Raw genomic sequence first — 103,882 nt, 5'->3', positions numbered from 1 at the left:
CAGAGGGCGGCTCACTTGCCTGCCTGGCTACATCACTACAACTGGCACAGGCCGCATGCCAGTCTCGACTACAACCCGCCAATCAGCCGCGCCGCACTTTCAATGAACAACGTACTGGGTTTACACAGCTAGATCTTCGGAGGGAGGTTACGCCGCGGCCTGACCGCGCTGCGCACCCACCATCACAAACAATAGACGAGCCGGCGTGTTACCGGTGTTACTCCAGGCATGCCGGGTTCCCATCTGCACGATCACGTCGCCCTGGCGCAGCAGCCGGCGAGCGCCGTCATCCAGTTCGAGGGTAACCTCGCCTTCCAGCACCACGCCGTAGTCGATGGTGTCGGAGCGATGGAAACCGGGGGCGTCGGCCTCGAACAGCTCGCCCAGCCCGGGCAGCCGTTCGCACAGCTCGCGGGCGGCCGCCTGGGGATCGAAGTCCACCGGCACTGCCGAGGCTGCAGGTGGAAAGGTGACGCGCATCGCGCAACTGCCGCCAGGCGCCGGCAGTACCGAATCCGGCGGGCTGGTCGGGTCGACGGGATGGGCGGGAATGGGCCCGGGGGCGGTCTGCCAGATCAGTTCGACGGCAAAACCGGGGAACTGGCGGAACTCGCCGACGCTGGGCAGCGGGCCGCTGCTGGCGACGATCGAGCGGCCGGCCTGATCGTGGCCGGTGATGATGCGCTGGGATTTCATGGCAACGATGCTCCGTGGTAGCGCAGACGCGGCCCGCTCGCTGACGCCGACGGCCCGCGTCGCCGCAGGGGCTGAAGGTCAGCCGTGGACGATGTGGAAGTTGGTGAAGCCGTTGGCCTGGCTCTGGATGTCCTCGAGCGCCTGGTTGAGCTGCGCCAGCGGGTAGGCACGCTCCTCGAGCAGCGCCAGGTCGAGGATGCCCGACTCGACCATGCGGGCCATCTCGTCGCCCTCGGCGGTGGTGAACCACAACGAGCCGATGTACTGCAGCTGCTGGCACATGAACGGATGCGGGTCGATGGGAATCGGCCCGGCCACCCCGCCGATCTGCACGATGCGCCCGCCGCGGCCGACCGCGCCCATGGCGTCCACCGACAGCGCGGCCGGCGCCTTGGCGCCGAGGGTATCGAGCATGGCGTCGACGCCGTCCGGCAGCAGCTCGAGGACCTGCTCGCGGATCGGCCGCGCACCGATCGGCACGATCTCCACGCGCCGCGGGTCCAGCTCCTTGAGGCGCTCCAGCGCCGCGCGGTCGCGGGCGGCAACCACCACCTTGGCGGCGCCGAAGGCCAACGCCAGCAGGGTGGCGCCGACGCCGAGGGTGCCGCTGGCGCCGAGGATCAGGATGCTCTGCGCCGGGCGCAGGGCGGCCTTGCGGATCGCCGAGTAGGCGGTGCCGAGATAGCCGAAGCGGGTGGCCTGGGCGCTCGACAGGTTGTTCGGCAGGCGCACCAGGTTGGTGGCCGGCGCGGTCAGGTACTCGCCGTAGCCGGCGTAGGGGTACTTCTCGAAGATCGCCTGCGAGCCGGGCCCGAAGCCGAAATAGCCGAGGAAGGTGTAGGCCGCGCAGCGCGGCGTCTCGCCCTGCTTGCAGTGGCGGCACTCGCCGCAGCCGATGCCGGGATTGACGTAGACGCGATCGCCCGGCTTGAAGGAGGTGACCGCCGAACCGACCGCGGCCACGGTGCCGGCCGAGTCGAGGCCGAAGATCGCCGGCAGCGCCGGCAGCGGCAGGAACGGGTACCACTCGGGGAAGTGGGTGGTGACGTTCTTCAGGTTGGGGATCACCGTGCTGGCTTCGACCTTGACCAGCACATCGTGGGCGCCAGGCTCGGGGCGCGGCACTTCATCGAGAACGAATTGCGCACCGATCTGGTGCAGGCGCGCGGCTTTCATGGTCGGCATCTTGTTGTTCTCCGCTGACCGGCAGCCTGTCGACAGCCGGCTTCTGGGTGACGGAAATGGGCGGCGCGAGCCGGCGGGCTCACGCCTGGAGAAGGACCGGGGCCGCACCAGCGGCGGCCCCGGTCGTGGCGCTGCGGATCAGCGGCCGGCGCGCTGCAGGGTCTGCAGGGAGAAGTCGCTGGCCTTGGCGTCGAAGTTGGTCTTCCACGACTTGGTGTCGATCATCGACAGGGTGGCGTGGTTGCGCTGGAAGTCGATGACTGCGCCGGCGGTGGTGCGGATGTCGCCGTCGGCGGTGTTGGAGTAGGAGTGGAACTCCATGAACTTCCAGAACTCGCCTTTGCGGTCGTAGGCCTCGGCGTAGTAGAAGCGCGGGTACTTCGCGTCGATGTACAGCACCTTCTTGCTGTACGGGTGCGCCGCCGGGGTGATCGCCTCGACCACGTAGACCTCACGCGGCTCGAAGTCGTTGTTGTTCATGTTCCAGAAGGGCGCCGCGTTCTCCACCACCGGGTACTTCTCGGCGAAGCTCTTGCCCTCCGGATTCCACAGGCCGGTCTTGCTGTTGGCCACGGCGAGCACCCAGCGCTTGCCGAGCAGCTTGTACTCGGGGTACCAGCACGGCCGGGCGTTGAAGATCTCCAGGTCATCCTGCAGCTGGTCGGAGGAGCCGACCGGGTCCATCCAGGCGCCGCCGGACAGCTGGCGCACGCGGCGCACGGCGGGAATGTAGGCCCACACGCTGTTGACCTTGTCCGAGTCGTACATCTGGGTGTAGGTGCCGAGGCCCTTCATGTCGGAAGGCGACTTGAAGTACAGCAACTGGCGGCCGCGCTCGCTGCCGTCACCCTCGACGGTCTGCTCGCCGGTCAGGCGACCCTTCATGCTGTAACGGGTGAATTCGGCCACCGGCTCGGCGTGCAAGCCCTTCTTGCCGTCGATCAGCAGCTGGGTGTACTGCGGCACCTGGGAGACGTCGCCGACCAGCTGACCGAGGTGCCAGTTCCATACCAGCTTCTCGGCCGCCTGCGGGTCCTTCATGTCGATGTTCGGGAAGGGCGCGCCGGCGCCCCAGTTGTCCACCCGGCAGGCTTCCTTGTTGATGCTGGCCTTGCCCACGTTGGCCTGCGAGGCCTTGACCCAGCGCGGGTCGAGCGGCACTTCCTTGGACTTGGCCAGCGGCAGCTTCCAGCCGCTGTTGCGGATGCGCCATTCCATCTTCTCGGTGAGCAGGCTGGCGATGCTGTGGCCCTCGAAGGTGTCGTTCTTGATCTGGTCGAGGTTGGCGGCGGAAATCACCGTGCCCGCCGGCAGTTCGGCGGCGACGGCGAGGGCCGACAGGCTGCCGGCCGCCGCGAGGAGACCGACCGTCAGGGTGTGGCGCAGGGGAAAGCGGAGTGCGTTCATGGGGGTCTCTCCGATGGGGATCAGAACAGGTAGGTCACACTGGTGTAGAGCTGATCGCGGTTGTTGAAGTAGTCGAACAGCGTGGCGTTGTCGCAGGAGGCCGCATTCGGGAAGCCGCACTTGTCGCCGTCGCGCGCGTCGCTGCCCCAGAAGGCGTCGTACTCGACCTTCCAGCGCACCTTGCTGGACAGCTCGAAGGTGACCGAGGGCACGGCGAAGCCGCCGCCGTTGCTGAGGTCGGCGCCGAGCACCAGGTTCGGACGGATGCGCCCGCTGTTGTAGCTGAGGTCGAAAATGGTGGTGGCGAGCACCGAGTGCTCCTGGACCTGGCCGCCCCAGCCGACGCTGTAGAGCAGCGCGTCGTCCCTGTCGTAGTTCTGCACCCACTTGTCGAACAGCTGCACCGAGAAGAACATCGGCTTCTCGGTACCCAGCCAGTCCTGGGTGGCGGCGATGTTCTTGTCCATGCGCAGCATCAGGGCGACCACGTCCTTGGTGGCGTAACCGTCGAAGCCCGGAGCCACCGCCTGGCTGATCAGGGTCGGCGGCGACTGCAGGATCTGGTAGGGCGCGTCCTTGATGTAGGCCATCTCGGTGCTGAACACCGCGTCCGCCCACCCGGAGTAGCGGCTGGCGGTGAAACCGAAGATGTCGACCATCGGGTAGATGATCTCGCCGGCCGGACCGCGGGTCTGCGTGGTGCCCTTGGTTTCCGCGCCGGACGGCACGCCCGGCAGGCCGAACAGGGCGAGGTTGTTGGAGGCGTTGAGGATCGGCGACGGGTAGTAGGTCTTCAGGTAGGAGACCGAGTAGTTGGTGTCGCCATACAGGCCGCTCCAGCGGATGCCGCCGGTGACGTCGCGGTAGTCGCCCTCGTCGTTCTCGAAGTTGTACGGGTCGATGTTGCGGAAGTCGACGCCGGCGTACGGCTGGCTCGACCAGCGTCCGCCGTAGATGTCCAGCTCGGTGCCGATGTCGTTCTTGTCGTCCCAGCCCGGACGCACGAACACCTCCAGGCCGCCGTCCAGCTCCGGCACGTCGATGTTCATCTTGGCGATGATGTTGGCCTTGCGCAGCTCCTCGTTGGCCGGCTCGAGGAAGCTGCGCCAGGTGTAGTCGAAGCCGTGCACCAGGTCGTTGGCGGCGAAGAAGTCGGTCTCGCCCCAGACGACCTGCTGCTTGCCGAGGCGGAACTGCAGGCGCTCGCCGACCGGGAAGTCGACGTACAGCTCGCGGATCTCCTCGTCGTTGTAGAGATCCATGATGTCGCCCTGGCCGTCAGCCTCGCGGTAGTTGTAGGCGCCCATCTCCTCGAGCTGCTCGAGGAAGTTGGTCTTCACCTCGCGGGTGGCGCGCAGCTTGGCCACCACCGTCAGCGCGTCGGTGGCCTGCCACTCCAGGTTGAGGCGCGCGGTGCTGCGCGCCATCGACAGCTTGCCCTTGTCGTCGTAGCCGGGGGTGTCCTCCCAGTTCTTCATGTTCCAGGACAGCTCCTCGCGCAGGTAGCCGTCGTACTTGAAGCGGTCTTCGGCAAGGGCGGTCGAAGCGACCGATGCCAGGGCGATCGCCAGCGCTAGCTTGTCCAGAGGGGCGCGCGAGAGCGCACCCACGATGCCGTGCTTGTTCATGTGTTATCCCCAGAGTGGTTGGCAGCGAGGAACCGATGGTTTCTTGTTGTTGTTATCCCGTCTCAGGCCGGCTGGAACGGGGCGGGTTGGGCACTGGCCGCCGGCTCCGCCGCGCGCTCACCGAAGATGAAGCGCGGGCGGGTGACGTAGATCAGCGCGGGCATGACGAACAGCGCAGAGAACGCCGACACGCTCAGCCAGATGGCCATCAGCAGGCCCATCTCGGCCTGGAAGCGCAGCGAGGACACCCACCACAGCAGGGTGGCGAGGATCAGCACGCTGGCGGTGACGATGACCCCCATGCCCGAGCTGTGCAGGGCCTGGCGGATGGCGTGTTCGGGGCTGCTGCCGGCGGCGATCTCTTCCTTGATGCGGTCGGCGATGTAGAAGGCGTAGTCGACCCCCAGGCCGATGCCGAGCGCGGCCACCGGCACGGTGTTGATGTTCATGCCGATGCCCTTCCAGGTCATGAAGGCGAAGGTCAGCATGTTGGAGATGATCACCGGGACCATGAACAGCATGCCGGCGACGCTGGAGCGGTAGACCAGGGTGCACAGCACGGCGAGCACCAGCAGCGCCAGGGCGATGGCCTCGATCTGGCTGGACAGGATGATCTCGTTGACCGCCGCCATCACGCCGATCAGGCCGCCGGCCAGGTGCCACTGGCCCTCGCTCAGCGGATGGCTGGCGATGAACTCCTTGATGCGCGCCACCGCGGTGCGGATGGTCTCGCCCTGGCGGTCGCGGAACATCAGGGTCACCGAGCCGTTGGCGTAGTGCTCGTCGGCGAAGCGCGAGATGTCGCCCGGCTCGGACACCGAATCGAGCATGGCCATCAGGCTGCCGTTGAGGTTGCCCGTGTCGCCCAGCTCCAGGTAGCGTGGGTTGCCCTCGCGCAGACTGGCGTTGACCTGCGGCAGCACGTCGGCGATCGACACCGAGCCGCCGACCTCCGGCTGCGCCTCGATGAAGCGCTGGAAGCTGTTCATCGCCTGCAGGGCTTCGTTGCCCTTGATCAGGTCGGGACGGCTGTCGTCGCCGAGCACCACGAACATGCGGTCGACGCCTTCGAAGCGCGCGTTGATCGCCGCCGAGTCCTGGTTGTACTGCGCCTGCGGCCAGAGGATCGGCGAACCGGGATTGGCATCGCCGATCTTCAGGTTCAGCGCGTACAGGCCGGCGCCGACCACCACCACCAGGCTGACGCCGAGCACCGCGTAGCGGGCCCGCGACAGGCAGACCAGCACGGCCAGGTCGAGCACCTTGCGCAACCCCGGCAGGCAGTTGAGCGGGTGGGCCATGCCGTGCGGCTTGCGGATGAACGACAGCAGCACCGGGGTGAGGATCACCGCGCTGACGGTCAGCGTCGACACCCAGACCACCGACAGCACGGTGAGCTTCTGCAGCATCGGGATCGGGCTCAGCGCCACCACCGCCATGCACGCGGCGTCGGCGATCACCCCCAGCATGCCGGGACGGAACAGGTCGGCCAGGGCGATCCGCGCGGCGATCCGCGAGGTGTCGCTGCCCGGCGGCAGCAGCTCGATCTCGTCGTCGAAGCGGTTGACGATCTGCACCGAGTGCGACACCGCCCGCGAGGTGATCAGCATGGCCACCACGATGACCAGCGGCTCGAAGTGGATGCCCAGCAGGCGGCAGATGCCCAGCGCCCAGATCGCGCTGACCACGCCGGCCAGCAGCGGCAGGAACAGCCCGCGCCAGGTGCGCAGCAGGAGGAACAGCATGACCAGGGTCACGGCCAGGGCGGCCAGCACCAGCTGGATGGTTTCCGGCAGGTAGTGGTTGACCCAGCCGTAGAGGATCGGGTCGCCGACCACGCGGATCTTCACGCTGCCGTCGTCGACCTTGGCGATCAGCGCGCGGACCTCGTGGAAGACCTTGCTGTAGTCGACCTGGCGGTCGATGAAGTCGACGGTGACCAGGGTGGCCTGCAGGTCCTTGGACACGTAGGGGCCGTAGACCATCGGGTTGCGCAGCACCGAGCGCTTCAGCTCGGCCATCGCCTCGGCATCGGCCGGCAGGTCGGGCCACATCAGCGGGCGGCTCTCGATGCCCGCGGTGGAGGCGCGCACTTCCTTGAGCTTCTTGGAGGCCAGCGAGGTGATCTGGTACTGGTTGACCGCCGAGACCTCGCGCAGGCCGAGGGTGACGCTGCGCACCTTGTCGAGCACGGCGGTCTGGAAGATGTCGCCCTGCTCGACCTCGAACATGATGGTGACCATGTTCGAGCCGCCGAAGGTGTCCTTGAACTTCTCGTGGGTCTGCACGTACTCGTGGCGCGAGGGCAGCATGTCCGCGAACACGGTGCGCACCTCGATGTGCAGGGCGAACCAGCTGAGGATCAGGGTCAGGGTGAGCAGCACGCCGGTCACCCAGGCGCGCCGACGGATGCAGAATTCGGCTATGCGTTCGATCATGGTCGTATCTCGCAGAAGTAGGGGCCAGGGGCGATTCAGGGATTCACGGGCGACCACTGGCGGCCGTCCCAGCGGCCGACGTCGGCGCCGGCCAGCCAGATGCTCGAGCCGACCTGCAGCGCGCGGGTGTGCCAGGCCAGGTTGCGCTCATCGAGGGCGCCGCTCTGCCAGGCGCCGTCGGCGCTGCCGCTGACCCAGCGGCCCAGCGCGCCGCTGGCGAACCAGCGGCCGTTGCCGGCGTCCCAGAGCACGTCGAACAGGTGGTCCTTGATGCCCAGGTCGACGCTGTCCCACTGCCGGCCACCGTCGCGGGTCACCAGCAGGGCGCCTTCCAGGCCGACCGCCACGCCGTTCAGCGCATCGCGGAACTGCACCGACATCAGCGAGGCCGGCACCGGGCTGGCGATCTCCTCCCAGTTCTGCCCCTGCTCGTCGCTGAGCAGGATGCGGCCGAACTCGCCGACCACCAGCAGGCGGCCGCCGTCGAGGATGGCCACGTCGTTCCAGGCCACGTCCTCCTCCTCGCGCAGGCGCTGCCAGCGCTGCCCGAAGTCGCGGCTGATCAGCAGCGCGCCCATTTCGCCGGTGGCGATGGCCAGGCCGCCCGGGGCGACGCGCACCCGGTTGAGCTTGTTGGCGACTTCCGAGCGCGGCACGTCCTGGGCCGCCTGCCAGCTCTGGCCGGCATCGGCGCTGTGCAGGATCACCCCGTCGTTGCCGACCGCCACCGCATGCTGGGCATCCCACACGGCGATGTCCTGCAGGGTGCGCTGGGTCGGGGTGGCCAGACGGCTGACCTTGCCGTCTTGGGCGATGGCGAGGATCTTGCCGCTGGAGCCGCTGACCCAGACGTCGCCGGCCGGCGACAGGGCCAGGCCGTAGAAGTGGTCGCGGCGCTCGAGCAGCGGCGGCGTCACGGTGGCGCCCACCGGCTGCGGCTTGATGAACAGGCCCGCCCACAGCAGGCCACCGATGATCGCCCAGGGCAGCACCGCCATAAGCAGCTTGACGCCCCGCTGGGCGACTCCCGGACGGGACACCGCCTGGGATGAGGCTTGATCGATATTGATGAGTGTTGACATGGGTCAAGTCCGCTAGATTGACGTCGACCCCACTCTATGTCCGCCCCGGTACCCCCACTATCCAGCCACCGCGCGGCTTGTCCCTTGGGCGCACATTAATGTGCATTCGTGCACTGCCCGGATAACCGGGCGCGCAGACAAAAAAAGGCCGAAGCCCCGCAGCGGGGCTTCGGCCCAAATCTCCCCCCATGGCAGCGGGAGCACCTGCCTGCCTCAGTAATACGATTTGATCAGCGCAATCCCCTTGCCCAGCACCTCGCGCCAGGCGCGCAGATCATCGGCGCCAGCCTCCCGATCATGTTCCGCGACGGTCTGCAGCAGCGCCTCCAGCCACAACTCGTAGAGCTCGGGCCGAATGTCGAAGCCCTCTCGCGAGTGGCTATGCCCCAGATCCCGCAACTTGGAGTCGGGCATCCCCCGCGCATAGAGCACCAGGTTGAGGATGCCCGCACGCAGCAGCTGCTTCTGCGCCAGCATGTCGGTAGCGGTGAACTTGTCGCGAATGATCGGCGAGCTGGCGAGAAAGCGCTGGTAGAACGAGTCGAAAAAGCCTGGACTGGCGCAGCAGCGCCCGTAGCTTTGCATCACTCTGTTGGTCGGCATCACGACTCTTCCTCATGTTCCCTGATGTCCCGGGCCTCCGCGGTTTCCCGGGACAACGCTAGTGCGGCGGGCCGCCGTCAGAGGCCCGCCATTGCGCAGCCAATGGGGTTCAGCGCATCCCCTTGCCCGCCGCCAGCAGATCCAGCGCCACGTCGACGATCATGTCTTCCTGGCCGCCAACCATGCGCCGGCGACCCAGCTCGACGAGGATGTCGAGGGTCTTCAGGCCGTACTTGGCGGCGGCCACTTCGGCGTGGCGCAGGAAGCTCGAGTAGACGCCGGCGTAGCCGAGGCCGAGGGTTTCGCGGTCGACGCGCACCGGACGGTCCTGCAGCGGGCGCACCAGGTCGTCGGCGGCGTCCATCAGCCGATAGAGGTCGGTGCCGTGGTTCCAGCCCATGCGCTCGGCGGCGGCGATGAACACCTCCAGCGGCGCATTGCCGGCGCCGGCGCCCATGCCGGCCAGCGAGGCGTCGATGCGGTCGCAGCCCTCCTCCACCGCGGCAATCGAGTTGGCCACGCCGAGGCTGAGGTTGTGGTGGGCGTGCATGCCGGTCTGGGTTTCGGCATTCAGCACGGACTTGAAGGCGCGCATGCGGTCGCGGATGTCCTGCATGTTCATCGCGCCGCCGGAGTCGGCCATGTAGATGCACTGCGCGCCGTAGCTTTCCATCAGCTTGCCCTGGGCGGCGAGCTGCTCGGCCGGGATCATGTGGCTCATCATCAGGAAGCCCACGGTGTCCATGCCCAGCTCGCGGGCAAACTCGATGTGCTGCTTCGACACATCGGCCTCGGTGCAGTGGGTGGCGATGCGCACCGAGCGAGCACCGGCATCATAGGCGGCCTTGAGGTCGTGCACCGTGCCGATGCCGGGCAGCAGCAGCACGGTGATCTTGGCATGCTCGATCACTTCGGCGGCGGCCTCGATCCACTCCAGGTCGGTGTGCGCGCCGAAGCCGTAGTTGAACGAGGAACCCTGCAGGCCGTCGCCGTGGGTCACCTCGATGGCATCGACCTTGGCCTGGTCCAGCGCGCGGGCGATGTCCTGCACGTTCTTGATCGAGTACTGGTGGCGGATCGCGTGGCTGCCGTCGCGCAGGGTGACGTCGGAGATGTACAGCTTCTTGCCGGGATTGAAGGTCATGGCAGTGCTCCTCAGCCGTTGATCATGGAAAGAGCCATGCGCTCGGCGGTAGCCAGCGCGGCGGAGGTCATGATGTCGAGGTTGCCGGCGTAGGCCGGCAGGTAGTGGGCGGCGCCCTCCACCTCGAGGAACACGGAAGTCTTCAGACCGGAGAAGGTGCCGTGGCCCGGGATGGTCAGCGGCGCGTCCTCGGGGATCACGTCGAACTGCACCTTCTGCTTGAGACGGTAGCCCGGCACGTAGGCCTGCACGGCCTGGGCCATTTCCTCGACGGAAGCTTCCACTTTCGCCTGGTCGACCGCTTCGGACAGCACGAACACGGTGTCGCGCATGATCAGCGGCGGCTCGGCCGGGTTCATGACGATGATCGCCTTACCCTTGGCGGCGCCGCCGATCACCTCGATGGCTTTCGACGTGGTCTCGGTGAACTCGTCGATGTTGGCGCGGGTGCCGGGACCTGCGGACTTGGAGGCGATGGAGGCGACGATCTCGGCGTAGTGCACCTTGGCCACGCGGGACACCGCGGCCACCATCGGGATGGTGGCCTGGCCGCCGCAGGTGACCATGTTGACGTTCAGCGCACCCAGATGCTCTTCCAGATTCACCACCGGCACGCAGTACGGGCCGATGGCCGCCGGGGTCAGGTCGATCAGGCGGATGCCGGGCTTGAGCGAGCGCAGGAAGGCGTCGTTCTTCACGTGAGCGCCGGCGCTGGTGGCGTCGAAGACGAAGTCGATGTCCTTGAACACCTCCATGCGGGTCAGGCCTTCGACACCCTCGTGGGTGGTGGCCACGCCCATCCGGGCGGCGCGGGCCAGGCCGTCGGAGGCCGGATCGATGCCGACCATGGCGCCCATTTCCAGGTTCTTGCCGTGACGGAGGATCTTGATCATCAGGTCGGTGCCGATGTTGCCCGAGCCGACGATGGCGACTTTGAGTTTTTTCATGGTGTCGTTCTCTTGTGCACGCAGCTTGCCGATCACTCGGCCGAGAAGTTGACGGCGACCTGGCCGAGGCCTTCGATCACCGCCTCGAAGCGGTCGCCGGCGGCCACGCCGACCATCGGGCCGAGGGCGCCGGTGAGGATGACGTCGCCAGCCTTGAGCGGCTCGCCCAGACGGGCCATGGTCCGCGCCAGCCACACGGCGGCGTTCAGCGGATGGCCGAGGCACTCGGCGCCGCTGCCGCTGGACACCTCCTCGCCATTGCGGGTCATGCGCATGGCGGCCAGACGCAGATCGACGTCGGCGATGCGCCGCGCCGGGCCACCGAGCACGTAGCAGCCGCTGGAGGCGTTGTCGGCCACGGTGTCGACGAAGCGGATGTTCCAGTTCTGCACGCGCGAACCGACGATCTCCAGCGCCGGCAGTACCCAGCCGGTGGCGTCGAGCAGCTCGGCGAAGGTGGTGTCGGCGCGCGGCAGGTCCTTGGCGAGGATCAGGGCGATCTCGGCCTCGATCTTCGGCTGCAGCACGCGACCGAACGGCACCACCTCGTTGTCGCCGTAGCCCATGTCGGCGAACAGGGTGCCGAAGTCCGGCTGGTCGACGCCGAGCTGGGCCTGCACCTTGGGGTTGGTCAGGCCGATCTTGCGGCCGACCACGCGGCGGCCGGCGGCGACGCCGTGGGCGATGTTGAGGCGCTGGATGGCGTAGGCCGCCGCGCCGTTGTCCTCGCCGATCAGGCCGCGCAGCGGCTCGACGGCCTCTCCGCTCGCCTCGGCGCCGCGCAGGGCGGCGGCCAGTTGTTCCAGGGTCGATTGGGTCACTTTCATGGTTCACCTCGGGAATGGCGCGCTGCCGGCGGCGCCCCGGCAAGGCCGCGGCGGCCATCGGCAGCGACTCGTTCAGTGGCTGAGGAAATCCAGCACCAGGCGGTTGAACTTGTCGGCGTGTTCCCACTGCGCCCAGTGGCCGCAGCGGTTGAACACGTGCAGTTCGGCGTTGGGCAGGCCGGCGAGCAGGCGCAGGCCGCTGTCCAGCGGCACGAAGCGGTCGTTGCTGCCCCAGACGATCAGGGTCGGCGCGCTGATCTCGCCCAGGCGCGGGCTGAAGTCGGGGAACTGCTTGGGGTTGGCCGCCAGGCTCTTGACGAAGTTGTCCAGGTGGTCGCGACGGCCCAGCATGTTGTCGAGGCGCGCCTGGAACAGCTCCTCGGTCAGCTCGCTGCTGTCGAAGACGAAGACCTCCATCATCTTCTTCAGGTTGTCGATGCTCGGCTCGCGGTACAGGCCCTGCAGCAGCTTGATGCCTTCGGTGGGCATCGGCGTGAACGGACTGGCGCCGCCGGTGCCGCCGCCCATCAGCACCAGCTTGCCGACCCGCGCGGGGTTGGCCAGGGCGAAGGCGACCGCGCTGTGGCCACCCATCGAGTTGCCGATCAGGTGCACGCGGTCGAGGTCGAGGGCGTCGAGCAGGCCCTTGAGGGCGGTAGCGTTGAGGTCGGAGCGCGAGCCGTTGCAGACGATGGGATCGCTCTTGCTCCAGCCCGGGCAGTCCATGAGGATCACCCGGTAGCCGGCCGCCACCAGCGGTTCGATGTTGCGGTTGAAGTTGGCCCAGCCGCTGGCGCCGGGTCCGGAGCCATGCAGCATGACCACGGTTTCCGCACCCGCGCCGCAGTCGTTGTAGTGCAGCTGCAGGTCGAGGTCGCCCTCATGGATGCGGACGAATTTGCTGGTGGATGCCTCGGTCGGTGCCTGGGTGGTTGCCGTCATCGCGTGCTTGCCTCAATCCGGAGTGTGGCGCGCAGCGGCCAGGCCGAGGCATGGCCGCTGCGCGCAGTGGGAAACTGCTCGTACCGCCTTAGCTCGCCGGCCGGGCGCTGAGCGAGCCAAAGCCGGCGATCCATTCGGGGATCGGCCGGTAATAGCGCTCGCTGGCCTGATAGGGACCGAAAGCGGACAGCGCGGCGAAGGCGGCCATCCAGGTCTTCACCTCGTGGGTGGACCTGCCGGCCAGCGCGGACAACTCCTCATTGCCCAGCGCATCCAGTTCGGCGAGGCGGCCCTCGCTGAGCATGTCGAGAAACTGCTGGTCCCACTCGGGGTTGAGCGGATGCAGCGAATTCGGGTCACTGCTGAAACGCTGGGCCGCGAGGATCACCCGCTGCTGGCGGGCTTCGCGTTCGTCGGCCGGCAGGTTGCGGCCACTGCCCAGCAGGCGGTCGGCCATGCGGGCGTCGACCTTGGCCAGCTCCGGTACCGGCGGCTGATGCGACAGCCCCCCTGAGCCGAGGAACAGGACTCGCTTGTCCAGCGTCCGGGCAAAGCGGCCGATGGCCTCGCCGAGCAGGCGGGCGCGCTGGAAGCCCGGCAGCGGCACCGCCACCGAGTTGATGAAGACGGGAATCACCGGACAGCGATCCAGACCGCCGAGCAGTTGCTCCAGCGGCTGCGCGAAACCGTGGTCGACCTGCATGCGGTAGGACACGGCGGCATCCACCCCCGCGGCCAGCACCGCATTGGCGCACGCCTCGGCCAGCTCGCGCGGCACGTCGAGCGCACCGGCGGCGGTGCCGAAGTCGCCGATGGCATGGGCGGCCATGCCGATGCAGAACGACGGCATCAGGTCATAAAAGAAGCCGTTGAAATGGTCCGGCGAGAACAGGATGACCAGTTCCGGCGCAAAGTCGGCGATCCGCTGACGGGCCGCGGCGACGACGTCATCGATCTCGGCCAGCACGGCCGGCTCGGGATCGAAATGCCCCATCAAGGGCGTATGCGACAGACAGTGCAGATAGGCGCTCACGACAACTCCCCCTGCGCGCCCGCACGGCAATGGCCAGCGCAGCTTTCGCTGGCGCGGCGGCCCCGACCACACTCGGCGCCGGCAAACGTCAGGACAACGTGATGCATCGCGTCTTTCACGGGCGACTCCCCCAGGCTGATAACGGCAGGCTGCCATTGGCGGCACCGGACAGAGCCGGCTCGCGGGTCAGTGCCCCGAACGCTTCGCCTGGCAGGACACCGACTCGGCGGCCGCCCCGGCTGAGCGCTGGTTGGCGCTGACATGCCGGCAATCTTAGGGACGGTACCCGGGGACGGCGCTCCGCTGAGTCACGGTGCTATCCCGTCAGCGCAAAATCCTGCCTGCGCAAAAAACCGGAGCGCGCGCATTGGCCATGCCGGGATAGGCCGACAGGCGGAGGTGGCGGATGGCCGCTCGGCCGAGGATCGGGCCGGCGGCGCCAGCAGGCTCCTGCACTTTTCGGATAGCGGCTGCGCTCACGGGATTGCCCTGCGCCGGCGGCGCCGCTAGGTTGAGCCGTCACCAAGCCGCAAAAACAACAACAAAAGGCCTGAGCACGCCCGCGTGCTCCTCCTGGATGTCAGTCCTTGACAGAGGGAATCCATCATGCCCGACCATCCCGCCACAAATTCCTCGATCAGCCGCGAAGTTGCGCCATAAGGCGCACAAATGCGCAGAAATCGCCGCACAAGCCAGCCTCGGCCACCCTTGGCACAACGCTTGCTTTGCTGCCAGTGACTCCTGATCGCTCGTCAGCGCGAACAGGTTCTCTCTCCGCTTGGCTGAAGCACACAAACGCCGTGAACAACGCTATCGATAGTCTCGCCCTGGACTTCAGCTGCCACCAATCCGGCGATCTGGATGAGACCCGGCAGCTGGTGGCAGGCATCTTCTGCGACCACCGCCTGCAGCAGCAGTCGGGGCACGAACACCTGTCCTATCGCCATCAGCACTGGAAAACCGAACACCTGAGCTTCAGCCAGATGAGCTACGGTGCCGCGGTGAACATCGAGCCGGGGAGTCTGGAGCGCTTCTTTTTGGTGCAGATCCCCCTGGCAGGCTCGGATCAGCAGCGGGCCGGCAGCGACTACCTGCTCAGCCATGCGGGATACGCCACGGTGCATTCGCCCGAAGACCCTCTGGCCATGAACTGGAGCAGCGACTGCCGGAAGATCGTCGTGCGTATCGAGCGCGAGGCCCTGGAACGGCAGGCGGCCAGCCTGCTCGGGCGCCGCCCCCGCCAGCCGCTCGGCTTCAAGGTGGGCATGGACCTGTCGGGTGCCGCGGGCCGCGCCTGGAGCAGCATGGCTCGCTGTGTATTCGACGAGCTGCAGCGAGCCCCGCAGCTGTTCGAGGTACCGCTGATTCGTACCCAGTTCGAACAGACGCTGATGACCACGCTGCTGCAATGGCAACCGAACAATCTGCCGGGCGAAGGGCATGAGCAGCAGCACAAGGTGCTGCCGCGCTACGTCAAGCTGGCCGCAGAGTACCTGCAGGCCCATCCGGAGCAGCCCATCACGGCGGAGACGCTGGCGACCCTGACCGGCGTCAGCGCGCGCTCGCTGTACAGCGGGTTCCAGAGCTTTCTCGGCATGAGTCCCATGCGCTACCTGCGCGATATCCGCATGGCGCGGGTACGCCAGGACCTGCTCGACCCGCACAAGCCGCGCAGCGTCACCGCAATCGCCACCCACTGGGGCTTCTTCCAGCTGGGCCGCTTCGCCACCGAATACCGCAACCGGTTCGCTGAAGCGCCCCGCGAGACCATCCTCAAACGACACTGAGCGTCGTCAAGTCGGGCCAAGATGACGATAGGTGCAGCCTGAACAGCCACCCGGCAAATAACTGCACTTTGCGCATACTCCCTGCATTGCGCGCATAGTTGCCGTCCTCCCCGTTGCTCCACATTGGCATCGGCCCCCCGCAGGGGGCTCCACCGATAGCCGTCCACGGAGCAACGAAGCATGCGCAAGATCACCATCATCGGAGCCGGCCAGGCCGGCCTGCAACTCGGCATCGGCCTGCTTGGCCAGGGCTATGCCGTCCGCATCGTTTCCAACCGCAGCGCCGAACAGATCGGCGCGGGCCGGGTCATGTCCAGCCAGTCCATGTACGACATGGCGCTGGCCTTCGAGCGTGAACTCGGGATCGCCTTCTGGGACCAGGAATGTCCGCCCACCGACGGCGTGCACATGCGCGCCGGTAGCGGCGATCAGCTGCTGATCGACTGGCGCGGTCTGATGAGCGCACCGGGGCAGTCGGTGGACCAGCGCATCAAGATGCCGGTGTGGATGGCCGAGTTCCAGCGTCGGGGCGGCGAACTGGTGATCGAGGATGCCGGTATCGCCGAGCTGGAGCGCTATGCGCAGAGCAGCGACCTGGTGATCGTCTCCACCGGCAAGGGCGAGATCGGCAAGCTGTTCGAGCGCGACCACGAGCTGAGCCCGTTCGACGCCCCGCTGCGCACCATTTCCCTGACCTACGTGCACGGGATGAAGCCGCGCGAGGACTTCTCCGCCCTCAACATCAGCATCAACCCGGGCATCGGCGAACTCGTCAACTTCCCGGGCATGACCCTGTCCGGCCCCTGCGACATCATCAACCTCGAGTGCATTCCGAATGGGCCGATGGATCGCTGGCACGAGGTGCAGAGCCAGGAGGAGCATCTGGCGCTGGCCGTGCAGATGATCGAGGAGTACTTCCCCTGGGAAGCCGAGCGCTGCCAGAACCTGCGCCTGACCGACGACCAGTGCACGCTGGTGGGGCGCATCACGCCGACCGTGCGCAAGCCGGTCGGCTACCTGCCCTCCGGACGTACCGTGCTCGGCATGGCCGATGTGCTGGTCCTCAACGACCCCATCACTGGCCAGGGCTCCAACAACGCCAGCAAGTGCGCCAACGTCTACATGCAGTGCATCCTCGACCAGGGCGAGCAGGCCTTCGACGACGCGTGGAAAAACGCCACCTTCGCGCGCTACTGGGACTACGCCCAATGGGTGGCCAAGTTCACCAACACCCATCTGCTGCCGCCCACCGAGCCGGTGCTCAAGGTGCTCAGCGCCTGTGGCCGCCTGCCACAGCTGGCCGCGCACTTCTCCAACGCCTTCAACGATCCGAAGATGCTCACCCCCTGGTACTACGACAGCGCGGAAGCCGAGCGCTTCATCGCCTCCTTCGACAGCAAGGCCGCCTGAGGGGGAACCATGACCATAAAAAAACATAAACGGCACGGCCTGCGCATCGCGGCCAGCGCCGTTGCCCTGTGTGCACTTCCCTGCAGCATCGCCCAGGCGACCCAGGGCACCATGCCCCACGGCTACGGGGTGAAATCCGAAGGCATGGGCGGCGTGGTGACGGCCTTGCCGCAGGACGCCCTGGTGGGCGCATCCAACCCGGCGGGCATGGTGCAGGTAGGGGATCGCCTCGACCTCGGCGTGGCGTTCCTCAAGGTCGACCAGGGCGCCGAGTTCGCCGGCACCGACTACGAGGCTTCCCACGACCGCGATCTGTACGTGATCCCGCAGCTCGGCCTGAACAAGATGCTCGACGAGCGCAGCAGCATCGGCTTCAGCCTGGTCGGCAATGGCGTGGGTACCGGCTACGCCAGCACGGACAATATCGGTGGCCTGCAGAGCCCCGGCTCGGAATTCCAGCAGATGGTCGGGACCCTGAGCTACTCGCGCCAACTGAACGAGGTACACAGCGTCGGCGTGGGGCTGCTGCTGATCCGCCAGGCGCTGGATATCGACGGCACCGCCAGCATCGGCCTGCCCGAGGGACGCGACGTGGCCTACGGCACGGGCCTGCGCCTGGGCTGGATGGCCAGGCTCAACGACGAATTCAGCGTCGGCGCCAGCTATACCAGCCGTGGCTACATGTCGAAGATGGACCACTTCGAGAACCTGCTGGCCGAACACGGCGACATGGATGTGCCGGAAAACTATGCCCTGGGCCTGGCCTATCGGAAGGACCGGCTGACGCTGGGCCTGGATGTGCAACGCATCATGTGGGGCGACATCAAATCCCTCGCCAACCCGGGGGTCGGTTCCGCCACCGGCGCGCCCGGCAGCTCCAACGGCCCGGGCTTCGGCTGGCAGAACCAGACGGTATGGCGGGTGGGTGCGGCCTACGACGTGCTGCCGGAACTGACCCTGCGTGCCGGCTACAACCACGGCAGCAAACTCATCGACAGCCAGGACACCTACCTCGGCCTGCTGGCGCCGTCCGCCAACCGCCGGCATGCGACGGCGGGGGCGACCTATCGCCTCGATAACGGCCATGAACTGTCCCTGGCCTACGCCCGCTCGTTCAAGGAGAAGGTCAAGGGTGACGGCCCGGGCCCGGACGGCCTGACCAACGTCTACATGGGGCAGCACTGGCTGTCCCTGAATTACGGCATCGCGTTCTAGGGGGTGGTATGAACATGATCGAAGCTAAAGAGTTAAGGCAGGCACTGAGCAACTTCGCGACCGGCATCACCATCGTGACCACCCAGGATGATCGCCAGCAACCGATCGGCGTGACCGCGAGCAGCTTCAACTCGGTGTCGCTGACCCCGCCGCTGGTGCTGTGGAGCATCGCCAAAAGCGCCTACAGCTACGCCAGCTTCGCCCAGGCCGAGCACTTCGCCGTGCATGTGCTGGGGGCCGATCAGGCCGCCCTGTCCGACCGCTTCGCGCGAGCCTCCACCGACAAGTTCGCCGGGCTCGATACCGCCAGGGGAGTTGGCGACGTGCCGCTGCTCCACGGCTGCCTGGCGCACTTCGAGTGCGCGACCGAGCATCGCTACGAGGGTGGCGACCACATGATCATCGTCGGCCGCGTGCTGAAGCTGAGCCTGGCGGAGCGCCAGTGCGACCCCCTGCTGTTCTTCAAGGGGCGCTACGCGACCCTGGATGGGAGCGATCAGGCGGCCTAGGCCAGCGGGCGATCCTTCCTGCGCGCGGCGTGGGAAGGATCCTCGCGCAGGGGTCAACATCGGGCCGACCCCTGTAACAGCCGGGGCACCGAGACACCCCGCAACGCCACTGGACAACGCCGCTGACGGCAGCGGCCATCGGGATCGGCAGGGCGGCGCGTCGATTGAACTGGAGAACATTTCGGGAGGGCGCTGAGCCGAGGAGCGGATCAGCGAACGCCTTCAGGAAAAAGGCGCTGAAGCGAAGGGAGATGGCGCACCAGGCGGGATTCGAACCCACGACCCCTGCCTTCGGAGGGCAGTACTCTATCCAGCTGAGCTACTGGTGCAGCGGGCGCCATGATACGCATGTTGACGGGAGTCGTCCACGGCGCCGAGGGGTGTTCGCGATGTCGAACGCGGCCACCCGCCCGCGCTGCCCTGTGTGGCTTTTTCCGCACAGCCATTGCCCGCCACGCCCGCCCGGCCTAGGATTGTTTGACATTTCGAACATTTCTCTGCGGAGAGCGCAATGGAACTGAAGGACCCCGACCTGTTCCGCCAGCAGGCCTTTGTGAACGGCCAGTGGTGCGAGGCCGACCACGGCGCGCGCACCGACATCTGCAACCCGGCCAGCGGCGAAAAACTGGGCAGCGTGCCGAACATGGGCCGCACGGAGACCCACCGCGCCATCGCCGCGGCGCAGGCGGCGCAACCGGCCTGGCGCGCGCTGACCGCCAAGGAGCGCGCGACCAAGCTGCGCAAGTGGTACGAGCTGATCATGGCCAACCAGGACGACCTGGCGCAGATCATGACCGCCGAGCAGGGCAAGCCGCTGGCCGAGGCGCGCGGCGAGATCGCCTATGCCGCCTCGTTCATCGAGTGGTTCGCCGAGGAAGCCAAGCGCGCCTACGGCGACGTGATCCCGGCGCACGCCGCCGACAAGCGCATCCTGGTGCAGAAGGAGCCAGTCGGCGTCACCGCGGCGATCACGCCGTGGAACTTCCCCAGCGCGATGATCACCCGCAAGGCCGGCCCGGCGCTGGCCGCCGGCTGCGCCATGGTGCTCAAGCCGGCGCCGCAGACGCCGTTCTCCGCCCTGGCCCTGGCCGCGCTGGCCGAGCGCGCCGGGATTCCCGCCGGGCTGTTCAGCGTGCTGCCGGCCGACATCGCCGCCAGCCACGAGGTCGGCGCCGAGCTGTGCGAGAACCCGATCGTGCGCAAGCTGTCGTTCACCGGCTCGACCGCCGTCGGCATCCAGCTGATGGCGCAGTGCGCGCCGACCGTGAAGAAGCTGTCGCTGGAGCTGGGCGGCAACGCGCCCTTCATCGTCTTCGCCGACGCCGACCTGGATGCCGCGGTCGAGGGGGCGATGATCTCCAAGTACCGCAACGCCGGGCAGACCTGCGTGTGCGCCAACCGCATCTACGTGCAGGAGTCGGTCTACGACGCCTTCGCCGCGAAGCTCGCCGCCGCGGTGGCCACGCTCAAGGTGGGCAACGGCAGCGAGGCCGGGGTAACCACCGGCCCGCTGATCGATGCCCGCGCGGTGGCCAAGGTGCAGCGCCACCTCGACGAAGCGCTGAGCCAGGGCGCCCGGGTGCTCGCCGGCGGCCAGGCGCTGGGCGGCAACTTCTTCGCGCCGACCGTGCTGGTCGACGTGCCGCCGAGCGCGCTGCTGGCCAGGGAGGAAACCTTCGGCCCGCTGGCGCCGCTGCTGCGCTTCAGCGACGAGGCCGACGTGATCCGCCAGGCCAACGCCACCGAATTCGGCCTGGCCGCCTACTTCTACGCCCGCGACCTGGGCCGGGTGTTCCGCGTCGCCGAGGCGCTGGAGTACGGCATGGTCGGCATCAACACCGGACTGATCTCCACCGAGGTGGCGCCGTTCGGCGGCATGAAGGCCTCCGGCCTCGGCCGCGAGGGCTCCAAGTACGGCCTCGACGAGTACCTGGAGATCAAGTACCTGTGCCTGGGCGGCATCTGAACCACTGCTGCGGCCGCATCGCGGCCATGCGAGGAAGATCATGGACAGAACCAACGCATCCCTGCTGCAACGCCGCCAGGCCGCCGTGGCCCGTGGCGTCAGCCAGGTCCACCCGATCGTCGCCGACCACGCGCACAACGCCACGGTGGTCGACGTCGAGGGCCGCGAGTACCTCGACTTCGCCGGCGGCATCGCCGTGCTCAACACCGGCCACCTGCATCCCAAGGTGATCGCCGCGGTGCAGGCGCAGCTCGGCAAGCTGACCCACACCTGCTTCCAGGTGCTGGCCTACGAGCCGTACATCGCCCTGTGCGAGCAGATCGCCAAGCGCGTGCCGGGCGACTTCGCCAAGAAGACCCTGCTGGTCACCACCGGCTCGGAGGCGGTGGAGAACGCGGTGAAGATCGCCCGCGCCGCCACCGGCCGCGCCGGGGTGATCGTGTTCACCGGCGCCTACCACGGCCGCACCCTGATGACCCTGGCGATGACCGGCAAGAAGGTGCCCTACGCCGCCGGCATGGGCCTGATGCCGGGCGGCGTGTACCGCGCCCAGTACCCCTGCGCGCTGCACGGGGTGAGCGTCGACGACGCCATCGCCAGCATCGAGCGGGTGTTCAAGAACGACGCCGAGCCGCGCGACATCGCCGCCATCGTCATCGAGCCGGTGCAGGGCGAAGGCGGCTTCTACCCGGCACCGGTGGAATTCATGCAGCGCCTGCGCGCGCTGTGCGACCAGCACGGCATCCTGCTGGTGGCCGACGAGGTGCAGACCGGCGCCGGGCGCACCGGCAGCTTCTTCGCCATGGAGCAGATGGGCGTGCTGGCCGACCTGACCACCTTCGCCAAGTCGGTCGGCGGCGGCTTCCCGATCGCCGGGGTGTGCGGCAAGGCCGAGATCATGGACGTCATCGCCCCCGGTGGCCTCGGCGGCACCTACGCCGGTAACCCGCTGGCCTGCGCCGCGGCGCTGGCGGTGCTGGAGGTGTTCGAGGAAGAACGACTGCTGGAGCGCAGCCAGGTCATCGGCGCGCGGCTGAGCGCCGGGCTGCGCGCGCTGCAGGCCAAGCACCCGAGCATCGTCGACGTGCGCGGCCTGGGCGCGATGGTCGCCATCGAGCTGGGTGTGGGCGGCGACCCGCACCAGCCGGATGCCGAGCTGACCAACCGGCTGGTCGCCCGCGCCCGCGACAAGGGCCTGATCCTGCTGTCCTGCGGCCCCTACGGCAACGTGCTGCGCATGCTGGTGCCGCTGACCGTGGAGGACGCCCTGCTCGAGCGCGGCCTGGCGATTCTCGGCGAGTGCTTCGCCGAGCTGGCCTGAGCGGCGTCCCCGCCGGGTGCGGGGACGCGCACTGCTCGGTTTACGCGCCGACCTGCGAGCGGCTCAGCTGCGGCTTGAAGTACAGCACCTGACCGCGGGCCAGGCCGACCAGCGCCGGATGGTCCTGGGTCACCTCGGCCTCGATCAGCTCGCTCTGGCTGTCGACGCGCAGGGTGACCCGGGTGATCGCGCCGAGCGGGCGGATGTCGCGCACCTCGGCCGCCTCCAGGTCGGCCGCCGCCTCGCGCGCCAGCACCACCTCGTGGGGGCGGAATTGCACGTGGCGATCCTCGCCGACGTGCAGGCGGTTGGAGTCGCCGAGGAAGTGGTAGACGAATTCGCTGGCCGGGCGCTGGTAGACCTCGCCGGGCTGGCCGATCTGCTCGACCACCCCCTTGTTCATCACCACGATGCGGTCGGCGACTTCCATCGCCTCTTCCTGATCGTGGGTGACGAATACCGAGGTCAGGTTGATCTCCTCGTGCAGGCGCGCCAGCCAGCGGCGCAGCTCCTTGCGCACCTTGGCGTCGAGGGCGCCGAACGGCTCGTCGAGGAGGAGGATCTTCGGCTCCACCGCCAGCGCGCGGGCCAGGGCGATGCGCTGGCGCTGGCCGCCGGACAGCTGCTCCGGATAGCGGTCGGCCAGCCAGTCGAGCTGCACCATGTCGAGCAGCTCGTGGACCTTGGCGGCGATCTGCGCCTCGCCGGGGCGTTCCTTCTTCGGCTTCATGCGCAGGCCGAAGGCGACGTTGTCGAACACCGTCATGTGGCGGAACAGCGCGTAGTGCTGGAACACGAAGCCGACGTTGCGGTCGCGCACGTCGTGGCCGGAAACGTCCTCGCCGTGGAAGGCGATGCTGCCGGCGTCCGGGGTCTCCAGACCGGCGATGATGCGCAGCAGGGTGGTCTTGCCGCAGCCGGACGGACCGAGCAGCGCCACCAGCTCGCCGCTGTGGATATCCAGGTTGATGTCGTTGAGAGCCTGGAAGGCGCCGAAGCGCTTGCTGACGTTGCGGATCTCGATACTCATGGCTTATTCCTCGGCAGCGTTCGACTTGAGGCGCGCCAGGCGGGCCTCGCTCCACTGCTTGAGCAGAAGGATGAACAGCGCCAGGGCCAGCAGCAGGCTGGCGACGCTGAAGGCGGCGACGTGGTTGTACTCGTTGTAGAGGATCTCCACGTGCAGCGGCAGGGTGTTGGTGACGCCGCGGATGTGGCCCGAGACGACGGAAACGGCGCCGAACTCGCCCATCGCCCGCGCGGTGCACAGCACCACGCCGTAGATCAGGCCCCACTTGATGTTCGGCACAGTGACGTGCCAGAACATCTGCCAGCCGTTGGCGCCGAGCAGGCGCGCGGCCTCCTCTTCCTGGGTGCCCTGCTCCTGCATCAGCGGGATCAGCTCACGGGCGACGAAGGGCACGGTGACGAACAGGGTGGCCAGCACGATGCCGGGCACGGCGAAGACGATCTGCACGTCGCGCTCGCTCAGCCACTCGCCGAAGAAGCCCTGGGCGCCGAACAGCAGCACGTAGATCAGACCGGCGATCACCGGCGACACCGAGAACGGCAGGTCGATCAGGGTGACCAACAGACTCTTGCCGCGGAACTCGTACTTGCTCACGCACCAGGCGGCGGCGACGCCGAACAGCAGGTTGAGCGGCACCGAGATGGCCACGGCGATCAGGGTCAGCTTCAGCGCAGCGATGGCGTCCGGCTCGACGATCGCCGCGAAGAAGGTGCCCAGGCCCATCTTCAGCGCCTCGCTGAGCACCACGTAGAGCGGCAGCAGGAGGAACAGGGCGAACACCAGCCAGGCGCTGACGATCAGCAGGTTGCGCCCCAGCGCATGGCCGCGGCGCGCGGCGTTGGCATGGGCACTGGCGGAGGCAGCGGTTACGGATGACATGACGGCTTCCTCCTCACGGGGTTTCGATGCGGCGCTGCAGCAGGTTGATCAGCAGCAGCAGGACGAAGGACACCACCAGCATCAGCACGCCGATGCTGGTGGCGCCGGTGTAGTCGTACTGGTCGAGCTTGACCATGATCAGCAGCGGCAGGATCTCGGTCTTCATCGGCATGTTGCCGGCGATGAAGATCACCGAGCCGTACTCGCCGACGCCGCGGGCGAAGGCCAGGGCGAAGCCGGTCAGCCAGGCCGGCAGCAGCGCCGGCAGCAGCACGTGGCGGAACACCTGCAGCGGCTTGGCGCCCAGGCAGGCGGCGGCCTCCTCGACCTCGCGCGGGATGTCGGCCAGCACCGGCTGCACCGTGCGCACCACGAACGGCAGGGTGACGAAGGTCAGCGCCAGGCTGATGCCCAGCGGGGTGAAGGCGATCTTGAAGCCCAGCTCGCCGGCCAGCTGGCCGATCAGGCCGTTGGGCGTGTACAGCGCGGTCAGCGCGATGCCGGCCACCGCGGTGGGCAGGGCGAACGGCAGGTCGATCATCGCGTCGATGATCTTGCGCCCGGGGAAGGTGTAGCGCACCAGCACCCAGGCCAGCAGGGTACCGATGATGCCGTTGATCACCGCGGCGACCAGGGCGGTGCCGAAGCTCAGCTTGAGCGCAGCCAGCACCCGCGGCGCGGAAACGATGGCCCAGAACTCGCCCCAGCTGAGCTGGGCGGCGTGGACGAACATGGCACCCAGAGGAATCAGCACCAACAGGCTGAGGTACACCAGGGTGTAGCCCAGCGTCAGCCCGAAGCCGGGTATGACGGGGGAAATGCGGCGGGACATAGGCTCCTCTGGATCACATGACGGGATTCGCCGCGCGGCGAACCGGTGGATTATGCAGCAAAACGCTGCAGTGCCCGGAAAGGCTCTGCAGCGCGGGATACAGCCGAGTCTAGCCCCGCCATCCGGCGGGACCGGTCAGGCCGCCGATGGTCACTGGGCCTTGTAGATCTGGTCGAACACGCCACCGTCGTTGAAGAACTTCGGCTGAGCGACCTTCCAGCCACCGAAATCCTTGTCGATGGTGGCCAGCTTGAGACTGGGGAACTGCTTGGCGAACTCGGCGGCAACCTTGGCGTCACGCGGACGGTAGAAGTTCTTCGCCGCGATGCGCTGGCCTTCCGCGCTGTACAGGTAGTTCAGGTAGGCGGTGGCCACTTCGCGGGTGCCTTTCTTGTCGACGTTCTTGTCGACTACCGCCACCGGCGGCTCGGCGAGGATCGACAGCGACGGCGCGACGATCTCGAAGTTCTCGCCGCCCTCTTCCTGCAGGGCGAGGAACGCCTCGTTTTCCCAGGCCAGCAGCACGTCGCCGATGTTGTTCTTGACGAAGGTGATGGTCGAGCCGCGGGCGCCGGTGTCCAGCACCGGGACGTTCTTGTACAGCTGCTCGGTGAATTCCTGAGCCTTGGCCTCGCTACCGTACTTCTGCTGGGCATAGGCCCAGGCGGCGAGGAAGTTCCAGCGCGCACCACCGGAGGTCTTCGGGTTGGGGGTGATCACTTCCACGCCCGGCTTGACCAAGTCGTCCCAGTCCTTGATCTGCTTGGGGTTGCCCTTGCGCACCAGGAACACGATGGTCGAGGTGTAGGGGGTGCTGGCCTGCGGCAGGCGGCTTTGCCAGTCCTCCGGGATCAGCTTGCCGAGCTTGCTGAGTTCGTCGATGTCGCCGGCCAGGGCCAGGGTCACCACGTCGGCCTTGAGGCCGTCGATCACCGCACGGGCCTGCTTGCCCGAGCCGCCATGGGACTGCTGCACGACCACGGCCTCGTGGCCCTGGGCCTGCCAGTGCTTGTTGAAGGCGGCGTTGTATTCCTTGTACAGCTCGCGGGTCGGGTCATAGGACACGTTGAGCAGAGTGGTCTGTGCCTGCACGGCCGCGCTGAGGGACAGGCCGGCGAGAGCGGCCAGGGCGAAACGACGAATGGACATGCTGTTGCTCCTTGGTGCGCGCCTCTGCGGCACGCCAATCAATTCAGGGTGGTGAAGGTCTTGGCTGGACTTCAGCGACACATTCGCCAGCAACAGCGGCGGTAGAGGTGCGTGCTCATGGCGATACTCGTGCTCATCTGGTTATGGCTCGGGGTCATGTTCACGCCCTCTGGTGATCCAGTCGGGCTGGTCGGCGTCAGGCCTGGCGCGTGGCTGGTGACTGCAGACGGAATTTTTCCTTGCGCTCGATCTGCACCACCTGACCATTGTGCACGGTGATTTCCACCGCACCAAACCGCAGGCCACGCAGGGCGTTGTTGATCTCGCGCAGGAGGCTGGCCTCGTCCTGGCCTTCGATACTGCGAACGGTTGCGCTCATGCTGATGCTCCTTGATCGGTTCGCCACCGGCTGGAAGGGTTGGCGTGGACGCATCTTAGGCAGAGCCTGAATATTCTTAAAAATACTGTTTAAGAATTTTTATATACTATTCAGATATATTCAGGCTCGACCCTGTCGCCAGCACGCAGCGATCGCGGCCATTGCGCTTGGCCGCGAGCAGCGCCGCATCGGCGCGATTGAGGGTCTGCGAGTAGCCCTCCCCCGCCAGGCATTCGGCCACGCCGAAGCTGGCGGTGAGCGACAGTTCGCCGCTGTCGACCGGCACCCGCAGCTCGCGCAGCGCGCCGCGCAGCCGCTCGATCAGCGGCACCGACTCGGCCAGCGTGGTATCCGGCAGCAGCAGCAGGAACTCCTCGCCGCCCCAGCGGCCACACAGGTCGCAGCCGCGCACGGCGCCCTGCAGCATCCGGGCGATCGCGCTGAGGGCGCGGTCGCCGACCTCGTGGCCCCAGGTGTCGTTGACCTGCTTGAAGTGGTCGATATCGATCATCGTCAGCACGAAGGCACTCCCGCTGCGCTGGCTGCGCAGCTCCTCCTCGCGCAGGCGCTCCATCAGCAGGCGACGGTTGGCCAGGCCGGTGAGCACGTCGCGCTGCGCGGCATCCTTGAGCGCCTGGTTGAGGTCGCGCAGCATGTCCTGGTAGCGGTCGGAGATGCGCGCGACCTTCTCCAGCTGGCGCAACTGGCGGTGGTAGCGCTCGGACAGCGAGAGATTCTGTTCGCGCGCCAGCGACTGGTAGCCGTCGGAAATCCGCGCGATGCGCTCGAGCCGCGACAGCTGGTCGAGGTTCTGCTGCTGCAGGCGGGCCAGCGCCTCGCGCAGCGGATGGCCGTAGTGGCCGGGATCGCTCAGCAGGGTTTCCACCAGCTCGTCCAGTTCGCTCTCGCTGCTCATCGCCCGGTCACTCGCTGTAGGGAAGGATCGCGAAGGGGAAGCTGCAGTCCTCGCGGAACTCCTCGGCCAGTTCGGCGACCCGCTCGTTGCGGCTGTCGTAGTGCCAGTTGACGCCGACCGGCCGGCCCGCGCGATGGGCCTCCTCGAGCAGGTCGAAGATGTCCATCAGCGCCTTGATCGAGCTGGTGTTGAGGTACAGCAGGCGCAGCTCCAGGGTCAGCGGGCGGGCCTCCTCGCCCAGAAAGCGCTCGACCCAGTCGATCACCTGGCCGAACAGCTCGAAGGAGTTTTCCGGATAGGAGTCACCCTGCATGGCCAGCAGGCCGGCGCTCCAGTCGCCCTGGATGGCCGGAGTGGACTGGGTGCCGGAGATGTTCAGTTCAGTCATGGCAGTACTCGTGCGAAGAGGGTCAGATGACGGCGCGCAGGCTGAAGAAGGCGCGCCCGTCCGCTTGTTCCTTGAGCGAGGCGAGCAGCGGCGAGCTCGACTTGCGGGCGATGTCGAGCAGGCCGAGGCCGGCGCCGCTGGCGCATTCCCCGTTGCGCGGCTTGCGCAGCTGCTCCTTGTAGGCGGCCTTGAGCTGGGCCTTGTCCAGTGGCGCCAGGCCCTCGACCAACTCGACCAGGCGCTGGCCGTCCGCGCGCTCGACCAGGTTGCCGGCCGCCACCACGTAGCGACCGGCGGCGTCGCGGGAAATCGCCACGGTGGCTGCCGCATCCTGCTCGCTGTAGTGCATGCGCGTGGCGTAGTGGCGGATGTTCTGGGTCATCTCGATGTACACGGCGAACACGTCCATCGCCGCCGACGGCTGCGCCTGCTCGGCCGCCAGGTAGTTGCGCAGCGCGTTGCCGATTTCCTCGATCAGGCTGCGCGAGATCGGCCCGTTGAAGCAGAGCATGACGCGCTGGCGGTTGTACTGCTCGCGCATGGCCAGCAGATCGTTGGTATCCATGGGCACTCCTTGTGGGTTCTGCAGCTAGTCGAAACGGAAGGACAGCACGGTGATGTCATCGCGCTGCGGCCGCTCGCCACGGTACGCCGCCAGGCTGGCGACGAACAACTCGGCCTGCTCGGCCAGCGGGCGCCGCGCGTGGCGGCGCAGCAGTTCGCCGAAGCGCCGGTTGCCGAAACCGAAGCCATGCTCGCCGCCGGCCTGGTCGAGAAAACCGTCGGTGCACAAATAGAAGGTCCAGCCGGCCGGCAGCTCGATGTCGAGATTGGCATATTCGCCCTGGCGCTTGTCCGCCAGGGCGCGACGGCTGCCCTTGAACTCGCGCACCTCCTCGCCGTCGCTGGCGAACAGGGCGATCCGCGCGCCGGCGAAGCGCAGCCGGCGCGCGCGACGGTCGACCCACACCAGGCCGGCATCCATGTTGGTCGCCAGCGCCTGCGACAGCGGCTCCTCGCCGAGCATGCCGCGCACGGTGCGGTCGGTTTCCTGCAGGATCGCCGCCGGATCGTCGGCACCGGCCACGCCGATGGCATGGTCGATGGCCGCCTGCGCCAGCATGGTCATCAGCGCGCCGGGCACGCCGTGACCGGCGCAGTCGACCACGCCGAGCAGACAGCCGTCCGCGTGGTCGCGGTAGACGTAGAAGTCGCCGCCCACCACATCGCGCGGCTTCCACAGCACGAAATGCTGCTCGCCCAGCGCGGCGGCCAGCTGGCGGGCGGGCAGGATGGCGCGCTGGATCAGGCTGGCGTAGTCGATGGAGTCGTCGATCTGCTTGTGCGCCGCCGCCATCTCGCGGTTGGCCTGCTCCAGCGCATGGGTGCGCTCGCGCACCTTGCCCTCCAGCTCGGCGGTGTGCTGGTGGACCTGCGCGGCCATGCTGGCGAAGGCCGCCGACAGTTCGCCGATCTCGTCGCCGCGCGCCGGCGGCAGGTCGGTGTCGTAGCGGCCGGCGGCAATCGCCTTGGCCGAGCGCTTGAGGCTGCGCAACGGCTGCAGCAGCAGGCGCTCCACCGCGTAGGCAAAGCCCAGCAGCAGGGCGGCCAGCAGCATCACCAGGGTGCCCAGCAGCGGCCACAGCCAGCGGTTGTCGAGCACCTGCGCGGCGTGCAGGTCGACGGCGGTGAGCAGGTGCCAGCGCAGCGGGGCAATGTAGCTGAGCGCCAGCAGGCGCGGCTGGCCGTCCAGGCTGACCCGCAGGATCTGCACGCCGTCCGGCTCGGCCTCGGCGCGACGCATGGCGGCACGCAACGCCTCACGCTCGGCGGGCTGCGGCAGCAGGTCGAACACCTGCGCGGCGGCGGCGCTGCCGGCGACCCCCGAGTTGTAGGCGATGCGCGCCGGGTCCGGATGGGCCTGGATGGCGCCGTCGGCGGCCAGGATCATCGGCGTCACTCCCGGCTCGCGGCTGACGATGAAGCGGTCGATGAAGGTGCTCAGGTCCATGCCGGTGCCGGCCAGGCCGAGCACCTGCGCGCCGTCGCGCACCAGCACGTTGAACCACACCTTGGTGACCTTGAGCTTGTGGTCGATATTGACGTTGAGGTTGTAGTCGGCGGCGCCGCGGATGCTGGCGAAGAACCAGGCGTCCTGGGGATCGGCGGGGTTGAGCACGTAACGCGGCTGCTGGCTGGTCGGCTGACTGGCGTCGTTGAAGTAGTAGTGGCCGTTGCCGGGGATGACGAACCAGGAGTGGTCGCGAAAGTCGCGCTGGTAGCCCTCGGCTTCGGCGAAGAACGCCGTGCGGCGGCCGCCATCCGCCTCGGCCAGCAGCCACTGGCGGGTCAGCTGCGCATCGGCGAAACGCCGCGCCAGCGCCAGCTCGCGCGCCACCGGGGCGAGGATGCGCTCGCGGTGCAACAGGGCGAAGTTGCGCGCATAGGCCTCGCCGAAGTGCTGGCGAATGTCTTCCATCGCCCGCCAGCCCAGCAGTACCGCCGGGATCAGTGCCAACACGCATGCCAGCAGCAAGGCCAGTACCGACTTGCTGCGCAGCCCCCAATTCGCCGCCATGCCTAACTCCCTGTCGCGGGTTGCGTCCTCGCGAGAGCAAACCGGCATTGTGCAATGCCGCAGGGTTTGCGGGGAGGTAGACACTCCGGATGTGATGCACATCACAGATGCAAAGCCATACAAGTTATAAATAAATAATTTCTTATTCCTTAACAGATCAGAATTCGCCTCCTACACTGTGCGCCATACGTCACCTGCCGAGGGTCCGCGCATGCGCAGCCACGCCATCCACTACCTGATCCTGCCGGGCTGGCAGGGCTCGCCCGCCGAGCACTGGCAGAGCCACTGGCAGCGCAGCCTGCCGGACGCCAGCCGGGCCGAGCAGCGCGACTGGCAGACGCCGCAGCGCGCGGACTGGGTGGCCACCTTGGAGCGGCATATCGTCGCCGCCCCCGGCCGGCTGATCCTGGTGGCGCACAGCCTGGGCTGCGTGACCCTCGCCCACTGGGCCGCCCAGGCCGCGCCGGCGCTGCTGGCCAAGGTCAAGGGCGCGCTGCTGGTGGCGCCGGCGGATGTCGAGCGCCCCGGCTGCCCGGCGGAGCTGCAGAACTTCGCGCCGATGCCGACGCAACTGCTGCCCTTCCCCAGCCTGCTGGTCGGCTCGGACAACGACCCCGCCGCCACGCCGGCGCGGGCGCTCGAGCTGGCCCGCCAGTGGGGCGCCGAACCGGTGCTGCTGGCCGGCGCCGGGCACATCAACGTCAAGTCCGGGCACTGTCGCTGGGAGCAGGGCTTCGCCTACCTGTACCGCCTGCAGAACCTGATCGAACAACATGCCCGCCGCCTGGCCTGAGCACCTGTCCCCGCACCGCCCGGCGGCGGACGCCGAATTCCTCTGAGCGACCGGAGCCAGGCTCCGGCGCGGAGCCTGCCATGAGTCCGCACAATCCCCTCGTCCAGCCCGTGCTGACCTTCGCCGACGCCGAGCGCAGCCCGCTGAGCATCCGCGCCAAGGCGCTAATGTTCGTCGACCCGCGTTCGCGCCAGCTGTACGAGGAAGTCGAACGCCTCGCCCCCGCCCATCCGCCGGTGCTGATCCACGGCGAGACCGGCACCGGCAAGGAGCTGCTGGCCCGCCACATCCACCGCTCCAGCGGCCGCGCCGGGCTGTTCGTCGCCCTCAACTGCGCCAGCCTCAGCCCGCAGCATGCCGAGGCCGAGCTGTTCGGCCACGCGCCGGGCGTCTACAACGGCTCGGCCAGCAGCCGCGCCGGCTGGTTTGGCTCGGCCCACGGCGGCACCCTGTACCTGGACGAAATCGGCGACCTGCCGCTGACCCTGCAGGGCAAGCTGCTGCGCGCGCTGGAAACCCGCGAGGTGCTGCGCGTCGGCGCCCGCGAGGCGAGCCCGGTGGATGTGCGCCTGGTCGCCGCCACCAGCTTCGACCTGACCCGCGCCGCGGCGGTCGGCAAGTTCGACGCCCGCCTGCTGCGCTACCTGGACGATGGCCACCTGTTGCTGCCGCCGCTGCGCGAGCGGCCGGGCGACATCCTGCCGATGGCCGGCTACTTCCTCGGCATGTACGCCCAGCGTCTCGGCCTGGCGCCGCCGGTGCTCGACGCCCAGGCGCAGCGCGTGCTCGAAGCCTATGCCTGGCCCGGCAATACCCGCGAGCTGGAAAGCGTCATCCACTTCGCCCTGCTGGTGTGCAGCGACAGCATCGCGCCGCAGCACCTCAATCTGCCGCTGGCGCCCGCCGTCTAGCGCGCCGCCAGGCGTCAGGCCGCAGTCCCGGCGCCGGCGGCGGGCCGGCCAGCGGCACCGCCCGCCGGCCCCCGCGGTTCAGCGCTGCAGCAGCGACCAGGAGGCGTCCACCAGGTTCTTTCTGGCCGGATCCAGCGCCTCGAGATAGTAGAACTTGCGCCGCTGCTCGCTGGAGACCACCAGCTCCGGATGCTCGCTGGCCAGCTGGGTCATGGCCGGCGCATCGGGACGCGAGACCGGATAGAAGCGCGTCTCGCGGGCGGTGCGGGTATTGGCCGCGGCACTGGCGAGGTAGTCGATGAAGCGATGTGCCGCCTCGACGTGCTCGGCCTGGCGCGGGATCGCCATGGTGTCGATGAAGATCAGCGCGCCCTCCTTCGGGGTGACAAAGCGCAGCGGTGCGCCCGCCGCACTGGCCTTCAGCACATGCCCGCTCCACGCCAGGGCCATGCACAGCCGGCCGTCGGCCAGCGCCTCGACGTAGGACGCGTTGCCGAAGCTGGCCGCCTGGTCGCGCAGGGCGGACAGATCCTCGCCGGCCTGGTAGATCTCCCGCTTGCTGCTGTGGGCCAGGCTCTCGCCCTTGTAGTTGAGCAGCAGCGACACCGCCTCCAGACGCGCATCGAGCAGGCCGATGCCGCACTTGGCCAGCCGCCCGCTGTTCTTCGCATCGAACAGCAGGCTCCAGCTGTCCTCGGGCTCGGCGCCCAGGGTCTCGACCACCTTGGGCGCGTTCAGCGCCAGGCCGACGGTCCCCCACAGATAAGGCACCGCGTAACGGTTGTTCTCGTCGAAACTGCTCAGGACCGCCAGCAGGTCGGGGTTGACCTGCGCCAGGTTGGGCAGCCGGGCCGGATCCAGCGGCTGCAGACGCTTCTCGGCGAGCAGTGCCGGCAGCTGGAAATGGGTGGGAAAGACCACGTCGTAGCGGACGCCGGCGAGCATGTCCTCGCCCGACGCGTAGGTCGCGGACTCGACGCGGATGCCGGTCTGCTTCTGGAAGTCCTCGATCACCCCGGGAGCCAGCCGGCCCTGCCAGCCATACACCCGCACCACGTCTTCCTGCGCCTGCGCCAGACTGGCTCCCAGACCGATGCCCAGGCCCAGCGCCAACAGCGTCCGTTTCATCATTGCCTACACTCCTGCTCCAATGTTGGTGAGCGAACCGCAGCCGCGGATGGCGGTCTTGCCCATCCCTGCGGGTACTCACTGCATCCTTGACGCCGGCCGTATGGCGCGGCTCAGATATGCATTATGTAGCAGGTTGAAATATTCTTTTAACGCATTTGGTTATATGCATATTTGCCGGCGACCCACCTTCCGGCGGCCGCCGCCCGCTCTGCCATGCGCCTCTCACGCCTTCAGACGCCAGCGAACAGGATGCCCAGCAGACCCAGCCCCAGCGCCGCGACCAGCAGGTTGATCAACGGGCCGGCGTTGACGCTGTAGCCCGTGGGGATCTCGATCGGCTTGAGGGTCCTGACCACCTTGCGGTACTGCCAGGACGAACTCACCGCCACCGCGGCGCCCAGCAGCAGGAAGCCCAGGCCGATCCAGAACGACACGCCGCGCTGCAGCTGGGCATCGCCGGGGCGCAGGATCAGGTGCATGAACAGGCCGAAGCGCTCGATGACGAAGCCGAAGGCCATCAGCGCCAGGCTGGTGCGGTTCCACGCCAGCAGCGTGCGCTCGGCGGCGAAGAACACCCGGGGATCGTTGAGCTCGGACATGACGTCGCCTCGACAGGAAGAAGGTCGGAGCGGCGCCAACCGCTCCGGAGATGGGCTCAGGGCGCCGGGTTGGGCTGCTCGGTATGGATGCGCTCGATGCCGGCCAGCAGCTCGTCGCTGAGGGTCAGCTCGAGGCTGGCCAGGTTGCTGTCCAGCTGGGCGAGGCTGGTGGCGCCGAGGATGTTGCTGGTCACGAACGGCTGGCGGGTAACGTAGGCCAGCGCCAGCTGCGCCGGGTCGACGCCGTGCTCGCGGGCCAGGGCGACATAGGCGCTGGCGGCGCGGCGCGCCTGCGGGTTGTTGTAGCGCTGGAAGCGCTCGAACAGGGTCAGTCGTGCCTTGGCCGGCTGCGCGCCGTTCTCGTACTTGCCGGACAGCAGGCCGAAGGCCAGCGGCGAGTAGGCCAGCAGGCCGACCTGCTCGCGGATGGCGATTTCCGCCAGGCCCACCTCGAAGCTGCGGTTGAGCAGGTTGTAGGGATTCTGGATCGACGCCACGCGCGGCCAGCCACGGGTCGCGGCCAGGTGCAGGAAGCGCTGCACGCCCCACGGCGTTTCGTTGGACAGGCCGATGTGGCGGATCTTGCCGCTCTTCACCAGGCCGTCGAGCACTTCCAGGGTCTCCTCGATCGGCGTGATGTGCGCGTCCGGGTCGTGCTGGTAGCCGAGCTGGCCGAAGAAGTTGGTCTGCCGGTCCGGCCAGTGCAGCTGGTAGAGGTCGATGTAGTCGGTCTGCAGGCGCTGGAGGCTGCCGTCCACCGCGGCGATCAGGTTGGCGCGGTCGAAGTGGTTGCGCCCGCCGCGGATGTGGCTGATGCCGTTGCCCGGCGCCGCCGCCTTGCTGGCGAGGATCCAGTCGCTGCGCCCGCCATGGCGCCGGAAGTAGTTGCCGATGATGGTCTCGGTGGCGCCGGAGGTCTCCGCCTTCGGCGGCACCGGGTACATCTCGGCGGTATCGATGAAGGTGATCCCGGCGGCCTGGGCGCGGCGGATCTGCTCGAAGGCTTCGGCCTCAGTGTTCTGTTCGCCCCAGGTCATGGTGCCGAGCGCCAGCGCGCTGACCTGGAGGTCGGTGGTGCCGAGGGGGCGGTAGATCATCGGGGGCTCCGGTGGAGAGAAGGACAGAAAATCAGGGTACTCGATAAGCCAAGGCTCCTGCAGCACGCGGGCGGCAGGAGCCGGGAGAGTCGAGCGCGGACGGTGAACTCAGCGTAGCGCTTCGGCGGCCAGCGCTCGCTGCGTCGCCGCGCGGGACTGGAACGCCTCGCGGGCGCGGGCCAGGTTGTGCAGGTCGGTGAAGCGCTCGCCCAGGCGCGGCAGCCAGCCGGCGAACACGCCGAGGTAGGCGTCGGCGATGCTGTAGCGCTCGCCCACCAGCCACGGGCGGCCTTCGAGGTGGCGGTCGATATGCGCCAGCGCTTGGTGCAGCTGCTCGGCGGCCTGGGCGCGGATGCCGGGATGGGCGGCAACGTCGGCCGAGTAGCGCTCCGGACGGTTGAGCGGGCGGAAGCCGCCGACATGCACTTCCGAGGTCAGGTAGCCGATCCAGCTCTGGATCTGCCCCCGCTCGGCGCTGCCCGCCGGGGCGAACAGCCCGGCCTCGGGGTTGAGGTCGGCCAGGTAGGGCAGGATCGCGCTGTTCTCGGTGATCAGCGTGCCGTCGTCGAGCGACAGCGCCGGCACGCGGCCCAGCGGGTTGATGCGGTGGATCGGCGAATCGGGGGTGCGCAGGGCGACCACCTCGACCTGAATCGGCAGCTGCAGCTCGTGGACCAGGCTGTGGGCGGCCAGCGAGCAGGCGCCGGGGGCAACGTAGAGAACGCTCATGGAGTACCTCGCAAACAGGACGGCCCGCCGCGGGCGGGCCATCCGGGTGAAGGGGGGCGGCCGGGGCGCGTCCCTTGCGCGCCGGCCGGCACGGGTTGGCTTCCTGCCTCGGCGCCTCCCTGCGCCGCTGTCCAGGTTGCGCCTCAGCCGGCCTTCTGCAGCGCCGGCTTGTCCGCCTCGGTCAGCGGGGTGCGGGTGTCGGCGCTCGGCTTGATCGCGCGGCTGCTCTCGCCGCTGACCGACACCGGGATCTCGCCGTGCACGGTGCTGCGGCGCACGATGCGCCGGGCGCTGCCGTAGTCGTCGACGGCGATGTGCTGGGTGGCGCGGTTGTCCCACACCGCCAGGTCGCCCTGGCTCCAGCGCCAGCGCACGATGTTCTCCAGGCTGACGATGTGCGCCTGGAACAGGTCGAGCAGCGCCCGCGAGTCGCGCGAGTTGAGACCGACGATGCGGTCGGCGAAGTGGCCGAGCAGCAGCGCCTTCTCGCCGGTTTCCGGATGCACGCGCACCAGCGGGTGCTCGCTCTCGTAGACGGTGGAGGTGAATTGCTCGCGGAAGCGCTTGTTGGCCACCGCCTCGATCTGCTTGGGCGCCGCGTAGTCGTAGTCGTTGGTGTGGCGCACCCACAGGCTGTCGGCCAGCTGCTTGAGCGGCGCGGGCAGGTGCTGGTAGGCGCTGACGGTATTGGCGAACACGGTGTCGCCGCCGAACTCGGGGATCACCTCGCCGCGCAGGAAGGTGATCTTCGGGTAGTCGACCACGAAGCTGATGTCGGTATGCCAGGAGTTGGCGCGCGAGCGCTCGGAGTCCACCTCGAGGATGCCGGCGGTGTTGGCTTCCGAGGGCGTGGTCGGGTGCACCACCAGGTCGCCGAAGCGGCTGGCGAAGGCTTCCTGCTCGGCGTCGGAAAGGTGCTGTTGCGGGAAGAACAGCGCCTTGTGCTTGAGCAGCGCCTGCTGCAGCTCGGCGAACTGCGCGTCGGACAGGTCGGTCACGCGCACGCCGCTGACGGTGGCGCCGATGCGGCCGGTGATGGGTTGGATGTTCAGGCTCATGTCGGTTCTCCCTGGCGGTGATGCCGCCGATCTTGTTGGCAAAGCGAAGGTGGGCTTTCAGCTGGCGGCGCGCTGCTGGCGCTGCAGGGCGTACTGGTTTTCCGGCCGGGCCAGGCCGAAGTGCTCGCGCAGGGTGGTGCCGGCGTACTCCGCGCGGAACAGCCCGCGCCGGCGCAGCTCCGGCACCACCAGCTCGATGAAGTCCTCGAGGCCGCCCGGCAGCCACGGCGGCATGACGTTGAAGCCGTCGGCGGCGCCGTTCTCGAACCACAGCTGGATCTGGTCGGCGATCTGCTCGGCGCTACCGACCACAGTCCAGTGGCCGCGGGCGCCGGCGATGCGCAGGTACAGCTCGCGGATGCTCAGCTGCTCGCGCGCGGCGAGGTCGAGCAGCAGCGCCTGGCGGCTCTTGCCACCGTTGGTTTCCGGCAGGTCCTGCGGCACCGGGCCGTCGAGGTCGTAGCCGGAAAGGTCGGCGCCGATCATCCCGGACAGCAGCGACAGGCCGACCTGCGGGTGGACCAGCTCCTGCAGCTGCTGGTACTTGGCCTGCGCCTCCTCTGCCGTGCGGCCGACGATGGGCAGGATGCCGGGGAGAACCTTCAGTTCCTCGGGACGGCGGCCGTACCTGGCCAGGCGGCCCTTGACGTCGGCATAGAACGCCTGGGCGCTTTCCAGGCTCTGGTGGGCGGTGAAGATCGCCTCGGCGGTGCGCGCGGCGATTTCCTTGCCGGCCTCGGAGGAGCCGGCCTGCACCAGCACCGGATAGCCCTGCGGCGAGCGCGCCACATTGAGCGGGCCCTTGACCTGGAAGTGCTTGCCCCGGTGGTTCAGCTCATGCAGCTTGGCCGAGTCGAAGAACTGGCCGCTGGCCTGGTCGCGGACGAAGGCGTCGTCCTCCCAGCTGTCCCACAGGCCCTTGACCACGTCGAGGAACTCGTCGGCGCGCTCGTAGCGCAGGGCATGGTCGAGATGCTCGTCGCGGTTGAAGTTGCGCGCCTCGGCCAGGGTGTTGGAAGTCACCTGGTTCCAGCCGACGCGGCCCCCGGAGATCCAGTCCAGCGAGGCGAACTTGCGCGCCAGGTTGAACGGCTCGTTGAAGCTGGTGCTGACCGTGCCGATCAGGCCGATGCGCTCGGTCACCGCGGCCAGCGCCGAGAGCAGGGTGAAGGGCTCCAGGTAGGAGGCCCGCGCGGTGCGCGCGGCGACCTCGTAGCTGCCGGCACTCTCCAGGTTGACCGCCACGCCGTCGGCGACGAACAGCGCATCGAACTTGGCGGCTTCGGCGAGCCTGGCCACCCGCAGGTACTCCTTGAAGTCCACCTCGGCGCCGGCCGGCACGTCCGGATGGCGCCAGGCGGCGATGTGATGACCGGTGGCCATCAGGAAGGCATTCAGGCTCAGTTGACGCTTGCTCATGAAGGATTCCCTGTCCGTCGAGGAATTCGGCTTGCCGCCGCTGCGGCGCTGAAAGGATGAGTGCAGCAAGCGTGCCAATCCGTCCAAGCCGGTGAAATCAGTGCATTAACCCTGACGATCGCTGCCAACTGTGACCTTTTGCGCAGCGCCAGCAACCTTCTGCCGGCTTTCCGCCAGCACCTCGCGCAGTCCTGCACTCGCCTGAAAAAGATAAAAAGGAATATACAAATCAACTTTGATTATTTTTAAACATAAGTAGACCTCGCTAGAGTCCAGACCAATCGAGATCCCGTATCAGCGAGGCCACCATGAATGCTCCCGTCCTGACCCTGGCGCCCCATGAAAACAGCCGCGAGGAAATCCGGGCCAAGGCGCTGCTGTTCGCCGATATCCGCTCGCAGCAGCTGCTGGCCCAGGCCGAGCTGGTCGCCGCCAGCCCGGCGCCGGTGCTGATCCATGGCGAGACCGGTACCGGCAAGGAACTGCTGGCCCGCCACCTGCACAAGCGCAGCGGACGCAAGGGGCCATTCGTTGCCGTCAATGGCGCGGCGATCAGCGAAAACCTGGCGGAGAGCGAGTTCTTCGGCCACGAGGCCGGCGCCTTCACCGGCGCCAACGGCCGCCGTGAGGGCTGGTTCGAGGCCGCCCAGGGCGGCACCCTGTTCCTCGACGAGATCGGCGACCTGCCGCTGGCGCTGCAGGTCAAGCTGCTGCGCGTGCTGCAGGAACGCGAGGTGGTGCGGGTCGGCGGGCGCAAGCCGATTCCCATCGACGTGCGCATCGTCACCGCCACCCACGTCGACCTGCAGTCGGCCATCGCCGCCGGGCGCTTTCGCGAAGACCTCTACTACCGCCTGAACATCGTCACCCTGCGCATTCCGCCGCTGCGCGACCGCCCCGGCGACATCCTGCCGCTGGCCCAGCACTTCCTCGCCCAGTTCGCCCACGAGCACGACCGCCCGCTGCCGCAACTGGCTCCGGATGCCGTGCAGCGCCTGCTGGCGCACAACTGGCCGGGCAATATCCGCGAGCTGGAAAACACCCTGCTGTCCGCCGCCCTGCTGGCGGGCGGGCCGCTGATCGAGGGCAGCCACCTGCAGTTCAGCCGGCGCGCGGTCGCCAGCCAGGGCGTGCTGCCGGCGAGCAGCGGCGCCCCGGCCGACCAGCTGTGGCAGGGCATCCAGCAGCAGCTGCAGGAACTGCTCGACCACGAGCATGCCGAGCTGTGGTCGCGCTGGGAGGCGCTGCTGGTGCAGACCACCCTCAGTCGCCATCACTTCAACCAGGTGCACAGCGCCGACCGCCTGGGCATCAGCCGCCACGCCCTGCGCACGCTGATGAAACGCTACGACCTGCTGCCGCCGCCAGCCGGGGCGCGCTACGGCAGCGCCGGTTGAACGCACGCCCCGCCCTTGCCGGCGAGGCGCTGTCCTCCTACTCCCGCGTATGCGCCAGCACCGGCCGCCCCTCGATGGCGGTCGATTGCCTGCCGTCCGGGCCGACCGGCACCTCGCCGACCAGGGTGACGCGGTACAGCTGGCGGGCGAAGTCGCTGGCGTAGATGTCTTCCGGCGGCAGGTGCGCGGTGGCGCGGTTGTCCCAGAACGCCACATCGCCGGCCTGCCACTTGAAGCGCACCGTGTACTCGGGGCGGATCGCCTGCTCGAACAGCAGCGCCAGCAGCTGCTCGCTCTCGCGCAGGCTGAGGCCGACGATGCGCTTGAGGAACGCCGGGCTGACGAACAGCGCCTTCTCGCCGGTCAGCGGATGCACGCGCACCAGCGGGTGCTCGCTGACCAGCGGCGTGGCCGCCAGCGGGTCGCTGAAGCCCTGGCGCGCCACGCTGCCCTCCGGCGGGGTGAAGCGATGCTCGCCGCGCAGGCTGTCGACGAAGGCCTGCAGGGTCGGCGACAGGCCCTGGTAGGCGGCCACCAGGTTGGTCCACTGGGTGTCGCCGCCATAGGGCGGGATGTCCACCCCGCGCAGGATCGCCGCGGCCGGCGGGTTGACCGCCGCGGTGACGTCGGTATGCCAGCCGCTCCACGGCCGCACCAGGCGCTGCGCGCTGAAACGGCTGTTGAAGCGGTCACGACCCACCGAATAGACCTCGGGATGGCCCTCGACGTAGCCGAACACCGGATGGCCGATGGTCAGCTCGCCGAACTGGCGGCCGAGAGCCACCTGCTGGGCGTGGTCGAGGTGCTGGTCGTGGAAGAACAGCACCTTCCAGCGCAGCAGCGCGGCATGAATCGCCTCGCGCTGTTCGGGCGACAGCGGACGCTTGAGGTCGACGCCGTCGATGCGCGCGCCGATGTGGATGGATAAAGGGATGACCGCCAGCCCTTCGGCGGCCGGGACTTCGGAATGACGCAGGGGGACGGCCGGCATGGGCGGCTCCTGTGGACAAGAGGGCGGCAGCCGCCGCCCCCGGTTGTGGATAACCCGGCTCAGACCGCCGCACGCTGCTCCTGCTGAAGCACATACTGGTTGTCCGGCCGCGCCAGGCCGAAGTGCTCGCGCAGGGTGCTGCCGGCGTACTCGTAGCGGAACAGGCCACGTTTGCGCAGCTCCGGCACCACCAGTTCAATGAACTCGTCCAGCCCGCCCGGCAGCCAGGGCGCCAGCACGTTGAAGCCGTCGGCCGCGCCGTGCTCGAACCACTGCTGGATCTGGTCGGCGATCTGCACCGGCGTGCCCACCACCGTCCAGTGGCCGCGGGCGCCGGCGATGCGCAGGTACAGCTCGCGGATGCTCAGCTTCTCGCGCGCCGCGAGCTCCTGCACCAGCGCCTGGCGGCTCTGGTTCTGGTTGGTGACCGGCAGCGGCGGCAGCGGGCCGTCGATGTCGTAGCCGGACAGGTCGGCGCCGATCAGCCCGCTGAGCAGGTTGACGCCGACCCGCGGGTCGATCAGCTCCTGCAGCTCACGGTACTTGGCCTGGGCCTCCTCCTCCGTGCGGCCGACCACCGGGAAGATGCCCGGCAGAATCTTCAGCTCATCCGGGCTACGCCCGTACCTGGCCAGGCGTCCCTTGACGTCGGCGTAGAAGGCCTGGGCGCTTTCCAAAGTCTGGTGGGCGGTGAAGATCGCCTCGGCGCTGCGCGCGGCGATCTCCCTGCCCGGCTCCGAGGAGCCGGCCTGCACCAGCACCGGGTAGCCCTGCGGCGAACGGGCCACGTTGAGCGGGCCCTTGACCTGGAAATGCGCGCCCTGGTGGTTGAGCACATGCAGCTTGGCCGGGTCGAAGAATTGGCCACTGGCCTTGTCGTGGACGAAGGCATCGTCCTCCCAGCTGTCCCACAGGCCCTGCACCACGTCGAGGAACTCCTCGGCGCGCTGGTAACGCTCGCCGTGCTCGGGCAGCGCGTCCTGGTTGAAGTTGAGCGCCTCCGCCGGCGCCGAGGAAGTCACCAGGTTCCAGCCGGCACGCCCGCCGGAGATCCAGTCCAGCGAGGCGAAGCGCCGCGCCAGGTGGTAGGGCTCGTTGTAGGTGGTGCTGACGGTGCCGATCAGGCCGATGCGCTCGGTGACCGCAGCCAGCGCCGCCAGCAGGGTGAACGGCTCCAGGCGGGTGCCGCGGGCGGTCAGCGCCAGCTCGTCCAGGCTGCTGCCGCCGTTGCCCGAGGCCGCCGCCACCGAGTCGGAGACGAACACCGCATCGAACTTGGCCGCCTCGGCGGCCTTGGCCACCCGCAGGTACTCGGCGAAGTCGTGGTTGGCGTGCTCGGGCACGTCGGCGCGGCGCCAGGCGGCGATATGGTGGCCGGTGGGCAGGATGAAGGCGTTCAGGGCAAGCTGGCGCTGGCTCATGGGGGATTCCTCTTGGCAGACAGTCCGGGCGGCATCCAGGCCGCCGACAGGGGTAGTCCCTGGTTTGCAGCCGCCATGCCAACCCTGCCGGGCCTTGCCGCACGGGCCTTGTGCAGCGTCGACGGCGAACTCGACCAGAGCGGCGCTGTGGCCTTTTCGGCAAAGCGCCGCGGACGCTGTGGCATATCCCGCAGTAGCTGCCACGGCCGCGATGGCCTTTCGCGCGGGCGCCATCGGCTGGCACAACCACCAGGCCACGCCTGCCCGGCCTGCAGCGGCCGCGCATACTCATATGTCTTTTTATTTTCAAAAAAGGCACGTCAATTGCTTTTTCGTATTTAACGGGCAGCGCGCCTGCCCCAGCCCTGCGTGCCTCTGCGAAAAGGAAAAAACCATGAAGAACAAACTGTTGGCCGCCACGCTGTTCGGCCTGCTCAGCGGCGGCCTGTTGCCGAGCGCCTCCCTGCTGGCGGCCGAAGAGCCGACGGTGATCCGCTTCGGCGTGGCCCAGGTCGGCAAGGGCGGCGAGCCCTACTCCAACGGCGGCACCGCCGGCCTGGCCGACCAGCGCAAGGCGATCCAGGAGGAGCTCAAGGGCCACAACATCCAGGTGGAATGGCACTACTTCAAGGGCGCGGGACCGGCGGTCAACGAGGCGCTGGCCAATAAGCAGCTGGACTTCGCCACCCAGGGCGACCTGCCGGCGGTGGTCGGCAAGGCCGGCGGCCTGGATACCCGGCTGATCGCCGCCGACAGCCTGCTCAGCTCCGTCTACCTGGTGGTCCCCGCCGATTCGCCGATCAAGACCCTCGCCGATCTCAAGGGCAAGAAGGTGGCGCTGTTCAAAGGCACCAACCTGCACCTGGCGATCCTCCGCGCCCTGCAGCACGAAGGGCTGCGCGAGCGCGACTTCCGCCACGTCAACATGGACTTCGCCACCATGGCCGCCGCGCTGGCCTCCCAGGACATCGACGGCGCCTGGTTCCACCAGACGGCCTTCGACCTGCAGGCTTCCGGGGTCGGGCGGATCATCTACGACTCCCGCGCCGCGGACGCCAAGCTGACCCGCCAGTCCCACGTGCTGGTGCGCGGCGAGTTCGAGCGCCAGCACCCGCAGCTGGTACAGAAGGTGGTCGACGCCCTGGTCAAGACCGCCGCCTGGGCCACCCAGGACGCCCACCAGGACGAGGTCTACAAGCTGTGGGCCAACTCCGGCACCGCCGAATCCTCGCTGCGCGCCGAGCAGCAAGGCCAGTCGTTCGCCCGCCGCTACTCGCCGCGCCTCGACGAATTCTTCGTCGAGCGCTACCGCGCCACCGTCAAGGAGTCCAAGGCGCTGGGCCTGATCCGCAACGACGTCGACGTCGCCCAGTGGGTCGAGCCCAAGTACGTCGAGCGCGCCATCGAGCAGCTCGGCCTGCAGCAACTGTGGCCGCAGTACGACGCCGACAACCGCCTGGTCAGTCGCTGATCCCTCCCCCGGCGCAGGCGGCCACACCTGCGTCGGCTTCACCACCCCGCTCTGGAGAACCGCTCGGGCCATTGCCCGCCGGTCCCGGAGCGTTTGTCGTTGCTGCGCGCCTCGCGGCGTCCAGCTGCACCAGTCGGCGGCAACGGCCGGCCGACGGCATTTACGGAGACAGCAACAACGTGCTTACCGAAGCGATCATCGTGGCCGGAGCCCTGAGCGGCGGCGTCGTCACCGGCCTGGCCGGATTCGGCACCGCCCTGACCGCCCTGGGCTTCTGGCTGTATGTCGTCGACCCCGCCATTGCCGCCGCGCTGGTGGTGATCTGCTCGGTGGTCGGCCAGGTGCAATCGCTCTGCCGGGTGCGCCGCGCCGTCAGCTGGACGCTGGCCTGGCCGTTTCTGCTCGGCGGCCTGCTCGGCGTGCCCGTGGGGGTGCTGGCCCTGCAGGTCATCGATGCGCAGACGCTGAAGGCTGCCCTCGGCTTGTTCCTGGTCGGCTATACCGCCCTGATGCTCGCCCTGCGCCGGTTGCCGACCGTGGCCCACTGGGGCGGCCGCCTGGCCGACGGCCTGGTCGGTACCAGCGGCGGCGTGCTGGGCGGCATCGCCGGCCTGTCGGGCGTACTGATGAGCATCTGGTGCGGCCTGCGCGGCTGGAGCGCCGACTGCCAGCGCGGGATCTATCAACCCTACAACCTGATCGTACTGAGCATCGCCCTGGGCATCTACGCCAGCCAGGGCCTGCTGACGCCGCGGGTCTGGGAACTGAGCCTGCTGTGTCTGCCCGCCACCCTGCTGGGCACCTGGCTGGGCCTGCGCCTGTACGGGCGGATCGACGACCGCCAGTTCCGCTATCTGGTGCTGTGGCTGCTGCTGGCCTCGGGGCTGGTGCTCAGCCTGTCCAGTCTCGGCTAGGCGCACTCCCCGCCTGCCGCCGCGGCTGCCGCCCCTCTTCGTCACTGTGGTTTATCCAACAGTTCGTCAAGGCGGCTGTGCAATCCCCCGCGGCCCCGTGGCCGCCTCGCCGGCCGACGCGCCAGCACCGCGGGCGCAGCCGCCGGAGCCTGCCCACAGCGGCAGTCGGGCGCCTCCCGGCCTGTTATGTCGTTATGGCATTTCAATTTAATGATTTGAAATCTGTTGGCATAACAACTGCAACCTTCCCTGGCGTACCCGTCGCGCCGCCTTGCGGTGAGCCGACCCGCCCAGACCGACGAACACAGGAATTCCCGCCATGAAACACAAGCTGCTGCTCCCCCTCGTCGCCGCCCTCGCCAGCGGCTGGCTCGGCATCGCCAGCGCCGCCGAGCAACCCCAGGTGATCCGCTTCGGCCTGGCCACCGTCGGCAAGGGCGGCATCCCCTTCGCCTCCTCCAGCGTGACCAGCCTGGCCCACCAACGCCAGGCCATCGAGAAGGAGCTGGAAGCCGACGGCATCAAGGTCGAGTGGACCTACTTCAAGGGCGCCGGCCCGGCGGTCAACGAGGCGCTGGCCAACAAGCAGCTGGATTTCGCCTGGCAGGGCGACCTGCCGGCAGTGATCGGCAAGGCCGGCGGCCTCAATACCAGGCTGATCGCCGCCGACGGCCTGCTCGCCTCCAACTACCTGGTGGTGCCGGCCGACTCGCCGGCCAAGAGCCTGGACGATCTCAAGGGCAAGAAAGTGGCGCAGTTCAAGGGCACCAACCTGCAGCTGGCCACCGCGCGCACCCTCAAGCGCGAAGGCCTGCAGGATCGCGACTTCCGCACCATCAACATGGACTTCCCCACCGCCGCCGCCGCGCTGGCCTCCAGGGACATCGACGGCGCCTGGCTGTCATCCACCGCCTTCGAACTGCAGAAGAACGGCGTCGGCCGGATCATCTACGACACCCGCGCGGTGGACGCCCGCCTGACCCGGCAGACCCACGTGCTGGTCGACGGCGACTTCGAGCAGCAGCATCCGGAGATCGTGCAGAAGGTGGTCAACGGCCTGGTGAAAACCGCCGCCTGGGTGTCCGCGCCGGAGAACGACGACGCTGCCTTCGCGCTGTGGGCCAAGTCCGGCACCCCGGTCGACTCGCTGCGCGCCGAGCAGGGCGACCTCACCCTGGCGCGCCGCTACTCGCCGCGTCTCGACGAGTTCTTCGTCGACCGCTACCGCGCCACCGTCGCCGAATCCAAGGAGCTGGGTCTGCTGCGCGGCGACGTGAACGTGACCGGCTGGGTCGAGCCCAAGTACGTCGACACCGCCATCGCCCAGCTCGGCCTGCAGCAGCTGTGGCCGCAATACGACGCCGCCAACCAGCCGCTGACCCGGTAAGCCGCGCATGACCACGACATCCGCCGGACTGGCGCACGGGCGCAGCCTGGCCAGCTTCGTCCTGCTGGCCACCCTGGCCGGCATCGGCGTCGGCCTGGCCAAGGTGACCACCGCGCTGTACGCCATCAGCCTGCAGGCCACCCCGCTGCAGCTGGGGCTGATCGCGGCGGCGCAGACCGCCGGCCTGCTGCTCACCAGCCTGCCGTGTGGCGTGCTGGTCGAGCGCCTCGGTCCGCTGCGCCTGTTCGTCCTCGGCAGCCTGCTGGCCGGCGCCCTGTTCCAGCTGGTGCCGCTGGTGCCGCACCCGCTGTACCTGCTGGCGCTGACCCTGCTGATCGGCCTGTGCATGCCGTGCCGCTTCGTCTCGCTGAACACCGTGTTCATGCAGCAACTGGCGCAGATGGGCGAGGCGCGCGCCGGCTGGTTCCGCGGTTCGCAGATGATCGGCCTGCTGCTGATCGGCCCGACCCTGGCGGCGCTGCTGATCGACTGGCGGGGACCGGCCGGCAGCTGGAGCCTGATCGGCCTGGCCTTCGTGGTGCCGGTGCTGCTTGCGCCGCGGGTGCTGCGCAGCTACCCGGCGCAGCGCAAGGTCGCCGAGCGCCTGAGCCTGGGCGCGTTTGGCCGCCAGCTGGGCCTGCTGCGTCACGACGCGCAACTGCGCAACAACTGCCTGCTGGACTTCTGCGTGCAGGCGGCGGCGATGTTCTTCGCCTTCTTCATCGTCGCCATCACCGTGCGGGACTACGGCTGGTCGGCGCAGCAGGCGGCCGCCCTGCTCAGCGGCCACGGCCTGGCCTTCATCGTGGCGCTGTTCTTTCTCGGTCGGCGCTTCGGCGGTCGTGGCCAGACCAGCTTCGCCAGCAGCCTGCTGCTCAGCGCTGCGGCCCTGCTGGCGCTGGGACTTGGCCAGCAGGCAGCGCTGCTGTGGGCCGGCGGCCTGCTGCTGGGCATCAGCCTGGGCATGCTGCAGATCACCACCCTGTCCAGCTATGCCCGCCAGGGCCTGCGCCTCGGCCATGGGCGCATCGCCGGCCTGGCGGCGCTGATCGGTCCGGCCGGCAGCATGACCGGCTGTCTGCTCGGCGGCCTGCTCGGCGAGTCGTTCGGCCTGCAGCGGCTGTTCCTGCTGTTCATCCCGCTGCTGCTCGCCTTCCTGCTGGTGCCGCTGCTGCGCAGCCACTTTCCCGCCCTGTCCGCCCGGAGGACTTCCCCATGAGTACCACCCCAGTCGCGGGCGTTGCCCGCCCGTTGTCGCTGCGCCCCTGGCCGAGCCTGGCTCGGCCGCTGAGCTGGCTCGGCGGCCAGAGTGTCGCCCTGCTGCTGCCGCTGGGCCTGCTGCTGCTCTGGCAGGTCGCCGTCAGCCGGCAGTGGGTATCGACGCAGATCCTGCCGCCGCCGGGCCTGGTGCTGCAGACCTTTCTCGACCTCGCCGGCAGCGGCGACCTGTGGTTCGAGCTGTCAATCAGTCTGCAGCGGGTGCTGATCGGCTCGGCTCTCGGCGCTGCCATCGGCCTGGCGCTCGGCCTGCTGATGGGCCTGTCACGCCAGGTCGAGGCCTACCTGTGGCCGCTGTTCCAGGCCATCAGCCAGGTGCCGGTGCTGGGCTGGATTCCGCTGCTGATGATGCTGGTCGGCATCGACGAGACGCTCAAGTACCTGGTGATCGCCAAGGCGGTGCTGGTGCCGATGACCATCAACACCTACGCCGGCATCCGCAACATTCCCGAGAGCTACCTGGAAGTGGCCCAGGTGTACCGCTTCAACCTGCTGCAGCGCCTGCGCCGGGTGATCCTGCCGGCGGCGCTGCCGAGCATCTTCACCGGCGTGCGCTTCGCCCTGACCAAGGGCTGGATCGCCCTGGTCACCGTCGAGCTGCTGGCCTCCAGCGAGGGCATCGGCTACCTGATGGTCGACGGCCGGCAGATGTTCCAGCTCGATCTGGTGATCGTCGCCATGCTGGTCATCGGCCTGGTCGGCCTGCTGCTGGACAAGGGCCTGGCGCTGATCGAAACCCGCCTGCAACGCTGGCAGCGCCAGGCGTTCTGAGGAAAAAACACCATGACTGACCTTGCGAAAAGATTGCCCGACCTGCGCGGCTGGGTGGTGCCGGTCGGCCTGCTGTTGCTGTGGTGGTTGGCCACCGCGCAACAGTGGGTCGACACCAAGCTAGTCGCCAGCCCGCTGGCGGTGGTCGAAGCCGCCTGGCAGGCCGCGGTCAGCGGCGAGCTGGTGAACAACCTCGGCGCCAGCCTGCAGCGCAACCTGACCGGCTTCGCCCTCGGCGGCCTGCTCGGCCTGCTGTTCGGCACCCTGCTCGGCCTGTCGCGGCTGGCCGAGCGGCTGGTCGGGCCGACCTTCCACACCGCCAAGCAGATCGCCCTGTTCGCCTGGATCCCGCTGCTGTCGGCCTGGTTCGGCTTCGGCGAGCCGGCCAAGCTGGCGTTCATCGCCCTGGCGGTGTTCTACCCGGTGGCGCTGAACAGCTTCGAGGGCATCCGCGCCACCCGCCACGAGCTGTACGAGGTGGCGCGGGTGCTCGGCCTGTCGCCGGCGCAGCGCCTCTGCAAGCTGGTGCTGCCGTCCGCCGCCCCGGCGATCTTCACCGGCCTGCACCTGGGACTGATCTACGCCTGGCTGGCGACCATCGGCGCCGAGTACTTCTTCTCCGCCGGCCCCGGCATCGGCAACAGCATGATCGACGGCCGCGAGCACTTCGAGATGGATCAGGTGCTCTACGGCCTGCTGGTAGTCGGCAGCGTGGGCCTGCTGCTCAACCGCCTGGCCACCTGGATCGAAACCCGCACGCTGGCCTGGCGTGTGCGCAGTCATTGAGGGTAATAGCGATGAGCAAGACCGATTTCCTGACCCTGCACGGGGTCGACAAGCGCTTTGCGGTCAAGGACGGCGAACTCAGCGTGCTGGAGAACATCAGCCTGAACATCCGTCAGGGCGAGTTCATCAGCATCGTCGGCGGCAGCGGCTGCGGCAAGTCCACCCTGCTGCGCCTGCTGGTCGGCCTCGAAGAGGCCAGCGCCGGCCGCCTGCTGCTCGACGGCGTACCGATCCGCGGCACCGACCCCGCGCGCGGCATCGTGTTCCAGGACCACCGCCTGTACCCCTGGCTGACCGTCGAGGACAACGTGCTGCTGGCGCTGGCCAACTCGCCGCTGGGCCAGGCCGAGCGCCTGGCCACCGTGCACCGCCACCTCGAGCTAGTCGGCCTGCAGAACTTCACCAAGGCCTATCCGGCGCAGCTGTCCGGCGGCATGAGCCAGCGCGTGGCGATCGCCCGCGGCCTGGTCAACCGGCCGAAGATCCTGCTGCTCGACGAACCCTTCGGCGCCCTCGACGCCCTCACCCGCGCCCAGCTGCAGGAGGAACTGGCGCGCATCTGGCTGGCCGAGGGCATCACCACCGTGCTGGTCACCCACGACGTCGACGAGGCGGTGCTGCTCGGCGACCGGGTGGTGGTGATGGAGCCGCGGCCGGGGCGGATCAAGCGCATCGTCGCGGTCGACCTGCCGCACCCGCGCAGCCGCGACGACTACCGCCTCAACGATCTGCGCAACGACATCCTGCAGGACTTCAGCCACCACCAGGCCTCGCCGCTGGTGAATCCGCAGCTGGAGCCACGGACGTTCCGCAGCTACACCATGGCCTGGTAGCCCGCCGACCGAGGGGCCCCCACGATCGCCGTGCAATCGGCTTGTGGGCACCCCTCTGCCACGCCTTCCAAGCGCCGCCGGCAGACCCTGCGGCGCGTTTTCACGACCATTTTTTTATATTCAAAATAGACATTAATATCGAATTAATAATTCTTTTTGGAATTAAAAGAATTAACTTAGCTTGGTTTTCGCCGACACCTCACGTCGTAACCATCGTCGGCCGCTGACTGCCCATTCGACCACGAAACGCCCGCACGGCCGCCTGACAAGCATTCGAATATCTGGAGCATCGAGCAATGAACAAGTCCACTCTGGCCCTGGCCATTGTGGCGGGCATCGTGGGTCTGCCATCCGTGCAGCAGGCGTCCGCCGCAGGTTTCATCGAGGACAGCAAGGCCAGCCTCGGCCTGCGCAATTTCTACTTCAACCAGGACGTGCGCAGCGCCGATGTGCCGTCGTTCAAGGAGTGGGGCCAGGGTTTCACCCTGAACTACCAGTCCGGCTTCACCCAGGGCACCGTCGGCGTCGGCGTCGATGCCATCGGCCTGCTCGGCGTCAAACTGGACTCCGGCAGCCGCGTCAACAAGGCCGGCCGCAGCCGCACCCCCGGCCAGTTGTTCCCGCTGGAAAGCGACGGCAGTGCGGTGGACGAGTTCAGTCACCTGGGCCTGACCGGCAAGCTGAAAGTGTCCAAGACCGAGGCGCGCCTCGGCACCCTGCAGCCCAGGCTACCGGTAGTGGTGTACAACGACGGCCGCCTGCTGCCGCAGACCTTCGAGGGCGGCCAGATCACCTCCAACGAGATCGACAACCTGACCCTGATCGGCGGCCAGCTGGAGCACACCACGCTGCGCGCCTCCAGCGACCGGCAGAGCCTGAAGGCCCATGTCAGCGCGACCGAGGACAGCAACAAGTTCTACTACGGCGGCGCCGACTACCGCATCGGCAAGAACCTGCTGCTGCAGTACTACTACGGCAACCTCAAGGAGTTCTACCAGCAGCACTTCCTCGGCCTGACCCATACCCAGGCCCTGCCGCTGGGCAGCCTGGTCACCGACCTGCGCTACTTCGACAGCCGCTCCGACGGCAAGAACGCCAGTGCTGCCGGCCGCGCCGAAGGCTACAAGGTCGGTGGCGACCTGGCGCGTGCGGCCGGCGATCCGGACAAGGGCGAGGTGGACAGCCGGCTGTGGAGCGCCCAGTTCACCTGGAAGGTCGGCGGTCACGCCCTCGGCCTGGGCTACCAGGAAAACAACGGCGACAGCGAGCTGGCGCGCCTGCACAGCGGGCCGGGGGTCAGCGACTACACCATCGGCGGCCGCTTCATCGGCAGCTTCATCCGGCCCGACGAACGCACCTGGATCGGCTCGTACAGCTACGATTTTGCCGCCCTCGGCGTGCCCGGCCTGAGCGCCGCACTGATCTACAACAAGGCCGATAACATCGCCATAGCCGGCAGCCGCCGCGAGGGTAGCGAATGGGAACGCGACCTGCGCCTCGGCTACGTGGTGCAGAGCGGCGCCCTCAAGGGCCTGGGCTTCGCCTGGCTGAACGGCTCACTGCGCAGCAGCGACCTGCCCGTCCAGACCAATGTCGACGAGAACCGCCTGCTGGTCAGCTACAGCCTGCCGCTGCTGTAAGCCGCCCCCGGCAGCCGGCCCTGCCGCGCTGCCGGTTTTCCCATCGCCCGTCTGTAGCGTTGTATACAAAACTACATAACCCGACCGCCTTCAGCGCCCAACCGACAGGGCCGGCGGGCGTTTTCTCGCTCCGGCAATCAATCTCAACTCATTGATTTTAAAGGTTTTAATCCTCATATTTCGCCGCTGGCAACCCTTTTGCTTGGCTTCTCCTGCCCTGATCAAGGCGACCTGTTTGCCGAGGGCCAGCGATCGAAGGAGAACGCCATGAACAACAGCGCTTGCGGCGCAGACACTGCTCGACTCCTCCTCCGCCAGCCAGGTCTGCTCGGCGCGGCAGGGCTGCAGTGTCGCCCTGCCTCTTTTATTTCTAAATAGAATTTAAAAATAAATAATTATTCTTTTTAGATTTATAAAGTCTCCAGTAACCTCGCAGCCGACATAGGACTGCGATACCTCAGTCATCTTTCGCCGGTGCGGTATAGCCCACTCGGTAACACCCGGGACGCCCCGTCTATTCATGGAGAACAAGCAATGAACAAGTCCCCCCTGGCCCTGGCCGTGTTTGCCGGCACCCTGGGCGCCGCCCTGTCCGGTGCGGCTCATGCCGACTTCATCAAGGACAGCAAGGCCAGCCTGACCCTGCGCAACTTCTACTACGATCAGAACACGCTGAATAAGGACAACGCTCCGTCCGCACACGAGTGGGGCCAGGGTTTCATCTTCAACTACGCCTCCGGCTTCACCGAGGGCACCGTCGGCTTCGGCGTGGATGCGATCGGCCTGCTCGGCGTACGCCTGGACGGCGGCGGCGACGGTGACGCCACCGACAGTCGCAAGCCGGGTCAGCTGTTCCCGCTGGACAGCGATGGCACGGCGGTGAGCGAGTACAGCAAGGCCGGGCTGACCGCCAAGGTCAAGCTGTCGAAGACCGAAGCGCGCCTGGGCACCCTGCAGCCCAAGCTGCCGGTGGTGACCTTCAACGACGGCCGCCTGCTGCCGCAACTGTTCGAGGGCGGGCAGATCACCAGCAACGAGATCGACGGTCTGACCCTGACCGCCGGCCAGCTGGAGCACACCAAGACCCGCAGCTCCACCGACGACCTCGGCCTGCGCATCGGCGGCGCCAAAACGGTCAACGGTATCCAGGCCGACACCAACAAGTTCTACTTCGCCGGCGGCGACTACAAGCTGACCAAGGACCTGACCGCGCAGTACTACTACGGCAACCTGGAAGACTTCTACGACCAGCACTTCCTCGGCCTGGTGCACAACTGGGCGCTGCCGGTGGGTGCGCTGAAGAGCGACCTGCGCTATTTCGACAGCAGCTCCGACGGCAAGAACGCCAGCACCGCCGGCCGCGCAGAAGGCTACACCAGCAGCGGCTACTGGAACGGTGGCAGCAAGAACCCCGACAACGGCGAAGTCGACAACCAGACCTGGAGCGCCCTGTTCACCTACACCCTGGGTGGCCACGCGCTGAGCGCAGGCTACCAGCAGGTGTCCGGCAGCAGCGCCTTCCCGTTCCTCAACCAGGGCGACGGCTCCACCGCCTACCTGATCACCGACGTGCAGATCAACAAGTTCCTCAGCGCCGGCGAGCGCACCTGGCAGGCCGGCTACGCCTACGACTTCGCCAAGCTCGGCGTGCCGGGCCTGAAGGCCAGCGCGCTGTACCTGAGCGGCGACAACATCCATGCCGCCGGCAGCGACAAGAAGGAATGGGAGCGTGACCTGCGCCTGGACTACGTGCTGCAGGAAGGCACCCTCAAGGGCCTGGGCTTCACCTGGCGCAACGCCTCGCTGCGCGGCAACGCTACCAACGACCAGGACGAGAACCGCCTGATCGTCAGCTACACCCTGCCGCTGCTGTAAGTCTCCACCGGCAGCGCGGCCCGCGCTGTGCTGCCGGCTTGCCCGCAGTGCAGTGCCGCGCTCAGCTCGGGGTTGCGGCCAGCGCGGGGGTCTTTCCCGCCTGCTGCAGGTGTCGACGCGCGAAGGCTTCGAACTCCGCCGCCGGCAGCGGCTTGCTGTACAGGTAGCCCTGCACCTCGTCGCAGCCCAGGCGCTCAAGCTCGTCCCGTTGCGCCGCCGTCTCCACCCCTTCGGCGATGGTCAGCATGCCCAGGCTGCTCGCCATGCCCAGAATCGCCCGCACGATGGACTGGTCGTGGCCGTCCTGGTTGATGTGCTGCACGAAGGACTGGTCGATCTTCAGCTTGTGCACCTCGAACTGCTTGAGGTAGCTCAGCGACGAATAGCCGGTGCCGAAATCGTCGATCGACAGCAGCACGCCCAGCGCGCGCAGACGCCGCACCACCGCGATGGCCGCCGCCGGATCGTGCATGGCCACGCTCTCGGTCAGCTCCAGCTCCAGGCAGTGGGCCGGCAGACCGGTTTCCTGCAGGACGTCGACGACCAGCTCGACCAGCCCGGGATGGCGGAACTGCGCCAGCGACAGGTTCACCGCCATGGTCATCGCCGGCGGGTAGCCCTGCTCCAGCCACTGCTTCATCTGCCGCGCCGCGCTGCGCAGGACCCATTCGCCGACCTGCAGGATCTGCCCGCTGCCCTCGGCGACCGGAATGAACTCGGCCGGGCTGATCACGCCCAGCTGCGGGTGGGTCCAGCGCAGCAGGGCTTCGGCGCCGACCAGGCGCCGGCCGTCGATGCTCACTTGGGGCTGGAAGCACAGGTGCAGCTCGTGCCGGTCCAGCGCCTGGCGCAGCGCGCTCTCCAGCTGCAGGATGCGCGCCGACTGGTGCTGCATTTCCGCGGTGAAGAAGCGGTAGCCGTTGCGCCCCTCCTGTTTGGCCCGGTGCATGGCGATATCGGCGCGCTGCGACAGGCTGTCGAAGTCGCGGCCATCCTCGGGGAAAACCGCGATGCCGATCGAGGCGTTGATCGCCAGGCTGTGTTCGCCAACCTCGCAGGGGCTGGCCAGCAGCGCCTTCAGCCGCTCGGCGGCATGCGCCGCGCCCTTGGCATCGGTATAGGGCAGGACGAAAACGAATTCGTCGCCGCCCTGGCGCGACACGGTGTCCTCGTCGCGCAGGGCGGCCTTCAGGCGCTGGGCGACTTCGACCAGGAAGGCGTCGCCGACCCGGTAACCCAGCGAGTCGTTGATGTGCTTGAAGTGGTCCAGATCCATGTACAGCACCGCCAGCGGCTGGTGGCTGCGCTCGGAGAGTCCCAGCGCCTGCTCGCAGCGGGAAGCGAATAGCTTGCGGTTGGGCAGGTCGGTCAGCGCGTCGAAATGCGCCAGGCGCTCGATACGCTGCTCGTCCAGCTTGCGCTGGGTGATGTCTTCCTTGATCGCCAGGTAATGGGTGGGCTGGCCGGCATCGTCGAAGACCGGCGAGATCAGCACCGACTCGGTGTACTCGCTGCCGTCCTTGCGCTGGTTGACGAACTCGCCACGCCAGGCCCGGCCACTGGTGAGGTGCTGCCACATGTCCTCGTAGGTGCTCTGCGGGGTCTTGCCGGAATGCAGCAGCTTGGGGTTTTGACCGATGGCCTCCTCCAGGCTGTAGCCGGTCGCGCGGGTGAAGGCCTGGTTGGCGTATTCGATACGCGCATCGAGGTCGGTGATGACGATGGTGCTCGCGCTCTGCTCCACCGCCTGGCTCAGCTTGCGCAGGGTCGCTTGGTCGCGGGTGCGCGCGGTGACGTCGCGCGACAGCATGACAAAGCGTGGCGCGCGGTCGTGGTCCTGGCGCATGACCGACACCGACAGCTCGAAACAGTGGATGCCGTCGGCCAGCGGGAGCTGGATCTGCTGGCCTGACGCATAGCCGTTGGCGTGCGCCTCCTGCAACGCGGCCATGCAGATGCGGGCGGCCTCGACCGGCAGCACGTCGTACACCGTCCGGCCGAGCAGCGGATCGGCATCGGCGCCGGTCGCCAGTTGCTCGTTGCGCGGCGCGTGCACCTGCAGGTAGCGGCCGTCGCGATCGAGCTCGAACAGCAGGTCGGGAATCGCCTCGAGAATGGCCTGGGAGTGCCGGCGGGCATCGCTGAGCGCGCCATAGGGGGCGGTGATCATCTCGACGAACACCGCGCGATACAGCAGCAGGTAGGCCAGCACCTTGTAGACGTGGCCCATCAGGTTGAACACGTCGGTGGCCGAGGCATACCGGGTGAAGAACAGCTCGCTGAAGATCATCGCCAGCACCGCAGCGAGCAGCAACGCGACGTTGCAGCCACTGGCCTGGCGCAGGCGGGCGAGCAGCACGGCGACGGTGAGCAGATGGACGCCGATCACGCCGTACTCGGCCCACAGCTTGAACGGGGTGAGTCCCTGGCCGGCGACGAAGGTCGCCGGCAGCCACTGCGGCTGCTTGAGGAACAGCCAGTGCAGCAGCGCCACGCCGAGCAACACGCACAGCAGGGGCACGAAGCGGCGGCGCTCGCGGCGCAGTCCCTGCTCGGCGCCCACCGGTGGCCAGGGCAGCCAGGCGACCAGCAGCAGCGCCAAGGCGGCCAGATAGCGGGCCACCAGCCAGAAGTGGATGGCCTTTTCCACGCCGCTGGGGGTCACGTAGTCGGGCATGCCAAGGAACGACAGCATGTGGGAAAAGTCGAGGATGGCGACGCCGATGAAGCCGCAGGCCAGCAGCAGGATGTTGCGCTGCGGGTGCAGGCCATGGGTGCTCCAGCCGACGGCGAAGACCAGCACGGCCACGGCGATGGCGGTGGTTTCCAGCAGCATGTGCCAGGCCAGGTAGCTGGTGACCGGCGGTATCGCCGCGGCGAACTGGGTGGTCAGCAGCATGCCGGCCAACAGGATGGCCAGCACCGCCAGGGGCTGGCCGAGTGAGTCCCGGTGTTGCGGATGAACCTGCTGCAAGCCGAATCGCACGCGCTCGGTACCTCTGTCCATGAACCGACTGTCGTTACCGGAGAAATCCGGCAGGCACCAGTGTGACAGTCTTCCACGGCGCCAATGTGACGCGGAATGTGCCTGTCTGACCGCCACCCGTCAATGATTGCCTGGGCTGCGCCGACCATGGTCGCTAGACGGCGCATAGTCGACGATTTAATGGCGCCTGAAGACCTGCTCGGCCACGCCGCTGACGGCGCGTCACCACACCTTCTTATATTAATTAAGGAATAAACAAATCGTTATTTATTCTTTTTAATATCTTTCGCTCCTGCGCATAGTAGCCACCACACACCCTTACAGCAGGAGCGCAACAGGATGAGCATCCGCCTCGGCGATATCGCCCCCGACTTCGAACAGGATTCCAGCGCCGGCCGCATTCGTTTCCACGAATGGCTGGGCGACAGCTGGGGCATCCTGTTCTCCCACCCGGCCGACTTCACCCCGGTGTGCACCACCGAGCTGGGCTTCACCGCCAAGCTGAAAGGGGAATTCGCCCAGCGCGGCGTCAAGGCCATCGCCCTGTCGGTGGACCCGGTGGAGTCGCACCTGAAGTGGATCGAGGACATCAACGAGACCCAGGACACCCAGGTCAACTTCCCGATCCTCGCCGACGCCGACCGCAAGGTGTCCGACCTCTACGACCTGATCCACCCGAATGCCAACGACACCCTCACCGTGCGCTCGCTGTTCATCATCGACCCGGCCAAGAAGGTGCGCCTGATCATCACCTACCCGGCCAGCACCGGGCGCAACTTCCACGAGATCTTGCGGGTGATCGATTCGCTGCAGCTGACCGACCACCACAAGGTCGCCACCCCGGCCAACTGGCAGGACGGCGACGAGGTGGTGATCGTGCCCTCGCTCAAGGACGAGGCCGAGCTCCAGCAGCGCTTTCCCAAAGGCTACCGCGCGGTGAAGCCGTACCTGCGCCTGACCCCGCAGCCTAACCGCTGAAGCCAACCTGTTACCACTTGGGGTTGGGGGCCTGAACGGCAGGACAGGTCCCCTTTTTTATTCGCAACAGAAGGAAACGCAGATGCTGGTGGTATCCCTTTCCGGCAGCCCCTCCCTGCAGTCGCGCTCCGCTGGCCTGCTGGAGTGGTCGCGCCGCTGGCTGAGCGCGCGCGGCGTGGAAGTGGTCAGCTTCGGCGTGCGCGACTTCGCCGCCGAGGATCTGCTCTACGGGCGCTTCGACAGCCCGCAGGTGGTCGAACTGGCCAAGCGCGTGCGCGCCGCCGACGGCCTGCTGGTCGCCACGCCGGTGTACAAGGCCGCCTATTCCGGCGCGCTGAAGACCCTGCTCGACCTGCTGCCCGAGCGCGCCCTGGCCCACCAGGTGGTGCTGCCGCTGGCCACCGCCGGCAGCCCGGCGCACCTGCTGGCGCTGGACTACGCGCTGAAGCCGGTGCTGGCGGCGCTGAAGGCCGAGGAAGTGCTGCAGGGCGTGTTCGCCGACGACCGGCAGACCCGCTACGAAGAGGGTCGCCTGGTCCTCAGCGAGGAGCTGGAACAACGCCTCGACGCCGCGCTGGAGCAGTTCTACCAGGCACTGGCGCGCCGGCCGCGGCACCTGGAGCCCGGCCAGCTCGAGCAGCAGCTGCTCGGCGCGCGCTGGAGCATCTGAACCCCGATTGACCCTGGGCGAGCGTATCTGCGCAGCCCACTGATTCAAGTCCTCGCCCCCACCGGCGAGGCAGCGCAAAGCCCTTACTTGTCCGCCAACGGACCAGCAGGCACCCACCACAACCGACATGCATAAAGGAGAGCGCCATGCGCACAACCTACCTGCGTCGAGGACTGGTCGCCCTGCTGGCTGCAGCGATCTCCTCCGCCGCCCTCGCCGCCGATGATGCCCACACCCTGCGCATCGGCTACCAGAAATACGGCACCCTGGTCCTGCTCAAGGCCAAGGGCAGCCTGGAACAGCGCCTCGCCGATCAGGGCGTCAAGGTGCAATGGACCGAATTCCCCGGTGGCCCGCAGCTGCTGGAAGGCCTCAACGTCGGCTCGATCGACTTCGGCGTGACCGGCGAGACCCCGCCGGTGTTCGCCCAGGCCGCCGGCGCCGACCTGCGCTACGTCGCCTACGAGCCGCCGGCGCCGACCGGCGAGGCGATCCTGGTACCCAAGGGCTCGGCGATCAAATCGGTAGCCGAACTGAAGGGCAAGAAGGTCGCCCTCAACAAGGGCTCCAACGTGCACTACCTGCTGGTGCGCGCCTTGGAGGATGCCGGCCTGTCGATCAAGGACATCACCCCGGTGTACCTGCCGCCGGCCGACGCTCGCGCCGCCTTCGAGCGCGGCAGCGTCGACGCCTGGGTGATCTGGGATCCCTTCCAGGCTGCCGCCGAGCAGCAACTGCAGGCGCGCACCCTGCGCGACGGCAGCGGGCTGGTCGACAACCACCAGTTCTACCTGGCCAGCGGCAGCTATGCGCAGCAGCACCCGCAGGTGGTCGGCGCGCTGATCGAGGAAATCCGCGCCGTCGGCGAAGACTCCAAGGCCGACCCGGCCAAGGTCACCGCCCAGGTCGCTCCGCTGATCGGCTTGAGCCCTGAGATCACCCACAAGGCGGTCACCCGCCAGGGCTACGGCGCCCAGCCGTTGACCCCGACGGTGGTGGAGGCCCAGCAGAAGATCGCCGACACCTTCGCCGACCTCAAGCTGATTCCCAAGCGCCTGAGCATCAAGGACGTGGTCTGGACGCCACCGGCCAAGGTCGCCCAGCACTGACCAGCGTCGCGGGCGCGCCCCAGGCCGCTCGCGACTGCCCCCGCTCACATGAATCATCGCGCGCATGAGCTACGCCCCGCCGCCGGCGCGCCCACTTTCAGGAATACTGCGATGAGTCTGAACATTTTCTGGTTTCTCCCCACCCACGGCGACGGCCACTACCTGGGCACCGCCGAAGGCGCCCGCGCCGTCGACCACGGTTACCTGACCCAGATCGCCCAGGCCGCCGACCGCCTCGGCTTCGGCGGCGTGCTGATCCCCACCGGGCGCTCCTGCGAGGACTCCTGGCTGGTCGCCGCCTCGCTGATCCCGGCTACCCAGCGCCTGAAGTTCCTCGTCGCCCTGCGTCCGGGGATCATCTCGCCGACCGTGGCCGCCCGTCAGGCGGCGACCTTGGATCGCCTGTCCAACGGCCGTGCGCTGTTCAACCTGGTCACCGGCGGCGATCCGGACGAACTGGCGGCCGACGGCCTCAACCTCAGCCACGCCGAACGCTACGAGGCCGCCGTGGAGTTCACCCATGTCTGGCGCAAGGTGCTGGAAGGCGAGACCGTCGACCTCGACGGCAAGCACATCCAGGTCAAGGGCGCCAAGCTGCTCTACCCGCCGATCCAGCAGCCGCGTCCGCCGCTGTACTTCGGTGGCTCCTCGGAAGCGGCCCACGAACTGGCCGCCGAGCAGGTCGAGCTGTATCTGACCTGGGGCGAGCCGCCGCAGGCGGTGGCGGAGAAGATCGCCGACGTGCGCGCGCGCGCCGCCAAACACGGCCGCACGGTGAAGTTCGGCATCCGCCTGCACGTGATCGTGCGCGAGACCAACGCCGAGGCCTGGGCCGCCGCCGAGCGCCTGATCAGCCACCTGGACGACGACACCATCGCCAAGGCCCAGGCCTCGCTGGCGCGCTTCGACTCGGTCGGCCAGCAGCGCATGGCCGCCCTGCATGGCGGCAGCAAGGACAACCTGGAAGTGTCGCCCAACCTGTGGGCCGGGGTCGGCCTGGTGCGCGGCGGCGCCGGCACCGCGCTGGTCGGCGACGGCCCGACCGTGGCAGCACGGGTCAAGGAATACGCCGAGCTGGGCATCGATACCTTCGTGTTCTCCGGCTACCCGCATCTGGAGGAGTCCTACCGCGTCGCCGAACTGCTGTTCCCGCACCTGGACATCGTCCAGCCGCAGCGTCCCGAGAGCCGCGGCTACGTCAGCCCGTTCGGCGAGATGATCTCCAGCGACATCCTGCCCAAAGCGGCAGCCGCCAGCTGAAGCAAGGTGCCCTGATCGCGCCCGCGCGCGATCAGGGCAAAACGGAACGACTTGCTACCGCAAGAGTGACGAGGTCAACGATGAGTACAACGACTATCCACCGGCTGGCCCTGCGCCTGGCCCCCTGGGCACTGCCCGTGGCGCTGCTGGCCGTCTGGCAGATCACCGTGGTGACCGGGCTGCTGTCCACCCGCATCCTGCCGGCACCCAGCGCCGTGCTGAGTGCCGGCTGGGCGCTGCTGAGCAGCGGCGAAATCTGGCAACACCTGGCCATCAGTGGCTGGCGCGCCGGCATCGGCTTTGCCATCGGCGGCAGCATCGGCCTGCTGCTGGGCTTCATCACCGGCCTATCTACCTGGGGCGAGCGCCTGCTCGACAGCTCGGTGCAAATGATCCGCAACGTGCCGCACCTGGCGCTGATCCCGCTGGTGATCCTGTGGTTCGGCATCGACGAGAGCGCCAAGATCTTCCTGGTCGCCCTCGGCACCCTGTTCCCCATCTACCTCAACACCTACCACGGCATCCGCAGCGTCGATGCCGGTCTGGTGGAGATGGCGCGCAGCTACGGCCTGTCCGGCTTTCCCCTGTTCCGCCAGGTGATCCTGCCCGGCGCCCTGCCGTCGATCCTGGTCGGCGTGCGCTTCGCCCTCGGCTTCATGTGGCTGACCCTGATCGTCGCCGAAACCATCTCGGCCAACGCCGGCATCGGCTACCTGGCGATGAACGCCCGCGAGTTCCTGCAGACCGACGTCGTGGTGCTGGCGATCCTGCTCTACGCGGTGCTCGGCAAGCTGGCCGACGTCGCCGCCCGCGGCCTCGAGCGCCTGTGGCTGCGCTGGCATCCGGCCTATCAGAACGGAGGTGCGGCATGAGCGCCCAGGACCTGAAACGCGGCATTCCGCTGCACCTGCATGGCGTGGCCAAAGCCTTCGGCCCGCGCACCGTGCTGCATGACATCGACCTGCACATCCCCGCCGGCCAGTTCGTCGCCGTGGTCGGCCGCAGCGGTTGCGGCAAGAGCACCCTGCTGCGCCTGCTGGCCGGTCTCGACCGCGCCAGCCACGGCGAGCTGCAGGCCGGCAACGCCCCGCTGGCTGAGGCCCGCGAGGACACCCGGCTGATGTTCCAGGAATCGCGCCTGCTGCCGTGGAAACGGGTGATCGACAACGTCGGCCTGGGCCTGTCCGGCGCCTGGCAGACCCAGGCGCTGGACGCACTGGAAGCGGTCGGCCTCGCCGAGCGCGCCCATGACTGGCCGGCGGCGCTGTCCGGCGGGCAGAAGCAGCGCGTGGCCCTGGCTCGTGCGCTGATCCACCGCCCGCGCCTGCTGCTGCTCGACGAGCCGCTCGGCGCCCTGGACGCACTGACCCGCATCGAGATGCAGCAGCTGATCGAGCGCCTGTGGCAGCAGCACGGCTTCACCGTGCTGCTGGTGACCCACGACGTCAACGAGGCGGTGGCGGTGGCCGACCGGGTGATCCTGATCGAGGACGGCCACATCGGCCTCGACCTGCCGATCCCACTGGCCCGCCCGCGCCCGCGCGCCTCGGCCGCACTGGCGGCGCTGGAGGCGCAGGTGCTCGAGCGCGTACTGGCCCTGCCGCCGCAGGCCGAGCTCGCCGAAGCCGTTTCACCCCTGCCCACGCAGCTGCGCTGGGCCCTCTGAACAACACCCCTCTCCCGCCAACGGGAGAGGGGTAAACAACCTGACCTCCCCTACCCCCGAAGGAGCAAGACCATGACCATCAAAGCCATCAACGTGCGCAACCAGTTCAAGGGCACCATCCGCGAAATCATCCTCGGCGACGTGCTGTCGGAGATCGACGTGCAGACCGCTGCCGGCATCGTCACCTCGGTGATCACCACCCGCTCGGTCAAGGATCTGGAACTGGCCGTCGGCAGCGAAGTGATCGCCTTCGTGAAGTCCACCGAGGTGTCGATCGCCAAGCTGTAAGCCCCCGCGCCACGACGCAGCCGCGACGGCGCCAGCAGGCGTCGGCCGCGGCTTTTTTCTGTCGGTCGGTCAAGGCTCGCAGCGCACCCTCAGCGATAGATATCCGCCCGGCTCCACGGCAGGTCGTGCGAGCCGTCGGCACGCGGGCGCACGGCGAGGATCTGGTGCAGGTTGATCCACTCGCGCTCGAAGCCGTAGGCACAGCCGGCCAGGTACAGCCGCCAGATGCGCAAGGCGCGCTCCGGCACCAGCCGCGCGGCTACGTCGAGGTGCTGCTCCAGGCGCTCGCTCCACAAGTGCAGGGTGCGCGCGTAGTGCAGGCGCAGGCTCTCCACATCGACCACCTCCAGGCCTTCCTCGCTCATCCGCGCCACTGCGGTCGCCAGGTGCGGCAGCTCGCCGTGGGGGAACACGTAGCGGCCGATGAACTCGCCGCCGCCGCGGCCGACCGGGCGGCCATCGGTGTGCTTGGCGGTGATGCCGTGGTTCAGCACCAGGCCGCCGGGTTTCACGGCCTGCTGCAGGGTGCGGAAGTACAGCGCCAGGTTGGCGTGGCCGACGTGCTCGAACATGCCGACGCTGACCACCTTGTCGAAGCGGCCGTCCGTCGGCAGGTCGCGGTAGTCCTGCAGCTCCAGCTGCACGCGATCCTGCAGGCCCTCGGCCGCCACCCGCTCGCGCGCCAGCTTGAGCTGTTCGCCGCTGAGGGTGATGCCATAGACCTCGGCACCGAACTCGCGGGCGGCGAAGCGCGCCAGCCCGCCCCAGCCGCAGCCGACGTCCAGCAGCCGCTCGCCGGGCTGCAGGCGCAGCTTGCGGCACAGGTGACGCAGCTTGGCCTGCTGGGCGCTGTCCAGGTCTTCCGTGCCGGTCGCGAAGTAGGCGCAGGAATAGACCATGTCGCGATCCAGCCATAGCCGGTAGAAGTCGTTGGACAGGTCGTAGTGGTAGTGGATGTCCTCGGCGTCGGTGGCCTTGTCGTGCGCCGGCGAGACGGCCGCCGTAGCGTCCGCCTCGCCGAGCAGGGCCGCACTGAGGGCGTCGGCGATGCGCATCACCGCCCCGATCGGCCCCAGGATGTCCATCGCCCCCTCGACATAGGCGCTGCCCAGCAGGTCGAGGCTGGGGCGACCGAGCCGACTCAGCAGCTGCGGATCGCGCACCACCAGCGTCACCAGCGGCTCGGGACCGAAGTCCAGTTGATGACCGTCCCAGAGCTGCAGTCGCAATGGCAGTTGCAGGCTGCGCAGGGCCGGCGGAAGTTGCGCCAGCATGAACCATCCCCCGTTGCGTGGAATCCCTTTCAAGGGTAGACCAGCCACAGAAGATCGGCGGCCGTCGATGTTCCACGTGGAACACTGGTGTTCCTCCGCGCTCGCGATCCGCAAATCGCCCGGACGAAAACGACAATGCCCGGCGCGGGCCGGGCATTGTGGTAACTGATCATGAAGAATAAAGTCTGTCGGGGCGCCGAGCTTGCAAGCCCTGATCCACAAGGAGCAGCGCCAGCCCCACCTGGACCGGAAAGTCTGTCGGGACGGTCTGGACCAAACCAACATCTGGCGCCTCTTTGAATAAAAGCTGTCGAGCCCCGCCCCTCCAGAGCGCGCAAGGACCGCACCAGGCCATTGATCGCAGCCGTAGACGCTCACTTGCCGGACCACACCTCGACTGACTTTGATCCAGCCCGACAGACTTTATTCTTTCGGAGCATAACCGCCAAATAGCCGGAAGGCCTTACTCCACCGTGACCGACTTGGCCAGGTTGCGCGGCTGGTCGACGTCGGTGCCCTTGAGCACGGCGACGTGGTAGGACAGCAGCTGCAGCGGGATGGTGTAGAGGATCGGCGCCAGCAGGTCATGGATCTGCGGCATGGTCACCACATGGGTGCCTTCACCGTCGCTCATGCCGGCCTGACGGTCGGCGAAGACGATCAGCTCGCCGCCGCGTGCGCGTACTTCCTGCAGGTTGGACTTGAGCTTCTCCAGCAGCTCGTTGTTCGGCGCCACGGTGACCACCGGCATGTCGCTGTCGACCAGCGCCAGCGGACCGTGCTTGAGTTCGCCGGCCGGGTAGGCCTCGGCATGGATGTAGGAGATTTCCTTGAGCTTGAGCGCCCCCTCCATGGCCACCGGATACTGCGCACCGCGACCGAGGAACAGCGAGTGGTGCTTCTCGGCGAACAGCGCGGAGACCTGCTCGACGGTCTTGTCCATCGCCAGCGCCTCTTCCAGGTTGCCCGGCAGGCGGCGCAGCGCCTCGACCAGTTCAGCCTCGACGCCGGCCGCCAGGGTGCCGCGCACCTGGCCGAGGGCCAGGGTCAGCAGCAGCAGGCCGACCAGCTGGGTGGTGAACGCCTTGGTGGACGCCACGCCGATCTCCGGACCGGCGTTGGTCAGCAGGGTCAGGTCGGACTCGCGCACCAGCGAGCTGGTGCCGACGTTGCAGATCGCCAGACTGGCCAGGTAGCCGGCCGACTTGGCGTTGCGCAGGGCGGCCAGGGTATCGGCGGTTTCCCCGGACTGGGAGATGGTGACGAACAGCGAGTCGGGCTGCACCGCCACCTTGCGGTAGCGGAACTCGCTGGCCACCTCGACCTGGCAGGGCATACCGGTCAGCTCCTCCAGCCAGTAGCGGGCGACCATGCCGGCATGGAAGCTGGTGCCGCAGGCGACGATCTGCACGTTGCGCACGCGGGCGAACAGCTCCGCCGCCTGCGGGCCGAAGGCCTGTACCAGCACGTGATCGGAACCCAGGCGACCTTCCAGGGTGCGCTGCACCACGCGCGGCTGCTCGTGGATTTCCTTGAGCATGAAGTGGCGGTACTCGCCCTTCTCGGCCGCCTCCGCGCCCTCGTTGAACTGCACGGTGTCGCGCTGCACGCTGCGGCCTGCGGCATCCCAGATCTGCACGGCATCACGGCGGATCTCGGCGATGTCGCCCTCCTCCAGGTAGACGAAGCGGTCGGTGACCTGGCGCAGGGCCAGCGGGTCGGAGGCGAGGAAGTTCTCGCCCAGGCCCAAACCGATCACCAGCGGGCTGCCACTGCGCGCGGCGAGGATGCGGTCCGGCTGCGCGGCGCTGATCACCGCCAGGCCGTAGGCACCATGCAGCTCCTTGACCGCCGCCTTGAGCGCCTCGGCCAGGTCCGGCACGCTCTTCAGCGTGTGATGCAGCAGGTGGACGATGGTCTCGGTGTCGGTCTGCGAGGTGAACAGGTAACCGAGGCCCTCGAGCCGCTCGCGCAGCTGCTCGTGGTTCTCGATGATGCCGTTGTGCACCACCGCCAGCTCCTCGCCGGAGAAGTGCGGATGGGCGTTGGCCTCGCTGGGCACGCCGTGGGTGGCCCAGCGGGTATGGGCGATGCCGAGGCGGCCGAGCAGCGGCTCTTCCACCAGCGCCTGTTCCAGTGCGGCGACCTTGCCGATGCGGCGGCTGCGACGCAACAGGCCATCATTGGTGTAGACCGCCACGCCGGCGCTGTCGTAGCCGCGATATTCGAGGCGCTTGAGGCCTTCGATGAGGATCGCACTGACATTCCGCTCGGCAATCGCGCCGACAATTCCGCACATGCTGGTTCTCCTTGCTATACGTCGGCGCAGATCAGCTTGATGCCACGCGCCAGAATCTGTTCGCGCGCCTCGGTGTCGAGACGCGCATCGGTAATCAGAGTGTGGATGCTGCTCCACGGCAGCTCCAGATTGGGCATGCGCCGGCCGAGCTTGTCGGCCTCGGCCATGACGATCACTTCGCGCGCCACCTCGGCCATGACCCTGGACAGGCCCAGCAGTTCATTGAAGGTGGTGGTGCCGCGCGCCAGATCGATACCGTCGGCGCCGATGAACAACTGGTCGAAATCGTAGGAACGCAGCACCTGCTCGGCGACCTGGCCTTGGAACGATTCGGAATGCGGATCCCAGGTGCCCCCGGTCATCAGCAGCACCGGCTCCTGCTCCAGTTCGCGCAGGGCATTGGCCACGCTCAGCGAATTGGTCATCACCACCAGGCCGGGGCGACGGTCCAGCTCGGGGATCAGCGCCGTGGTGGTGCTGCCGCTGTCGATGATGATCCGCGCATGCTCGCGGATGCTGGCCGCCGCCGCACGGGCAATGGCCTGCTTGTACGGCGACACCGGCTGGCTGTGCTCGGCCACCAGCTCGTGCGGCATCGGCACCGCCCCGCCGTAGCGACGCAGCAGCAGGCCGTTGTTTTCCAGCGCGGCGAGGTCCTTGCGGACGGTGACTTCCGAGGTTTCGAAGTGACGGGCCAGCGCCTCGACATGCACTTCACCCTGCTCGGCGAGCAGGGCGAGGATGGCATGCCGACGTTGTGGTGTGTTGCGTTTCGACATTCGCAAGTTTCGATTCGTAACTTTATAGGTGTGAATCAAAACTCAGGAAGGCGCAGGCGTCAAGTGACTGTGGACAGAACTATCCACAGAACGATGGCCGGCGCGCAAAGACCATCTTGGCAAAGCTGTGTGGATAAAAGATCTGCCGCGGCGTTATTTCTATCCACAGGCTGAAGTACCGATCAGCCTGGGTTGCCTGTGGAAAACCCTGTTGCGGAGTTTTCCACAGGCGCTGGAGCAGACTGAGCACTGCGGACAGTTATCCACACCGCGCAGGGTGCGCCACGCGTACCGACAGGCCGGTGCGATTCAGGCCTTGGGCTTCTTCACCGGGCGCTGCCAGCCATCGATGTTGCGCTGGCGCGCCCGACCGACCGCCAGGGTGTTGGCCGATACTTCGCTGGTGATCACCGAACCGGCGGCAGTGGTGGCACCGTCGCCGATGGTGACCGGGGCCACCAGCGAGCAGTTGGTACCGATGAAGGCATCCACGCCGATCACCGTGCGGTGCTTGTTGGCGCCGTCGTAGTTGCAGGTGATGGTGCCGGCGCCGATGTTGCTCAGCGCCCCGATCTCGGCATCGCCCAGGTAGGCCAGGTGGCCGGCCTTGGCGCCCTCGCCCAGCACCGCGTTCTTCAGCTCGACGAAGTTGCCGACGTGCGCCCTGGCGCCCAGCACGCTGCCCGGACGCAGGCGGGCGAACGGCCCGCAGTCGGCGCCCTCACCCAGCTCGGTGCCTTCCAGGTGGCTGTTGGCCTTGACCACCGCGCCGCGGCGCAGGGTGCTGTTGCGGATCACGCAGTTGGGGCCGATCTCGACATTGTCCTCGATGACCACCCGGCCCTCGAGGATCACGTTGATGTCGATCAGCACGTCGCGACCGACGCTGACCTCGCCGCGCACGTCGAAGCGTGCCGGATCGAGCAGGGTCACGCCTTGGGCCATCAGCCGGCGCGCGGCGCGCTGCTGGTAGTGGCGCTCCAGCTGCGACAGCTGCAGGCGGTCGTTGGCGCCCTGCACTTCCATGGCGTCCTCCGGCTGCGCGGTGGCCACCGTCAGGCCGTCGGCCACCGCCATGGCGATCACGTCGGTCAGGTAGTACTCGCCCTGCGCGTTGCTGTTGGACAGCAGGCCCATCCACTCGGCCATGCGCGCGCCGGGCATGGCGAGGATGCCGGTATTGCCCTCGCGGATCGCCAGCTGCTCGGGACTGGCATCCTTCTGCTCGACGATGGCGCTGACCTGCCCCTGGGCGTCACGAATGATCCGGCCATAGCCGGTGGGATCGGCCAGCTCCACGGTGAGCAGAGCCAGCTGCGCCGGGCCGGCGTGGGCCAGCAGGCGCTCGAGGGTCGGCGCCTCGATCAGCGGCACGTCGCCGTACAGCACCAGCACCTGCGCGGCAGTGATGAACGGCAGCGCCTGGGCCACCGCGTGGCCGGTGCCGAGCTGCTGCTCCTGGAGGACGAAGTTCAGGTCGTCGGCCGCCAGACGCTCGCGCACCGCTTCGGCGCCGTGGCCGATGACCACATGGATGCGCTGCGGCTGCAGCGCCCGGGCGGTGTCGATGACATGACCGAGCATGGGCTTGCCGGCGACCGGGTGCAGGACCTTGGGCAGCGCCGAACGCATGCGGGTGCCCTGACCGGCGGCGAGGATGACGACTTCCAGACTCATGACGCGATTTTCTCCATGAAAAGAAAAAGGGGGTAGCCGAAGCTACCCCCTTTCATATACATCAGGCGACCTTCCGCAAGGCGGATCAGTGCGCCATACCACCGAACTTCTTGCGCAGTTCCTGAATGGTCCGCAGCTGTGCAACAGCTTCGGCCAGACGGGCGGAAGCGGTGCCGTAGTCGAACTCGGCACCCTTCTCGCTGAGGGCCTTCTCGGCAGCCTTCTGGGCTTCGAGAGCCGCTGCTTCGTCGAGGTCGGCAGCTCGGATCGCGGTGTCGGCGAGGACCTTCACCGTGTTCGGCTGCACTTCGATGAAACCGCCGGAGATGTAGTACACCTCTTGCTCGCCACCCTGCTTGATCACTCGCACCGGACCCGGCTTGAGATCGGTCAGTAGCGGGGCGTGGCCCAGCAGAATACCGATATCACCCATGCTACCGTGGGCGACGACCATTTCCACCAGCCCCGAGAACAGCTCTTCTTCCGCACTGACGATGTCGCAGTGGATTGTCATAGCCATATTTCATGCCTCGGTAAGCAGGCGGCGCTACCGGGTAGCCGCCGCCTGGTCGAGCGCCCGCCAGCGGGCGCGCCAGTTACAGTTTCTTGGCTTTTTCGACGGCTTCGTCGATGGTGCCGACCATGTAGAACGCCTGCTCCGGCAGGTGATCGTAATCACCGTTGAGGATGCCGGCGAAACCACGGATAGTCTCTTTCAGCGGAACGTACTTGCCCGGGGCGCCAGTGAACACTTCGGCCACGAAGAACGGCTGGGACAGGAAGCGCTGGATCTTACGCGCGCGGGATACCAGCTGCTTGTCGGCTTCGGACAGTTCGTCCATGCCGAGGATCGCGATGATGTCCTTCAGTTCCTTGTAGCGCTGCAGCACGTACTGCACACCGCGGGCGGTGTCGTAGTGCTCCTGGCCAACTACCAGCGGATCCAGCTGACGGGAGGTGGAGTCCAGCGGGTCGACGGCCGGGTAGATACCCAGCGAGGCGATGTCGCGGGACAGTACCACGGTGGCGTCGAGGTGGGCGAAGGTGGTCGCCGGGCTCGGGTCGGTCAGGTCGTCCGCAGGCACGTATACGGCTTGTACCGAGGTGATCGAGCCATTCTTGGTGGAGGTGATGCGCTCCTGCAGAACGCCCATTTCCTCGGCCAGAGTCGGCTGGTAACCCACCGCGGACGGCATACGACCCAGCAGCGCGGACACTTCGGTACCGGCCAGGGTGTAACGGTAGATGTTGTCGACGAACAGCAGAACGTCGCGGCCTTCGTCACGGAACTTCTCGGCCATGGTCAGGCCGGTCAGCGCCACGCGCAGACGGTTGCCTGGCGGCTCGTTCATCTGACCGTAGACCAGGGCTACCTTGTCCAGAACGTTGGAGTCCTTCATCTCGTGATAGAAGTCGTTACCTTCACGAGTACGCTCGCCCACGCCGGCGAACACGGAGTAACCGCTGTGTTCCATGGCGATGTTGCGGATCAGCTCCATCATGTTCACGGTCTTGCCGACACCGGCGCCACCGAACAGACCGACCTTACCGCCCTTGGCGAACGGGCAAACCAGGTCCATGACCTTGATGCCGGTTTCCAGCAGCTCGTTGCCGCCGGCCTGCTCCGCGTAGGACGGGGCAGCGCGGTGGATGCTCCAGCGCTCTTCCTCGCCGATGGGGCCCGCTTCGTCGATCGGGTTGCCCAGGACGTCCATGATGCGGCCCAGGGTCTGCTTGCCAACCGGCACGGAGATGCCGGTGCCGGAGTTGCTCACGGTCAGGCCACGCTTGAGGCCTTCGGTGGAACCCATGGCGATGGAACGAACCACGCCGTCGCCCAGCTGCTGCTGGACTTCCAGGGTGGTCTGCGCGCCTTCGACTTTCAGCGCGTCATAAACGCTCGGCACCTGATCGCGCGGGAATTCCACGTCGATAACGGCGCCGATGATTTGAACGATACGTCCGCTACTCATATCTGGTTCCTCTGAATATTTGAACCTGTTAAACCGCGGCAGCGCCGCCGACGATTTCCGAGATCTCTTGCGTGATCGCTGCCTGACGCGCCTTGTTGTAGATCAGCTGCAGATCTTTGATCAGCTGACCGGCGTTGTCGGTGGCATTCTTCATGGCGATCATCCGCGCCGCCTGCTCACAGGCGTTGTTCTCGATCACGGACTGATACACCTGCGATTCGACATAGCGAACCAGCAGGGCATCCAGCAGTTGCTGGGCGTCGGGTTCGTACAGGTAATCCCACAGGCCCTGCTTCGCGCCGTCGTCGGCCTCGGTAGCGGGAGCCAGGGGGAGCAATTGTTCAACCGCCGGCTTCTGGGTCATGGTGTTCACGAACTTGTTGGACGCCAGGTACAGGCGATCCAGCTGACCTTCGTTGAACCGATCCAGCATGACCTTGACGCTGCCGATCAAGTCATTGACCGACGGCGCATCACCCAGGTGGCTGACCGCAGCAACCACGTTGCCGCCGTAGCTGCGGAAGAAGCTGGCACCCTTGCTGCCGATGACGCAGAACTCTGCCTCAACGCCCGCATCGGACCAGTCCTTCATGTTTTTGATCAGGGCCTTGAACAGGTTGATGTTCAGGCCACCACAGAGACCACGGTCACTGGATACCAGGATGTAGCCGACACGCTTGACCGGACGCTCCACCATGAAGGCATGGCGGTATTCCGGGTTGGCCTTGGCCAGGTGACCGATCACCTCACGGATACGCACCGCGTACGGACGGCCGGCGGCCATGCGCTGCTGAGCTCTGCGCATCTTGCTGACCGCCACTTTTTCCATGGCGTTGGTGATCTTCTGCGTGCTCTTGATGCTCGCAATCTTGCTGCGAATCTCTTTTGCGCCTGCCATGTGACACCTTTCGGGTTAGCAGGCGGGAGCCTTGCGGCTCCCGCTGCGGCTTACCAGCTCTGAGTGGCCTTGAACTTCTCGATGCCGGCCTTCAGGCCTGCGTCGATTTCGTCGTTAAAGTCGCCCTTCACGTTGATCTTCGCCATCAGGTCGGCGAACTCGCGGTTGAAGAAGGCGATCAGGCCCTGCTCGAAGGCGCCGACTTTCTTCACGTCGACGTCGGCCAGGAAACCACGCTCGGCGGCGTACAGAGACAGCGACATGTCGGCGATGGACATCGGCGCAAACTGCTTCTGCTTCATCAGCTCGGTAACGCGCTGACCATGGTCGAGCTGCTTGCGGGTCGCGTCGTCCAGATCCGAGGCGAACTGGGCGAAGGCCGCCAGTTCACGGTACTGGGCCAGCGCGGTACGGATGCCGCCGGACAGCTTCTTGATGATCTTGGTCTGGGCGGCACCACCAACGCGGGATACCGAGATACCGGCGTTGACCGCCGGACGCAGACCCGAGTTGAACATGGCCGATTCCAGGAAGATCTGACCGTCGGTGATCGAGATCACGTTGGTCGGAACGAACGCGGAAACGTCGCCGGCCTGGGTTTCGATGATCGGCAGCGCGGTCAGCGAACCGGTCTTGCCCTTCACGGCACCGTTGGTGAACTTCTCGACATACTCTTCGGAAACGCGGGAAGCGCGCTCCAGCAGACGGCTGTGGAGATAGAACACGTCGCCCGGGTAGGCTTCGCGGCCCGGCGGACGGCGCAGCAGCAGGGAGATCTGGCGGTAGGCCACGGCCTGCTTGGACAGGTCGTCGTAAACGATCAGGGCGTCTTCGCCGCGGTCGCGGAAGTATTCACCCATGGTGCAACCGGCGTACGGTGCCAGGTACTGCAGGGCAGCGGATTCGGAAGCCGACGCAGCCACCACGATGGTGTTGGCCAGGGCGCCGTGCTCTTCCAGCTTGCGCACCACGTTGGCTATGGTCGACTGCTTCTGACCGATAGCCACGTACACGCAGCGGATGCCGCTGTTCTTCTGGTTGATGATGGCGTCGATGGCCATCGCAGTCTTGCCGATCTGGCGGTCACCGATGATCAGCTCGCGCTGGCCACGGCCAACCGGGATCATGGCGTCGACCGACTTGTAGCCGGTCTGTACCGGCTGGTCGACCGACTTACGCCAGATCACGCCCGGAGCGACCTTCTCGACCGCATCGGTTTCTTTGGCGTCGATCGGGCCTTTGCCGTCGATCGGGTTGCCCAGGGCATCGACCACGCGACCCAGCAGTTCCGGACCAACCGGAACTTCGAGGATGCGGCCGGTGCACTTGGCGCTCATGCCTTCGTTCAGGCTCTGGTAGCTGCCCAGAACCACGGCGCCAACGGAGTCCTGCTCCAGGTTCAGCGCCATACCGTAGACGCCGCCCGGGAACTCGATCATTTCGCCGTACATTACATCGGCCAGACCGAAGATGCGCACGATGCCGTCAGATACGCTGACGACGGTGCCTTCGTTACGGGCCTGCGCGGTCACATCAAGCTTGGCGATACGCTGCTTGATGATTTCGCTAATTTCGGAAGGATTCAGTTGCTGCATGCCATGCCCCTCAAATCAGGATTTCAACGCTTCGGCCAACTGGTTCAGTTTGCCGCGGACCGAACCGTCGATAACCAGGTCACCCGCACGAATGATCAAACCGCCGATAAGGGCGGGATTGACGACCGGGGTAGGCTGGACGGTGCGATCTAGCCGCTTCGACAAGGCGGCAGCCAGAGTTTGGAGTTGTTCGGCGCTCAGTTCGTGAGCCGTTTCGACCTCGACCTCGATCGAACGCTCGGCTTCCGCCTTCAGCAGCTCGAACTGGTCGCGCACGGTCGGCAGCAGCTCCAGGCGATTGTTTTCACCCAAGGCCGCCACGAAGTTGCAGAACGACTCGTCGATGCTTTCAGCGCACAGCTGAACCAGAACCCCGGCCTTGCGGTCGTGGGTCAGGGCCGGGTTATGCAGCTGGGCGATGACTTCGGGAGACTCCACGAAGGCGGCGCTCAGAGCCAGCATGTTCGACCAGGCATCGGTTTGTTTGGCGGCGGAAGCGAACTCGAAAGCGGCTTTCGCATAAGGCCGAGCAAGCGTATTGATAGTTGCCATCGCTCGCCTCGCTTAGAGTTGGGAGGCCAGTTTTGCGACCAGATCGTTGTGTGCCTTGGCGTCCACGGAGGACTCCAGGATCTTCTCGGCACCAGCGACGGCGAGAGCCGCAACCTGGGCGCGCAGCTGATCCTTGGCGCGATTCACTTCAACCTCGATTTCGGCCTTGGCGGCGACAAGCAGACGCTCGCCTTCGCTACGGGCCTGCTGCTTGGATTCCTCGACGATCGCATTGGCGGTCTTGCTTGCCTTGTCGAGAATCTCGGCAGCCTGCTCCTTGGTTTCGCGGAGCGTCTGGGCAGCTTTTTCCTGGGCCAGTTGCAGGTCGCGCTGGGCACGGCCGGCGGCATCCAGACCTTCGGCAATTTTCTTCTGGCGGGCTTGCATGGCAGCCGTGATCGGCGGCCACACAAACTTCATGGTGAACCAGACGAAAATAGCGAAGGAAATCGTTTGACCGAACAGCGTCAAGTTAATGTTCACAGCGATTTACCTCGTGCTATCTCGTGGGTCCGGTAGTCAAATCCTCGGCGACCGGACTGTGCATGGACACAGCCCGGTCGAAAAACCGCGGATGCTTGAACTTAGCCGGCAACAACGAAGATGAGGTACATCGCGATACCAACGCCGATCATCGGCACGGCGTCGAGCAGACCGGCCATCAGGAAGGTCTTGGTTTGCAGCTGGGCGCCCAGCTCCGGCTGACGCGCGGTGGATTCCAGCAGCTTGCCACCCAGCAGGGCGAAGCCAATACCGGTGCCCAGAGCACCCAGACCGATCATGATGGCGGCGGCGATGTAGACGAGTTCCATAACAGCTCCTGAGGTTTTCTAAAAGTTAAGGTTTCGTTGGTTAAAGCGAGGGTTGGTCCACTGTTCAGTGGTGGTCTTCGTGGGCGGCGCTCAAGTACACCACTGTCAGCACCATGAAGATGAAGGCCTGCAGCGGGATCACCAGGATGTGGAAGATCGCCCAAGGCACATTCAGGACCGGCTGTGCCCAGAACGGCAGCAGTGCGATGAGGATGAACACCACCTCACCAGCGTACATGTTGCCGAACAGACGCAGGGCGAGACTCAGCGGCTTGGTCAGCAGGCCGAGGATCTCGAGGAACAGGTTGAACGGGACCAGCGACCAGTGGTTGAACGGGGTGAACGCCAGCTCCTTGGTGAAGCCGCCGAAACCCTTGACCTTGACGCTGTAGAACAGGATCAGGATGAACACGCCGAGGGACAGACCGAAGGTACCGTTCGGGTCGGCGGTCGGCACGATCTTGAAGTAGGGTACGCCGAGCAGAGTGGCCAGACCCGGGATGTAGTCGACCGGGATCCACTTCAGGCTGTTCATCAGGAACACCCAGACGAAGATGGTCAGCGCCAGCGGGGCGACCAGCGGATTGCGACCGTGGAAGGTGTCCTTGACGACGCCCTCGACGAACTCGATGCACATTTCCACCAGGTTCTGCAGACCGCTGGGCACACCGGCGTTGGCACGCTTGGCGACGCGGCTGAACAGGAACAGGAAGATCAGACCCATGAAGATCGACCAGCCCAGGGTATCCACATGGATAGCCCAGAAGCCCATTTCCTTCACTTGTTCGTGGTTCTGGGCAAAGCTCCAGCCGTTGACCGGATGGGAGCCGAAGACCAGGTTCTGCAGGTGGTGCTGAATGTATTCAGCCGGTGTGTTAGCCATAAACGCCTCAATGCTCTAATGCTTTGGAAAGCCTTTCACCAGCAGGAGGGAACACGCGGAGGTGCCTAGCACCAGTCCGTAGCCGACAAACAGCGCCGCCACGTTCAACCGCTCCACTCCTGCAAACACCAGCGCAAACAACGCTGCCGTCAGAAACAGTTTGCCCATCTCGCCCGACCAGAAGGACTGGACGATGGCTCGTACCGAACGCGCCCCGAAGTAACGGAAGGCTTTGTACGCGAAGTACACATTCGGCACCAGTGCAATCATGCCGCCAAGCAGTGCGGAATATCCGGCGACCGGACCTTTCCACAGCCACCCGGCCATGGCGACCACCACGGTCACCCCCAGCTGGGTGAGCAGCAACGGGAATACCGCCAGGCGGTGCATAGGGGTCTTGTTGCGAATGTTCACCACGTCGCCCCGTTTCCGTGTTGCCGGCCTGCTTAGCAAGCACCATGCCGGCCAAAATTGCGCCGGGAGTATAGGGGGGGAACTTGCCCCGTTCAACTGCCGGGTAGTCGAATATGTACTCTGGCTACACAATCGCTGCGATCAGCGGATGTGCGCCAGCACCCCTTGCAGCTCGTCCAGAGAACTGTAGCGGATTACCAGCTGGCCCTTGCCCTTTTCACCGTGGCGGATCTGCACCGCCGCGCCCAGCCGCTCGGCCAGGCGCTGTTCGAGGCGAGCGATATCCGGATCGGCCTTGGCCGCTTCCACCTCCGGCTTGCCGCTCAGCCACTGGCGCACCAGCGCTTCGGTCTGACGAACGGTCAGACCACGCGCGACAACATGTCGCGCTCCTTCCACCTGGCGTTCCGCCGGCAGGCCGAGCAGGGCACGGGCGTGGCCCATCTCCAGATCGCCGTGGGCCAGCAGGACTTTCACCTCTTCCGGCAGCGCGGTCAGGCGCAGCAGGTTGGCAATGGTCACCCGCGACTTGCCCACCGCGTCGGCGACCTGCTGCTGGGTCAGCTGGAAGTCGTGCTGCAGGCGCTGCAGGGCCACGGCTTCCTCGATCGGGTTGAGGTCCTCGCGCTGGATGTTCTCGATCAGCGCCATGGCGATGGCCGCCTCGTCGCTGACCTCGCGCACCAGCGCCGGAATGCGTTCCAGACCGGCCAGCTGGCAGGCGCGCCAGCGGCGCTCGCCGGCGATGATCTCGTAGCGCTCACCGTCGATCGGACGCACCACCACCGGCTGCATCAGCCCCTGGCTGCGGATCGAGTGGGACAGCTCCTCGAGCGCCTGCGGGTCCATGTCGCGGCGCGGCTGGTACTTGCCACGCTGCAGCAGGTCCAGCGGCAGCTGCTGCAGTTCATCGCGCGGCGCCCTGACCGCCTGATCCTGCAGGGCGTTGACGCTGGTGCCACCGAGCAGGGCGTCCAGGCCACGGCCGAGTCCGCGTTTCTTCACAGCCATGTGCGGCTCCTCAAGCAGTGGTGGCGGCGCGTTTGACGCGACGCTGACGGGCGACCAGTTCCTTGGCCAGTTCCAGATAGGCCTTGGCGCCGCGCGAAGACTTGTCGTAGACCAGCGCCGGCATGCCGTGGCTGGGCGCCTCGGCCAGACGCACGTTGCGCGGGATGGTGGTCTCGTAGAGAGCCTCGCCGAAGTGCTGCTGCAGCTGGGCGGTGACGTCGTTGGTCAGACCGATGCGCGGGTCGTACATGGTGCGCAGGATGCCCTCGATGCGCAGGCTCGGGTTGAGCAGCGCGCCGATGCGCTGGATGCTGTTGACCAGGTCGGACAGCCCTTCCAGCGCGTAGTACTCGCACTGCATGGGGATGATCACCGCATCGGCGGCAACCAGGGCGTTGATGGTCAGCATCGACAGCGCCGGCGGGCAGTCGATCAGGATGAAGTCGTAGTTGTCGCGGATCGGCGCCAGCGCCTGGCGCAGGCGCTGCTCCTTGTTCGGCAGCTCGAGCAGGGTGACCTCGGCGGCGGTGAGGTCGCGGTTGGCCGGCAGCAGCTGGTAGCCGCCGTGCTCGGAGGACTGCATGGCCGCGGCCAGGTCGCAGTTGCCGAGCAACACGTCGTACACCGACTGTTCGAGGTTGAGCTTGTCCACCCCGCTGCCGGTGGTGGCGTTGCCCTGCGGATCGAGGTCGATCAGCAACACGCGGCGCTGGGTCGCCACCAGCGAGGCAGCCAGGTTGACGCAACTGGTGGTCTTGCCCACCCCGCCCTTCTGATTGGCGATCGCAAATACTTTAGCCATGCTCGGCAGTCTCTCCCTTCAGGCGCAGCGGCGCAGTATCAGCAGATGACGCTGGCCCTGGCAACCGGGCACCTGCAGCGCATGTTCGGCTTCCAGACGAAAATCCGCCGGCAGCTCGGCGAGCTCCTCGGCGGGATGCACGCCCTTCATCGCCAGCCAGCGGGTCTCGGCATCGCCCAGGTGGCGGGTCCAGTTGGCGAAATCGGCCAGCGAGCTGAACGCCCGCGACACTATGCCGGCAAACGGCTGCACCGGCTGGAAGTTTTCCACACGGCTGTGGACAACTTCCAGGTTGGCCAGTCTCAGCTCCAGCTTGACCTGGGTCTGGAAACGGCTCTTCTTGCCGTTGGAATCGAGGGTGGTGAAGCGCCGCTCGGGGAACAGGATGGCCAGCGGAATGCCGGGCATGCCGCCGCCACTGCCGACGTCCAGCCAGTTATCCCCAGCCTCGCGCACGAACGGCACCAGGCTCAGGCTGTCGAGCAGGTGGCGCGACACCATCTCGTCGGGATTGCGCACCGCGGTCAGGTTGTAGGCCTGGTTCCACTTGATCAGCAGGGCCAGGTAGGCCAGCAGCTGTTCCTGCTGCAGGGCACTCAGCTCGACACCGAGCTGGGCGGCGCCGCGCGCCAGTTCGGCGGCGTGGGCCGGGGTAACGACGGACATCAGGCGTTCTGCTCCAGCTGGCGGCCGGCGCCGCGTTTCTTCAGGTAAATCACCAGCAGCGACACCGCGGCCGGGGTGACGCCGGGAATGCGCGAGGCCTGGCCGAGGGTCTGCGGCCGGGCGGCGCCGAGCTTGCCCTGCAGCTCCTTGGACAGCCCGCCGATGATGGTGTAGTCGAGGTCGTCCGGCAGCACGGTGTTCTCGCTGGCCCGCAGGCGCTCGATCTCGTCCTGCTGGCGGTCGATGTAGCCGGCGTACTTGATGCGGATTTCCACCTGCTCGGCGACCTGCGGGTTATCCACAGCCTCGCCTGTGATCTCGGCCAGACCAGCGTAGTCGATCTCCGGACGCGCCAGCAGGTTGTGCAGGTTGTACTCGTGGGTCAGCGGCGTGCCGAAGCGCGCCACTATGGCCTCGCCCTGCGCGGTGCCCGGGCGCACCCAGGTGCTCTTCAGGCGCTGTTCCTCGCGCTCGATGCCCTCGCGCTTGGCGCAGAACGCCGCCCAGCGGCGGTCGTCGACCAGGCCCAGCTCGCGGCCCTTCTCGGTCAGGCGCAGGTCGGCGTTGTCCTCGCGCAGGATCAGCCGGTATTCGGCGCGCGAGGTGAACATGCGGTACGGCTCCTGGGTGCCGAGGGTGATCAGGTCGTCGACCAGCACGCCGATGTAGGCCTCGTCGCGACGCGGGCACCAGGCTTCGCGGCCCTGGGCGCGCAGCGCGGCGTTGGTGCCGGCGAGCAGGCCCTGGGCACCGGCCTCCTCGTAGCCGGTGGTGCCGTTGATCTGCCCGGCGAAGAACAGGCCGCCGATCACCTTGGTTTCCAGCGAGTACTTCAGATCGCGTGGATCGAAGTAGTCGTACTCGATGGCGTAGCCGGGCCGCACGATGTGGGTGTTTTCCATGCCGCGGATCGAACGGACGATGTCCAGCTGCACGTCGAACGGCAGCGAGGTGGAGATGCCGTTGGGATAGTACTCGTGGGTGGATAACCCTTCGGGCTCGAGGAAGACCTGATGGCTGTCCTTGTCGGCGAAGCGGTGGATCTTGTCCTCGATCGACGGACAGTAGCGCGGGCCGATGCCCTCGATGACCCCGGAATACATCGGCGAGCGGTCGAGGTTGCCGGCGATGATCGCGTGGGTGCGCGCGTTGGTGTGGGTAATCCAGCAGCTGACCTGCTGCGGATGCTGTTCGCGCGAACCGAGGAACGACATTACCGGCGTCGGCGTGTCGCCAGCCTGCTCGGTCATCACCGAGAAATCGATGGAGCGGCCATCGAGCCGCGGCGGGGTACCGGTTTTCAGCCGGCCGACCCGCAGCGGCAGCTCGCGCAGGCGCTTGGCCAGGGCCAGCGACGGCGGATCGCCGGCACGCCCGCCGGAATAGTTCTGCAAACCGATGTGGATAAGTCCGCCGAGGAAGGTGCCGGCGGTCAGCACCACGCTGTCGGCATGGAATTTCAGGCCCATCTGGGTGATCACGCCGCGCACCTGTTCGCCTTCGACGATCAGGTCGTCGGCGGACTGCTGGAATATCCACAGGTTCGGCTGGTTTTCCAGGATGCGACGGATCTCCGCCTTGTACAGCGCGCGGTCGGCTTGCGCACGGGTAGCGCGCACCGCCGGACCCTTGCGGCTGTTGAGGATGCGGAACTGGATGCCGCCGATGTCGGTGGCTTCGGCCATGGCGCCGCCGAGGGCATCGATTTCCTTGACCAGATGACTCTTGCCGATACCGCCGATGGCGGGGTTGCAGCTCATGTGGCCGAGGGTTTCCACGTTGTGGGTGAGCAGCAGGGTCTTGACCCCCATGCGTGCTGCGGCCAGTGCCGCCTCGGTACCGGCATGGCCGCCACCGATGACGATCACATCAAAACGGGAAGGGAAATCCACCACGCACCTCGTGCCTGTTCGGGAAGGGAATTCGGAAAGCCGCGGAGTATAGAGGCTTCTCCGGGGTGAATGAAGCAGTGTGGACAAAAAATAGCCAGCCGGTAGGAGCCTGGATGACCTGGGCTAATCAACAAAAAAATAGAGAGAACGATTTTTTAAAGAGCTTGTTTTTAAGCTTGTTATAGGTGTGCACAGATTCTGTGGATAGTTTCATATAAGCCTTACAGATCAATAAGTTATGCACTTAATAAGGCTGTACACAGGCAGCCTTGAGGTCTCTGGACAACCGACTTGAGCCTGTGTGTGGACAAGTCATTTATCCACAGACGTGGTTATCCACAGTCGGAGCGCCGTCTTGTCTACGGAGCTCTGGATGGGTTGTCCACAGAGCTTATCCGGGCGGATTTTTATGTGGACAAGCCCCTATCCGCCTGACGAGCGAGCACAGCGAGACGCAGGGCCGGCGAGAAAACCGGCTCTGCTGAGGGAATGCAGGGAGAGATGGCCAGCCGACACGCAGGTCAGCTGGCCGGGAGGGACGCTACTTGCCGATGCAGAAGCTGGAGAAGATCCGCCCGAGCAGGTCGTCGGGGGTGAACGCGCCGGTGATCTCGCCCAGCGCTTGGTGGGCCATGCGCAGGTCCTCGGCCAGCAGTTCGCCGGCGCCGAGCAGGGTCAGCTGCTCGCGGCCGTGCTCCAGATAACCCCCCGCCTGGCGCAGGGCGTCTAGGTGGCGGCGGCGGGCGCTGAAGCTGCTTTCGGTGGTCTGCTCGAAGCCCATGCAGGTCTTCAGGTGCTCGCGCAGCAGCTCGAGGCCGCCACCGCTGCGCGCCGACAGGCTGATCGTCACGTGGCCATCGGCGCAGCTTTCCAGGCGGATGGCCTCGCCGGACAGGTCGGCCTTGTTGCGGATCAGGGTGACCCGCGCCGGATCGGGGCGCTGCTCGAGGAATTCCGGCCACAGGGCGAACGGATCGGCGGCCTCCGGTGCGGTGGCGTCGACCACCAGCAGCACGCGGTCGGCCTCGCCGATGGCCTTGAGCGCGCGCTCGACGCCGATCCGCTCGACCTGATCCTCGGTGTCGCGCAGGCCGGCGGTGTCGACCACGTGCAGCGGCATGCCGTCGATGTGGATATGTTCGCGCAGCACGTCGCGGGTGGTGCCGGCGATGTCGGTGACGATGGCCGCCTCGCGGCCGGCCAGGGCGTTGAGCAGGCTGGACTTGCCGGCGTTGGGCCGCCCGGCGATCACCACGGTCATGCCGTCGCGCAGCAGCGCGCCCTGTCCCGCCTCGCGCTGCACTCCCAGCAGCTCGCTGCGCACGCCGTCGAGCTGGCCGAGCACGTGGCCGTCGGCGAGGAAGTCGATCTCCTCCTCGGGGAAGTCGATGGCCGCTTCGACGTACATGCGCAGCTCGATCAGCTTGTCGGCGAGATGCTGCACCTTGCGCGAGAACTCGCCCTGCAGCGAGCGCACGGCATTGCGCGCGGCCTGCTCGCTGCTGGCCTCGATCAGGTCGGCGATGGCCTCGGCCTGGGCCAGGTCGAGCTTGTCGTTGAGGAAGGCGCGCTCGCTGAACTCGCCGGGCCGGGCCAGCCGCGCGCCCAGTTCCAGGCAGCGGCGCAGCAGCATGTCGAGCACCACCGGGCCGCCGTGGCCCTGCAGTTCGAGCACGTCCTCGCCGGTGAAGGAGTTCGGGCCGCGGAAGAACAGCAGCAGGCCCTCGTCGATCACCTCGCCATCGTCGGCGAAGAACGCGCAGTAGTAGGCGTGCCGCGGCTCGGGCTCGCGGCCGCTGAGGCTGATGGCGATGGCCCGCGCGCGCGGACCGGAAACGCGGACGATGCCGACCCCGCCGCGACCCTGCGCGGTGGCGACGGCGGCGATGGTGTCACGGACGGGGTGCATGGCGGCCTCCGGGGGTAAAAAGCAAAACGCCCCACGAGGGGGCGTCTGCATTCAGCGGATGATTCAGGCCTGCGCGGCCCGCTCGATCTGCCGAGTAATGTACCACTGCTGGGCGATGGACAGGACGTTGTTGACCACCCAGTACAGCACCAGACCGGCCGGGAACCACAGGAAGAAGAAGGTGAAGATGATCGGCATCAGCTTCATCACCTTGGCCTGCATGGGGTCCGGCGGCGTCGGGTTGAGGGTCTGCTGGAAGAACATGGTGGCGCCCATGATGATCGGCAGGATGAAGTAGGGATCCTTGATCGACAGGTCGACGATCCAGCCCAGCCACGGCGCCTGGCGGATCTCCACGCTTTCCAGCAGGGTCCAGTACAGGGCGAGGAACACCGGCATCTGCACCAGGATCGGCAGGCAGCCGCCCAGCGGATTGATCTTCTCCTTCTTGTACAGCTCCATCATGCCCTGGGACATCTTCTGGCGATCATCGCCGTACTGCTCCTTCAGGGCCTGCAGCTTGGGCGCCACGGCACGCATGCGCGCCATGGACTTGTAGCTGGCCGCCGACAGCGGGAAGAACGCCAGCTTGATCAGCACGGTGAGGGCGATGATCGACCAGCCCCAGTTGCCAAGCAGGCTGTGGATATGTTGCAGCAGCCAGAAGATCGGCTGGGCGATGAACCACAGGAAGCCGTAGTCGACGGTCAGCTCGAGACCCGGCGACAGCTCCTTGAGCTTGCCCTGGGATTTCGGACCGGCGTAGAGAGTGGCGCTGGTTTCCGCGCTGGCGCCGGCCGGCACGTTGAGGGCCGGGCCGGTGAAGCCGATGATGTAGTTGCCCTGGCTGTCCTTGCGGGTGGCGACCTGGTTGGTGTCGTCCTTGGCCGGTACCCAGGCGGTGACGAAGTAGTGCTGCAGCCAGGCGACCCAGCCACCCTGCACGGTTTCGCGCAGGTTCTTGCCGTCCATGTCCTTCATGGCGACTTTCTTGTACGGCTCGTCGGCCGTCCACAGCGCGGCCCCCAGGTAGGTGGCCATGCCGGTGGCGCTGGTCTGCGACGGGTCGCCGCTGGCATCGCGCTTGAGCTGGGCGAACAGGTTGCCGCTCCACGGCTGGGCGCTGTGGTTGTCGATGCGATGGCTGACGGTGAAGTCGTACTGGCCACGCTTGAAGCTGAAGCGCTTGACGTAGTCGACGCCGGCTTCGCTGAACTTCAGCTCGACCACCAGCTGGTCCTGACCGTCGGTCAGCTGGAACTGGGTCTTCTCGCTGCTGTACAGCGGACGGCCGCTGCTGCGGGCATCCGGACCGTTGGCGCCGGTCAGGCCGCTCTGCGCCACATAGGTGCGCTCGCTGCCGTTGTCGAACAAGGCGAAAGGCACGTCGCGGTTCTGCAGGCTGCGCGGATACTGCGGCAGGGCCAGCTGCACCACGTCACCGCCCTGCGGATCGATGGCCAGCTTGAGCACATCGGTCTGCACCTGGATCAGCTGCTTGCTCGGCGCGACGGCAGCGGCGGTCGCCGGCTCGTTGGCCTGGTTGCCAGCCACCGGTACATCGGCCTGAGTCTGGCTGGCCGGAGTCGAGTCGGTCGGCAGCGCCGGTGCGGCAGTGCTGGCGACGGCCGGCGGCGGCAACTGCGGCTGGCCGTAGTCCTCGTTCCACTTGAGAACCATGATGTAAGACACGATTGCCAGAGCGACGATCAGTATCGAGCGTTGAATGTCCATGATTTTATTCGGCCATCGAAGAGGGTCGGGACGTGCGGGACGGCGGCACCGGATCGTAACCACCGGCATGCCAGGGGTGGCAGCGGGACAGCCGGCACAAGGCCAGCCAACCCCCGCGAGCGAGGCCATGCGTGCTGATGGCTTCGTGGGCGTAGCAGGAACAGCTGGGATAAAAGCGACAGCGACTGGCCATCAAGGGACTGATGGCGTAGCGATAGAACTGGATCAATGCGAGTGCCAGTTTACGCATGGGTTCCGTCGGCGAGGGGCTGTTCGGGACGGGCAGTCGGGCTGGGCCGATTGCGCGCCAGACGTTTCCAGAGCTTGACGAACTGCTGATGCAATTCGGGATTGTCCAGATCGCCGAGACCCTTGCGCGCGACCATCACGATATCCAGACCGGCGAGCATCTCCTGATGCAGACGGAAGGAGTCACGGATCAGCCGCTTCAGGCGATTGCGCTCGACGGCAAGCTTGACGCTCTTCTTGCCGATCACCAAGCCGAGGCGAGGATGATCGAGCCCGTTGTCACGGGCCAGGAGCAGAACAGACTTGCCGGGAGCCTTGCCGGTGGGGGAGTCGAAGACTGCTGAAAACTGTCGGGGCGTCAGCAGTCGCTTGTCCCGGCCAAAACTCCGACTCACCACCCGTTCCGGGCAATCAAACAGTGGTCAGACGCTTGCGGCCCTTGGCGCGGCGACGCGCCAGGACTGCACGACCGTTCTTGGTTGCCATGCGTGCGCGGAAGCCGTGGTTACGGGCGCGCTTCAGATTGCTGGGCTGAAAGGTGCGTTTCATGGGTCAGTTACCTAGTGATCACAGGGCCCCGACAGGGGGCCGCAGTTAAAGAGACCGGCGATTCTAGTGAAAGCGTCGCCGCAGGTCAATTTCCAACCAGCAGGTTGTCGTCTTAATCCACAGGTCGTTTGCCCTGCTGAACCGCAGCAGCTTTTCAGTATGGCGGGTGGCGAACGGCCGTGCTGTGGAAAACCCCTGCCCCGCTCGCTTCGCGTCGGTTGCCAGCCGTCGCTGGAAATCATAACAAGAAGAAAATTTTTAAAAGATCGTTCTAGTGATGATATATACACAGGGCGTTTTCTGTGGATAACCACCTGCAAGCCTTTATCCACAAGGCTTTGCTGAAAAAGAAAGGCTGTCGAGAAGTGGTGCTGCGCGTGTGTGGCGCCTTGGGGCAAGCTGGGGATGGAACGGTCTTTTATCCACAGGTGGGTTGCTGGCCAGCTTTTCCAGAGGGTTGCGGCGGGTTTTGCGACCCGGTTATCCACATGGAGCGCAGTAAGGGTGAAAAATAGCGGCAGGAAACCCCGGCTGCGACATCCTGATCGCCGCCAGCATGTGGATAACTTTGCGGCACATCGCTACAATGCGTCCTTTGCCCTGTCTATCAAGACGCTTTCCTAGCGAGGGAACCCGAGTGTCCGTGGAACTGTGGCAGCAATGCGTGGAAGTCCTGCGCGACGAGCTGCCTTCCCAGCTGTTCAACACCTGGATCCGTCCCCTGCAGGTCGAAATGCACGGCGACGAGCTGCGCGTGTACGCGCCCAACCGCTTCGTGCTCGACTGGGTCAACGAGAAATACATCAGCCGCCTGCTGGAATTGATGGGCGAGCGCGGTAACGGCCAGATGCCGGCACTGTCCCTGCTGATCGGCAGCAAGCGCCCGGTCGCGCCGCGCCCGGCACCCGCCCCGCTGACGCCGACGCCGCTGGCGGCGCAGACGCCGGTGTTCGAACAGACCGCGGCCGACAGTGCCGTGGCCAGCGCCGAATCGGCGGCGGTGGCGGCCAAGGCGGTAACCGAAGTGCAGAGCGCGCCGCTGGTGCGCACCGAGCGCACCGTGCAGGTCGAGGGCGGCCTGAAACACACCAGCTACCTGAACCGCAACTTCACCTTCGAGAACTTCGTCGAGGGCAAGTCCAACCAGCTGGCGCGCGCGGCCGCCTGGCAGGTGGCCGACAACCCCAAGCACGGCTACAACCCGTTGTTCCTGTATGGCGGCGTCGGCCTCGGCAAGACCCACCTGATGCATGCGGTGGGCAACCACCTGCTGAAGAAGAACCCGAATGCCAAGGTGGTCTACCTGCATTCCGAGCGCTTCGTCGCCGACATGGTCAAGGCCCTGCAGCTCAACGCGATCAACGACTTCAAGCGCTTCTACCGCTCGGTGGACGCCCTGCTGATCGACGACATCCAGTTCTTCGCCCGCAAGGAGCGTTCCCAGGAGGAGTTCTTCCACACCTTCAACGCCCTGCTCGAGGGCGGCCAGCAGGTGATCCTCACCAGCGACCGCTACCCGAAGGAGATCGAGGGTCTGGAGGAGCGGCTGAAGTCGCGCTTCGGCTGGGGCCTGACCGTCGCGGTCGAGCCGCCGGAGCTGGAAACCCGCGTGGCGATCCTGATGAAGAAGGCCGAGCAGGCCAAGGTCGATCTGCCGCACGACGCCGCCTTCTTCATCGCCCAGCGCATCCGCTCCAACGTGCGCGAGCTGGAAGGCTCGCTGAAGCGGGTGATCGCCCACGCCCACTTCACCGGCAGCGAGATCAGCATCGAGCTGGTCCGCGAGTCGCTGAAGGACCTGCTCGCCCTGCAGGACAAGCTGGTCAGCGTCGACAACATCCAGCGCACCGTGGCCGAGTACTACAAGATCAAGATCGCCGACCTGCTGTCTAAGCGCCGCTCGCGCTCGGTGGCGCGCCCGCGTCAGGTGGCCATGGCCCTGTCCAAGGAGCTGACCAACCACAGCCTGCCGGAAATCGGCGATGCCTTCGGCGGCCGCGACCACACCACCGTGCTGCACGCCTGCCGCAAGATCGCTGAACTTCGCGAGGAGGACGCCGACATTCGCGAAGACTACAAGAACCTGCTGCGCACCCTGACTACCTGACGGGCGCCCCACCAGAGGCCAAGGACTCAAGATGCATTTCACCATTCAACGCGAAGCCCTGCTCAAGCCGCTGCAACTGGTTGCGGGTGTCGTCGAACGCCGGCAGACCCTGCCTGTACTGTCCAACGTGCTGCTGGTGGTGCAGGGCCAGCAGCTGTCGCTGACCGGCACCGACCTCGAGGTCGAGCTGGTCGGCCGCGTCGCCCTGGAAGAGCCGGCCGAGGCCGGCGAGATCACCGTGCCGGCGCGCAAGCTGATGGACATCTGCAAGAGCCTGCCGTCCGACGCGCTGGTCGACATCCGCGTCGACGAACAGAAACTGCTGATCAAGGCCGGACGCAGCCGCTTCAGCCTGTCCACCCTGCCGGCCAACGACTTCCCCTCGGTCGAGGAAAGCCAGGGTTCGCTGACCTTCGCCGTGGCGCAGAGCAAGCTGCGCCGGCTGATCGAGCGCACCAGCTTCGCCATGGCCCAGCAGGACGTGCGCTACTACCTCAACGGCATGCTGCTGGAGGTCAACGCCGGCCGCCTCAGCGCGGTGGCCACCGATGGCCACCGTCTGGCGCTGTGCGCGCTGGACGCCGGCATCGAGGCGCCGGACAAGCACCAGGTCATCGTGCCGCGCAAGGGCATCCTCGAACTGGCGCGCCTGCTCACCGCGCCGGACGACCTGGTCAGCATCGTCCTCGGCCAGCACCACATCCGCGCCACCACCGGCGACTTCACCTTCACTTCCAAGCTGGTGGACGGCAAGTTCCCCGATTATCAGCGCGTGTTGCCGCGCAATGGCGACAAGCTGGTCCTTGGCGACCGCCAGGCCCTGCGCGAAGCGTTCAGCCGCACCGCGATCCTCTCCAACGAGAAGTACCGCGGCATCCGCCTGCAACTGAGCAACGGCCAGCTGAAGATCCAGGCCAACAACCCGGAGCAGGAGGAAGCCGAGGAAGAAGTGCAGGTCGACTACTTCGGCGATGCCTTGGAAGTCGGCTTCAACGTCAGCTACCTGCTCGACGTGCTTGGCGTGATGACCACCGACCAGGTGCGCATCACCCTCGCCGATGCCAACAGCAGTGCCCTGTTGCAGGAAGCCGGCAACGATGACTCGGCTTACGTCGTGATGCCGATGCGCCTGTGACACGCCGGGCAGATCCTGTGGATAAGATGTGGATGCACCTCCCACAGGCTCTGCCCCGTCACGGTTTATGCGCCTTGAGCATAAGCAATCCTGTGGATAACACTGTGCACAAACAGTTGATCATGTTTATCCACACCTGCGGGCGCCAGCCATGTCCCTGGTCCGCCTGAGCGTCAGCGCCATCCGCAACCTGCAGCCACTGGAGCTGGTCCCCTCGCCGCGGATCAACCTGCTGCACGGCGACAACGGCAGCGGCAAGACCAGCGTGCTGGAGGCCATCCACCTGCTCGGCCTGGCCCGCTCGTTCCGCAGCACCCGCCTGACCCCGGTGATCCAGCACGAGCAGGAGCGCGCCCTGGTGTTCGGCCAGGTGCAGCTCGCCGACGGCCGGCAGAGCAGCCTGGGCATCGCCCGCGAGCGCAACGGCGAGTGCCGCATCCGCATCGACGGGCAGAATGCGCGCAGCGCCGCCCAGCTGGCCGAGGTGCTGCCCCTGCAGCTGATCAACCCGGACAGCTTCCGCCTGCTCGAAGGCGCGCCGAAGATCCGTCGACAGTTTCTCGATTGGGGTGTGTTCCACGTCGAAGCGCGCTTTCTCGGTGCCTGGCAGCGCCTGCAGAGCGCCCTGCGGCAGCGAAACTCGTGGCTGCGCCATGGTAGAATCGACCCCGCTGCGCAAGCCGCCTGGGACCGCGAACTGACCCTCGCCAGCGAGGCCATCGACGCCTATCGCCGCGCCTACATCCAGGCGCTCAAGCCGGTGTTCGAACGCACCCTGGCGCAGTTGGTCGAACTGCCGGAACTGACCCTCAGCTACTACCGCGGCTGGGATCGCGAACGCAGTCTGGACGAGGTGCTGCAGGCCAGCCTGCTGCGCGACCAGCAGCTCGGTCATACCCAGGCCGGACCGCAGCGCGCCGACCTGCGCCTGCGCATCGGCAGCCACAACGCCGCCGACATCCTCTCGCGCGGCCAGCAGAAGCTGGTGGTCTGCGCCCTGCGCATCGCCCAGGGCCACCTGGTCAACCAGGCCAAACACGGACAGTGCGTCTACCTGGTGGACGACCTGCCCTCGGAACTCGATGAACAGCATCGGCACGCACTGTGCCGCTTGCTGGAAGACCTCGACTGCCAGGTATTCATCACCGGCGTCGATGGCGAAACCCTCAAAGACGGCTGGCGCACGGATACGCCGGTCGCCATGTTCCACGTGGAGCATGGCCGTATTGAATCCTCGGGAGTTAAGGCATGAGCGAGAACAACACGTACGACTCCTCCAGCATCAAGGTGCTGAAAGGTCTGGACGCCGTACGCAAGCGCCCCGGCATGTACATCGGTGACACCGACGACGGCACCGGTCTGCACCACATGGTCTTCGAAGTTGTGGATAACTCCATCGACGAGGCGCTGGCCGGTCATTGCAACGACATCAGCATCACCATCCACACCGATGAGTCGATCACCGTGCGCGACAACGGTCGCGGCATCCCGGTGGATATCCACAAGGAAGAAGGCGTTTCCGCGGCCGAGGTCATCATGACCGTGCTGCACGCCGGCGGTAAGTTCGACGACAACAGCTACAAGGTCTCCGGCGGCCTGCACGGCGTCGGCGTGTCGGTGGTCAACGCGCTGTCCGAGCAGCTGGTGCTGACCGTGCGCCGCAGCGGCAAGGTGTGGGAGCAGACCTACGTCCACGGCGTGCCGCAGGCCCCGCTGGCACCGGTCGGCGACACCGACGGCAGCGGCACGCAGATCCACTTCAAGCCCTCGGCCGAAACCTTCCACAATATCCACTTCAGCTGGGACATCCTCGCCAAGCGCCTGCGCGAACTGTCGTTCCTCAACTCCGGGGTGGGCATCGTCCTCAAGGACGAGCGCAGCGGCAAGGAAGAGGAGTTCCGCTACGAGGGCGGCCTCAAGGCCTTTGTCGACTACCTGAACACCAACAAGACCCCGGTCAACCAGGTGTTCCACTTCAACGTGCAGCGCGAGGAAGACGGCGTCGGCGTGGAAGTGGCGCTGCAGTGGAACGACAGCTTCAACGAGAACATCCTCTGCTTCACCAACAACATCCCGCAGCGCGACGGCGGCACCCACCTGGCCGGTTTCCGCTCGGCGCTGACCCGCAACCTGAACAACTACATCGAGGCCGAAGGCCTGGCCAAGAAGTTCAAGGTGGCGACCACCGGCGACGATGCCCGCGAAGGCCTGACCGCGATCATCTCGGTCAAGGTGCCGGATCCCAAGTTCAGCTCGCAGACCAAGGACAAGCTGGTCTCCAGCGAGGTGAAGACTGCGGTCGAGCAGGAAATGGGCAAGCAGTTCGCCGACTTCCTGCTGGAAAACCCCAACGAGGCCAAGGCCGTGGTCGGCAAGATGATCGACGCCGCCCGCGCCCGCGAGGCCGCGCGCAAGGCCCGCGAGATGACCCGGCGCAAGGGCGCGCTGGACATTGCCGGCCTGCCGGGCAAGCTGGCCGACTGCCAGGAGAAGGACCCTGCCCTCTCCGAGCTGTACATCGTGGAAGGGGACTCCGCCGGCGGCTCGGCCAAGCAGGGCCGCAACCGCAAGACCCAGGCGATCCTGCCGCTCAAGGGCAAGATCCTCAACGTCGAGCGGGCCCGCTTCGACCGCATGATCTCCTCGCAGGAGGTCGGCACGCTGATCACCGCGCTGGGCTGCGGCATCGGCCGCGACGAGTTCAACATCGACAAGCTGCGCTACCACAACATCATCATCATGACCGATGCCGACGTTGACGGTGCGCACATCCGCACCCTGCTGCTGACCTTCTTCTACCGCCAGCTGCCCGAGCTGGTCGAGCGTGGCTACATCTACATCGCCCAGCCGCCGCTTTACAAGGTCAAGAAGGGCAAGCAGGAGCAGTACATCAAGGACGACGAGGCCATGGAGGAATACATGACCCAGTCGGCCCTCGAGGATGCCAGCCTGCACGTCAACGACAGCGCCCCGGGCCTGTCCGGCACCGCGCTGGAGACCCTGGTCAACGACTACCGCACGGTGATGAAGACCCTCGCCCGCCTGTCGCGACTTTATCCACAGGAGATCACCGAGCACTTCGTCTACCTGCCGCGCGTGAGTGCCGAGCAGCTCGCCGACCAGGCCGCCATGCAGGGCTGGATCGCCGGTCTCGACGCACGCCTCAAGGCGGTGGAAAAGTCCGGGCAGACCTACCAGGTCAGCCTGCGTGAAGATACCGAGCGCAAGCTGTGGCTGCCGGAAGTCCAACTGATTGCCCACGGCCTGTCCAACTACGTAACCTTCAACCGCGACTTCTTCGCCAGCAACGACTACCGCACCGTCACCGACCTCGGCACGCAGCTCAACAGCCTGCTCGAGGACGGCGCCTATGTGCAGCGCGGCGAGCGCAAGAAGCCGGTGGTGACCTTCAAGGACGCGCTCAACTGGCTGATGACCGAAAGCACCAAGCGCCACAGCATCCAGCGCTACAAGGGCCTTGGCGAGATGAACCCCGAGCAGCTGTGGGAAACCACCATGGACCCGGCGGTGCGCCGCATGCTCAAGGTGACCATCGAGGACGCCATCGCCGCCGACCAGATCTTCAACACTCTGATGGGCGACGCCGTCGAACCGCGCCGCGACTTCATCGAGACCAACGCCCTGGCGGTGTCGAATCTGGACGTGTGATCGCAATTGGAGGTGGGAAAAGTTATTTTCCACTTCGGTCAAAGTTAAGCGGTTCGGCCAAAGTTAACCGCTGAGTACACAAATGCCCCGACAGCACGCCTGCCGGGGCATTTGCATTTCTGGGTGACTATTCCTTGGGGAGGTCTCAGCTGCCATTAGCTTGGATGGGGCGCAGAGGGTCAGTTAGCATGGCTGGCTTTACAGCCAGGGCCCGATGGGCCTGCACATTATTGATAGGGAGAGGTAAGCGTCATGCTGACCGGTGAGATTCGCAGCCAAATCGACGCTATCTGGAATGCCTTCTGGTCAGGGGGCATTGCCAACCCCCTGGAGGTGATGGAGCAAATCACCTATCTGCTGTTCATCCGTCGTCTGGATGATGCACAGACGCTTGAGGAGGCCAAGGCCCGGATCCTGAACCAGCCTATCCGCAACCCGATCTACCCGGCAGGCAAAGATCCGAAGGGGCGCAAGTACGACGACCTGCGCTGGTCGCACTTCAAGAACTTCGCTCCGGCTGAAATGCATCAGGTGGTTGGCGAGCACGTCTTCCCGTTCTTGCGCAGCATGGGTGGCGATGGCTCCACCTACTCGCACCATATGAAGGATGCGCGCTTCACCATCCCTACCCCCAGCCTGTTGGCCAAGGTGGTCGACATGCTCGACCATGTGCCGATGGAGGATCGGGACACCAAGGGCGATATCTACGAGTACATGCTCGGCAAGATCGCTGCTGCCGGACAGAACGGCCAGTTCCGTACGCCGCGTCACATCATCCAGCTGATGGTGGAACTGACGGCGCCTACGCCCAAGGATGTGATCTGCGATCCGGCCAGCGGCACCTGCGGCTTCCTGGTGGCTGCGGGAGAATACCTGCGCGGGCGGCATGCCGACCTGTTCAAGGACTACACCGACCGTGAACATTTCCACAACGGCATGTTCCACGGCTATGACTTCGACAACACCATGCTGCGTATCGGCAGCATGAACATGGCGCTGCACGGTGTGGATAACCCGGACATCCGCTACAAGGATTCGTTGTCTCAGGATCATGCCGGTGACGAGGAAAAATATTCGCTGATCCTCGCTAACCCGCCTTTTGCCGGCAGCCTAGACTACGAGAACACGGCGAAGGACTTGCTCGCCATCGTCAAGACCAAGAAGACCGAGCTGCTGTTCCTCGCTCTGTTCCTGCGTCTGCTCAAGCCTGGTGGCCGTGCTGCGGTCATCGTGCCGAGCGGCGTACTGTTCGGCTCTAGCAAGGCACACAAGGAGCTGCGCCGTATGCTTGTGGAAGAGCAGAAGCTCGATGGTGTGATCTCCCTGCCCTCCGGGGCATTCAAGCCCTATGCCGGAGTGTCCACAGCCATCCTGCTGTTCACCAAGACCAATTCGGGCGGCACTGACCATGTCTGGTTCTACGACATGCAGGCCGATGGTTGGTCGCTAGACGACAAGCGCCAGCCCTTGCTAGATGGCGACATGCTCGGCCCCTGCCCGGCACAGGCCTTGAGCGAGGCCGAACACGCCAAGAATAACCTGCCCGATACCCTAGCCCGCTGGTTTCAGCGCGACGGCAGCGAGCGCGAACGCCCTCGTACCGCGCAGAGCTTCTGTGTGCATAAGACCGACATCGCTGCGCAGGGCTACGACCTCTCCATTGCCCGTTACAAGGAGGTGGTGCATGAAGCCGTCGAGCATGAAGCGCCGCTCGCTATCATCGTCAAGCTGAAGCACCTCGAAGCCGAGATTCAGCAGGGTATGGCTGAGCTGGAGGGGATGTTGAAGTGAAGTTCACAACTAAAAGCCTTTCCGAGTTGCTTTCTGACGCAGATATATTTGTTGATGGTGATTGGATTGAGTCGAAGGATCAAGACCCTAGCGGTGATGTTCGGCTTATTCAACTAGCTGATATCGGTGATGGTTCCTATATCGACAAGTCTGATCGATATCTAACTTCAGATACTGCGAAAAGACTTAAGTGCACATTTCTGAAAAAAGGCGACATTCTGCTTGCGCGGATGCCTGATCCTTTGGGAAGAGCATGCATTTTTCCTGGAGATACGAAGAAAGCTGTAACGGTTGTTGATGTCTGCATAATTCGTGTTAATGAAGAGAAAATTTGTGCGCGTTGGTTGATGTATGCACTGAATTCCTCTGATGTTCGCAATCAGATTGCGAGTTTTGCGACAGGGACAACTAGGTCGAGAGTTTCGAGAGGAAACCTTGGGAAAGTCGTTATTCCAGTTGTTCCTCTTGAGCGGCAACGGATTATCGCAGACATCCTCGACAAAGCCGATGCCATACGTACCAAGCGTCGCGAAGCCTTGGCCCTTCTCGACGGCCTTGCGCAGTCGATTTTTTTTGAGATGTTTGGTGACCTATTTACTAATTCAAATGGTTATCCAGTTTCTCCTCTTGGAAAAGTTTGTGATGTTCGCGATGGAACACATGATTCGCCAGCTTATGTTTCTGAGGGTTATCCACTGGTCACGTCGAAGAACCTAAAGGATGGCGTGATTGACCTGATGGGCGCAAACTACATATCCGAGTTTGATTATAACGATATAAATCGTCGCTCCAAAGTAGATATTGGTGATATTTTAATGCCCATGATTGGAACGATTGGAAATCCGGTTATGGTCAAAGATGAGCCGAATTTTGCAATCAAAAACATGGCGCTTATTAAGTTTAAGCCGAGCTCACCTTCAGCAGAATTTGTTTTCCATTTTCTTAATGGGAACTGCTTCGATAGGCTGGTTGCCAATAAAAACAAGGGGGGGACACAGAAATTTCTTGCACTTGGAGAGATTCGGGGGCTTCCTCTGCCCATTCCTCCTGCCGATGCGCAACTTGAGTTTTCTCGGCGGATCAAGGCGCTTACGCATGCGCGGCAGAAATTCATGGGGGCGGCTCAGGTCTTAGAGAATTTGTTCGCCTCCCTCCAATACCGAGCCTTCCAAGGGGAATTATAGATGCGGGGCGAGTTCGTCGGAGTTTGGTCGGAAACATGGAGCGCTATATGGCTTCCGTTGGCCGAATCAGAGGTCGCCCCATCGGACATTTTCTGCGAGCTGTATCGAGAGCTGGCCGGCGCATTCGCATTACAGCCCAGTGTTGAGGTACTTGCTGATGTGATTGATGACCCCAAGCAAAGCTGGCAGGCGTTTGAAGCGTCTGGAACGACAGAGTTCGCTAGCGAAAAAGCGCTGGTGCGCTTCTTTGAGGCGGCGTTCGAGATACTGGAGGATTTGCAAGGTGACGAATTGTCAAACCGCTACTTTGGTCTTCTGTCCGCCTTCATTGAAAAGTACAGCCTCGGCTACTCATTGCGGCGCCCATGCGCCCTGAGTCTAACTTTGCCAGGCATGTTCGCTGACTTGTCAGGAGCGATGAAGCGTCTTGCCAGTACCGATGAGCACATTTATGCGTTTTACCGAGCTCACGAAGAGGCCGTCAGGGATCTTCGATACGGGGCGACCGAAGAACGCATCAAGACCTGTATTAGCCGGCAGGTCATGCTGCTAGAGGCGATTGCCGCCAGTGCTGACGAAGTGACTGCCCATACGCTGGGCGATATGTGTAACCAGTTGACCTCTTGGCCGCATGCAACCATCAAGGAGTCGCTGAAGAAACTGTACGGATTCGCCTCGGATTACCCAGGGATTCGGCATGCAGGTAATCCAGGCGGACGGCTTCGGGGCATCGAAACCCGAGACTTGGCAGCGCTGTCCATCCTGCTGATGGGGTACGCTCCGTACCTTACTATCGGGCTGGAGACCAACTTCACTTCACTGGTAGACGGCTAAGGACGATTCAGTCAATGCAGCAACAAAACATCCCCATTGGCACTCTGGTGGATATGTATAAGCGCGGCGAGCTGCGCTTGCCGGAAATCCAGCGGCACTACGTCTGGCGGGCCACGCGGGTTCGTGACCTGCTCGACTCGCTGTACCGGGGCTACCCCAGCGGCTCCATCCTGATGTGGGAGACCGACGAACCGGTGCCCACTCGTGAGTTCGCCATTACCCAAGACACCAACGCCTTTGCCGGGCGCAAGCTGCTGCTCGATGGCCAGCAACGCCTGACCTCGTTGACGGCTGTACTCAATGGCGATCCGGTGCAGGTGCGGGGACGGAAGCGACCCATCGATATCCTGTTCAACCTGGAGCATCCAGACGGCCCGCCGAGTTACGACACCGAGGTGACCAGCGATGAGGATTCACCGGTTGCCGCCGAGGATGAACTGAGCGACGACGCAGACGATGGCGACGACAGCGAGCAGGGCATCCTGGAAAAGATGAACCGTCGCACCTTCGTGGTGGCCAGCAAAAACCTGGCGTCACAGCCACAGTGGGTATCGGTGAGCGCGGTTTTCGGTACGGCCAATGACGCAGAAATTCTGGAGAAGGCCAGGATCGAGTCGTTCAAAGACCCGCGCTACCAAAAGTATTCCGACCGCCTGAAGAAGCTGCGCGCCATCAAGGACTACCAGTATGTGGTGCACGTGCTAGAGCGCAGCATGAGCTACGAGGAAGTCACCGAGATCTTCGTGCGTGTGAACTCGCTGGGGGCCAAGTTGAAGTCCTCTGACCTGGCGCTGGCGCAGATGTCTTCGCGCTGGCCCAACCTCCTCAAGGAGCTGGAGGTCTTCCAGGAGGAGTGCGAGCAAAGCTGGTTCACCATCGAGCTGGGCCAATTGGTGCGGGCCATCGTAGTGTTCGCCACCCAGCAGTGCCTGTTCCGCAGTGTAGCCAGCACCCCGGTGGACAAGCTCAAGGAGGGCTGGAAGCAGGCCCAGGAGGGACTGCGCTTTGCCATCAACTTCCTGCGCACCAATGCCGGTATCGAGGATGAGTCGCTGCTCTCCTCGCCGATGTTCATTCATGCCCTGGCCGCAGTCAGTCGCATCAAGGACAACAAGCTGACCGCTGAGGAGCAGAACAGCCTGCTCCATTGGTTGCTGGTCGCCAATGCGCGGGGACGCTATTCGCGTGGCTCAACCGAGACCCTGCTCAACGAAGACCTGGCGATCCTGTTCAGGACAGGTGATATCCCCGCGCTCATGGAGCCGGTGAAGCGCCAGTTCGGTCGTCTGCACATCGAGTCGACTGATCTGGCCGGGCGGGGCGTCAACAGCCCCCTGTTCTCTCTCGCCTACCTGGCTCTGAAGGCTGCGGGGGCCAAGGACTGGTACAGCGGCTTGGGGTTATCGCTGACCCACCAAGGCAAGCTGCACTTCATCCAGTGGCACCACATTATTCCCAAGTCGCTGCTCAAAGCGCGCGGCTACGAGACCGGCGAGATCAACGAGATCGCCAACATGGCTTTCATCACCGGGCAGACCAACCGCCGCATCAGCAACAAGGAAGCGACCAGCTACTTGGTCGACATCATCGACAAGCAGGGCGAAGATGCATTGACTAGTCAGTGCGTTCCAACCGACCCCTCGCTCTGGGCCACGGAACGGTATCGCGAGTTCTTACACCATCGACGTGAGGCACTGGCACAGCGGATGAACGAGTTCATAAGGGAAAAAGCCAAACTATGAGTAACTTCGCCTTCCTCGCAACTGAATGGACATTGCTGCACGAAGCAGCCAGCAAGGCGGAAGGCGCAGTCAACAGCGATGCGCGCACGGCCTGCTTCTACGCACGCCGGGCGCTGGAGATTGCCGTCGCTTGGCTGTACACCCACGACAAGTCGTTCAAGCTGCCCTATCAGGACACCCTGAGTGCCCTGATCCACGAGCCGACTTTTCGCACAGGTGTGGGTGAAGCCCTGTTCACCAAGGCTCGCCTGATCAAAGACCTGGGCAACCTGGCGGTGCACGGGACGAAGAAGATTGCGACTTCGGACGCGCAGAACGCCACCCGTGAGCTGTTCCACGTCTGCTATTGGCTGGCCCGTACCTACGGGCGTATGGCGCGCCCCTCCGCCAGCCAGACTTTCTCGCTGGACTTGTTACCTAAGCCGTCTGGGGTGCCTCCGCAGACAGTCGAGCAGCTCCAGAAGTTGGAAAAGAGCCTCAAGGAGAAGGACGAAAAACTCTCCGAGGTGTTGGCCCAGCATGCAGCGCTGAATGAGGAGTTGCAGCGCCTGCGGGAAGAGATTGCTGCCGCCAAGAAAGCCAACAGCGCTCAGCCCGACACACATGACTACTCGGAAGCCGAGACACGCAAGGCCTTCACCGACTTGCTGCTGAAGGAAGCGGGCTGGGCGTTGGATCCGGCCAAGCACTTCGAGGTCGAAGTGACCGGCATGCCCAATGGCGAGAACACTGGCTATGTGGACTACGTTCTGTGGGGGGATGACGGCAAACCGCTGATGCTGGTCGAGGCCAAGCGCACGACCAAGAGTCCAACGGTGGGGCAGCAGCAAGCCAAGCTCTACGCCGACTGCCTTGAGCAGATGTACGGCCAGCGTCCGGTGATCTTCTACACCAATGGCTACGAACACTGGATGTGGGACGACCTGTCCTTTCCACCCCGCCCCGTGCAGGGCTTCTACAAGAAGGCTGAACTGGAGCTGCTGATTCAACGACGTGGCAGTCGCAAGCTCCTGGCCGATGCCACGATCAACAGCGATATCGTCGAGCGCTACTACCAGACCCGCGCCGTTCGGCGTGTAGGGCAAACGTTCGAGGTGGACAGGCAACGCAAGTCGTTGCTGGTCATGGCGACCGGCAGCGGAAAGACCCGTACGGTCATCGCGCTGGTTGATCTGTTGATGCGCAGCAACTGGGTCAAGCGGGTGCTGTTCTTAGCGGATCGTGTGGCGCTGGTCAACCAGGCGGTGAATGCCTTCAAGTCCTATCTGCCTGATTCGGCCCCGGTCAATCTGGTGACCGACAAGCACACCGAGGGCCGGGTCTTCGTCTCAACCTACCCCACCATGATGGGCCTCATCGATGAAGCGCAGGATGGGCAGCGGCGTTTTGGCGTGGGGCATTTCGATCTCATCGTCATTGATGAAGCACACCGCTCGGTGTACCAGAAGTACCGCGCCATCTTCGACTACTTCGATTCGCTGCTGGTGGGGCTGACAGCCACGCCCAAGGACGAAATCGACAAGAACACCTATGGTCTGTTCGACCTCGAAACGGGCGTTCCCACCGATGCCTATGGTCTGGATGAGGCGGTTGCCGACGGGCATCTGGTGCCACCCGTGGCGATTTCCGTGCCGCTGAAGTTCCAGCGCGAGGGCATCAAATACGACCAGCTCAGTGACTACGAGAAAGAGCAGTGGGAATCGCTGGAGTGGAATGACGAAGGCATCGTCCCTGCCGAGGTAGACGCCGCCGAACTGAACCAGTGGCTGTTCAACATCGACACTGTGGATAAGGTGCTGGAACTGCTGATGACCAAGGGCCAGAAGGTGGCCGGTGGCGACCAGCTGGGCAAGACCATCATCTTCGCCAAGAACAATCCCCACGCGGACTTCATCGCTGAACGCTTCAACACCAACTACCCCCATTACAAGGGGCACTTTGCGCGGGTGGTGACCTACAAGACCGAGTACGCCCAGACCCTGATCGACGATTTCTCCAAGAAGCCCAAGATGCCGCACATAGCCATCTCGGTGGACATGCTCGACACCGGCATCGATGTGCCAGAGGTGGTCAATCTGGTTTTCTTCAAGGTTGTCCGCTCCAAGACCAAGTTCTGGCAGATGGTTGGGCGCGGCACTCGACTGTGCAAAGACCTGTTCGGCCCTGGCGAGGACAAGAAGAATTTCTTCATCTTCGACTTCTGCCAGAACCTGGAATTCTTCAGTCAGAACCCGGAGTTCTCCGAAGGCTCAACGACCGAGCCGCTGGGCACCCGACTGTTCAAGGCTCGGCTGGAGATGATCACCGACCTGGACAAGAAGCTTCAGGCTGAAGGCCAGGTGGCTGAGCCTGGTGCGCCTGTCTATGGCGATCAGCTTACGGTCAGCCAGTTGCGCCAGGAAACCGCAGCTCTGCTCCACGAGAAGGTGGTCGCCATGAATGTGGATAACTTCGTGGTCAGGCCGCAGCGCAAGTACGTCGAGAAATTCGCCAAGGCGAAGGCTTGGCAGGCGCTGGGGCCTGAAGAGCTTCACGAGCTCACCGCCAAGGTGGCCGGGCTGCCTTCCGAACAAGTTGATGACGACGAGGAAGCCAAACGCTTCGACATGCTGGTGCTGCGAACCCAGCTGGCGATCCTCAAGGCTAAGCCCGATTTCGTCAGTCTCAAGGAAAAAATCCAGGAGATTGCGGTGGCCTTGGAGGCTGAAACCAACATCCCGGCCATCAAGGCGGAAATGGTGTTGATCCAAGCGTTGGGCAGTGAGGAATGGTGGGAAGGCGTCACGCTGCCGATGCTTGAAACCGTGCGCCGTCGCCTGCGGGCGTTGATCCGACTGATCCCCAAGCGGCAGAAGAAGATCGTCTACTCGGACTTTGAAGACGAGCTGGGTGAGACGGCTGTCATCGACCTGCCCCAGGTCACGGCTGGCTTGAACATGGAGAAGTTCAAGGAGAAGGCCAGGACTTTCCTCCGGGCGCATGAGAACCACTTGTCGTTGCAGCGGCTGCGCCGCAATCAGGCGCTGACCCCGGCTGATCTGGTCGAGCTGGAGAGGATGCTGGTTGATGCCGGTGGTTCCCAGGCCCTGATCGATGACGCCAAAGAAAAGAACCATGGGCTGGGCATCTTTATCCGCTCCTTGGTTGGACTGGATCGCGAAGCGGCCATGCAAGCCTTCAGCGACTTCATCAACAGCAGCAAGGCGACTCCTAACCAGATCGAGTTCATTGAGCTGATCGTGCAGGAGTTGACCCTAATCGGCGTGATGGAGCCGTCGCGGCTGTTTGAGTCGCCCTTCACTGACATGAATGCGCAGGGCCCGATGGGGGTGTTCCCGGCTGCGACGGTGACCAAGATTGTGGATGTGCTGGCTGGGATAAGGGCCACGGCGGTGGCTTGATTGAAATGAGTGAAGAGGGAGCAGGGATGAGAGATCCACATGTCGAGGCTGTTTACTTTACGGTTGGTTCGGCTGACGACATCTCGTACGAAAATCCTGAGCCGGTGGAGTTTTCCAACCATCTTGGCCAGTTCTCTCTGGCCGACGGATTGCTCACGGTGATTCCCGCCGAGCATTTTTCCTGTGGCCAGGAGGCAAGTCAGGCCCTTGATGGCTTCTTACGCTCGTGGGAGATTGAGGCTGACCTCAAGCGTAATGTCGGGATGATCAGGTTTTCGTACTCGCGTGCTGACGTGATAGATCGTGATCCACCACCTCCGGGAGAGCCTCAGGTCATACAGGCTGTGGGGATCGCGTCGCTGGCCTTCGGCTCTAGTGTTACCTGCCACTTGGTGGCAAAACGCTATCCATCGCCGCCCGAGTGCTTCAGCGCGAATGAGTATGCCCAGCATGCCTATCGAAGATGGATCGGTTACCGAAATGGGCGGGAGCCGTTGCAGGCGATGGCGTATTTCATTGTTACGTTGATGGAGAGTCTCGCTGGAGGATCCCGAGGTCAAGCCTGTGAGCTCTTCAGGATCGATAGACCCGTGCGAAAGAAGATTGGCGACCTATGCAGTGAGAAAGGCAGCGCCTTGACGGCTCGCAAAGCCCAATCGACAACCTTTGAAGAACTCACGCACATTGAGAGTGAATGGTTGGAGATGGCAGTCAAGCGGCTGATCTACAGGCTGGGTGAATACGCACCAGGACACCCGCTAGAGCTGATCACCATGGAGAACATTGGGCAGTTGTGAGCTGGGCTCCAAGGTGTACCGCAGAACTGCTGCTCAAAGCTCCACCGTCAGCACCTTGATCCCGACGGTTTCGCAGAACCGTCCTACCGCTGTCAGCGAGCGCCACACTCGGATGGGCGCTCGTCTTGAGCGTACCGGTAGCCAACGGGCGCTGAGGCGCAATTCCAGGTGCCAACCTTCCCCGTCGCGTAGCACCCGGAACTCCCGCGCGGCGCCAGTCTCCACCAGCGCCTGTAAGGTTTCTTGTTCGATTGCGCGCTTCATGCCGACCCTGCTTTTGCCATGACCCGGTATTCCGGTATAGCGCAGTGGGCAATGCTGGTGGCCGACATTGGCTGAGTGGTCACCAGCTCCCGGTCAGACACGGGGGCCGATTGAACGAAATGCCCTATTACGCGCAGCCGATGAGCGCTCCTCCCCTTGGAGGAGGCGTACTCCGGACACCCTGTGGACAACTTCCATGCCTTCCCAGCGGAGGCTCCTGTGGATATCGCGTTATCCACAGAGCGTGGAATCAGAGGGTGGATGGGGTGTTGGGGAGCGGTTTGAGACTGTCGCGCACGTGGCGCTGGTCGGTCAGGGTGATACCGGCCCACTCCAGCGAGTTGCCGTAGTTCAGATGCATGTTCAGTGCATGACGGAGATCGGTGAACTCCTGAATCGGCGCATCCTCCCCATCCAGGGTCGCCAGATGCAGCCAGCGGCGAAGCGAGCCTGTGTCCAGCGCCAAATACGCCAGCGTCTTGAGGAGACTGGAGGGCTCCGGAAACACGAACCACACCTTCTCGACATAGCGGGAGGCCATCTGGGCCACGCGGAATAACTCGGCGGCGGCTTTTTCGGGTTTGCGTGAGGTATCACCGGCTCGCGTAAAAATGGCCACTCTGGCCCGATCCCCTTCGCGCAGCAGGACGCACTGGCTGAGCACCTCCGACTCGGTAACCTTGATCAACTCGCCCTCCGGGTAGCCGAAATATCCCGGTCCGACCGCTTTCAGTGCCGCAATGCAGCGCCGCTCATGCCCTGCCACCCGCTGGCGGGCGCGGGAGCGGGCGGTCGATTGGGCAGTACCCCGCTCTTGGGTTGTCTGCACCAACTGGGCACGCAGGATCGCCAGGGTCACTTTGTTGGCGAGCACTTGCGTCACGTACTCCTCGGGGAGCGTTGCGGCATCCAGATGGTGCAGCCGTTCCAGCAACTCGATGTGCGCGTAACCGCACTGTACTTGCTCGACATTCAAGGGGCCGGTCAGGGCGTCGAGGAAACTGCCGGCCTTTAGCATGCGTAGCAGCACCTTGGCGTCGTAGCCGGCCTCATCTGCGAGCTGGCTGATCAACAGGTTCACGCTGTCCTGACCTTGGTAAGCGTCGATCTGCGGTTTCAGGGTTCGGTACAGCGCGTACCAATGCTGCTTTGCCTGTCGCCCCATGCTTCCTTCCCCTTCCGACATGCCCATTAGGTAGTCCGCAGCGTACCCAATTTGGTGAACATCATCAAATGTTGACAGGCGGCGGCAGCGTCGCTATACCTTGCTCATTATTTTTGGTGAGGTGTACCAAATGAAGGCGGATCGACAAACTCCCGCATTCAGCCGAGACGTGGCTAAGCGTACCAAGCGACCGCGTCGGGCCTACGTCATGTGCTCACCCAAATCCGGTTTTGTTGAGGTTCGCCTGGAGTCACGGCTGGAGCAGTCTGTCGCGCAGGCACTGGAGCTCGATCCTCGGGTACGGGCGTACCGGGCCCAGCCCTACACCCTGGACTTGTTGACCGGGGAGCGCTTGGCTGCCCAGCCCGCATCTAAAAAGTCGACTGTGAGTTACACGCCAGATTTTGAGGCGGAGGTCGGGGAGTTAGTGGTGGCCATCGAGGTGAAGCCGCGTGCCTTTCTGAAACGACATGCGGAGCTCTTTGAGCGAGTGCGCGTGGTCTTGCGTCGGCAAGGGGTGCGTTTTTTGGTCGTGAGCGAGGAGTCATTCCCTGGTCATTACCTGCGCAACATCGCGCTTCTCATGCCCTATCTGAGTCAGGCGTCACAGGCCCTGGAGGGTTGGGCCGCGCCGTTGCAGCGGCGCTCTCCCGAGGAGCTGTCCGGGCCGGTGGCGGAGGTGCTGGAAGGTCTGGAGCCCGCCAATTATCACGTGGCCGCAGGGGTGCTTCTGGGGGTGATCCAGTTCGATCTGGTTCAGCACCTGTTCGAGCAGATGGATTTCATTTTGGCTCCGGCTTTCGGTGCGTTGAATGCGTTCGAGGTGATTCGCTATGAGTGATCCGGTCATTAATCCCGTTGCAGTGGGCCAGACGGTGGTCTGGCGGGACACCTGTTATCAGATCAAGGCGATCAAGCCGCTACTCGGCGACGTTGTGCTGGAGGCCAAGGGTGGGATTGAGCACACGGTCGATCTGGGCGAGTTTTACAACCTGATCGCGTCCGGCGATATGGAGCTGCCCCATCGGAAAACTCAAGAGGCGCAGCGCGCCTGGACGGAGAGCGAGCAACGGGAAGCAGAGTTCCGGCTGCAACTGATCGAGTTGGTGGATGAACTCGACAAACAGAGCCTCGAAGCACCTGCACGCAATCTGCGGATCGATGTTTTTTGCCAGCAGCATAAGCGCCGGCGGCCTTCGGATCGAACCCTGAAGGGGTATTGGTACCGCTACAAAGCCTTTGGCTTCACCGGGCTGATTCCCAATTTCAGCCGTCGCGGTGGTAGCGGCTGGGAGAAGAAAAAACAGGCCAGGGAAGTGGCGACGCAGACGCTGATCGAGACCTTCATGAAGGACGACAAGATTTCGTTATCCTCGGTTTCGGTTCAGGTAAACGACGCTCTGAAACAGCTCAATCAGTCGACGGGGACGGCAGAGCAGATCGACCGGAAAACGATTACGCGCCTGCTGCTGGGACTGCCCAAGTCGATGGTCAAGGGAGGGCGACTGGATCCACGGACGTTTGCCCTGTGGAATCGGCAGGCCGTCAAGCGCTATGACGTCAAGCATCCCTTTGAACGCGTGGAAATCGACGCGAAAACAATTGATGTGTACTGCCGCGATGAGTTCGGCAACCGCTACACCGAACTGACCCTGTACGCGATGGTCTGCGCGTGCACCTCGTATCCCATCGCGGTTTATGTCACCGGAGGTAAGCCTAGCGAGTACACGCTGCTGAAGCTCTTCGAGTTTGCGTTCACTCCCAAGGATGGCGCGTTCAAACAGGCCTACGGCCTCGAAACGGACTGGGTGCGGCCCTGTGCCATCGCGTGCATCGTTTTCGACAACGCCGTTGAAAACGCCTCAGATATGGCGATGAGTGTTGTCCGGCGGCTGGGCATTCAGATCGAGTACGCGCGCATTGCGCGTGGAGATGACAAACCCCATGTGTGCGGATTCCACGGTCATCTGGCCACCCATTCCATGAGCATCTGGCCACCGATTCCACGGTGATCCGGCCACCCATTCCACGCGCATCCGGCCACTGATTCCACGGCCATCCGGCCACCCTCCCGGG

General features: G+C 65.7%; 92 protein-coding genes and 1 tRNA gene. 38 read left to right on the top strand and 55 right to left on the bottom strand.

The genetic code is table 11. The features are described 5' to 3' along the window. Positions 1-132 (top strand): integrase core domain-containing protein (locus KRX52_RS06175; RefSeq protein ID WP_217680492.1); only part of this gene is annotated, 132 nt, incomplete at its 5' end. Positions 133-147: 15 nt separating this feature from the next. On the opposite strand, the gene KRX52_RS06170 is transcribed toward KRX52_RS06175, so the two are convergent. The 12 genes from KRX52_RS06170 to mhpB all read right to left on the bottom strand — a co-directional run bounded on the left by KRX52_RS06170 (position 148) and on the right by mhpB (position 13,932). Continuing rightward, positions 148-696 carry a cupin domain-containing protein gene (locus KRX52_RS06170; protein WP_217680486.1) on the bottom strand — a complete coding sequence of 183 codons (549 nt, stop codon included), beginning with the start codon at positions 694-696 and terminating at the stop codon, positions 148-150. 78 nt (positions 697-774) lie between these two features. After that, the gene (locus KRX52_RS06165) at positions 775-1,881 is read right to left on the bottom strand and encodes an alcohol dehydrogenase catalytic domain-containing protein (protein ID WP_217680484.1); all 1,107 of its coding nucleotides are present in this window, start codon (positions 1,879-1,881) and stop codon (positions 775-777) included. 138 nt (positions 1,882-2,019) lie between these two features. After that, on the bottom strand, positions 2,020-3,288 hold the full coding sequence (locus tag KRX52_RS06160; protein WP_217680477.1) for a DUF1329 domain-containing protein: 1,269 nt from the start codon (positions 3,286-3,288) through the stop codon (positions 2,020-2,022). 20 nt (positions 3,289-3,308) lie between these two features. Then, positions 3,309-4,916 carry a DUF1302 family protein gene (locus tag KRX52_RS06155; protein WP_217680475.1) on the bottom strand — a complete coding sequence of 536 codons (1,608 nt, stop codon included), beginning with the start codon at positions 4,914-4,916 and terminating at the stop codon, positions 3,309-3,311. 62 nt (positions 4,917-4,978) lie between these two features. After that, on the bottom strand, positions 4,979-7,354 hold the full coding sequence (locus KRX52_RS06150; RefSeq protein ID WP_217680473.1) for an efflux RND transporter permease subunit: 2,376 nt from the start codon (positions 7,352-7,354) through the stop codon (positions 4,979-4,981). Between the two features lie 35 nt (positions 7,355-7,389). Beyond that, positions 7,390-8,436 (bottom strand): WD40/YVTN/BNR-like repeat-containing protein, encoded by a 1,047-nt coding sequence (locus KRX52_RS06145; RefSeq protein WP_217680471.1) that lies wholly within the window; start codon positions 8,434-8,436, stop codon positions 7,390-7,392. Positions 8,437-8,649: 213 nt separating this feature from the next. Further along, a complete protein-coding gene (locus KRX52_RS06140) occupies positions 8,650-9,039 on the bottom strand; it encodes a globin (protein ID WP_254797429.1) in 390 nt (129 codons plus the stop codon). A gap of 109 nt (positions 9,040-9,148) precedes the next feature. Continuing rightward, positions 9,149-10,183, bottom strand: coding sequence for a 4-hydroxy-2-oxovalerate aldolase (gene dmpG, locus KRX52_RS06135; RefSeq protein ID WP_217680467.1), 1,035 nt, complete (start codon positions 10,181-10,183; stop codon positions 9,149-9,151). An 11-nt stretch (positions 10,184-10,194) separates the two neighbouring features. Then, positions 10,195-11,130 (bottom strand): acetaldehyde dehydrogenase (acetylating), encoded by a 936-nt coding sequence (locus KRX52_RS06130; protein ID WP_217680465.1) that lies wholly within the window; start codon positions 11,128-11,130, stop codon positions 10,195-10,197. A gap of 32 nt (positions 11,131-11,162) precedes the next feature. After that, complete coding sequence (mhpD, locus tag KRX52_RS06125) at positions 11,163-11,957, bottom strand: 2-keto-4-pentenoate hydratase (protein WP_217680464.1); 795 nt, start codon at positions 11,955-11,957, stop codon at positions 11,163-11,165. A 72-nt stretch (positions 11,958-12,029) separates the two neighbouring features. Then, positions 12,030-12,899 carry an alpha/beta fold hydrolase gene (locus KRX52_RS06120; protein WP_217680462.1) on the bottom strand — a complete coding sequence of 290 codons (870 nt, stop codon included), beginning with the start codon at positions 12,897-12,899 and terminating at the stop codon, positions 12,030-12,032. A gap of 88 nt (positions 12,900-12,987) precedes the next feature. Beyond that, positions 12,988-13,932: a 3-carboxyethylcatechol 2,3-dioxygenase gene (mhpB, locus tag KRX52_RS06115; protein WP_217680460.1), complete on the bottom strand. Its 945-nt coding sequence runs from the start codon at positions 13,930-13,932 to the stop codon at positions 12,988-12,990. A gap of 800 nt (positions 13,933-14,732) precedes the next feature. Here mhpB and KRX52_RS06110 point away from each other — a divergent pair. The 4 genes from KRX52_RS06110 (at position 14,733) to KRX52_RS06095 (ending at position 18,853) form a co-directional block, all read left to right on the top strand. Next, positions 14,733-15,719 (top strand): AraC family transcriptional regulator, encoded by a 987-nt coding sequence (locus KRX52_RS06110; RefSeq protein ID WP_217680458.1) that lies wholly within the window; start codon positions 14,733-14,735, stop codon positions 15,717-15,719. A 180-nt stretch (positions 15,720-15,899) separates the two neighbouring features. Then, the gene (locus KRX52_RS06105; RefSeq protein WP_217680456.1) at positions 15,900-17,129 is read left to right on the top strand and encodes a styrene monooxygenase/indole monooxygenase family protein; all 1,230 of its coding nucleotides are present in this window, start codon (positions 15,900-15,902) and stop codon (positions 17,127-17,129) included. Between the two features lie 9 nt (positions 17,130-17,138). Further along, entirely contained in the window at positions 17,139-18,344 is a 1,206-nt protein-coding gene (locus tag KRX52_RS06100) for an OmpP1/FadL family transporter (RefSeq protein WP_217680454.1), read from the top strand. A gap of 14 nt (positions 18,345-18,358) precedes the next feature. Next, positions 18,359-18,853 (top strand): flavin reductase family protein, encoded by a 495-nt coding sequence (locus tag KRX52_RS06095; protein ID WP_217680439.1) that lies wholly within the window; start codon positions 18,359-18,361, stop codon positions 18,851-18,853. Positions 18,854-19,105: 252 nt separating this feature from the next. Here the strand turns inward: KRX52_RS06095 and KRX52_RS06090 are convergent. Continuing rightward, positions 19,106-19,182 (bottom strand) — tRNA-Arg (locus KRX52_RS06090). Positions 19,183-19,364: 182 nt separating this feature from the next. Here KRX52_RS06090 and gabD point away from each other — a divergent pair. After that, positions 19,365-20,819, top strand: a complete 1,455-nt coding sequence (gene gabD, locus KRX52_RS06085; RefSeq protein WP_217680437.1) for an NADP-dependent succinate-semialdehyde dehydrogenase — start codon at positions 19,365-19,367, stop codon at positions 20,817-20,819. A 40-nt stretch (positions 20,820-20,859) separates the two neighbouring features. Then, positions 20,860-22,140: a 4-aminobutyrate--2-oxoglutarate transaminase gene (gene gabT / locus KRX52_RS06080; protein ID WP_217680435.1), complete on the top strand. Its 1,281-nt coding sequence runs from the start codon at positions 20,860-20,862 to the stop codon at positions 22,138-22,140. Between the two features lie 40 nt (positions 22,141-22,180). Here the strand turns inward: gabT and KRX52_RS06075 are convergent, their stop codons facing one another. The 9 genes from KRX52_RS06075 to siaA form a co-directional block, all read right to left on the bottom strand. After that, the gene (locus KRX52_RS06075; protein WP_217680433.1) at positions 22,181-23,170 is read right to left on the bottom strand and encodes a sulfate/molybdate ABC transporter ATP-binding protein; all 990 of its coding nucleotides are present in this window, start codon (positions 23,168-23,170) and stop codon (positions 22,181-22,183) included. Between the two features lie 3 nt (positions 23,171-23,173). Continuing rightward, complete coding sequence (gene cysW, locus KRX52_RS06070) at positions 23,174-24,049, bottom strand: sulfate ABC transporter permease subunit CysW (RefSeq protein WP_217680431.1); 876 nt, start codon at positions 24,047-24,049, stop codon at positions 23,174-23,176. Positions 24,050-24,062: 13 nt separating this feature from the next. After that, positions 24,063-24,881 carry a sulfate ABC transporter permease subunit CysT gene (gene cysT / locus KRX52_RS06065; RefSeq protein ID WP_217680429.1) on the bottom strand — a complete coding sequence of 273 codons (819 nt, stop codon included), beginning with the start codon at positions 24,879-24,881 and terminating at the stop codon, positions 24,063-24,065. 150 nt (positions 24,882-25,031) lie between these two features. Further along, positions 25,032-26,030 carry a sulfate ABC transporter substrate-binding protein gene (locus KRX52_RS06060; RefSeq protein WP_217680427.1) on the bottom strand — a complete coding sequence of 333 codons (999 nt, stop codon included), beginning with the start codon at positions 26,028-26,030 and terminating at the stop codon, positions 25,032-25,034. 196 nt (positions 26,031-26,226) lie between these two features. Then, positions 26,227-26,409 carry a sulfur starvation response protein OscA gene (gene oscA / locus KRX52_RS06055; RefSeq protein ID WP_217680425.1) on the bottom strand — a complete coding sequence of 61 codons (183 nt, stop codon included), beginning with the start codon at positions 26,407-26,409 and terminating at the stop codon, positions 26,227-26,229. A gap of 106 nt (positions 26,410-26,515) precedes the next feature. Next, positions 26,516-27,325: a biofilm regulation diguanylate cyclase SiaD gene (gene siaD / locus KRX52_RS06050; RefSeq protein WP_217680424.1), complete on the bottom strand. Its 810-nt coding sequence runs from the start codon at positions 27,323-27,325 to the stop codon at positions 26,516-26,518. A 7-nt stretch (positions 27,326-27,332) separates the two neighbouring features. Then, positions 27,333-27,713, bottom strand: coding sequence for a biofilm regulation phosphoprotein SiaC (siaC, locus tag KRX52_RS06045; RefSeq protein WP_217680423.1), 381 nt, complete (start codon positions 27,711-27,713; stop codon positions 27,333-27,335). 22 nt (positions 27,714-27,735) lie between these two features. Further along, entirely contained in the window at positions 27,736-28,278 is a 543-nt protein-coding gene (siaB, locus tag KRX52_RS06040; RefSeq protein WP_217680422.1) for a biofilm regulation protein kinase SiaB, read from the bottom strand. A gap of 24 nt (positions 28,279-28,302) precedes the next feature. Next, entirely contained in the window at positions 28,303-30,291 is a 1,989-nt protein-coding gene (gene siaA, locus KRX52_RS06035) for a biofilm regulation protein phosphatase SiaA (protein WP_217680421.1), read from the bottom strand. 211 nt (positions 30,292-30,502) lie between these two features. Between siaA and KRX52_RS06030 the strand changes: the two genes are divergently transcribed. Both KRX52_RS06030 and KRX52_RS06025 read left to right on the top strand, forming a co-directional pair. After that, on the top strand, positions 30,503-31,084 hold the full coding sequence (locus KRX52_RS06030) for an alpha/beta hydrolase (RefSeq protein ID WP_217680420.1): 582 nt from the start codon (positions 30,503-30,505) through the stop codon (positions 31,082-31,084). An 80-nt stretch (positions 31,085-31,164) separates the two neighbouring features. Further along, complete coding sequence (locus tag KRX52_RS06025) at positions 31,165-31,995, top strand: sigma 54-interacting transcriptional regulator (RefSeq protein ID WP_217680419.1); 831 nt, start codon at positions 31,165-31,167, stop codon at positions 31,993-31,995. A gap of 78 nt (positions 31,996-32,073) precedes the next feature. Here the strand turns inward: KRX52_RS06025 and KRX52_RS06020 are convergent, their stop codons facing one another. From KRX52_RS06020 to KRX52_RS05995, 6 genes are all read right to left on the bottom strand, one after another. Next, entirely contained in the window at positions 32,074-33,126 is a 1,053-nt protein-coding gene (locus tag KRX52_RS06020) for an extracellular solute-binding protein (RefSeq protein ID WP_217680418.1), read from the bottom strand. Positions 33,127-33,356: 230 nt separating this feature from the next. Next, on the bottom strand, positions 33,357-33,725 hold the full coding sequence (locus KRX52_RS06015) for a YidH family protein (protein WP_217680417.1): 369 nt from the start codon (positions 33,723-33,725) through the stop codon (positions 33,357-33,359). Between the two features lie 56 nt (positions 33,726-33,781). Next, entirely contained in the window at positions 33,782-34,822 is a 1,041-nt protein-coding gene (locus KRX52_RS06010; protein ID WP_217680416.1) for an NADP(H)-dependent aldo-keto reductase, read from the bottom strand. A gap of 108 nt (positions 34,823-34,930) precedes the next feature. After that, complete coding sequence (locus KRX52_RS06005; RefSeq protein ID WP_217680415.1) at positions 34,931-35,551, bottom strand: glutathione S-transferase C-terminal domain-containing protein; 621 nt, start codon at positions 35,549-35,551, stop codon at positions 34,931-34,933. 143 nt (positions 35,552-35,694) lie between these two features. Then, positions 35,695-36,609: a TauD/TfdA dioxygenase family protein gene (locus KRX52_RS06000; protein WP_217680414.1), complete on the bottom strand. Its 915-nt coding sequence runs from the start codon at positions 36,607-36,609 to the stop codon at positions 35,695-35,697. Positions 36,610-36,666: 57 nt separating this feature from the next. Beyond that, positions 36,667-38,028 carry an LLM class flavin-dependent oxidoreductase gene (locus KRX52_RS05995; protein ID WP_217680413.1) on the bottom strand — a complete coding sequence of 454 codons (1,362 nt, stop codon included), beginning with the start codon at positions 38,026-38,028 and terminating at the stop codon, positions 36,667-36,669. 308 nt (positions 38,029-38,336) lie between these two features. Here KRX52_RS05995 and KRX52_RS05990 point away from each other — a divergent pair, with 308 nt between their 5' ends. Next, positions 38,337-39,425 carry a sigma-54 interaction domain-containing protein gene (locus tag KRX52_RS05990; protein WP_217680411.1) on the top strand — a complete coding sequence of 363 codons (1,089 nt, stop codon included), beginning with the start codon at positions 38,337-38,339 and terminating at the stop codon, positions 39,423-39,425. A gap of 37 nt (positions 39,426-39,462) precedes the next feature. On the opposite strand, the gene KRX52_RS05985 is transcribed toward KRX52_RS05990, so the two are convergent. Then, positions 39,463-40,416 (bottom strand): TauD/TfdA dioxygenase family protein, encoded by a 954-nt coding sequence (locus tag KRX52_RS05985; protein ID WP_217680409.1) that lies wholly within the window; start codon positions 40,414-40,416, stop codon positions 39,463-39,465. A 59-nt stretch (positions 40,417-40,475) separates the two neighbouring features. Further along, positions 40,476-41,837 (bottom strand): LLM class flavin-dependent oxidoreductase, encoded by a 1,362-nt coding sequence (locus KRX52_RS05980; protein ID WP_217680407.1) that lies wholly within the window; start codon positions 41,835-41,837, stop codon positions 40,476-40,478. Between the two features lie 394 nt (positions 41,838-42,231). Here KRX52_RS05980 and KRX52_RS05975 point away from each other — a divergent pair, with 394 nt between their 5' ends. The 9 genes from KRX52_RS05975 (at position 42,232) to KRX52_RS05935 (ending at position 52,792) form a co-directional block, all read left to right on the top strand. After that, entirely contained in the window at positions 42,232-43,308 is a 1,077-nt protein-coding gene (locus KRX52_RS05975) for an ABC transporter substrate-binding protein (protein WP_217680405.1), read from the top strand. 179 nt (positions 43,309-43,487) lie between these two features. Further along, positions 43,488-44,222 (top strand): sulfite exporter TauE/SafE family protein, encoded by a 735-nt coding sequence (locus tag KRX52_RS05970; protein WP_217680397.1) that lies wholly within the window; start codon positions 43,488-43,490, stop codon positions 44,220-44,222. A gap of 319 nt (positions 44,223-44,541) precedes the next feature. Then, positions 44,542-45,609, top strand: coding sequence for an ABC transporter substrate-binding protein (locus KRX52_RS05965; protein WP_217680395.1), 1,068 nt, complete (start codon positions 44,542-44,544; stop codon positions 45,607-45,609). A gap of 7 nt (positions 45,610-45,616) precedes the next feature. Then, positions 45,617-46,828 carry an MFS transporter gene (locus tag KRX52_RS05960; protein ID WP_217680393.1) on the top strand — a complete coding sequence of 404 codons (1,212 nt, stop codon included), beginning with the start codon at positions 45,617-45,619 and terminating at the stop codon, positions 46,826-46,828. Next, entirely contained in the window at positions 46,825-47,658 is an 834-nt protein-coding gene (locus KRX52_RS05955) for an ABC transporter permease (protein WP_217680387.1), read from the top strand. The genes KRX52_RS05960 and KRX52_RS05955 overlap by 4 nt, the downstream gene beginning before the upstream one ends. 12 nt (positions 47,659-47,670) lie before the next feature. Further along, positions 47,671-48,444, top strand: coding sequence for an ABC transporter permease (locus tag KRX52_RS05950; RefSeq protein WP_217680386.1), 774 nt, complete (start codon positions 47,671-47,673; stop codon positions 48,442-48,444). Between the two features lie 11 nt (positions 48,445-48,455). Further along, positions 48,456-49,277, top strand: a complete 822-nt coding sequence (locus KRX52_RS05945; protein ID WP_217680384.1) for an ABC transporter ATP-binding protein — start codon at positions 48,456-48,458, stop codon at positions 49,275-49,277. A 296-nt stretch (positions 49,278-49,573) separates the two neighbouring features. Further along, positions 49,574-50,917: an OprD family porin gene (locus tag KRX52_RS05940; RefSeq protein ID WP_217680382.1), complete on the top strand. Its 1,344-nt coding sequence runs from the start codon at positions 49,574-49,576 to the stop codon at positions 50,915-50,917. A gap of 534 nt (positions 50,918-51,451) precedes the next feature. Next, positions 51,452-52,792: an OprD family porin gene (locus KRX52_RS05935; RefSeq protein WP_217680380.1), complete on the top strand. Its 1,341-nt coding sequence runs from the start codon at positions 51,452-51,454 to the stop codon at positions 52,790-52,792. Between the two features lie 61 nt (positions 52,793-52,853). Here KRX52_RS05935 and KRX52_RS20935 read toward each other — a convergent pair whose 3' ends face one another. Further along, positions 52,854-55,799 carry a bifunctional diguanylate cyclase/phosphodiesterase gene (locus KRX52_RS20935; RefSeq protein WP_217680378.1) on the bottom strand — a complete coding sequence of 982 codons (2,946 nt, stop codon included), beginning with the start codon at positions 55,797-55,799 and terminating at the stop codon, positions 52,854-52,856. 318 nt (positions 55,800-56,117) lie between these two features. Between KRX52_RS20935 and KRX52_RS05925 the strand changes: the two genes are divergently transcribed. The 7 genes from KRX52_RS05925 to KRX52_RS05895 all read left to right on the top strand — a co-directional run bounded on the left by KRX52_RS05925 (position 56,118) and on the right by KRX52_RS05895 (position 61,749). Further along, a complete protein-coding gene (locus tag KRX52_RS05925; protein WP_217680377.1) occupies positions 56,118-56,756 on the top strand; it encodes a peroxiredoxin in 639 nt (212 codons plus the stop codon). 82 nt (positions 56,757-56,838) lie between these two features. Then, positions 56,839-57,426 (top strand): NADPH-dependent FMN reductase, encoded by a 588-nt coding sequence (ssuE, locus tag KRX52_RS05920; RefSeq protein ID WP_217680375.1) that lies wholly within the window; start codon positions 56,839-56,841, stop codon positions 57,424-57,426. A gap of 146 nt (positions 57,427-57,572) precedes the next feature. Next, positions 57,573-58,535 (top strand): sulfonate ABC transporter substrate-binding protein, encoded by a 963-nt coding sequence (locus KRX52_RS05915; protein WP_217680372.1) that lies wholly within the window; start codon positions 57,573-57,575, stop codon positions 58,533-58,535. A gap of 111 nt (positions 58,536-58,646) precedes the next feature. Next, complete coding sequence (ssuD, locus tag KRX52_RS05910) at positions 58,647-59,795, top strand: FMNH2-dependent alkanesulfonate monooxygenase (RefSeq protein WP_217680370.1); 1,149 nt, start codon at positions 58,647-58,649, stop codon at positions 59,793-59,795. An 80-nt stretch (positions 59,796-59,875) separates the two neighbouring features. Beyond that, a complete protein-coding gene (gene ssuC, locus KRX52_RS05905; RefSeq protein ID WP_217680368.1) occupies positions 59,876-60,667 on the top strand; it encodes an aliphatic sulfonate ABC transporter permease SsuC in 792 nt (263 codons plus the stop codon). Continuing rightward, entirely contained in the window at positions 60,664-61,461 is a 798-nt protein-coding gene (gene ssuB, locus KRX52_RS05900) for an aliphatic sulfonates ABC transporter ATP-binding protein (protein WP_217680366.1), read from the top strand. Before ssuC ends, ssuB begins: the two co-directional genes overlap by 4 nt. Positions 61,462-61,533: 72 nt before the next feature. Then, on the top strand, positions 61,534-61,749 hold the full coding sequence (locus KRX52_RS05895; RefSeq protein WP_090310682.1) for a TOBE domain-containing protein: 216 nt from the start codon (positions 61,534-61,536) through the stop codon (positions 61,747-61,749). 89 nt (positions 61,750-61,838) lie between these two features. On the opposite strand, the gene cfaB is transcribed toward KRX52_RS05895, so the two are convergent. The 22 genes from cfaB to rpmH form a co-directional block, all read right to left on the bottom strand. Further along, positions 61,839-63,023 (bottom strand): C17 cyclopropane fatty acid synthase CfaB, encoded by a 1,185-nt coding sequence (gene cfaB, locus KRX52_RS05890; RefSeq protein ID WP_217680364.1) that lies wholly within the window; start codon positions 63,021-63,023, stop codon positions 61,839-61,841. Positions 63,024-63,486: 463 nt separating this feature from the next. After that, on the bottom strand, positions 63,487-65,322 hold the full coding sequence (gene glmS, locus KRX52_RS05885) for a glutamine--fructose-6-phosphate transaminase (isomerizing) (protein WP_217680362.1): 1,836 nt from the start codon (positions 65,320-65,322) through the stop codon (positions 63,487-63,489). 14 nt (positions 65,323-65,336) lie between these two features. Continuing rightward, the gene (locus tag KRX52_RS05880; protein WP_217680354.1) at positions 65,337-66,101 is read right to left on the bottom strand and encodes a DeoR family transcriptional regulator; all 765 of its coding nucleotides are present in this window, start codon (positions 66,099-66,101) and stop codon (positions 65,337-65,339) included. A 309-nt stretch (positions 66,102-66,410) separates the two neighbouring features. Further along, on the bottom strand, positions 66,411-67,778 hold the full coding sequence (glmU, locus tag KRX52_RS05875) for a bifunctional UDP-N-acetylglucosamine diphosphorylase/glucosamine-1-phosphate N-acetyltransferase GlmU (RefSeq protein WP_217680352.1): 1,368 nt from the start codon (positions 67,776-67,778) through the stop codon (positions 66,411-66,413). Between the two features lie 85 nt (positions 67,779-67,863). Beyond that, on the bottom strand, positions 67,864-68,298 hold the full coding sequence (locus KRX52_RS05870) for a F0F1 ATP synthase subunit epsilon (protein ID WP_217680350.1): 435 nt from the start codon (positions 68,296-68,298) through the stop codon (positions 67,864-67,866). 76 nt (positions 68,299-68,374) lie between these two features. Further along, on the bottom strand, positions 68,375-69,751 hold the full coding sequence (gene atpD, locus KRX52_RS05865; protein WP_217680348.1) for a F0F1 ATP synthase subunit beta: 1,377 nt from the start codon (positions 69,749-69,751) through the stop codon (positions 68,375-68,377). Positions 69,752-69,779: 28 nt separating this feature from the next. Further along, positions 69,780-70,649: a F0F1 ATP synthase subunit gamma gene (atpG, locus tag KRX52_RS05860; protein WP_217680346.1), complete on the bottom strand. Its 870-nt coding sequence runs from the start codon at positions 70,647-70,649 to the stop codon at positions 69,780-69,782. A 50-nt stretch (positions 70,650-70,699) separates the two neighbouring features. Then, positions 70,700-72,244: a F0F1 ATP synthase subunit alpha gene (gene atpA, locus KRX52_RS05855; protein ID WP_217680344.1), complete on the bottom strand. Its 1,545-nt coding sequence runs from the start codon at positions 72,242-72,244 to the stop codon at positions 70,700-70,702. 15 nt (positions 72,245-72,259) lie between these two features. Beyond that, complete coding sequence (locus KRX52_RS05850; RefSeq protein ID WP_217680342.1) at positions 72,260-72,796, bottom strand: F0F1 ATP synthase subunit delta; 537 nt, start codon at positions 72,794-72,796, stop codon at positions 72,260-72,262. A gap of 12 nt (positions 72,797-72,808) precedes the next feature. Then, entirely contained in the window at positions 72,809-73,279 is a 471-nt protein-coding gene (locus KRX52_RS05845; RefSeq protein ID WP_090313488.1) for a F0F1 ATP synthase subunit B, read from the bottom strand. A 101-nt stretch (positions 73,280-73,380) separates the two neighbouring features. Then, positions 73,381-73,608, bottom strand: a complete 228-nt coding sequence (gene atpE, locus KRX52_RS05840) for a F0F1 ATP synthase subunit C (RefSeq protein ID WP_072325766.1) — start codon at positions 73,606-73,608, stop codon at positions 73,381-73,383. A gap of 64 nt (positions 73,609-73,672) precedes the next feature. Then, positions 73,673-74,491: a F0F1 ATP synthase subunit A gene (atpB, locus tag KRX52_RS05835; protein WP_217680340.1), complete on the bottom strand. Its 819-nt coding sequence runs from the start codon at positions 74,489-74,491 to the stop codon at positions 73,673-73,675. A 15-nt stretch (positions 74,492-74,506) separates the two neighbouring features. Further along, the gene (locus tag KRX52_RS05830; RefSeq protein ID WP_367890525.1) at positions 74,507-74,905 is read right to left on the bottom strand and encodes a F0F1 ATP synthase subunit I; all 399 of its coding nucleotides are present in this window, start codon (positions 74,903-74,905) and stop codon (positions 74,507-74,509) included. Positions 74,906-75,046: 141 nt separating this feature from the next. After that, a complete protein-coding gene (locus KRX52_RS05825; protein ID WP_217680338.1) occupies positions 75,047-75,916 on the bottom strand; it encodes a ParB/RepB/Spo0J family partition protein in 870 nt (289 codons plus the stop codon). Positions 75,917-75,926: 10 nt separating this feature from the next. Further along, entirely contained in the window at positions 75,927-76,718 is a 792-nt protein-coding gene (locus KRX52_RS05820) for a ParA family protein (RefSeq protein ID WP_217680336.1), read from the bottom strand. An 18-nt stretch (positions 76,719-76,736) separates the two neighbouring features. Then, on the bottom strand, positions 76,737-77,384 hold the full coding sequence (rsmG, locus tag KRX52_RS05815) for a 16S rRNA (guanine(527)-N(7))-methyltransferase RsmG (RefSeq protein WP_217680333.1): 648 nt from the start codon (positions 77,382-77,384) through the stop codon (positions 76,737-76,739). Further along, positions 77,384-79,276, bottom strand: coding sequence for a tRNA uridine-5-carboxymethylaminomethyl(34) synthesis enzyme MnmG (gene mnmG / locus KRX52_RS05810; RefSeq protein WP_217680331.1), 1,893 nt, complete (start codon positions 79,274-79,276; stop codon positions 77,384-77,386). Before mnmG ends, rsmG begins: the two co-directional genes overlap by 1 nt. A 541-nt stretch (positions 79,277-79,817) precedes the next feature. Continuing rightward, a complete protein-coding gene (gene mnmE / locus KRX52_RS05805) occupies positions 79,818-81,185 on the bottom strand; it encodes a tRNA uridine-5-carboxymethylaminomethyl(34) synthesis GTPase MnmE (protein WP_217680329.1) in 1,368 nt (455 codons plus the stop codon). A 63-nt stretch (positions 81,186-81,248) separates the two neighbouring features. Continuing rightward, positions 81,249-82,919 carry a membrane protein insertase YidC gene (yidC, locus tag KRX52_RS05800; protein WP_217680327.1) on the bottom strand — a complete coding sequence of 557 codons (1,671 nt, stop codon included), beginning with the start codon at positions 82,917-82,919 and terminating at the stop codon, positions 81,249-81,251. A gap of 4 nt (positions 82,920-82,923) precedes the next feature. Next, positions 82,924-83,169 carry a membrane protein insertion efficiency factor YidD gene (gene yidD, locus KRX52_RS05795; protein WP_217680325.1) on the bottom strand — a complete coding sequence of 82 codons (246 nt, stop codon included), beginning with the start codon at positions 83,167-83,169 and terminating at the stop codon, positions 82,924-82,926. After that, a complete protein-coding gene (gene rnpA, locus KRX52_RS05790) occupies positions 83,162-83,566 on the bottom strand; it encodes a ribonuclease P protein component (protein ID WP_217680317.1) in 405 nt (134 codons plus the stop codon). Before rnpA ends, yidD begins: the two co-directional genes overlap by 8 nt. A 13-nt stretch (positions 83,567-83,579) precedes the next feature. Then, positions 83,580-83,717 (bottom strand): 50S ribosomal protein L34, encoded by a 138-nt coding sequence (rpmH, locus tag KRX52_RS05785; protein ID WP_217680316.1) that lies wholly within the window; start codon positions 83,715-83,717, stop codon positions 83,580-83,582. A 637-nt stretch (positions 83,718-84,354) separates the two neighbouring features. Between rpmH and dnaA the strand changes: the two genes are divergently transcribed. The 10 genes from dnaA (at position 84,355) to KRX52_RS05735 (ending at position 100,377) form a co-directional block, all read left to right on the top strand. Beyond that, positions 84,355-85,824, top strand: a complete 1,470-nt coding sequence (dnaA, locus tag KRX52_RS05780) for a chromosomal replication initiator protein DnaA (RefSeq protein ID WP_217680314.1) — start codon at positions 84,355-84,357, stop codon at positions 85,822-85,824. Between the two features lie 31 nt (positions 85,825-85,855). Then, positions 85,856-86,959 (top strand): DNA polymerase III subunit beta, encoded by a 1,104-nt coding sequence (gene dnaN, locus KRX52_RS05775; RefSeq protein WP_217680312.1) that lies wholly within the window; start codon positions 85,856-85,858, stop codon positions 86,957-86,959. A gap of 151 nt (positions 86,960-87,110) precedes the next feature. Continuing rightward, entirely contained in the window at positions 87,111-88,211 is a 1,101-nt protein-coding gene (gene recF / locus KRX52_RS05770; RefSeq protein WP_217680310.1) for a DNA replication/repair protein RecF, read from the top strand. Next, entirely contained in the window at positions 88,208-90,628 is a 2,421-nt protein-coding gene (gyrB, locus tag KRX52_RS05765) for a DNA topoisomerase (ATP-hydrolyzing) subunit B (RefSeq protein WP_217680308.1), read from the top strand. Before recF ends, gyrB begins: the two co-directional genes overlap by 4 nt. A 252-nt stretch (positions 90,629-90,880) precedes the next feature. Next, positions 90,881-92,419 carry a type I restriction-modification system subunit M gene (locus tag KRX52_RS05760; protein WP_217680306.1) on the top strand — a complete coding sequence of 513 codons (1,539 nt, stop codon included), beginning with the start codon at positions 90,881-90,883 and terminating at the stop codon, positions 92,417-92,419. Further along, positions 92,416-93,603, top strand: coding sequence for a restriction endonuclease subunit S (locus KRX52_RS05755; RefSeq protein ID WP_217680304.1), 1,188 nt, complete (start codon positions 92,416-92,418; stop codon positions 93,601-93,603). Before KRX52_RS05760 ends, KRX52_RS05755 begins: the two co-directional genes overlap by 4 nt. After that, positions 93,604-94,437, top strand: a complete 834-nt coding sequence (locus KRX52_RS05750; RefSeq protein ID WP_217680303.1) for a hypothetical protein — start codon at positions 93,604-93,606, stop codon at positions 94,435-94,437. A 14-nt stretch (positions 94,438-94,451) separates the two neighbouring features. After that, the gene (locus KRX52_RS05745; RefSeq protein WP_217680301.1) at positions 94,452-96,179 is read left to right on the top strand and encodes a GmrSD restriction endonuclease domain-containing protein; all 1,728 of its coding nucleotides are present in this window, start codon (positions 94,452-94,454) and stop codon (positions 96,177-96,179) included. Beyond that, a complete protein-coding gene (locus KRX52_RS05740) occupies positions 96,176-99,580 on the top strand; it encodes a DEAD/DEAH box helicase family protein (RefSeq protein WP_217680293.1) in 3,405 nt (1,134 codons plus the stop codon). The genes KRX52_RS05745 and KRX52_RS05740 overlap by 4 nt, the downstream gene beginning before the upstream one ends. Before the next feature lie 26 nt (positions 99,581-99,606). Then, a complete protein-coding gene (locus KRX52_RS05735; protein WP_217680292.1) occupies positions 99,607-100,377 on the top strand; it encodes a hypothetical protein in 771 nt (256 codons plus the stop codon). A 33-nt stretch (positions 100,378-100,410) separates the two neighbouring features. Here KRX52_RS05735 and KRX52_RS05730 read toward each other — a convergent pair whose 3' ends face one another. Both KRX52_RS05730 and KRX52_RS05725 read right to left on the bottom strand, forming a co-directional pair. Next, positions 100,411-100,641, bottom strand: coding sequence for a hypothetical protein (locus KRX52_RS05730; protein ID WP_217680290.1), 231 nt, complete (start codon positions 100,639-100,641; stop codon positions 100,411-100,413). Positions 100,642-100,891: 250 nt separating this feature from the next. Then, the gene (locus KRX52_RS05725) at positions 100,892-101,833 is read right to left on the bottom strand and encodes a hypothetical protein (RefSeq protein ID WP_217680288.1); all 942 of its coding nucleotides are present in this window, start codon (positions 101,831-101,833) and stop codon (positions 100,892-100,894) included. A gap of 103 nt (positions 101,834-101,936) precedes the next feature. Here KRX52_RS05725 and KRX52_RS05720 point away from each other — a divergent pair, with 103 nt between their 5' ends. Continuing rightward, the gene (locus KRX52_RS05720) at positions 101,937-102,647 is read left to right on the top strand and encodes a PDDEXK family nuclease (RefSeq protein WP_254797428.1); all 711 of its coding nucleotides are present in this window, start codon (positions 101,937-101,939) and stop codon (positions 102,645-102,647) included. After that, on the top strand, positions 102,640-103,818 hold the full coding sequence (locus KRX52_RS05715; protein ID WP_217680285.1) for a TnsB C-terminal domain-containing protein: 1,179 nt from the start codon (positions 102,640-102,642) through the stop codon (positions 103,816-103,818). The genes KRX52_RS05720 and KRX52_RS05715 overlap by 8 nt, the downstream gene beginning before the upstream one ends. The last annotated feature ends 64 nt before the right edge of the window (positions 103,819-103,882 follow it).

It is taken from the genome of Geopseudomonas aromaticivorans (assembly GCF_019097855.1).
GTDB lineage: Bacteria > Pseudomonadota > Gammaproteobacteria > Pseudomonadales > Pseudomonadaceae > Geopseudomonas > Geopseudomonas aromaticivorans.
Note: the sequence above shows the minus strand (reverse complement) of the source record. Positions and strands in the feature narration are given on the sequence as shown.

Excerpts from the sequence above, each read along its gene's own strand:
- KRX52_RS06170 (WP_217680486.1), bottom strand. The coding sequence starts at position 696 with ATGAAATCCCAGCGCATCATCACCGGCCACGATCAGGCCGGCCGCTCG.
- KRX52_RS06165 (WP_217680484.1), bottom strand. The coding sequence starts at position 1,881 with ATGCCGACCATGAAAGCCGCGCGCCTGCACCAGATCGGTGCGCAATTC.
- KRX52_RS06160 (WP_217680477.1), bottom strand. The coding sequence starts at position 3,288 with ATGAACGCACTCCGCTTTCCCCTGCGCCACACCCTGACGGTCGGTCTC.
- KRX52_RS06155 (WP_217680475.1), bottom strand. The coding sequence starts at position 4,916 with ATGAACAAGCACGGCATCGTGGGTGCGCTCTCGCGCGCCCCTCTGGAC.
- KRX52_RS06150 (WP_217680473.1), bottom strand. The coding sequence starts at position 7,354 with ATGATCGAACGCATAGCCGAATTCTGCATCCGTCGGCGCGCCTGGGTG.
- KRX52_RS06145 (WP_217680471.1), bottom strand. The coding sequence starts at position 8,436 with ATGTCAACACTCATCAATATCGATCAAGCCTCATCCCAGGCGGTGTCC.
- KRX52_RS06140 (WP_254797429.1), bottom strand. The coding sequence starts at position 9,039 with ATGCCGACCAACAGAGTGATGCAAAGCTACGGGCGCTGCTGCGCCAGT.
- dmpG (WP_217680467.1), bottom strand. The coding sequence starts at position 10,183 with ATGACCTTCAATCCCGGCAAGAAGCTGTACATCTCCGACGTCACCCTG.
- KRX52_RS06130 (WP_217680465.1), bottom strand. The coding sequence starts at position 11,130 with ATGAAAAAACTCAAAGTCGCCATCGTCGGCTCGGGCAACATCGGCACC.
- mhpD (WP_217680464.1), bottom strand. The coding sequence starts at position 11,957 with ATGAAAGTGACCCAATCGACCCTGGAACAACTGGCCGCCGCCCTGCGC.
- KRX52_RS06120 (WP_217680462.1), bottom strand. The coding sequence starts at position 12,899 with ATGACGGCAACCACCCAGGCACCGACCGAGGCATCCACCAGCAAATTC.
- KRX52_RS06105 (WP_217680456.1), top strand. The coding sequence starts at position 15,900 with ATGCGCAAGATCACCATCATCGGAGCCGGCCAGGCCGGCCTGCAACTC.
- KRX52_RS06100 (WP_217680454.1), top strand. The coding sequence starts at position 17,139 with ATGACCATAAAAAAACATAAACGGCACGGCCTGCGCATCGCGGCCAGC.
- KRX52_RS06095 (WP_217680439.1), top strand. The coding sequence starts at position 18,359 with ATGATCGAAGCTAAAGAGTTAAGGCAGGCACTGAGCAACTTCGCGACC.
- gabD (WP_217680437.1), top strand. The coding sequence starts at position 19,365 with ATGGAACTGAAGGACCCCGACCTGTTCCGCCAGCAGGCCTTTGTGAAC.
- gabT (WP_217680435.1), top strand. The coding sequence starts at position 20,860 with ATGGACAGAACCAACGCATCCCTGCTGCAACGCCGCCAGGCCGCCGTG.
- KRX52_RS06075 (WP_217680433.1), bottom strand. The coding sequence starts at position 23,170 with ATGAGTATCGAGATCCGCAACGTCAGCAAGCGCTTCGGCGCCTTCCAG.
- cysW (WP_217680431.1), bottom strand. The coding sequence starts at position 24,049 with ATGTCATCCGTAACCGCTGCCTCCGCCAGTGCCCATGCCAACGCCGCG.
- cysT (WP_217680429.1), bottom strand. The coding sequence starts at position 24,881 with ATGTCCCGCCGCATTTCCCCCGTCATACCCGGCTTCGGGCTGACGCTG.
- KRX52_RS06060 (WP_217680427.1), bottom strand. The coding sequence starts at position 26,030 with ATGTCCATTCGTCGTTTCGCCCTGGCCGCTCTCGCCGGCCTGTCCCTC.
- oscA (WP_217680425.1), bottom strand. The coding sequence starts at position 26,409 with ATGAGCGCAACCGTTCGCAGTATCGAAGGCCAGGACGAGGCCAGCCTC.
- siaD (WP_217680424.1), bottom strand. The coding sequence starts at position 27,325 with ATGAGCAGCGAGAGCGAACTGGACGAGCTGGTGGAAACCCTGCTGAGC.
- siaC (WP_217680423.1), bottom strand. The coding sequence starts at position 27,713 with ATGACTGAACTGAACATCTCCGGCACCCAGTCCACTCCGGCCATCCAG.
- siaB (WP_217680422.1), bottom strand. The coding sequence starts at position 28,278 with ATGGATACCAACGATCTGCTGGCCATGCGCGAGCAGTACAACCGCCAG.
- siaA (WP_217680421.1), bottom strand. The coding sequence starts at position 30,291 with ATGGCGGCGAATTGGGGGCTGCGCAGCAAGTCGGTACTGGCCTTGCTG.
- KRX52_RS06030 (WP_217680420.1), top strand. The coding sequence starts at position 30,503 with ATGCGCAGCCACGCCATCCACTACCTGATCCTGCCGGGCTGGCAGGGC.
- KRX52_RS06025 (WP_217680419.1), top strand. The coding sequence starts at position 31,165 with ATGAGTCCGCACAATCCCCTCGTCCAGCCCGTGCTGACCTTCGCCGAC.
- KRX52_RS06020 (WP_217680418.1), bottom strand. The coding sequence starts at position 33,126 with ATGATGAAACGGACGCTGTTGGCGCTGGGCCTGGGCATCGGTCTGGGA.
- KRX52_RS06015 (WP_217680417.1), bottom strand. The coding sequence starts at position 33,725 with ATGTCCGAGCTCAACGATCCCCGGGTGTTCTTCGCCGCCGAGCGCACG.
- KRX52_RS06010 (WP_217680416.1), bottom strand. The coding sequence starts at position 34,822 with ATGATCTACCGCCCCCTCGGCACCACCGACCTCCAGGTCAGCGCGCTG.
- KRX52_RS06005 (WP_217680415.1), bottom strand. The coding sequence starts at position 35,551 with ATGAGCGTTCTCTACGTTGCCCCCGGCGCCTGCTCGCTGGCCGCCCAC.
- KRX52_RS06000 (WP_217680414.1), bottom strand. The coding sequence starts at position 36,609 with ATGAGCCTGAACATCCAACCCATCACCGGCCGCATCGGCGCCACCGTC.
- KRX52_RS05995 (WP_217680413.1), bottom strand. The coding sequence starts at position 38,028 with ATGAGCAAGCGTCAACTGAGCCTGAATGCCTTCCTGATGGCCACCGGT.
- KRX52_RS05990 (WP_217680411.1), top strand. The coding sequence starts at position 38,337 with ATGAATGCTCCCGTCCTGACCCTGGCGCCCCATGAAAACAGCCGCGAG.
- KRX52_RS05985 (WP_217680409.1), bottom strand. The coding sequence starts at position 40,416 with ATGCCGGCCGTCCCCCTGCGTCATTCCGAAGTCCCGGCCGCCGAAGGG.
- KRX52_RS05980 (WP_217680407.1), bottom strand. The coding sequence starts at position 41,837 with ATGAGCCAGCGCCAGCTTGCCCTGAACGCCTTCATCCTGCCCACCGGC.
- KRX52_RS05975 (WP_217680405.1), top strand. The coding sequence starts at position 42,232 with ATGAAGAACAAACTGTTGGCCGCCACGCTGTTCGGCCTGCTCAGCGGC.
- KRX52_RS05965 (WP_217680395.1), top strand. The coding sequence starts at position 44,542 with ATGAAACACAAGCTGCTGCTCCCCCTCGTCGCCGCCCTCGCCAGCGGC.
- KRX52_RS05960 (WP_217680393.1), top strand. The coding sequence starts at position 45,617 with ATGACCACGACATCCGCCGGACTGGCGCACGGGCGCAGCCTGGCCAGC.
- KRX52_RS05955 (WP_217680387.1), top strand. The coding sequence starts at position 46,825 with ATGAGTACCACCCCAGTCGCGGGCGTTGCCCGCCCGTTGTCGCTGCGC.
- KRX52_RS05950 (WP_217680386.1), top strand. The coding sequence starts at position 47,671 with ATGACTGACCTTGCGAAAAGATTGCCCGACCTGCGCGGCTGGGTGGTG.
- KRX52_RS05945 (WP_217680384.1), top strand. The coding sequence starts at position 48,456 with ATGAGCAAGACCGATTTCCTGACCCTGCACGGGGTCGACAAGCGCTTT.
- KRX52_RS05940 (WP_217680382.1), top strand. The coding sequence starts at position 49,574 with ATGAACAAGTCCACTCTGGCCCTGGCCATTGTGGCGGGCATCGTGGGT.
- KRX52_RS05935 (WP_217680380.1), top strand. The coding sequence starts at position 51,452 with ATGAACAAGTCCCCCCTGGCCCTGGCCGTGTTTGCCGGCACCCTGGGC.
- KRX52_RS20935 (WP_217680378.1), bottom strand. The coding sequence starts at position 55,799 with ATGGACAGAGGTACCGAGCGCGTGCGATTCGGCTTGCAGCAGGTTCAT.
- KRX52_RS05925 (WP_217680377.1), top strand. The coding sequence starts at position 56,118 with ATGAGCATCCGCCTCGGCGATATCGCCCCCGACTTCGAACAGGATTCC.
- ssuE (WP_217680375.1), top strand. The coding sequence starts at position 56,839 with ATGCTGGTGGTATCCCTTTCCGGCAGCCCCTCCCTGCAGTCGCGCTCC.
- KRX52_RS05915 (WP_217680372.1), top strand. The coding sequence starts at position 57,573 with ATGCGCACAACCTACCTGCGTCGAGGACTGGTCGCCCTGCTGGCTGCA.
- ssuD (WP_217680370.1), top strand. The coding sequence starts at position 58,647 with ATGAGTCTGAACATTTTCTGGTTTCTCCCCACCCACGGCGACGGCCAC.
- ssuC (WP_217680368.1), top strand. The coding sequence starts at position 59,876 with ATGAGTACAACGACTATCCACCGGCTGGCCCTGCGCCTGGCCCCCTGG.
- ssuB (WP_217680366.1), top strand. The coding sequence starts at position 60,664 with ATGAGCGCCCAGGACCTGAAACGCGGCATTCCGCTGCACCTGCATGGC.
- KRX52_RS05895 (WP_090310682.1), top strand. The coding sequence starts at position 61,534 with ATGACCATCAAAGCCATCAACGTGCGCAACCAGTTCAAGGGCACCATC.
- cfaB (WP_217680364.1), bottom strand. The coding sequence starts at position 63,023 with ATGCTGGCGCAACTTCCGCCGGCCCTGCGCAGCCTGCAACTGCCATTG.
- glmS (WP_217680362.1), bottom strand. The coding sequence starts at position 65,322 with ATGTGCGGAATTGTCGGCGCGATTGCCGAGCGGAATGTCAGTGCGATC.
- KRX52_RS05880 (WP_217680354.1), bottom strand. The coding sequence starts at position 66,101 with ATGTCGAAACGCAACACACCACAACGTCGGCATGCCATCCTCGCCCTG.
- glmU (WP_217680352.1), bottom strand. The coding sequence starts at position 67,778 with ATGAGTCTGGAAGTCGTCATCCTCGCCGCCGGTCAGGGCACCCGCATG.
- KRX52_RS05870 (WP_217680350.1), bottom strand. The coding sequence starts at position 68,298 with ATGGCTATGACAATCCACTGCGACATCGTCAGTGCGGAAGAAGAGCTG.
- atpD (WP_217680348.1), bottom strand. The coding sequence starts at position 69,751 with ATGAGTAGCGGACGTATCGTTCAAATCATCGGCGCCGTTATCGACGTG.
- atpG (WP_217680346.1), bottom strand. The coding sequence starts at position 70,649 with ATGGCAGGCGCAAAAGAGATTCGCAGCAAGATTGCGAGCATCAAGAGC.
- atpA (WP_217680344.1), bottom strand. The coding sequence starts at position 72,244 with ATGCAGCAACTGAATCCTTCCGAAATTAGCGAAATCATCAAGCAGCGT.
- KRX52_RS05850 (WP_217680342.1), bottom strand. The coding sequence starts at position 72,796 with ATGGCAACTATCAATACGCTTGCTCGGCCTTATGCGAAAGCCGCTTTC.
- atpE (WP_072325766.1), bottom strand. The coding sequence starts at position 73,608 with ATGGAACTCGTCTACATCGCCGCCGCCATCATGATCGGTCTGGGTGCT.
- atpB (WP_217680340.1), bottom strand. The coding sequence starts at position 74,491 with ATGGCTAACACACCGGCTGAATACATTCAGCACCACCTGCAGAACCTG.
- KRX52_RS05825 (WP_217680338.1), bottom strand. The coding sequence starts at position 75,916 with ATGGCTGTGAAGAAACGCGGACTCGGCCGTGGCCTGGACGCCCTGCTC.
- KRX52_RS05820 (WP_217680336.1), bottom strand. The coding sequence starts at position 76,718 with ATGGCTAAAGTATTTGCGATCGCCAATCAGAAGGGCGGGGTGGGCAAG.
- rsmG (WP_217680333.1), bottom strand. The coding sequence starts at position 77,384 with ATGTCCGTCGTTACCCCGGCCCACGCCGCCGAACTGGCGCGCGGCGCC.
- mnmE (WP_217680329.1), bottom strand. The coding sequence starts at position 81,185 with ATGCACCCCGTCCGTGACACCATCGCCGCCGTCGCCACCGCGCAGGGT.
- yidC (WP_217680327.1), bottom strand. The coding sequence starts at position 82,919 with ATGGACATTCAACGCTCGATACTGATCGTCGCTCTGGCAATCGTGTCT.
- yidD (WP_217680325.1), bottom strand. The coding sequence starts at position 83,169 with ATGCGTAAACTGGCACTCGCATTGATCCAGTTCTATCGCTACGCCATC.
- rpmH (WP_217680316.1), bottom strand. The coding sequence starts at position 83,717 with ATGAAACGCACCTTTCAGCCCAGCAATCTGAAGCGCGCCCGTAACCAC.
- dnaN (WP_217680312.1), top strand. The coding sequence starts at position 85,856 with ATGCATTTCACCATTCAACGCGAAGCCCTGCTCAAGCCGCTGCAACTG.
- recF (WP_217680310.1), top strand. The coding sequence starts at position 87,111 with ATGTCCCTGGTCCGCCTGAGCGTCAGCGCCATCCGCAACCTGCAGCCA.
- gyrB (WP_217680308.1), top strand. The coding sequence starts at position 88,208 with ATGAGCGAGAACAACACGTACGACTCCTCCAGCATCAAGGTGCTGAAA.
- KRX52_RS05760 (WP_217680306.1), top strand. The coding sequence starts at position 90,881 with ATGCTGACCGGTGAGATTCGCAGCCAAATCGACGCTATCTGGAATGCC.
- KRX52_RS05750 (WP_217680303.1), top strand. The coding sequence starts at position 93,604 with ATGCGGGGCGAGTTCGTCGGAGTTTGGTCGGAAACATGGAGCGCTATA.
- KRX52_RS05745 (WP_217680301.1), top strand. The coding sequence starts at position 94,452 with ATGCAGCAACAAAACATCCCCATTGGCACTCTGGTGGATATGTATAAG.
- KRX52_RS05740 (WP_217680293.1), top strand. The coding sequence starts at position 96,176 with ATGAGTAACTTCGCCTTCCTCGCAACTGAATGGACATTGCTGCACGAA.
- KRX52_RS05735 (WP_217680292.1), top strand. The coding sequence starts at position 99,607 with ATGAGAGATCCACATGTCGAGGCTGTTTACTTTACGGTTGGTTCGGCT.
- KRX52_RS05730 (WP_217680290.1), bottom strand. The coding sequence starts at position 100,641 with ATGAAGCGCGCAATCGAACAAGAAACCTTACAGGCGCTGGTGGAGACT.
- KRX52_RS05725 (WP_217680288.1), bottom strand. The coding sequence starts at position 101,833 with ATGGGCATGTCGGAAGGGGAAGGAAGCATGGGGCGACAGGCAAAGCAG.
- KRX52_RS05720 (WP_254797428.1), top strand. The coding sequence starts at position 101,937 with ATGAAGGCGGATCGACAAACTCCCGCATTCAGCCGAGACGTGGCTAAG.
- KRX52_RS05715 (WP_217680285.1), top strand. The coding sequence starts at position 102,640 with ATGAGTGATCCGGTCATTAATCCCGTTGCAGTGGGCCAGACGGTGGTC.